This window comes from Pseudomonas sp. PDM05 (genome assembly GCF_014851685.1).
Taxonomy (GTDB): Bacteria; Pseudomonadota; Gammaproteobacteria; order Pseudomonadales; family Pseudomonadaceae; genus Aquipseudomonas.
In genome coordinates, this window is the sequence record NZ_JACVAC010000003.1 from 113168 (window position 1) to 226932 (window position 113765).

Below are 113765 nucleotides of genomic sequence, written 5' to 3' on the forward strand. Positions count from 1 at the left end.
GGGAAAGTCGTCGTCCAAACCCGCTAACCCACTTGAAATGCAGTTGAATGTGGGAGCGGGCTTGCTCCCACATTTGGATCTCCAGTGTCCTGCGAGACCCCATCCCGACCCACACTTATCCATTCGCGACATGTTCGTAAGAGAACATCCACTGACGCTCATTTCCTGTGTTTGCAGATAAGAGGCGATGCTATTTTCGGTAACGAAACTGTAACATTCGCATCCGCAGTCAAAACAAGAAATTTGGAGCTCTTGAATGTTTGCTTTCTTTCGTCCTGCCGCACACCAGGCGCCCCTGCCTGAAGAAAAAATAGACAGCACCTACCGACGCCTGCGCTGGCAGATCTTCGCCGGTATTTTCTTTGGTTACGCCGGCTACTACCTGCTGCGTAAAAACTTCTCCCTGGCCATGCCGTACTTGATCGACGAGGGTTACACCCGCGGCGAACTGGGCCTGGCGATGTCTGCCATCGCGATTGCCTACGGCCTGTCCAAGTTCCTCATGGGCCTGGTGTCCGACCGCTCCAACCCGCGTTACTTCCTGCCCTTCGGCCTGCTGGTTTCAGCGGGTGTGATGTTCATTTTCGGTTTCGCACCTTGGGCGACGTCCAGCGTGACCATGATGTTCATTTTGCTGTTCATCAACGGCTGGGCCCAGGGCATGGGCTGGCCGCCAAGTGGCCGGACCATGGTGCACTGGTGGTCGCAGAAGGAGCGCGGCGGCGTGGTTTCCGTGTGGAACGTGGCGCATAACGTCGGCGGCGGCCTGATCGGCCCGCTGTTCCTGCTTGGCATGGCCTGGTTCAACGACTGGCACGCGGCGTTCTACGTACCGGCCACCGTGGCCCTGCTGGTGGCGGCGTTTGCCTTCATCACCATGCGCGATACCCCGCAATCGGTCGGCCTGCCGCCAATCGAGAAGTACAAGAACGACTACCCGGAAGGCTACGACGCCAGCCACGAAGACGAATTCAGCGCCAAGGAAATCTTCGTCAAGTACGTGCTGCGCAACAAAATGCTCTGGTACATCGCCTTCGCCAACGTGTTCGTCTACCTGCTGCGCTACGGCGTGCTGGACTGGGCGCCGACGTACCTCAAGGAAGCCAAGCATTTCACCGTCGACAAGTCGTCGTGGGCGTACTTCTTCTACGAGTGGGCCGGTATTCCGGGCACGCTGCTGTGCGGCTGGATGTCGGACAAGATCTTCCGTGGCAACCGTGGCCTGACCGGCATCGTGTTCATGGCGCTGGTGACGGTGGCGACCCTGGTTTACTGGCTCAACCCGCCGGGCAACCCGATGATCGACATGATCGCGCTGTTCTCCATCGGCTTCCTGATCTACGGCCCGGTGATGCTGATCGGCCTGCAGGCGCTGGAACTGGCACCGAAGAAAGCTGCCGGTACAGCGGCGGGTTTCACCGGCCTGTTCGGTTACCTGGGCGGTTCGGTGGCGGCGAGCGCGGCCATGGGCTACACCGTGGACCACTTCGGCTGGGACGGTGGTTTCGTGCTGCTGATCGGCGCGTGCGTGTTGGCGATTGCGTTCCTGATCCCCACGCTGTGGCACACCAACAGCGTCAGTTCGGCGCGTTAACCGCCTGAACACCCCTTCGCACAACGCTTGAGCCGCGCCTCCAGGTTTTTATCTGGCATGGCGTGGCTACGCAGGGCGTGGACGGTCTGCTCGACATAATCGCGCGTAGTGCCGTAACGCCCGCAAGCGCTTTCCAACACGTGGTTCAGGATGGCGTCGGGAAGATTGCCCGCGTAGCTGGGCAAGTGCCGCTCCAACACAAACCCCAAAGCCTGCACCCGACTGCCATCTTCAAGACGGCAACTGAGCCAGTGTGGCCGATACGAGGGGTAAGGCATTTCGCGGCACCACAGCGCGTAGAGCGAGGCTTCCAGCTGGTCTTCCGGCAAGCGGTAGGCAAACCCGCTGCATGAGCCGCCACGATCCAGGCCAAAGACCAACCCCGGCAATTCCGGTGTCCCCCGGTGTTCGTGGGACCACAGGTACAGGCCACGGTGATAACCGTGGACCCGCGCCCGCACGCGTTGGGTGGATGAGCATTCAGGACGCCAGATCAACGAGCCGTAAGCGAACAGCCAGACCGGCCCACCCTTGTGCCGGCCCATGGTCGCCTGCATCGAACTCATCAACTGCTCGTGAGTGAGTTGCGGCCCCAGATCGAGCCGCGGAGGGTAAGCCAATTGCATAAGATCGGATTCAATAACGGTCATGGCAGATCGCTTAGGTCTCCTGTGTGTTACCAGTTGTAAGCAACTTTACCGTAATAAAACGCGCCGCTGTAACCGTACGGCGAAAATGTGCTGTAGGCCAGGTTGCCGCCGCTGCTGGCGAATGCATTGACCTTTTCCGGGTATTTATCGGTGACGTTGTCGCCGCCCAGGGTGAAGGTCCAGTTCTGCAACTTGTAGTCCGCCGACAGGTCCAGCACCCACGCCGCCTTGAAGGTCTGGTCGTTGACCTTGTCCGCCTGATAGCTGGTGAACTCACCATAGCGCACCAGGTTGCTGTGCAACGCCCAATTGCCGAAGGTGAAGTCGTTGCCCAGGCTCAGCTTGTGCTCTGGCGTGGTATCGCCGAGCAGGCCGCTTTTCTCGCGGCGGTCGACCCGCACCAGGTTGGCCCCCAGGCTGTCGAGGATCGCCGGGTTGGCCTTCACGTCCGTGACCTTGGTGTGGTTGTAGTTGTAGCCGACGGTGCTGTTCCAGCGGATGCCGTTGTCGAACTGGTAGCGATAGTTGGCCACCAGGTCGACGCCGTCGGTGCTGGTGTCGGTGGCATTGGTGAAGTAGCGCGCCGTGGTGTAGTTGATGTTGCCGACGCCGTTGGCTTGCAGGTAGGCCTGGGTCGCGGGGCTCAGGTTGAGGTTGGACGATAGGCTGATGCGGTCGCGAATATCGATGCGGTACACATCCAGCGTCACGGTCAGGTCATCGGCGGGCTCCAGTACCAGGCCGAGGCTGTAGTTGCGCGATTTCTCGGCCTTCAGGTCCTCTGCGCCAAGCAGGCGGGCAACCTGGCTGGAGGCCGGGAACGTGCCGGCCTCGCGGATTTCACTGCCGATCAGTTGGGACGAGGTAAACGCAAAGTTCTGCTGGGCCAGGGACGGTGCGCGGAAACCGTTGGAAATACTGCCGCGCAAGGCCACCTGCGGGGTGAAATCGTAGCGCGCCGACAGCGAGCCGCTGACATTGGAGCCGAAGTCGCTGTAATCCTCATGCCGCACGGCGGCCGAGGCGCTGAGTTTTTCGGTGAAGTTGGTTTCCAGGTCCAGGTACTGGGCCCAGTTGTGGCGTGAGCTGCTGCCGGCGTCAGCCTCACGGAAGCCGCCGAGGCCCGAACTGCCGCTCTGGTAGTAGGATGCCGGCTCGCCCGCTTCGATTTCATAGCCCTGGCGCAGGTATTCACCGCCAAACGCGACGGACACCGGATACGGCAGCAAGCCCACGTCGAACTCACGGGACAGGTCCAGGCTGACTTGCTTCTGGTCGTTGCTCAGGGTGCCGTTGTCGAACTTGCGCGGCGTGGCCAGGCCCAGGGAGGTGTTGATGGTTTCGGTGCTGAGCTCGTATTGGTTCTTGCCGTAGTTGGCCGACAGGTCGTAATGCCAGTCGTAGGCCAGCAAGCCGCGCAGGCCCACCACCAGCGAGGTGTCTTCCAGGCTGCCCTTGATCAGCGGCAGGTAGCCATTGGGGTTGAGCGCCGCGATGTTGTTGGACGCATTGCTTGCACGGTAGAACGCCGCCGTCTCGCCACGCCGCTTGCTGTAACCGCCAAAGCTGTAGAACTCGGCCGCATCGTTGAAGGAATATTCGGAGTTGAACGCCAGCTTGCCTTCATTGGTCGCCGGTTCGCCCTGGCGGAACACGCGCTGGCCGTAGGTGGTGGAGCCAATGCTGGCAGTGCGGTAATCCTTGCCGGCACGGTTGGTGTAATCGTTGTCGGCGCCTTCGCCGGAGAGGCTGATAAAGCCGTTGTCGCCCAAGGCCAGGCCGGTGTTGCCGCTGATATTGCGCTGGATGCCGTCGCCCTTCTTGTACTGGCCGAACTTGCTGGAGATCGAGCCGCCATGGTCGGCATGCTTGAGGATTACGTTGATCACCCCGGCAATCGCGTCCGAACCGTAGCGCGCGGACGCGCCGTCGCGCAGCACTTCGATATGGTCCACCGCCGACAGCGGGATCGCGTTCAGGTCCGCTGGGGCCGAGCCACGCCCCACCGCCCCGCCGAGGTTGACGAAGGCACTGGTGTGGCGGCGCTTGCCGTTGACCAGCACCAACACTTGGTCCGGCGACAACCCGCGCAGTTGCGCAGGGCGTACCAGTTCGGCGCCATCCACCAGGCTTGGGCGTGGAAAGTTGATCGACGGAATCAGCCGCGCCAACACTGCGCCCAGCTCATCGGAACCGGTGCTGCGCAGGGTGTCGCCGGAAATCACATCCACCGGCGACAGCGAGGCACTGGCAGTGCGCTCCTGGGCGCGGGTGCCGGTGACGATCACGGTGTCGAGCTTAGGCACATCGGTGGCGGACGTTTCGGCCGCAAAGACAGGATTGAAGCCTGCGGCGGTCAGCAAATTGGCTGACAAAATCGCCGAGTACAGCGCGTGTTTCTTGTAGCTCCCCATACCGCTCCCCTTGGAATCATCTATCAGAACGTCATGCTCTGAATGCGTACGATCGATCCGGCTGGCGGGCGGTGGCGGTCAGTTGTTGGTGTTTGGCAGAACGTCGGTAGTCCGTTGTCTTATATCTTAATAAGACTTTTCCTACATTTAAAAGACCTTAAATGCATAAGCATAGGCGGTCATACTTTCAGCCCACGTTCAGGCCAGGTCGGGCGCTAGCCGTCAAACTACAGGGATTAAGCGACCCCACTAGCCGCCCATCCAAACGACTACCGAGGTCGGATCATGAAACAGCTTTTCCTCGGCTTGCTGCTTCTGGCACAAGCCACCGCCGCCCTGGCCAACGAAACCGCTGCGCCAGACGACAAGGGCTTCTGGTACGCGCAGACCAGCATCTACACCCGGCATTTCTCACCGGACCCCAAGCACAACAACAACCAGGACCTGATCGGCCTGGAGCGCAATGACGCATCTGGTTGGGTATATGGCGGGGCGACATTTCGCAACTCGTTCAGCCAGCGCTCGTACTACGCCTATGCGGGCAAGCGCTATGACATGAGCGACTATCCGGTGTACCTCAAGCTGACCGGCGGGGTGATCCAAGGCTATCGCGGCGAATACCGCGACAAGATTCCGTTGAACCGTTTCGGCGTGGCGCCGGTGATCATTCCGTCAGTGGGCACCCATTACGGGCCGGTGGCGGCGGAACTGGTGTTGCTGGGGTTCAATGCGGCGATGGTGACAACCGGCGTACGCTTCTGACCCTGACACGACACAACCCAATGTGGGACCGGGCTTGTGTGGGAGCGGGCTTGCTCGCGAAAGCGGTGGATCAGTCAAAACACCTTTGGCTGACACACCGCTTTCGCGAGCAAGCCCGCTCCCACATTTTGATCGGTGTAGGCCAGTTATTTATGGACGGGGAGCGTAGGCAAACACGTCGGCGCGCATCTGGTGCGCGTCCATCCCGGCTTCGACCAGGGCATCCAATGTGCCGTATATCATCGCCGGCGAACCACTGGCATACACGTGCACGGCCTTGAGGTCGGCGATGTCCTCACACACTGCTTCATGCAACAACCCGCAACGCCCGTCCCAGCCGCACAGGTCGCTGACAACTTTGTGCAGGAACAGGTTGGGCAGTTGCAGCCACTGGTCCCAGTGCTCGATGGCGTAGAAATCTTCCGGGCGACGTACGCCCCAATACAGATGCACCGGGTGCTTGAAGCCCGAGGCGCGGCAGTGTTCGATCAAGCTGTGCATCTGTGCCATGCCGGTGCCGGCGGCGATCAGCACCAGCGGCCCGTCCGGCAGTTCGGCCAAGTGGGTGTCGCCAAATGGCAGCTCGACGCGCGCCATCTGGTTGCGCTGCAACTGCGCCAGCAAGCTGCGGGCGCTGTCTTCACGGGCCAGCACGTGCAGCTCCAAGTCACGCCCGGCGTGGGGCGCCGAGGCCAGGGAGAACGCCGACTTGTCGCCATTGTCCCGCTCGATCATCAGGTATTGCCCGGCGTGGTAACGCACCGCCTTGCCGGCCGGTGCACGCAGGCGCACGCGCCACACGTCGCCGCCGACGTCCACGCACTCACTCAACTGGCACGACAACTTGCGCAACGGCAACTCTCCCGGCGCCAGCACGCCATCCCACAACACAATGCAATCTTCCAGCGGCTCGGCGATACAAGTGTAGAACTCACCGTGGTCGCGCACCTCACCGGCTTGCTGCACCCGGCCTTCCACCAGCAACGCCGCGCATATGTGGCACACGCCGTTGCGACAGGCCTGGGGGCACTCGTAGCCCAGGCGACGGGCGCCTTCGAGGATTCGCTCGCCAGGGACCAACTCCAGCACGGCGCCGGACGGTTGCAGGGTTACACGCATCAATCTATTCCCAATTCTTTCCACATTGCATCGACACGGGCTGTGACAGCTTCGTCCTTGACGATCACCCGGCCCCACTCGCGCGTGGTTTCACCCGGCCATTTGTGGGTGGCGTCCAGGCCCATCTTCGAGCCCAGGCCCGACACCGGCGAAGCGAAGTCGAGGTAGTCGATCGGCGTGTTGTCGATCATCACCGTGTCGCGCTTGGGGTCCATGCGCGTGGTGATGGCCCAGATCACGTCGTTCCAGTCGCGGGCGTTGATGTCGTCGTCGGTGACGATAACGAACTTGGTGTACATGAACTGTCGCAAAAACGACCACACACCGAGCATTACCCGCTTGGCGTGGCCTGGGTACGACTTCTTCATGGTCACGATGGCCATGCGGTACGAACAGCCTTCCGGCGGCAGGTAGAAGTCGGTGATTTCCGGGAATTGCTTTTGCAGGATCGGCACGAACACTTCGTTGAGCGCCACGCCCAGAATGGCCGGCTCATCCGGCGGCCGGCCAGTGTAGGTGCTGTGGTAGATCGGCTTGATCCGGTGGGTGATGCGCTCGACGGTGAACACCGGGAAGCTGTCGACTTCGTTGTAGTAGCCAGTGTGATCGCCGTACGGGCCTTCGTCGGCCATTTCCCCCGGGTGGATCACGCCTTCGAGGATGATTTCGGCGGTGGCCGGCACTTGCAGGTCGTTGCCACGGCACTTCACCAGCTCGGTGCGGTTACCGCGCAGCAGGCCGGCGAAGGCGTATTCGGACAGACTGTCAGGCACCGGCGTCACGGCGCCAAGGATGGTGGCCGGGTCGGCGCCCAGGGCCACGGAGACCGGAAATGGCTGGCCTGGGTGTTTTTCGCACCATTCACGGTAATCCAGCGCGCCGCCACGGTGGCTCAGCCAACGCATGATCACCTTGTTGCGGCCGATCACTTGTTGGCGGTAGATGCCGAGGTTCTGGCGGTCCTTGTTCGGGCCTTTGGTGACGGTCAGGCCCCAGGTGATCAGCGGGCCGACGTCGCCGGGCCAGCAGGTCTGCACCGGCAGCATGGCGAGGTCGACGTCATCGCCTTCGATGACCACTTCCTGGCACACCGCGTCCTTGACCACCTTGGGGGCCATGGCAATGATCTTGCGGAAGATCGGCAGCTTCGACCAGGCGTCCTTCAACCCCTTGGGCGGCTCAGGCTCCTTGAGGAAAGCCAGCAGCTTGCCGATTTCGCGCAGCTCGCTGACCGACTCGGCGCCCATGCCAAACGCCACGCGCTCGGGGGTGCCAAACAGGTTGCCGAGCACCGGAATGTCAAAGCCGGTCGGGTTTTCGAAGAGCAGCGCCGGGCCCTTGTTGCGCAGGGTACGGTCGCAAATCTCAGTCATTTCCAGCACCGGGGAAACCGGTATCTGGATACGTTTCAACTCTCCGCGCTGCTCAAGCTGCTGCACGAAATCCCGAAGATCCTTGAATTTCATTAACCATGCCACCCGTAAAATAGGCGTACATCCTACCTGCTCCGAGGGGCATTTGGCTGCCGGAGCACTTAAAAAGCGGGCGCAAAAAAAATGGCGCCCCTGGGGGCGCCATTCTTTCGGACCGCAAGCGTCGTATTACTTACGCTTCATCGACAAGAAGAACTCGTCGTTGGTCTTGGTGGTCTTCAGCTTGTCGACCAGGAACTCGATGGCAGCAACTTCATCCATCGGGTGCAGCAGCTTGCGCAGGATCCACATGCGCTGCAGTTCGTCGTCGGCAGTCAGCAACTCTTCACGACGGGTGCCGGAACGGTTGATGTTGATGGCCGGGAATACGCGTTTTTCCGCGATGCGACGGTCCAGGGGCAGTTCCATGTTGCCGGTACCCTTGAACTCTTCGTAGATCACTTCGTCCATCTTCGAACCGGTTTCAACCAGTGCGGTGGCGATAATGGTCAGCGAGCCGCCTTCTTCGATGTTGCGCGCGGCGCCGAAGAAACGCTTCGGTTTCTCCAGGGCGTGGGCGTCGACACCACCGGTCAATACCTTGCCGGAGCTCGGGATCACGGTGTTGTAGGCACGGGCCAGACGGGTGATGGAGTCAAGCAGGATCACCACGTCCTTCTTGTGTTCGACCAGGCGCTTGGCCTTCTCGATCACCATTTCGGCAACCTGCACATGGCGGGTTGGCGGCTCATCGAACGTCGAGGCAACCACTTCGCCGCGCACGGTGCGCTGCATTTCGGTCACTTCTTCCGGACGCTCATCGATCAGCAGCACGATCAGGTGAACTTCAGGGTTGTTACGCGCGATGTTCGCTGCAATGTTCTGCAGCATGATGGTCTTACCGGCTTTCGGCGGTGCGACGATCAGACCACGCTGGCCTTTGCCGATCGGGGCGCACAGGTCGATCACACGCCCGGTCAAGTCTTCGGTGGAACCGTTGCCGGCTTCCATCTTCATGCGCACAGTCGGGAACAGCGGGGTCAGGTTCTCGAAGAGAATCTTGTTTTTCGCGTTCTCAGGACGATCGAAGTTGATCGTGTCGACCTTGAGCAGGGCGAAATAACGCTCGCCTTCCTTTGGAGGGCGGATCTTGCCAACGATGGTGTCACCGGTGCGCAAGTTGAAGCGACGGATCTGGCTCGGCGAGACGTAAATGTCGTCTGGGCCGGCAAGATAGGAGGCGTCTGCAGAGCGGAGGAAGCCGAAGCCGTCCTGGAGAATCTCCAGCACGCCATCACCGGAGATTTCCTCGCCGCTTTTCGCGTGCTTTTTCAGCAGGGAGAAAATCACGTCCTGCTTGCGCGAACGGGCCATATTTTCTATGCCCATTTCTTCGGCCAGCTGGAGCAGGTCGGTAATCGGCTTTTGCTTGAGTTCAGTCAGATTCATATAGGAATGACGTAATCATTTATGGAGGGGGGAAATTAAGCTTTTGGCTTAATGAGGCCGCGCCGCAGAGAAGGCGACAGGATCGCGTACTAATCGAAAAGGAGTGCGTCGGCGACGGCATGCAGGGGGCAGTGGAGAAACCAGTGCGGGGCCGAATGTACCACCTGAGTTTCGGAGCGTCTAGCCCTGTTTCACGAAAAAGCCCCGCAATTTGCGGGGCCTTTCTGACGACGTTTAGATGTTCGCGTCGAGGAAAGCTTGCAACTGGGACTTCGACAGCGCGCCCACTTTAGTGGCTTCGACGTTACCGTTCTTGAACAGCATCAGCGTCGGGATACCACGCACGCCGTGCTTGGCCGGGGTTTCCTGGTTGTCGTCGATGTTCAGCTTGGCAATGGTCAATTTGCCTTCGTAGGTGGTTGCAATGTCGTCCAGAACAGGAGCGATCATTTTGCAAGGGCCGCACCATTCAGCCCAGTAGTCAACCAGCACCGGGCCTTGAGCCTTGAGTACTTCGGCCTCAAAGGTCGCGTCGGTGACGTGCTTGATAAGATCGTTGCTCATGGATGTCTCCGGATTGTAAGCAAAAAAAACGTGGCCCATCATAGCTGCCCTTCCCCCGTTCAGGAAGCCGCCTCTGATTGAGTCTTGCTATGGTGGTGCATGAGTTTGGGTATAAGCCCAACTCAAGGCGCTACGGGAGTCACAAAGGCAATGCCGGTGCGCAGCGCCGCATTGCGCACGTGTTCCTGCATGGTTTTCTGCGCCGCCGCACTGGCGCGCCGGGCCAGGGCGCGCAGGATCTTGCGGTGTTCCTGCCAGGTTTCCATGGCCCGCTCCGGCCGGATGAACGGTAGTTTCTGACTTTCCAGGAACACCTCGGCGCTGGCGCTCAGGATGCTCACCATCGCCTGATTGCCACTGGCCAGCAGGATGCGCTGGTGGAATTCGAAGTCCAGCCGTGCCGCCGCTTCAAAGTCACCGGCCTTGAGCACCTTGCGCATCGCCTCGACGTTATCGTCCAGGCTGTCCAGCTCATCGATGGTCAACGTCACCGCCGCCAGACCCGCCGCAAAGCCTTCAAGGGCATAGCGCAACTGGAAAATATCCAACGGCGTGGCCTGCGCCGCAAACGGCCAGGCAAATCCCGGCGCCTCGTCGACTGCTTGCACAAACACACCTTTGCCCGGCTGCACGCTGACCACGCCCAAGGCGCTCAAAGACGACAGCGCCTCGCGCAACGACGCCCGGCTCACCCCCAACTGCAGCGCCAGGTCGCGCTGGGACGGCAATGCATCGCCCGGCCCGAAGCCTTGCTCCTTGATCAGTTTGCGGATGGCCTGCAGGGCCGCTTCCGGTACGGCTTGGGCGATGGAATTCATAAAAAACTCAAGGTTCCAGTCAACTGAGCGGCTAGTTGTAAAGCTATTCGCGGCCGGCGGCAAGCCACGCCCCAAAGGGGCTCGCGCGGTTTTAACGGCGCTCGAAAAGGGTGCGAAAAGCCCCGCCACTGTTCAGACCAGTAAGACCAGCGCAGCGCAGCAAAACCCTGCCTTGCAGACGATCCCGCGCAGGCTGGCATGGGCTGTGCAATCACCCCATCAGCCCAATCCAGAAACCCCCTTCGCCCTTCTCGGAGAGTTGCCATGACCAAGCGCTACAGCGCCCTGCTCACTGCCCTGTTTGCCAGTCTGATGCTGAGCCAGGCACCCGCCCAGGCCAACGGTCTGGACGACATCGTCGCCCGTGGCACCCTCAAGGTCGCCGTGCCCCAGGACTTCCCGCCCTTCGGCTCGGTCGGCCCGGATATGAAACCGCGCGGCCTGGACATCGACACCGCCAAGCTGCTGGCCGACCAGCTCAAGGTCAAGCTGGAGCTGACCCCGGTCAACAGCACCAACCGCATTCCGTTCCTGACCACCGGCAAGGTCGACCTGGTGATCTCCAGCCTGGGCAAGAACCCCGAGCGGGAAAAGGTCATCGACTTCTCCAAGGCCTACGCGCCGTTCTACCTGGCCGTATTCGGCCCGCCTGACGCGGCGATCACTGGCCTCGACGACCTCAAGGGCAAGACCATCAGCGTGACCCGTGGCGCCATCGAAGACATCGAGCTGACCGCCGTTGCGCCCAAGGAAGCCACGATCAAGCGCTTCGAAGACAACAATTCGACCATCGCCGCCTACCTGGCCGGCCAGGTCGACCTGATCGCCAGCGGCAACGTGGTGATGGTCGCGATCAGCGAGCGCAGCCCCAAACGCGTGCCGGCGCTGAAGGTGAAGCTCAAGGATTCGCCGGTGTACGTGGGCGTGAACAAGAACGAGCCGGCGCTGCTGGAAAAGGTCAACCAGATCCTGGTGTCCGCCAAGGCCGATGGCAGCCTGGAAAAGAACGCCCTGCAATGGCTGAAAGAGCCTTTGCCGGCCGATCTTTGAAGGCGGAGTTGACCCATGGCCTATCAGTTCGACTTTGTGCCCGTGCTGGCCAACACCGACCTGCTGCTGCGTGGCGCGCTGTTCACCTTGGAGTTGACCGCCATTGGCGCGATTCTCGGGGTGGCCCTGGGCACTGCCGGCGCCGTGGTGCGGGCGTGGAAGATCCAGCCGTTCGCCTGGTTCTTCGGCGTGTACGTCGAGTTGATCCGCAACACGCCGTTCCTGGTGCAGCTGTTCTTCATCTTCTTCGGCCTGCCGTCCCTGGGGCTGAAGATCACCGAATGGCAAGCCGCCGTGCTGGCGATGGTGATCAACCTGGGCGCCTACTCCACCGAAATCATCCGCGCCGGCATCCAGGCCGTCCCCCGTGGGCAACTGGAAGCCGCAGCGGCGCTGGCGATGACGCGTTTCGAAGCGTTTCGCCACGTGGTGCTGCTACCGGCACTGGGCAAGGTGTGGCCGGCCCTGAGCAGCCAGATCATCATCGTAATGCTCGGTTCGGCAGTGTGTTCGCAGATCGCCACCGAAGAGTTGAGCTTTGCCGCCAACTTTATCCAATCGCGCAATTTCCGCGCCTTTGAAACCTATGCCCTGACCACCCTGGTGTACCTGTGCATGGCCTTGATGATTCGCCAGTTGCTCAACTGGATCGGCCGCCGGTTTGTGATGAGGAATAGCCGATGAGTGATTTTTCGTTCTGGGACATCGTGCGCAACCTGCTCACCGGCCTGCAATGGACCCTGCTGCTGTCGCTGGTGGCGTTCATCGGCGGCGGCTTGATCGGCTTGCTGGTGATGACCCTGCGCATCAGCAGCAAGGCGTTCCCGCGGAACGTGGCACGCACCTATATCGAATTGTTCCAGGGCACACCGTTGCTGATGCAACTGTTCCTGGTGTTTTTCGGTATCGCCCTGCTCGGTGTGGATATTTCGCCCTGGCTTGCCGCAGCGATTGCCCTGACCCTGTTCACCAGTGCCTACCTCGCCGAAATCTGGCGCGGCTGCGTCGACTCCATCGCCCACGGGCAATGGGAGGCCTCGGCCAGCCTGGCGCTCAACCCACTGGAGCAACTGCGCTACGTGATCCTGCCCCAGGCCCTGCGAATTGCCGTGGCGCCCACCGTGGGCTTCTCGGTGCAGGTGGTCAAAGGCACCGCCGTGACCTCGATCATCGGCTTCACCGAACTGACCAAGACCGGCGGCATGCTCGCCAACGCCACCTTCGAGCCCTTCATGGTCTACGGCCTGGTGGCCCTTGGTTACTTTTTGCTCTGCTACCCCCTGTCCCTCAGCGCGCGCTACCTGGAAAGGAGACTGCATGCCTCTGCTTAGAATTTCCGCCCTGCATAAGTATTACGGCGATCACCACGTCCTAAAGGGCATCGACCTGACCGTTGAAGAAGGCCAGGTGGTGGCGATCATCGGCCGCAGCGGCTCGGGCAAGTCCACCTTGCTGCGCACCCTCAACGGCCTGGAATCGATCAACGACGGCGTGATCGAAGTCGACGGCGAGTACCTCGACGCCGCTCGCGCCGACCTGCGCAGCCTGCGACAGAAAGTCGGCATGGTGTTCCAGCAATTCAACCTGTTCCCACACCTGACGGTGGGCGAAAACGTGATGCTCGCACCACAGGTGGTGCAGAAAGTGCCCAAGGCCAAGGCCGCGCAACTGGCCAGGCAGATGCTGGAACGCGTCGGGCTCGGCGAAAAATTCGATGCCTTCCCTGATCGCTTGTCCGGCGGCCAGCAACAACGCGTGGCGATTGCCCGTGCGCTGGCCATGTCGCCGAAAGTCTTGCTGTGCGACGAAATCACCTCGGCCCTGGACCCGGAGTTGGTCAACGAAGTGCTCAGCGTGGTGCGCCAGCTGGCCAAGGACGGCATGACCCTGATCATGGTGACCCACGAAATGCGCTTCGCCCGCGAAGTCGGCGACAAGCTGGTGTTCATGCACCAGGGCAAGGTGCATGAAGTGGGCGACCCCAAGGTGCTGTTCGCCAACCCGCAGACCACTGAACTCGCCAACTTCATTGGCTCGGTGGAGCAGGCAGGCTGATCAGCTCAAGGCTGCCGCGTCCTTCCAGGCGCGCCTCGTTGCGCACCTCCAGGGCATCGGCTGGCAGGTCGGTGTCGATGTCGACTTGAGCGGTCAGCCTTCGCCCTGCCACCCGCATCCCCGCCACTCGCACCTCCAGGGTCTGGCCAGGCAGCAATTGCCCATCCGCCGACTCGTCGGGCCGTTGCATCGCCGCCCACTCGACCGCGCGGCCGTCCACCCGCGCGTGCTTGAGGCTCAGGCGAAAGCGCCCTGGGCGACCAAACTGAAACCCCTGGCCATCGGCAGCCGCGCCGGTAAAGCGCAACGCCATTGCCGAGGGCTCGGCACACAGCACAGTCAGATGCAGCGAGCGAGTCGGCAGTGCCATGGAGGCGCCTGTCACCGGCCCGGCCCGGCGAATGGCACCGTAGTCGATATGAGCCTGGCTCAACGACAAGCGGCAGTTTTCGGCCCACGCTCCCGGAGCGATCAGTAACGCGCAAAGCAGCATTGCCCACTTAAAGAGCATGGCACACCGCCGATGCAGTCTCGTAGAACTTGTCATTATCCGGCTTGGCCTCGGCGTCGAAACGCAGTGAGCAGGTGGAGGAGTCCGGCAGTGATACCCGCAGGTCTTGCGACTCATTGACATCATTCAGAAAAACCATGCCCTCACCCGCCACGCTGGTAAGGAAGCGGTTGCCCTTGCCGAGTACCGCAGCCCCCTGGGGCAGTGGTCGGCCTTGCGCATCACTGGCGTTGAGCAACACGCGACGGACTTTCACCACATCGAAATCCACGGTATTGACGGAACCACGGCCAGCGGCAAGCACCTGGGTGCCGTTCTTCAAGTCGACGCGCTTGGGCAGCGAGCGGGTTTGCACTTCGACGCGGCTGTTGGTATACGCCGGCAAGCCGGCGATCACCGCGTGCCCACGGTAGTCGGTCCACACCGGGCCTTGCGGGGTTTCGATCCGGGCCGAGCCGATGTCGCCCACGGAAACGATGCCAAACGTGTCCTGTACGGCGTAGGGCGAAAAGGTCACGCCGCGCTCGTGTGCCACGATCCCGCCCTGCAACTGTCCCGAGTAGCTGGTGCCCAGCGGGTCGCGACTGACCCCCAGGCCGACCCGCGTATAGCGCGGCAGCAGGTCGACATGAGCGCGAGTCGATTGCTCCCCAGCCTTGAGGTCTCGCTCGACGCCCACCTCGTAGTTCACGTACTCGTTGACCCGCTCGTTCAGCGCAGTGCCGGCGCCGAACTGATCCCCACGGCGGCTGGCATAGCTGTTCAGGCGACGATCAGCGCCCAGGGGCACGCTGACTTGCAGGCGTACCGCCAGGTCATTGTCCTGGGGCGCGTTGCGGCGGTTGCCGTCGGGCGTGGAATCACGCGTGCCGCCTACCTGCGAATCGGCAATCAACGCGACATCCACGTGATTGAACGACTTGTTCCACGAAGCGAACACCTGCTCGGCGGTCCGCCCGTCGAATTGCGCACTGCGGGTATATCCCAGGGAGAACACGCCCAGCGAGGGATCGACCCAGCTCATGCCCGCCGTATATTGGTTCTTGAACCGCGTACCCAGCTCATCGGCCGTCCATGACCGGCCCGCTTCGAGCACCTCCCGATAACCACGGGTCTGGCGGGTGGCGCTGAGGTTGGCTTGCACATTGGCGGAAACGGGGCTGCTCACCGACACGGTACTGCGCGAACCGGACACTGCGTTGCGGCTGTCCCGGGAAAGGTTGTGGCGCGCGCCCACTGCAACCCGCTGGAAAAACACGTTGCTCAAACTGCCTCCCGCCGACCAGTAGTCTTCGGCGCCCAACACGCCAAGCCCCATGGACGAATCGCGCCCAAGCCCCCAGGTGCCGCTGCCCATGGCAACCATCGGTGACGCCGCCCCTTCGCCAGTGCTTTCACGCGCCTTCCCCACCGAGAAGTAGTAGCCGGGGGCAGCCGCAGCGCCGCCGAACGACGCGGCCGGTACAACAAAGCTGCGCTTGGCGCCCCGCACATCGATCACGCTGACTTCAAGGTCACTGGTGCCATTGAGCAGGGGCAACCCCGTCAGACGAAACGGCCCCTCGGGCACCAGCGTGTTGTGGATCAGCACACCGGATTGACGCACCTCGATCCGCGACTGGCTATGGGCAAGCCCCTCGACCACCGCGTTATGACTGCCTGCCGGCACCCGCGACTGGCCATCGGGGGAAAACTGCAAACCCGACAACTGCACACCGCCAAACAGCGGGTTGTTGCTGGAGATCTGGCCCAGTTGAAAGGTCGACTGCAACGCCGCGATGTCCCGCTGGGCATAGGCGTACAGATGCTCGGTGCGGACCTTGCCGTTATCCGACACATAGAACTGGCGGCTGCGAACGATCCAGTCCTCCCAGTTGAAGCCCGCCTCCGTATAGGCCGACACGAACCGGCTGGGCCCACTGCGCGAGCGGCTGTCAAAACCCAGCAGGTCATAGTTGAACAATGCCGCCCCTCCGCCTTGGGAAAATTGTCCGGCTTCCCATTGGGGCTCACGCAATGACTGGGTGGGCACCACCAACGCGACTTCGTCGATGCCGGGGCGCAGCCTCACCATCGTCGTCGGAAACTCACCGAGGAAGTCATGACAGGCCTCGCCCGGTGCCGCGCCCTCGCCAATGACCGTATCGGGTTTGACCAACCCGGCCTTTTCCAGCAAGCCAGGGGTAAAACACAATCGGCCTTGTGCGTCGAAACGGGCATCCACCAGCCCGAGCGGGTTTCCATTGACCCGCAATCCGACCACATGGACGCCCTCGCGAAAACGCGCGGCGCTACGAAAATAGTCGGAGACCTTCGGGTCAATGCCAAGGGTGGTCAGCGCCGCCAGGTCGAAACCCTCGCCCAACTCGAGGGCCGATACCAGGGCCGGCAAGCTCCAGAGCGTGGCAACCCCCACGAACAGTGACGGCCGGCGCGACCTGGAAGAAGCCGTAATGGGGACACTCGACAGGTTTGTCATGGGCTGATCAACCCTCGCCCTGGGTGATCGGCGCCTGGTAACTGTCTACCGAGAAACCGTAGACCGTGGCCGGCTGGATCTCGACCGTGACTGAGCCCGCCATGGGCCCGTCGGCCTTCGCGGTCAGCGTTTCACCCGGCAAGAGGTAGGCACGCGGCAACGTGGCCGGGACGCCCTGCGGCAACAAGCGCACGTCTGGCGCCAGGCGTACGACATACGCGCTGTCGTTATGCACCGTGAGCTGCTCACCGGCCCGCCGCCACACCAGCAGTTCCCAGGGCGTGTGGTGCCAAGGCAGGCCCCGCGGGTGAAGGATCAGCGGCAAATTCTGGCGCAGGGTGATACCGATGGTCGCAGCGCCGGCGGCACGTGCCTGGGGAATCCCCTCGAAGGACACACGCTTGAGCCGCTGGGTCTTCAGCGGTTCCGTCGATGTGCCGATAAAACGCACCAGTTGCGTATCGCCCGCCTCCACCCGTGTGATCGGCGGCGTGACAATCAGTAGCGGGGCCTGGTCCTCGGGCACATTTTCCACGACGGAATGCAGCAGCGCCGGGCCCGCGTCCGTATTCTTGACATTGAGTGTGGCTTCACCCGCTTCTTCATACAGCACGACCACAGTAGTTTCCGGCTGCATGCCGTCCGCTGCCGCAACATTGGTTAAAAGAATAAATAAACTTGCCACCTGTAACAGCACACTGTTTATTACTGAAGAACCACGCACGCAGTATTCCCCGCAATCCATGAAGTAACGGTTGATAGCCAAGCGCCCACGTAAAACAGCCGACAAGAAGTAGTTACACTTCTTGAACGGCTGTATTGTCGTCGTTTAGATGTAACTCAATACCAGCGTGGCTCGCCCATCAATGGAGACGTCGCGGCTCAGGTCCAGGTCCTGGGCTTTATTGATGACGGCCTTCACTGCAATGGTCCCTGTCAGTTGGGTGATGGAGGCAGGTGTAATCGTCGAACCGTTGCGCCAGGAGTACTGGCTGGGTGACTGCGCAACCTTGCCATCACTGCTCTGCCAAGCTCCGCCACCGGAGCGCATGATCGGATACAGCGTTACGCCGGAAGACCGCAGATCCTTGAGCGTGATCGAATAGCCACCGGTTCTGCGGTTTCCTGCCAGGCCCAAGCCATAGTTCTGCGCCTCGGTAAAGCCGGCACCCAGGATACCCGTCACCTTGCTGCCCGCTTGCAGGTCGGTGAAGGTGATGCCGAACTTCGCTGGCGTAGAACCGCAGTTGACGACCAGGGAAGTGGTCCTCTCCTCGCGCGGGTTGAATGCTGTCTGGGACAGTTCACCGGAACGGATCACGCCGTAATCGACAACGCCACTGCCCGCCAGGCTGAGGTTGCAGGCGGCAGGTGTAATTGAGCCCCTGACCACCAACTGAGCGCTGGTGGTTGCCTGGGCGCTAAGCGTTGCTGCCAGGCAAGCGATACCAAGCGTCAATCCAATAATTTTCTTCATAGTCGACCCGTCACTTAAAGTTATCAGGCGTATTTATTTTTATCCTGGAAATATAAATCCATAAATAAATAACACCACGGCGAAATTGCCGGGTGACAGTCTGTCGCTTTGGTACTCCATTAAAGAATAAGACAACACATCAGTTAGCGTAGGACCCGTAAAAGACAAGTTGTGCAAAGAGCCCGCCTCAGCGGTAGGCGTAGAACAATAAAACAAAAAGAACATCGACCAACCACTGTAGGAGAAGTCATAAGAAGTTCTACAACAGTCCCCGGTTAACAACTCCTACATATCCGTCATCCACCTCGACATAAGCCCGTAAAGACAACCTATATTTTCTGCAAAAAAGCTCCACAAGCGGCCTCAGCGAAATTCCCGAAGCACTACGCGTTGGCTCCAGCGGTCGATCGTGGCACGATGGCTAGGTTATCGACCGAGACCCCCAAACCATGCCGCAATCCCAAGCCAAGAATCTGTCCCTGATCGCCGCCATCGACCTGGGCTCCAACAGCTTTCACATGGTCGTGGCCAAGGCCCAGAACGGTGAGATCCGCATCCTTGAGCGGCTCGGCGAGAAAGTACAACTGGCAGCCGGGATCGATGATGAGCGTCAGCTCAACGAAGAATCCATGCAACGCGGCCTCGATTGCCTCAAGCGTTTCGCCCAGTTGATCAACGGTATGCCGTTGGGCGCCGTGCGTATCGTCGGCACCAATGCTCTGCGTGAAGCGCGCAACCGTGGCGAATTCATCCGCCGCGCCGAAGAGATCCTCGGGCACCCGGTGGAAGTCATCTCCGGCCGTGAGGAAGCACGCCTGATCTACCTCGGTGTATCCCACACCCTGGCCGACACCCCCGGCAAACGCCTGGTCGCCGACATCGGCGGGGGCAGTACCGAATTCATCATCGGCCAACGATTCGAGCCATTGTTGCGCGAAAGCCTGCAGATGGGCTGCGTCAGCTACACCCAGCGCTATTTCAAGGACGGCAAGATCACCCCGGCACGCTACGCCCAGGCCTACACGGCGGCGCGGCTGGAGATCATGAGCATCGAGCACGCCCTGCACCGCCTGACCTGGGACGAAGCCATCGGCTCCTCCGGCACCATCCGCGCCATCGGCCTGGCCCTGAAAGCCGGCGGCCATGGCACCGGCGAGGTGAATGCCGAAGGCCTGGCGTGGCTCAAGCGCAAGCTGTTCAAGCTGGGTGACGCGGAAAAAATCGACTTTGACGGCATCAAGCCCGACCGTCGCACCATCTTTCCGGCGGGCCTGGCGATTCTCGAGGCGATCTTCGACGCCCTCGAACTACAACGCATGGACCACTGCGACGGAGCCCTGCGTGAAGGCGTGCTCTACGACCTGCTGGGCCGCCATCACCACGAAGACGTGCGTGAGCGCACCCTCGGCTCGCTGATGGAGCGCTATCACGTCGACATGGAACAAGCGGTGCGCGTGGAGCGCAAAGCCCTGCACGCCTTCGACCAGGTCGCGGCCGACTGGGACCTGGAAGACGGTGTCTGGCGTGAGCTGCTGGGTTGGGCGGCCAAGGTGCATGAAGTGGGCCTGGACATCGCCCACTACCATTACCACAAGCACGGCGCCTACCTGATCGAGCACTCCGACCTCGCCGGGTTCTCCCGCGAAGACCAACAGATGCTCGCCCTGCTGGTGCGCGGCCACCGCCGCAACATCCCCAAGGACAAGTTCGCCGAGTTCGGCGACGACGGCATCAAGCTGATCCGCCTGTGCGTGCTGCTGCGTTTTGCGATCCTGTTCCATCACATCCGTGGTACCCAGGAAATGCCCCAGGTGACCTTGCGCGCCGACGGCGAGAGCCTGGACGTGGTGTTCCCGAAAGGCTGGCTGGATGAAAACCAACTGACCCAGGCGGATTTTGCGCAAGAAGCGGAATGGTTGACGCGAGTGGGGTTCACGCTGAACGTGCGCTGAGGCGCTCTAAAGAACACTGCAAAAACAAATGTGGGAGCGGGCTTGCCCGCGATGACGGAGTGTCAGTCAATGCATCTTTGACTGACCTACCGCTATCGCGGGCAAGCCCGCTCCCACATTAGGTTTGTCGCAGGTTTCAGCTCACCGCCAGGATCGGGCTACCCAACCGCTCCAACAACGTCGCCTGCGCACTGCGCGGGTTCTGGTTGCCGGTTGGCGTGTTGCGCACGTAGCGCCCGTCCGATTGCAGGCTCCAGCTGTGGGTGTTGTCGGTCAGGTAGCTTTCCAGCTCCTTCTTGACGCGCATGATCAGCTTCTTGCCTTCCACCGGGAAGCAAGTCTCCACACGCTTGTCGAGGTTGCGCTCCATCCAGTCGGCGCTGGAGAGGAACATCTGCTCTTCGCCGCCATTGAGGAAATAGAACACCCGCGTGTGCTCCAGGAAGCGGCCGATGATCGAGCGCACGTGGATGTTGTGCGATACGCCGACAATCCCCGGACGCAGGCAGCACATGCCGCGCACCACCAGGTCGATGCGTACGCCGGACTGGCTGGCCTTGTACAGCGCGCGGATGATCTTCGGATCGGTCAGCGAGTTGAACTTGGCAATGATGTGCGCCGGCTTGCCGTCGAGGGCGAACTGGGTTTCGCGGGCAATCATGTCGAGCATGCCCTTCTTGAGGGTGAACGGCGCATGCAGCAGCTTTTTCATGCGCAGCGTCTTGCCCATACCGATCAACTGGCTGAACAACTTGCCGACGTCTTCGCACAGGGCGTCGTCGGAAGTCAGCAGGCTGTAGTCGGTGTAGAGCTTGGCGTTGCCGGCGTGGTAGTTGCCGGTGCCCAAGTGGGCGTAGCGCACAATCTCACCCGCTTCGCGGCGCAGGATCAGCATCATCTTGGCGTGGGTCTTGAAGCCGACCACGCCGTAGATCACCACCGCACCGGCCGCTTGCAGGCGGCTGGCCAGTTGCAGGTTGGACTCTTCGTCGAAGCGCGCCCGCAACTCGATCACCGCGGTGACTTCCTTGCCGTTGCGCGCAGCGTCGACCAGGGCGTCAACGATTTCCGAGTTGGCGCCGGAGCGGTACAGGGTCTGGCGTACGGCCAGAACGTGCGGGTCCTTGGCGGCCTGGCGCAGCAGGTCGACCACCGGGGTGAACGACTCGAACGGGTGCAGCAACAGGATGTCCTGCTTGCTCACCACGCTGAAAATGTTCTCGCTGTTTTGCAGCAGTTTCGGGATCTGCGGGGTGAACGGGGTGTATTGCAGTTCCGGATGACTGTCCAGGCCGGTAATGCTGAACAGGCGCGTCAGGTTCACCGGACCGTTGACCTGATACAGCTCGGTCTCGCCCAGATTGAACTGCTTGAGCAGGTAATCCGACAGATGTTTCGGGCAGGTGTCGGCCACTTCCAGGCGTACCGCATCACCATAGCGCCGCGAGAACAGCTCGCCGCGCAGGGCACGGGCCAAGTCTTCGACGTCTTCGGAGTCCAGCGCCAGGTCGGCGTTGCGGGTCAGGCGGAACTGGTAGCAGCCTTTGACCTTCATGCCCTGGAACAGGTCATCGGCATGGGCATGGATCATCGACGACAGGAATACATAGTTATCGCCAGCGCCCCCCACCTCTTCCGGTACTTTGATGATCCGTGGCAGCAAGCGCGGCGCCGGGATGATCGCCAAGCCCGAATCGCGACCGAAGGCGTCGATGCCTTCCAGCTCGACGATGAAGTTGAGGCTCTTGTTCACCAGCAACGGGAACGGGTGCGTCGGGTCGAGACCGATCGGGGTGATGATCGGCGCGATTTCGTCACGGAAGTAACGGCGCACCCAGGTCTTGATCTTGGTGGTCCAGTGGCGGCGACGGATGAAGCGGACCTGATGTTTCTCCAGTTCCGGCAGCAGGATGTCGTTGAGGATCGCGTACTGGCGGTCCACGTGGCCATGCACCAGCTCGCTGATGCGCGCCAGCGCTTGATGCGGTTGCAGGCCGTCGGCGCCGGCTTGTTCACGGGCGAAGGTGATCTGCTTCTTGAGGCCGGCGACGCGGATTTCGAAGAACTCGTCCAGGTTGCTGGAGAAGATCAGCAGGAACTTCAGGCGTTCCAGCAACGGGTAGGACTCATCCAGCGCCTGTTCCAGCACGCGGATGTTGAATTGCAGTTGTGACAGCTCGCGATGGATGTACAGGCTGCTGTCATCCAGGTTGGTCACCACCGCCACAGGCGCCGGGGCCGGTGTTTCGACCACCACGACAGGTGGGGCCGGCTCCAGCTCCGGCGGGGTCTCGGTGACGGGTTCAACCACCGGGTGAGCGTCTTTTACGGCAACTTCTGTGAGTCCTTCGGTATTCATCAAGTGTTCCTGTGAGGGCTATTGTTGCTCTCTAAGCAATTGGGCAGCGCGGGCGGCGAAGTAAGTCAGGATGCCATCAGCGCCGGCACGTTTAAAGGCAGTCAGGGATTCAAGGATCACCCCTTCACTCAACCAACCATTCTGGATCGCGGCCATGTGCATGGCGTATTCACCGCTGACCTGATAGACAAAGGTCGGCACTTTGAATTCCTCTTTGACCCGGTAAAGGATGTCCAGGTACGGCATCCCGGGTTTGACCATCACCATGTCGGCGCCTTCGGCCAGGTCGGCCGCCACTTCGTGCAGGGCTTCGTGGCTGTTGGCCGGGTCCATCTGGTACGAGGCCTTATTGGCCTTGCCCAGGTTCAGTGCCGAACCCACCGCATCGCGGAACGGGCCGTAATAGGCGCTGGCGTACTTGGCCGAGTAGGCCATGATCCGCACATTGACGTGACCGGCCAGCTCCAGGGCTTCGCGGATCGCCTGGATGCGGCCGTCCATCATGTCCGACGGTGCAACCACCTGGGCACCGGCTGCGGCATGGGACAAGGCTTGCTTGACCAGCGCATCGACGGTGATGTCATTCTGAACATAGCCGTCTTCGTCCAGAATGCCATCCTGGCCGTGGGTGGTGAACGGGTCCAGGGCAACATCGGTGATCACGCCCAGCTCCGGGAAACGCTCGCGCAGGGCGCGGGTGGCGCGCTGGGCGATGCCCTGCGGGTTCCAGGCTTCGGCCGCGTCGAGGGATTTGAGCCCCGCCGGTGTGACCGGGAACAACGCCACCGCCGGAATCCCCAGCTCGACCCAACCCGCCGCCTCGATCAGCAACTGATCAATGGTCAAGCGCTCCACACCCGGCATCGACGCCACTGCTTCGCGCCGATTCTCGCCGTCGAGCACAAACACCGGCAGGATCAGATCATTCGTCGTCAGCACGTTTTCACGGACCAGACGGCGAGAAAAATCATCACGACGATTGCGACGCAGGCGGGTGGCGGGGAACAGGCGATTGGCAGGGGTAAAGCTCACGACAGACTCCTGAGCCCGCGTTTACGGGCGAGCGTTGCAGTTATAAGCGGGCATTATGACGAATGAATGACAGTTGTGCTTAACGGTGCGACCTGTAGCCGCATTCGTCATTTATGTAGGAATTGTTCACTTCAAGACACATCTCGATACTTTCATGAATGTTCACGAAGGCGTAGGCTGCGCGTTCATTTCGCCAGCACCCCAGACCATGCTTCAACAATTCCTGCATGACTTCGGCTACTTTGCGCTCTTCCTGGGCACCTTCTTTGAAGGTGAGACCATCCTTGTGCTCGCAGGCTTCCTGGCGTTCCGTGGGTACATGGACATCAATCTGGTGGTGGTCGTTGCCTTCTTCGGCAGCTATGCCGGCGACCAGTTGTGGTACTTCCTGGGGCGCAAGCACGGCCGCAAGCTGTTGGCGCGCAAGCCGCGCTGGCAATTGATGGGCGACAAAGCCCTGGAGCATATCCGCAAGCACCCGGACATCTGGGTACTGAGCTTCCGCTTCGTCTACGGCTTGCGCACGGTGATGCCCGTGGCGATCGGCCTTTCCGGTTATCCGCCGGTGCGCTACCTGATCCTCAACGGCATTGGCGCGGCGATCTGGGCGGCAGCGCTGGGCGCAGCGGCGTACCACTTCGGCGCGGTGCTCGAAGGCATGCTCGGCAGCGTCAAGAAGTACGAGCTGTGGGTGCTGGGCGCGCTGCTGGTGCTGGGCTTTGGCCTGTGGCTGCGCCGCCGGATCAAGAACGCGCGCATCGCCCGTCAAGCCTGCGCCGACGCCAAGGCCCGGCTCGCGGCCGAGCCGGCGGCGGTCGAGGCGCCTAAGACACCAGTCGAGTAAGCCGGCTTCTGCAACAGTAGAGGCCGATCACGCTAAGCAGGCTGTAACTCGCCAGGCCCAGCCAGCCCAGGTTGCTGGACGGCCACAGCCCGACCTGCGGCGCCAGCCACACCAGCGGCACATTCAGCGCCAGCCGCGTCAGCTCGGCCTTCAGCGCCCACGGCCGGTCCTCCAGGGCCACGCCCAGGGTAAACAATCCCAGTGCCATGGCACTCCAGCCCAGAATCAACGCGGCGGTCGGCAGGCCTTCACCGAAATTCATCAGATAGCTGCCAAACCCCACATACGCGGCAAATTGCAGGGCGATGTACACCTGTTGGCGCACATCCAGCGGCACCTCGAATTTGCGGAACTGACTCAAGTCGTGCTTGGCCAACGGGTACCTGGCTTTCACGTCCGCCGGGCGCCAGCCGGTGCGCATGAACCAGATGCGCAATTTGTCCCACCACTTCTCGGTGCGCCGCGCATCACTCCACAGTTGCGCATAAAACTGCAGGTTGGCCCACAGCGGGTTCCAGCTGGCCAGGGGCGTGGTCACGCCGAAAATCACCGGTTCGTTGTCGTCTTCTTCCTGGAAGGTGCCGAACAGCCGGTCCCAAATAATGAACACACCGCCGTAGTTGCGATCCATGTAGAGAGCGTTTTGTGCATGGTGCGCCCGATGATTGGACGGTGTGACGAAGAACCATTCGAACCAGCCAAGTTTGGGCACGTGGCGGGTATGCACCCAGAATTGGTACAGCAGGTTGAGCGACGCCACGCTGATAAACACCACCAGCGGCACGCCGACCACCGCCAGGGGCAGGTAGAAGATCCAGCTCAGCAGGAAACCGGTGCTGGTCTGGCGCAGGGCGGTGCTGAGGTTGTAGTCCTCACTCTGATGGTGCACCGAATGCGCGGCCCACAAAATATTGCGCTCGTGACCCATGCGGTGCAGCCAGTAGTAGCAGAAGTCGTAGAACACGAAAGCGAATACCCAGGTCCAGGGGTTCTGGGCAGGCAATTCAAGCAGCGCCAAGTGTTTGAGGGCAAACGCGTAGGTGAGCAGCCCCACGCCTTTGGTCAGCAAGCCCGTGGTGGTGGACAGCACGCCGGTGCTGAGGCTGTTGATGGCGTCTGCCACCCGGTAATTGCGCGCGCCGCGCCAGCGGTCGGCAAGCAGCTCTACCACGATCAAGGCGATGAAAAACGGTACCGCGTAAGGCACGAAGTCCATGGGCTAGTCCGGTCTATTTTTGTTACATCTAGAGTAGGTGTAGCGCCGCGAGAGCCCATTGGCAACAGGTGACAAATTAGTAGACATTTAACGCCAAGACCCTAGGAGAAATGCCCATGAGCAAAAAGATTGCAGTGATCCTTTCCGGCTGCGGCGTGTACGACGGCGCCGAGATCCACGAAAGCGTGATCACCCTGCTGCGTCTGGACCAGCGCGGCGCTCAGGTCCAATGCTTTGCCCCGGACATTGCGCAACTGCACGTGATCAACCACCTCACCGGCGAAGAAATGCCCGAGTCGCGCAACGTACTGGTGGAGTCGGCACGTATCGCTCGCGGTGAAGTGAAGGACATTGGCGAGGCCAACGCCGCCGACTTCGACGCGCTGATCGTGCCCGGAGGGTTTGGGGCGGCGAAGAACCTGTCGAACTTTGCCGTGGAAGGCGCCAGTTGCAGCGTCAACCCGCAGGTACTGGCGTTGGCCGAAGCCTTTGCCGAAGCGGGCAAGCCGGTAGGGCTGATCTGCATCTCCCCGGCCCTGGCCGCGAAGATCTACGGCCCCGGCGTGACCTGCACCATCGGCAATTGCGCTGACACGGCAGCGGCCCTGGACAAGATGGGCGCCACCCACCAGGAATGCGCGGTGGACGACATCGTCGAGGACACGGCGCGCAGGCTGGTAAGCACACCGGCCTATATGGTGGGCAAAAGCATCAGCGAGGTGGCGTCAGGCATCAACAAGCTGGTGGACCGCGTGCTCGAACTGACCCACGAAAACGCTTGACCTTGTAGTGAGCGGGCTTGCCCCGCGCCGGGGGGCGAAGCCGCCCTAAAACCAGGCACCTCGGTCTCCCTGAAACACCGCAGCGCTCTATTGGGGCGGCTTCGCCCCCCAGCGCGGGGCAAGCCCGCTCACTACATCAGGGTTGGCGCATCAGGCGCGTGAGGATTCGGTCCAGGGCATTGGCAAACGCCTGCTTGTCCTTCTCGCCATGGGGCGGCGGGCCACCGCCCATGTGGCCTTGTTCGCGCAGATCGGTGAACAGGTTGCGCACCGCCAGGCGTTCACTCATGTTCGCCGGGCTGAACTCCTTGCCCCGCGGGTCGAGGGCCGTAACGCCCTTCTTCACCAAACGATCCGCCAGGGGCACGTCGCTGCAGATCACCAAGTCGCCGGGCACCGCGTGCTCCACCAGATAATCATCCGCCGCGTCAGGGCCGCTAGGTACCACGATCAGCTTCACGCAGGCAAAGCTCGGCTTGATCTGGCTTTGTCCGGCCACCAGCACCACCTCGAACTGACGCTTGAGGGCGAACTTGACCACCTGATCCTTGGCTGCCCGAGGGCAGGCGTCGGCATCGATCCATACGCGCATAAACACTCCTCATATCCACAACACAGTTCAACATGTGGGAGCGGGCTTGTGTGGGAGCGGGCTTGCTCGCGAAAGCGGTGGGTCAGCAATATATAGGCAAGCTGATACACCGCATTCGCGAGCAAGCCCGCTCCCACACTGACTGTGCCCGCTTAAGCAGTGGCGTGGCGCTTCTCAGCCAACCGACTGCGGCCATACAACACCACAATCGCCAGGATCGCCACCGCCTGCGCACTCAACGAGTACGCATCGGCATGAATTCCTAGCCAGTCAAAGTCAAAAAATGCCACCGGCCGCGTACCGAAGATGCCGGCTTCTTGCAGCGCCTTCACGCCATGCCCGGCAAACACCACCGACAACGCACACAGCAGCGCTGCGTTGATGCCGAAGAACAGTGCCAATGGCAGCTTCGCCGAACCGCGCAGGATCACCCACGCCAGGCCCACCAACAGCACCAGCGCCGTGGCGCCGCCGGCCACCACCGCGTTGTGCCCCGCCGGACCGGCTTGCAGCCACAGGGTTTCGTAGAACAGGATCACTTCGAACAGCTCGCGGTACACCGAGAAGAACGCCAGCATCGCAAAACCAAAGCGCCCGCCGCCGCCAACCAGGCTGCTCTTGATGTAGTCCTGCCAGGCGGCGGCGTGACGACGGTCGTGCATCCACACGCCGAGCCACAGCACCATCACACTGGCGAACAGCGCCGTGCAGCCTTCAAGCAGTTCGCGCTGGGCGCCACTGACGTCAATCACATACGCCGCCAGCGCCCAGGTCGCCAGCCCGGCCAACAGCGCCAGGCCCCAGCCGACGTTGACGCTGCGCACCGCCGACTGCTGGCCGGTGTTGCGCAGGAACGCGAGGATTGCCGCCAGCACCAGGATCGCTTCCAGGCCTTCGCGCAGCAGGATCAGCAAGCCGGAGATGTAGCTCAACGACCAACTCAGGCCATCGCTGCCGAGCAAGCCGGCGGATTGCGTGAGCTTGCCCTTGGCCACGTCCAGGCGCTGTTGCACCTGCTCGATCGGCAACCCGTCCTGCAACGACTGCCGATAGGCCATCAGGGCTTTCTCAGTGTCCTTGCGCACGTTGGCGTCGACGTTGTCCAGCGAGCTTTCCACCAACTCGAAGCCTTCCAGGTAGGCGGCGACGGACAGGTCGTAAGCCTGCTCGTGGTCGCCATTGCGGAACGCGGCGAGACTCTTGTCCAGAGTGCTGGCCGTGTAATCCAGCAACTGCGCCGGGCCACGCTTGACCTGCGGCGGTTGAGCACGCTGGGCGCGGAAGGTCGCGGCGGCGCTTGGGCCGCTGGCAGCCAGCACTTCATTTGGGGTCTGGCGGGCCAGGTCGGCGAGGTTGAACGGTTGTTCGCTCTTCGCGGCAGCCGGGTCGGCGGTGAAACCGGCGATGTAGGTGGCCAGGTCCCAGCGCTGACGGTCGTCCAATTGATCGGCGAAAGACGGCATGTCCGTGCCTTCGACGCCCAGGCCGAGGGTGTTGTAGATCGCGTAGAGGCTCAGGCGATCCAGGCGCGTGGTGTCCGTCAGATTGGCAGGCGGCGGCGTCATGCCCATGCCCGCCGGGCCATCACCGGCCCCGGCAGCACCGTGGCACACCGAGCAATGCTGGGCGTAGAGCGGCGCGCCACGCGTCGGGTCAGGGGTGATCGCCGGAGCCTGGCTGACTTCATACGCCACCGCCAGTTGGGCGCCCAATTGCCGGGCCTGGCGAGCCACGGTTGCGCCCTCGGCGTGAGCAGTCACGGCCGCCAGCAACTCATCGACGCCCTTTATCAAGTCGGCCCGCTCGGGCTTCGCCGGCAACTGCGCCACCAACCCCTGCAACACCCCGAGGAATTCCACCTGCTCACGGTATTCGGATTCATCGATGACCTTGCCCGCTTCCACGGTGGGAGGGTAGTCGGCGCCAATGTAGTCCAGCAAATGCAGGGCCTGTGGGGCGCCTTCGGCAGTCGCGGCCAGTAGATTGAAGCTGCACGACATCAGCGCCGGTAGCATCAGCCAGGCGAGAAAACGGAAGGGGGCAGTCATGAATGAATCTCAAAGGGAAATACGAAGTAACACATTGTTGAGGTTTAACGGCTTTGACTCAAGGCGTTAGTGAATGGGCGTTTGCAAAACCCTTGAACCGATGATGGCACTTACCACCATAAACCGAGCAAAAAGCCATTGTTTTGCCACTGATGGCGCCTATAATGCCGCGCCCTGTTATCGCGAAAGGGTCTTTATTGCCTCATTTTTATGAGGAATCTGCACATCAGCTGGTTACTTTCAGGGAAGAAGTTTGCATGGCATTTCGCGCCGTTACCCCGCTTGCGCTCGTGGCAGTCACTTTGCTGTCCGGTTGCTCGATGTTTCGCAGCTACGACACCGAGCTGCAGGCCACCAACCAGCAACTGGCCACCGGCAATGTCGACGCGGCCCTGACCCTGTTGGAAAAGAACAACAGCAGCGAAGACAAAGACCTGCTGTATTTCTTCGAAAAGGGTGAGCTGCTACGGGCCAAGGGCGACCTGAGCGGCAGCCAGACCGCCTGGCGCAGCGCCGACCTGCAAGTCTACAAGTGGGAAGAGTCGGTCAAGTTCGACAGCGACAAGTACCTCGCCCAGTTCGGCAGCTTCCTGGCCAACGACAAGGTGCGCCGCTACGAAGGCTACGACTACGAAAAAGTCATGCTGACCACCCAGATGGCCTTGAATCTGCTGGCCCTGAATGACTTCGACGGCGCCCGCACCGAAATCAAGAAGACCCACGAGCGCGAAGCCGTGATCGCCGACCTGCGTGACAAGGAATACCTCAAGCGCGAAGACGACGCCGAGCGCCAGGGCGTGACCACCCAGCTCAAAGACCTGCACGGCTACCCGGTGCAAGCCCTCGACGCACCGGAAGTGGTCGGCCTGAAGAACAGCTACCAAAGCGCGTTCAGCCATTACCTGGCCGGTTTCGTCTACGAAGCCCTCGGCGAAAAAGACCTGGCTGCCCCCGGCTACCGCAAGGCCGCCGAACTGCGCCCGAACACCCCGCTGCTGGAGAAGGCCCTGCTCGACCTGGACAAATCCAAGGTCGGCGCCGATGAAACCGACGTGCTGATCGTGATCCAGAGCGGCCTGGCCCCGGCCCGCGATTCGATTCGCCTGCCGCTGCCGATCCCGATCAACGGCAACCTGGTGATCACCCCGCTGTCGTTCCCGATTATCAAGCCCGACACGTCCACCCAAGCCTTCGCCCAGATCGGCGTCGACGGCCAGCAACAGAACCTCACTGCGCTCAACAGCACCACCGCCATGTCCCGTCGCGCCCTGCGTGACGACATGCCGGGGATCATCCTGCGCACCACCGTGCGCGCCGTCAGCCGTGGCGTGGCGCAAAACAACCTGAACAAGACCAACCCCATGGCCGGCCTGGTACTGGGTATCGCCTCGGCCGTCGCCGAAGGCGCCGACACGCGCACCTGGCGCACCCTGCCGGACCTGACCCAGGTCACCCGCCTGCGCCTCAAGCGCGGCGAGCACCAGGTCAGCCTGCCCAACGCTTTGGGCGGCACGCTGGTCACGGTCAAGGCCGACCAGCGTTACCAGGTGATCACCCTGCGCGTGGTCGGCAATCAGGTGTTCGCCGGCGGTCTCGCCGCCCACGTGGTCCCGAGCGCGGCCACCCAAGCCATCGCCCTCAAACAACCTTAAGGAGCACGCTATGCGTCATTTCATCCTCGGCGCCCTGGCGCTGGTCCTGCTCGCCGGCTGCGCCACCCCGCCACCACCGGCCCCTGGCAGCGCCGCGAGCAAAATCGTGGTGATGGGCAAGTTCAAGGGCATCGCCGTCGGCGCCATTCGTGTGGCCCGCGAGAACGGTTTCCTCACCGCCAAGGTGCAGCTGAGCAACATCACCAGCAGCAACCAGATGATGTATTACCGCTTTGCCTGGCTGGGCGCCGACGGTTTCCCGGTGGGTGATGAAGAAGCCTGGAAGGTGCTGAGCCTGTACGCCAACCAGGCGACCTTCCTGCCGGCCATTGCCAACCTGCCGCAGGCGGCGGACTTCCGTCTTGAAGTGAAAACCCCTTGAGCCGTTCATCCTTTTTGCTGCTGAGAGATTTCCCCATGTTTGCACGCTTCTCGATTCTCGCCGTGGTTGCCGTCCTGGCCAGCGGTTGCTCCAACACTTCGCCAGTGCTGGGTGGTAAAAACATCAGCTACGGCGACACCAAGGCCGTGGAACTGGTCACCAACGAGTTCGGTTCCACCGACCTGCAGATGATCGCCGAAAGCATGACCCGCTCCCTCGCCCAGTCCGGCATCCTGCAAGGCCGCCCGGTGGTGCAGGTGTACGACGTGAAAAACAAGACCAGCGAGTACATCGACACCCGTGAGATCACCACGTCGATCAAGACCCAGCTGATGAAGACTGGCACCGCGCGCTTCGCCAGCGACAACACCGACATGCAAAGCCAGGTCGACCAGCTCAAGCTGCAAAACCAGAGCGGTCTGTACAAGAAGTCCACGGTGAGCAAGACCGGCAACATGGTCGCTGCCAAGTACCGCCTGGAAGGCTCCATCAGCTCCATCGTCAAGCGCAGCTCGGACTACAAGGACGTGTTCTACAAATTCAGCCTGCAGTTGATCGACGTCGAGAGCGGTCTGGCTGAATGGATGGACGAAAAAGAAATCCGCAAGACCACGGAGCGCTAAGCAATGCGTGCATGGATCGGCATGATCGGCCTGTTGTGTGCCTTTGGCGCCACGGCCGCCCCGAAGATTGCGGTGACCGACCTGGCCTATCAGGCGCGTGTCGAGGAATACATCCACCAGGTCTCGGCCAGCAACAACTTCCGGGCAAGCGCGTACAACGCCAGTGGCGCGTCGAGCTACAGCGAGTACGAAAGCCGCTCCAGCTACATCGAGCAGAACGAGCTGCGTAAATTCAGCGGTGACATCAAGGGCGAGATCCTCAAGTCGCGCCAGTTCCAACTGGTGCAGGGCACGCCTTACACCGCCGATGCCACAGCTGACGTTTATGACGTGATCAAGCGCATCAAGGCCGGCAATTTCAAAGGCGCGGACTACGTGCTGTTCGGCACCCTGTCCGACATCGACTTCACCCAGGACCTCAACGCCATCGACCGCACCAACAGCTACTCGGCAGTGCTGGGCCTGACCCTGGTGGCGGATTTCAGCCTGATCAATACACGCACCTTCGAGATCACCTCGGCGTTTACCGCCATGGGCGAAGGCCAGGACACCAAATTGGTAAGCAGCCGTGATGTGCGTGTGAGCCTGAACCGGCCGCGGGTGGTGAAGGAAGTGTCGAAAACCCTGGGCGAGGATGTAGCGCGGCAGTTGGCGGAGCAGTTGGGGGGCGGCTATCAAGCACCGGACCAGCCGGTGTTGCGCAACAACCTGCCGAGGGATGAAGCGCCGAAGATCCTGCGCTGATCAGCTATCTCACAGGCAACATAAAACCAATGTGGGAGCGGGCTTGCTCGCGAATACGGTGTATCAGTCAGCACATCAGTGACTGACAGACCGTATTCGCGAGCAAGCCCGCTCCCACATTTTTTAATCCGGTTTCGACAGTTATGCCGTGGCGCGGTGCAGGCTGGCGAGGAAGCCCGCCGCGCCAACAAACAACCCGGCAAACGTCCGGTTCATACGCTTCTGCTGCTTAGGCGTACGCAACAACCGCAACACCTTCGACGCCAGCCCCGTATACCCCGCCATCACGATCATATCCACGCAGATCATCGTGGCGCCCAGGATCAGGTACTGGATCACCAGCGGCGCCTGCGGATTTACGAACTGCGGAAGCACCGCCAGCATGAACACCAACGCCTTGGGATTGCTCGCGTTGACCAGGAAGCCTCGGAACATCATCGCCAGCGGCTTGCCGATCGGGCGCACGGCCGCGTCGTCGGTCATGTCCACGGGCAAGGCGCGCCATTGCTTGATGGCCAGGTATACCAGGTACGCCACGCCAAACCATTTGATCGCATAGAACGCTGTGGAAGACGTCGCCAGAATGGCACCCAGGCCGCCGGCGACCACGGCAATCTGCATCGCCAGGCCGATTTGCAGGCCGATGGCGTTCCAGTAGCCGCGCGCAAAACCGTATTGCAGGCCGCTGGACATCGAGGCGATGGCGCCGGCACCAGGGGAAAGAGAGATGACCCAACTGGCCACGAAAAAGGCCAGCCATGTATCGAGTGCCATTACCCACCTCATTTCAAATTCGTCGTGAGCGTTAAGCTAACTCCGAGCAACGAGGCCTGGCTATAGATTTTTTTAAGCGGGTGTGATCCAGCGACGCACCGAACGTTGGAAGAACAGGCTGTTCGGCACCTGCACCATCGCACTGTCAGTCCCGGCCTCCGCGACTTCGATCAGCGTGGTGTACAGCAGGTTGATCGCCACCACCCGACCTTTCACCCCGGGTTTGTCGACCGTGTCGACCAACTCGACGATATCACCGATGCGAAATGGCCCGACGGTGAAGATCAGGATTGCGCACAGCAGGTTGGACAGCACCGACCACATGGCGAAGAACGCCACGGCGGCCACGGCGACAAACCCCGACAGCGCCGTCCACAACACCGTGGCCGACACGCCCACGCGCTCCAGCACAAAGATCAATGCACTGCCCATGATCAGCCAGCGCAGACCGCCGCGAAGCGGCATCAGCAGCTGCGGCGGGAACGGATAACGCTGGCCCAGGCGCGTCAGGCCCTTGGCGACAAAACGCTGGGCCAGGTAGCCGGCCAGCAGGATCAGCAGGATTTGCACGCCAATCCATACAGGCGCGATCCATTGCGCCGGCAGCGGCAGTTGCAGCGCTTCCATCAGGACAGCGCCTCCAGCTCCGCTTGCAGGGTTTCAAGCAACTCGAGGGCCTCCATCCAGGTTTCCTCCAATTGCCCTTCACGCACCTTGAGCTTGGCCTGTTCGGCCAGCAGGTCGCGCAATTCGTCCTTGCGCGCGGCTTCGTACACGGCGCTGTCGCCCAGGCTGGCTTCGATCTTGGCCAGGCGCTCGTGCACCTTGCCCAGCTCGGCTTCCAGCTTGTCGGCCTCGCGCTTGTGCGGCGCCAACTGTTGACGCAATGCGGCAGCGGCCTGGCGCTGGGCTTTCTTGTCGGTCTTGTCCGGGTTGACCGGGGTGTTGCTGACCGGCGCGTTGCGCAGGCGGTAGTCGGTCAGCCAGCGTGCGTAGTCGTCGAGGTCGCCGTCGAACTCTTCGACTTTGCCGTCGGCCACCAGCAGGAAGTTGTCGGTGGTGCTCTTGAGCAAGTGGCGATCGTGAGACACCACCAGTACCGCACCGCTGAACTCCTGCAAGGCCATGGTCAGCGCCAGGCGCATTTCCAGGTCCAGGTGGTTGGTCGGTTCGTCGAGCAGCAGCAGGTTCGGCCGGTCCCAGGCGATCAGCGCCAGGGCCAGGCGGGCCTTTTCGCCGCCGGAGAAATTCAGCACCGGCTCGTCGATACGAGCGCCACGGAAGTCGAAACCACCGAGGAAGTCGCGCAAGGTCTGCTCGCGCTCGGTCGGCGCCAGGCGTTGCAGGTGCAGCAGCGGGCTGGCCTTGGAATCGAGGGAGTCCAACTGATGCTGGGCGAAGTAGCCCACCACGGTGTTCTCGCCACGGGTCAGGCGCCCGGCCAGCGGCTCAAGCTCGCCCGACAGGTTCTTGATCAGCGTCGACTTGCCCGCGCCGTTGGGACCGAGCAAACCGATACGCGCGCCCGGCGTAAGCTGCAGCTTGACCTTCTCCAGGATGGTTTTGTCGCCATAACCCAGGCGTGCATCCGAGAGGTCCAGCAGCGGGCTGGAAATTTTCACCGACTCGCGAAAGACAAAGTCGAACGGCGAATCGACATGGGCCGCCGACAGCTCTTCCATGCGCTCCAGCGCCTTGATCCGGCTCTGGGCCTGACGGGCCTTGGTGGCCTGGGCCTTGAACCGGGCGATGTAGCTTTCCATGTGCGCACGCTGCGCCTGCTGCTTCTCAAAGGCCTGTTGCTGCTGGGCCAGGCGCTCGGCGCGGGCGCGTTCGAACGCAGTGTAGCCACCACGATAGAGGGTGATTTTCTTCTGTTCGACGTGGGCGATGTTGTCGACCACGGCGTCGAGGAAATCCCGGTCGTGGGAAATCAGCAACAAGGTGCCCTGGTAGCTCTTGAGGAAATCTTCCAGCCACAGGATCGCATCGAGGTCCAAGTGGTTGGTCGGTTCGTCGAGCAGCAACAGGTCGGACGGGCACATCAGCGCCTGGGCCAGGTTCAGGCGCATGCGCCAGCCACCGGAGAAGTCGGCGACCGGGCGATCCATCTGTTCGTTGGTGAACCCCAGGCCCGCCAGCATCTTGCGCGCACGGGCGTCGGCGGTGTAGCCGTCGGCACTGTCGAGCTCCGAATGCAGACGCGCCTGGGCGGCGCCGTCCTGGGCTTTCTCGGCCTCGGCCAGGTCGTGCTGCACCTGGCGCAGGCGCAAGTCGCCATCGAGCACGTAGTCGATCGCGATGCGGTCCAGGGTGTCGATCTCCTGGCGCATATGGGCGATGCGCCAGTCGGCCGGCAGCAAGCAGTCCCCGGAATCCGGGGTCAGCTCACCCAGTAACAGGGCGAACAACGTGGATTTGCCGGCGCCGTTGGCACCGATCAGGCCGGCTTTGTGACCGGCGTGCAGGGTCAGCTCGGCGTCTTCGAGAAGACGTTGCGGGCCACGCTGTAATGTTAGGCTTTGAAGTCGGATCATAATGGCGGCGGAGTCTACCAGCTTCGTTGGCCGCTGGCTTGGGTGTGAATATGTGCGCTGACCTGTGGAGCTTTGCCCTCTCGACTTACGCCCGTCCGGGCGTCGAAAGCACGTGCCTGCGCTTGCAGGAACACGGGACGGATGTGTGCCTGCTGCTCTGCGCTGCATGGTTGGAGCAACGCGGTGTTGCGCTTGAGCCTGGACGCGTTCATGCACTGCAACAGCTCGCCCGCCCGTGGCGCGCACAGGTGATTGAACCCTTGCGACAGCTGCGCACGCAATGGCGCGCCTTGGCGCAGCAGGACGAATCACTGGCGCAGTTGCGAGAGCGGGTCAAAAGTCTGGAGCTGGATGCCGAACGGCAATTGCTGGCACGCCTAGAAACGCTGGCGCTGGAATGGCCAACCGGTGTGAAAGGTCACCAGCCGTGGCTGGAAGGATTGGCGGCCGAGGATGCCGCCAACCTTGACCATGACGCGCTGCAACAGCTGCGCGTCATGGTCTCCGGCACTTAGGAAGCGCTGGTTGGAGTGGTGCTTGGTGCTACCGGCGCAGCAGCTGGAGCAGCAGCTGGCGTGGTGGACGCTGCCGGGGTAGCCGCTGGTGTTGCAGGCTTGGCCGGTGCGGCTTTAGCAGCGACCGGCTTTGCAGCAGCAGGTTTTGCGGCTGGTTTCGCGGCAGCAGGTTTGGCCGCTGGCTTGGCGGCTGGTTTCGCAACAGCAGTTTTAACAGCTGGCTTGGCGGCTGGTTTTGCCGCAGCGGCTTTGGCAACTGGCTTGGCGGCTGGTTTTGCAGCAGCAGTTTTCGCAGCTGGCTTGGCGGCTGGTTTCGCAGCAGCAGTTTTGGCAGCTGGCTTGGCGGCTGGTTTCGCAGCAGCAGTTTTGGCAGCTGGCTTGGCGGCTGGTTTCGCAGCAGCGGTTTTAGCAGCTGGCTTGGCGGCTGGTTTCGCAGCAGCGGCTTTGGCAGCTGGCTTGGCGGCTGGTTTTGCAGCAGCGGTTTTGGCAGCTGGCTTGGCGGCTGGTTTCGCAGCAGCGGCTTTGGCAGCTGGCTTGGCGGCTGGTTTTGCAGCAGCGGTTTTGGCAGCTGGCTTGGCGGCTGGTTTTGCAGCAGCAGTTTTGGCAGCTGGCTTGGCGGCTGGTTTTGCAGCAGCAGTTTTAACAGCTGGCTTGGCGACAGCAGCTTTGGCTGGGGCTTTTGGCGCAGCGGCTTTTGCCGGGGTGCGAGCGCCCAGCACTTTGGCTACGGCGTCCTTCACACGACCAACGCCCTGGGCCAGTTTCAGGCTTTCTTGAGCGTCTTTTTTGAGTTGGGAAATGTAGCCGCGGGTTTCGGCTTGGCGATCCTTGAGGGCATCCAGCAGGTCCTCAAGTTCTTTGACTGCGTCTTTGGCTTTGGCTTGTGCCTTGGCCTTGCCGGCAGTGGCGGCGTCTTGCAGTTTGGTGCGGGATTTGTGCAGCTTCTCTTGCGCTTTACCGCGTTGTTTTTCCAGCTTGGCGAGCAGCTTTTCTGCATCGGCCAAGGCTTGGGAACAAGCGCTTTCCAGATGTTCGAGCAGGCTGCCCGAAAGTTGTTGGAGTAAATGCAACGGGGTATTTACAGGCTTCTGTTTGGCCGACATGGTTTACCTCCTGGCTGACGTGGGTGCGGCTCATACTAGCCCTCTGCTCTTACCGCCGCTAGGGCATGTTGACAGTATCGTTTGCCTGGCGTTGCACCGTGCGAAAATTCTTATCGTCATAACGAAAATACACGGCACTTTTTACCGCCTCGCACTGGCATAATCCGTCGCACTTTCGGCGGGAGGATGCCCATGTCGCGTTACCTTTTTCTTGTGTTGGGTCTGGCGATTTCGGTGGCCAACGGGAGCGAGCAATCGTCGTCCAAAACCACTGACCAGAACCGGCACGACCTCGCTTACAGCCTCGGCGCCAGCCTCGGCGAACGCTTGCGCCAGGAAGTCCCCGACTTGCAGATCCAAGCCTTGCTCGACGGCCTCAAGCAAGCCTATCAAGGCAAGCCGCTGGCACTCGATAATGCGCGCATCGAACAGCTGCTGGCCCAGCACGAAGCACAGAGCGCAGCCGACGCACAGGCACCTCAAAGCGAAAAAGCACTCGCCGCAGAACAGCAGTTCTTGACCAAGGAAAAAGCCGTTGCCGGCGTGCGCGAACTGGCCGACGCAATCCTGCTGACGGAGCTGGCACCAGGCAGTGGTCCGAAGCCATTGGCGACGGATGAAGTGCAGGTCAAATACGTGGGACGACTGCCCGATGGGACGGTATTCGATCAGAGCACGCAGCCCCAATGGTTCCGCCTGGACAGTGTGATCAGCGGCTGGACCAGCGCGCTGCAACAGATGCCGACGGGCGCAAAATGGCGCCTGGTCATCCCCTCTGCCCAGGCCTACGGCGCCGACGGTGCAGGCGAGTTGATCCCGCCCTACACACCCTTGGTCTTTGAGATCGAATTACTCGGCATCCGCCACTGACCCAATAAAAAACGGCGCGTAAACGCGCCGTTTCTTTATCTGCAGTTCAGGGGTCAAGCCTGGGTGGCGGGCTCTTCCTTGTGAGCGTTGTGCAGCACTTCGATCAGGCAGTCTTCCAGCTCGAATCGTTCGTGAAGCAGGCCACCCAACTCTTTGAATTTCTCGGCCACGCATTGACCGGCATCACACAGGTCATTGAAGGCGACAAGCTTCTCAGTGATTGCATCAAGGCGCGGGTAAATAGTATCCGCCAGCTTGAGGCCGCGATCATCACCAAAGGCTTTCGCTTCCTTGGTCAATTGCTCGTAGACACCGAAGTGTCCCTCAGACACGTAGTCCATCAGTACACCGCAAAAACCCAACAACGGTTTGCGATTCTCAGCCAGTTCCTCGGGCTTGGCGCCAAGCGCATCAAAGGCCCGAACCAGTTCGTGACGTGCCTTCAACCAGCTGTCGATCAGCTTGTGCACCCCACCCCAGCGTTCCTGAGCATTCTGACAACTTTCCAGCATGATGATCTCTCTTCCCTATAGGGGCGCTGCCGCCTGGTGCCCGCGCAACACTTAAAGGATAACGCCGCGGCCGGACAAGGCCGCATCGGATAAACGGTTCCGATACTGCATGCGGGCCAGATTATGCCCGCATGACTATGGCTTCAAGGTACGCAGGACAGAAAGTTCATACAAGTGTTTAATCCCGTCCTACAACCCTAATGTTGATTTGCGTGCTAACCCAGACTCAATCGCTGGCCGGACAACAGCCCCGCAAACTGCATGACCCCCAGGATCAGCATCGCGACAAAGAACAACAGGCTCCACTCGGGGAGGCTCAAGTCGAATAGCGTCCAGTTGATTTCCACGCAATCGACGGTACCGTTGAAAATCGCGTGCCCCGCCTGCCAGAACGACAGCTTTTCCAGCATGTCCTGCAGGCTTGGCCAACATTCAGGGGCTACACCCGACGTGCTGCTCTGCAGCAATACCTGGCGTGCTGCGGCAATTGCGCCAAGCAACGCACACCCCATGCCCGCCAACCCGTACAGACCCGCGGCGAAACGTCTGGGGTTATGAGCGACCGCGATCAAGTTGATCAGCGTGAACGTGGCGAGAAATACCCGCTGCACCTGGCACAGGAAGCAGGGCCGCAGAAGCGCGCCATATTCCAGGTAGAAAGACGCGCCCAACGTCAGAACACCTGCCATGAACGCCAGGAGAAACAGGGAACGTGAGGGGGCCAGAGACATTGTTTATCCGTACCGCAAAAGATAGGCCGTTACGGTAGAGGAAAGGCCTGACCCCTTTCAATACGCGCTAGAGCAGACAATTCCGCGAAAACGTAAGGACATCCCACCAGAGTTTGGAGGACATAACACAACGCTACGTAGGAGTTTATGACGAATGCGATTCGGCCGAGTAAATGCGTAGACTTGAGGGGTTGGCCGTCAGACGTATCCGAGCCACCCCTTGCATCCTTCCTACTTCAGACTCGCGCAGGCACCGGCAAAGGTGAAGCAAGCAGGCGGTTATCCAGCAGGCCGAGGCCTTCCTGGAACAGCTGATTACTGCGTTCAGTATCGCCCAGTTGCGCCAGCAGGCGTGCCAGTTCGGCACAGGCTTCGGGGTTGCGCTGCACCTGCAGGCTGCTTTCCAGATAGTCGCGTGCCTTGCCCCACAGGCTGTTTTGCAGACACAGGCGGCCCAGGGTCAGCAGCAGGCTGGCATCGCCCGGATGGTCCTTGAGCCAGCTCTCGGCAAACTTCAGTTGCCGCGCCGGATCACTGCCACGCAGCAAGCCATACAGTCGGATCAGATGACTGTCATAACTGCGCTTGAGCGCCCCGCGCAGCACCTCTTCGGCCTTCGCATCGGCGCCCAGTTGGCGCAGCTGTTCGGCATACGCCAGCACCAACTGCGGCTCCTGACGCTGGGCAGAGGTCAGTTGCTGCCAGGCCCGCTCAAGGGACTGCAAGCCCGCTTCGCCCTGCTCCTCGCGCTGGGCCGCCAGGCCGAGGTTTTCACCCCAGGCGCGACGCTCCAGTTCGGCCAGTTCGGTGGCGGGCAACACTTTGTCCTTGCGCAACTCGGGCAGCAGGCGAATCACCGACGACCAATCGCCACGCTGCTGATGCAGGCGCTGCAATTGGCGCAGGACCTGGGCGTTATGGGGATGACGGGCGTGCATGGCCTGCAATGTGACGAGGGCACCCTCGGTGTCGCCGCGATCCATCTGCAATTGCGCATGGCTCAAGGCTACCGCCAACTCGGCTTGGGGCTGACGCTCCAGAGCGCGCTCCAGCAAACCATCCGCCTCTTCATAACGACCCTGCTCGTTCGCCGCACGCGCGGCACCGAGGTAGTAGAGCAATGGCTGGCGCTCCGCTTCGGCGGCGCGATGCAGGTGACGCTCGGCGCTGGCCCAGCGGCCTTCGGCAAGGTCCATCTGGCCCTGCTCAATCGCGATCTGCACACGGCGGCTGCGGTTGCGCCGCGACCACGGGTTGACCACGCCGCCGGAGGTGGTCACCAGGCTCAACAACAGGCGGACCAGGTAGATCGCCAGGCCGATGGCAAACACCGCCACCAGCGTCGCCCACAGGCTCGACTCGTAATTCAGCACATGGGGATAGGTAATCAGCACGTAGCCGGTATGTTTCGAGATGCCCACAGCCAGTGCCAGGGCGATTGCAATCGCCAGCACGAGGACCACATAGAAACGCTTCATCGGCTTCACTCCTGGGTGGCCGGCTTACCCGCCGACGCCTTGGCTTCGTCGGCAGACAAATGGCGGCGCTCAAGGTATGCCTGCACAGCTGCCAGGCTCGCCGCCAGATCCGGCGTCACCACCGACACGGCCTTGGGCTCAAGCTCGGCGATACGCGCCAGCATCGCCTTGCTCTGCGGGTTGTCCTGGTTGAAGTTGTCTTGCAGCACGCTACGCGCCTCGCCCAACGAGCGGCTGTAGACCGCCGTCTCGCCGTTGAGCGTAGCCCATTGCGCCTGCTCCAGCGCCAGGCTCAGGGCCAGGCGCACCTGGTTCAAACCCTGGCCGGCCAGGAGTGGGCGGATGTTGTCGTCAGGGTTGAAGTCGATGCGGAAGTAGCGCGAGATCTGCTCCCACCATTGGCTCCAGCGGCTTTCGGTATCGGTGGTCGGGCGCCCTTGGGACGCAGGTTCGGTGAGCTGATATTCCGGTGCGATCGCGGCCAGTTGCACCACCTGATCGCGCAGCGCCGCCAGTTGCAGGTACAGCCCGGTGCGGTCCGGCTGCTCGGTACTGCGCAGCGCGGCCAGGCTCTTGGCCAATTGTTCACGGGCGGCGTAGGCGCCCGGATCGCTTTGCTCACGCAGGATTTCGTCGGCGCCCTGCACCAGCGACTGGGCGCTGTTGATGTCCTGCAAGGCCGACAAACGCAGGCTGGCCAGACGGATCAGGTGCTCGGCTTCCGCCAGGCGCCAATCCTGGCGGCTGGCACCCAGCACGGTTTCCAGGCGCTGGCTGAGGCGCTGTTGATCGCCCTGCAACTGGGCTACCAGGCGGCGACGCTCTTCGAGCTCGTCCGCAGCCGGCAACTGGGCCAGGCGTGCCGCCAACTGTTGCTGACCCTGCTTGAGGCCTTGAGTCTGTTCGGCAAGCGTCTGCACCTGGCCCAGCTGTTGCTGGCTGCCGGCTTGCAAGGCACGGACCTGCCAGAGCCCCCAGCCGCCGGCGGCAACACCGGCCGCACCGAGCAACAGGGCAACGATCGCCAGGCCATTGCCACGGCGTGGCGCGGTGACAGCTGACTCAACCGACGCAGCAGCTGCGGGTTGGGTTTCATCTTTGGGCAAGGCTGTTTCGCTCACGTATCCGTCCTTTGCGTATCAGAGAGTGGCCGCACGATGGGCGCGCAACGCCACTAACAACGCCGCGGCACTCGCGCCGCGACAATCCACAACTTTTTCTGCGCCGGCAGCCCGCGCCATCTCACAGACTCGCGGGCTCGGCACGAACAACGGCAACTGTGCCACCTGGGGCCAATCGACACCGGCCAGGGCTTGCAGGTGTAAAAAACCCTGCCCACTGCTGACCACCACGCCGTTCAAGCGTTCCAACTGGATGCGTTGCACCAGTGCCCCAGCGGCGTAGGTCGGCAGGAAACGACGGTACAACTCCAGATAGTCGACACTAGCACCTCTCTCGCGCAAACGCTCAGCCAGCAGCTCCCGGCCGCCTTCGCCGCGCAGGATCAACACCCGGGCGCCAGGCCGTGCGATAGCCTCGCGCAAGGCGGGTAGTGCTAGCAAGGCCTCGCTGTCGTCGCCGGTTGGGGGATAGTGAACGTTGAGGCCATGATCGGCCAATACCTGGGCCGTGGCAGCGCCGACGCTGAACCACGGCAACTGCGGCCAGGCGCGATCCAACTGCTGCAACGCCAGGCGGGCGGCCGGCTTGCTGACCACAATCACCGCGCAATAGCGGCCCAGGTCACGAAACACGGCCTGTTGTTCGGGGGTGACGGGAAGCGGCTCGATGTCCAGCAACGGCAGGCTGCTGCTGAAGATCCCGGCTGCCGACAACGACGCCGCCAAGGCCAGACACTCCTCGGCAGGCCGCGTCAGCAGCACACGCCAATCGGTCACTGCGGGCCGGCCTCGCCGTAGACTTTTTGCAGGATGGCACCGGCGCCCTGGTCCAGTAGCGCGTTGGCCACCTGAATACCCAAAGCTGCCGCGTCGCCCTGCGGGCCACGGACCTCGGCGGTCAACAGGGTGCCGCCGTCCGGGTCGCCGACCAGGCCGCGCAGCCACAGGTTTTCACCTTCGAGCACCGCGTAACAGGCGATGGGCACCTGGCAGCCCCCATTAAGGTGTTTGTTCAGGGCACGTTCGGCGGTAACACGCACCTCAGTGTCGTGGTGATCAAGAGGCTTGAGCAGTGCGTGGATTTCAGTGTCGGCGGTGCGGCATTCGATACCCACGGCGCCCTGGCCACCGGCCGGCAAGCTGTCTTCGACGCTGATGGCCGACGTGATGCGGTCTTCGAAGCCCAAGCGGATCAGACCGGCTGCTGCCAGGATAATCGCGTCATATTCACCGGCATCCAGCTTGGCCAGGCGCGTGTTGACGTTGCCGCGCAGGAAGCGGATCTGCAGGTCCGGGCGACGGGTCAACAGCTGCGCCTGACGCCGCAGGCTGGAGGTGCCGACGATGCTGCCCTGGGGCAACTCATCCAGGGACGCGTAGGTATTGGAGACGAAGGCATCGCGCGGATCTTCGCGCTCGCAGATACAAAAAAGGCCCAGGCCTTCAGGGAAGTCCATGGGCACATCTTTCATCGAATGCACGGCGATGTCGGCTTCGTTGTCCAGCAATGCGGTTTCCAGTTCCTTGACGAACAGGCCCTTGCCGCCGATCTTCGACAGCGGCGAGTCGAGCAGCTTGTCGCCGCGACTGACCATGGGCACCAGGGACACCGTGAGGCCGGGATGGGCCTGCTCGAGGCGTGCTTTGACGTATTCGGCCTGCCACAGGGCAAGGGCACTTTTACGGGTGGCGATGCGGATTTCGCGAGAGGACATGGATCAATCCGTACTGAATAGATACGGCAGATAATAACAGCTCAGGCAAATACGCTTTGATTTGAATCAGCAAGTGCGGGGCCTCCCTGGCCGCATCGCACCGGGATAAGGACTGCAGGTCGCGCCACAACCCTTGGGTTAAAGCTGCTGCATCATCTTGCGCACGCCGGCGACATGGCGTCGGCTGACGATCAACGCATCGCCATTAAGCCCTTTCAGGAACAACTGAAAGTGCCCCAGTGGCGTGCGTTGCAGGCGTTCAATGCGATCGCGGGCCACCAGGGCATTGCGGTGGATTCGCACGAAGCGGTCGCCGAACTCATCCTCAAGGGCCTTGAGCGGCTCATCGAGCAGCACTTCACCGCCCTCGTGGCGCAGGGTCACGTATTTGTGATCGGCAATAAAGTAGACCACCTGGCTCAGGGGAATCAGCTCGATGCCCTTGCGGGTCCGCGCGCTGATATGGCTGCGCGGCCCGTTGCCACTTTGGGCGGCAGGCTGGGTCAAGGCGGTGAGCTGGCTGCGGTTGGGGCGCTCGGCCTTTTTCAGGGCCTTGAGCAACGCACCTGCCTCGACCGGCTTGGACAGGAAGCTGACGCCACTGACCTCAAGGGTCTGCGCCGAAAATTCCGCTTCGGCCGCGCACAACACCAACGCCGGTGGCGATTCACGCTCGCTCAGGCGGGCGGCGACTTGCAGGCCATCAAGGCCCGGCAGGCGAATATCGAGCAACACCACATCCGGCTTGAGGCTGTCGATCAGCGTCAACGCTTCTTCGCCCGTGGTGGCGCTCGGTTCAAGGACTGTATAACCCTCGAGTTCACTGACCAAACGGCTCAGTCGCTCGCGGGCTTGGGGTTCGTCTTCAACGATCAGGACATTCATATTGCGCTGGATTCCTGCGTGAGTCTCGCACAAGGATAGCGTAGACAGGTGCGGTGACTTGCGTCACAGCGATCCACGCTAAGACTAGCGCGAGCGGCAAAAAGTGCCCTGACAGCGGCACCCATATTTACCCGGACCTGTTCAATTGCGCCCAGGACCTTCTGACTTCGGGCATCGTCGTAGGGTTTGCTGATACACAATCCGAATCCCCCCGTGTTTGATGGATAGTCAGGGCTCTGACCGCAGCACCCGACATTGGTGCATTCACGCTCTGTTCAGTGCAACTGTAGACGCTCACTGCGACGGTATTGCTCTATCGTCAAATATCGTTTCAATAAACACCCGAGTCCAGTCTCTTCCCGGACGCGTCCGGCGGCAAGGCACTTTGCCATCCTTCGTGCAAATAAAAATGCCGATCACCCGTAGCACCGCCTCCACGGGCAACCCTGTTATTATCGCCGGCACACCTCCAAGCCTCTTTAAAGCAGATCACGAGCGAATCCATGAGCACCGACAAGACCAACCAGTCCTGGGGCGGCCGCTTCAGTGAACCCGTCGACGCCTTCGTCGCCCGCTTCACCGCCTCCGTCACCTTCGACCAGCGCCTGTACCGCCACGACATCATGGGCTCGATCGCCCACGCCACGATGCTGGCCAAGGTCGGCGTGCTGACCGACGCCGAGCGCGACAGCATCATCGATGGCCTGAACACCATCCAGGGTGAGATCGAAGCCGGCACGTTCGACTGGCGCGTCGACCTGGAAGACGTGCACATGAATATCGAGGCCCGCCTCACCGACCGCATCGGTGTGACCGGCAAGAAACTGCACACCGGCCGTAGCCGCAACGACCAGGTCGCCACCGACATCCGCCTGTGGATTCGTGACGAGATCGACCTGATCCTGGGCGAGATCACCCGCCTGCAAAAAGGCCTGCTGGAGCAGGCCGAGCGTGAATCCGCCACCATCATGCCCGGCTTCACCCACCTGCAAACCGCACAGCCCGTGACTTTCGGCCACCACCTGCTGGCCTGGTTCGAAATGCTCAGCCGCGACTACGAGCGTCTGGTGGATTGCCGCAAGCGCGCCAACCGCATGCCGCTGGGCAGTGCCGCACTGGCCGGCACCACCTACCCGATCGACCGCGCGTACACCGCGCAACTGCTGGGCTTCGACGCTGTGGGCGGCAACTCCCTGGATGGCGTGTCCGACCGTGACTTCGCCATCGAATTCTGCGCCGCGGCCAGCATCGCGATGATGCACCTGTCGCGCTTCTCCGAAGAGTTGGTGCTGTGGACCAGCGCGCAATTCCAGTTCATCGACCTGCCGGACCGCTTCTGCACCGGCAGTTCGATCATGCCGCAAAAGAAAAACCCCGACGTGCCAGAGCTGGTGCGTGGCAAGAGCGGCCGCGTATTCGGCGCACTGATGGGCCTGCTGACCCTGATGAAAGGCCAGCCTTTGGCCTACAACAAGGACAACCAGGAAGACAAGGAACCGCTGTTCGACGCCGCCGACACCCTGCGCGACTCGCTGCGCGCGTTTGCCGACATGATCCCGGCGATCAAGCCCAAGCACGCGATCATGCGTGAAGCGGCGCTGCGCGGGTTCTCCACCGCGACCGACCTGGCGGACTACCTGGTACGCCGTGGCCTGCCGTTCCGTGACTGCCACGAAATCGTTGGTCACGCCGTGAAATACGGCGTGGACACCGGCAAGGACCTGGCGGAAATGAGCCTGGAAGAACTGCGCCAGTTCAGTGACCAGATCGAGCAGGATGTGTTTGCCGTGCTGACCCTGGAAGGTTCGGTGAATGCGCGTGACCATATTGGCGGGACCGCACCGGCGCAGGTGAAGGCCGCCGTTGCACGTGGCCAGGCATTGCTCGCCAGCCGCTAGCTAAAAGCATCGCAGGCAAGCCAGCTCCCACAAGACACCGAGTACTACCAGACACCTCGGACAAATGTGGGAGCGGGCTTGCCCGCGAATAAGGTCTCTCAGTTAGCTATGGGCTGACTGACACACCGCTTTCGCGAGCAAGCCCGCTCCCACACTTGATCCACTCGGGCTTGCTTATTTCTTGGCAGCAATCATCGCCCTGAACGCCGGCATCGCCGCTTCCCTGTCCGCCGCGACCTTCTGGGCATTGGGCAGTGCATGCAGTTTTTCCAGCAACGCCTTGGCCGCCGGCATCTCAGCCAGCAAATCCAGCCCAAACAGGCTCTCGCCCACCGCGCAGGCGAGGTTCACGCTGTACATGAAATACAGATCGGCAATCGTGAAGCTCTGCCCCGCCACATACGGCGCGAACTTGCCGTGCCTGCCCAGCGCACCGAACCCCAGCAGCAACTCGGACCTGGACTTCTCCTTGATCGCCTCCGGCACCGGCATGCCCATAAACGCTTCGGGGTAACACGCACGGGCCGGCAGCTCGATGTACAACTCGATCTCCCTGCACAGCGCCAGCACCTGGGCGCGCTGGAACGGCTCGGTGGGCAGCAGCGAAGGCCCTTCCCGGCTCTGTTCGATGTATTCGAGGATCACGCTGGTTTCGTTGATAAACCCCTGCTTGACGCCGAGGACTGGCACCTTGCCACGTGGGCTGACCGCAAAGACATCGGAGGTCTGCCCGGAAAAAAAGAGCACCTCTTCGAACGGCAGTCCCTTCTCCAGCAGCGCGAGCTTGACCATGTTGTAGTAGTTGCTGACCGAGAATCCGTAGAGCTTGAGCATTGCAGGCGCCTCCAGGCCGGGAATGGGGTTGGCTGCAAGGGTTATAGCTCCCAGAACCCGACGTTGCCAACAGCATCACCCGCCTGAATGGGGGTAGACTGGCGCCCTTTCCTGTGAGGAGCCTGCCATGAGCGAGCCGACCGATATCGACAACGACGAAGAAGAATTCGCCGAAAACACCCTGATCGAAGCGATCGAGAACCAGATCGAAAGCGAAAACCCACCAGCGGCCAAGGCTACGTTCAACAAGTTGACCCTGGTGGGTTACGAGCGTGAAGAAATCCTGCAACTGATGGCCCACGTGCTGGCTGTCGAGATTGATGCGCTGCTGGAAGAGGACCGTGCGTTCAATACCGAATGGTATGAAACTGCACTGCGCGCCCTGCCGGATCTGCCGCCGGAAAAGCAATAATCCAAGGGCGCAGTAACACGCTGGACAGTTCGGCAAAGTGCGTTCACCTTATGGCCTGCTAGCCTCTAATAAATTCTTAGAAAGTCTGGAGTCCTTATGTCGTATACCCCTGAGTTGGTTGCCGAACTGGAAATCCTTGTACTCTTCCCATTGGACAGCACCAAGGAAGGTCTGAAAGTCCACCAGACCGCCGCTCCCACTGCTATCGCCGCTGCCAAGCGCCTCCACGCCAAAGGACTTATCGACCAGCCGGACGGAGGCTACCTGACCAGCCTTGGCCGTGACGCTGCAGAGCAGGCCCAAACCCTGCTGACCATCCTGACCACCGCCAGTACCAAAGAAGCCGCCTGACGCTCGATACCCGCCCATGGAGTCCGCCCAATGCGGATTCCGGGGGCGCTGCTGTGAAAGGGTTAAAGTTCTGACGTCAAAGACCGATTACCCTCTAAACCTCCTATGCTCCTGGCGGTAAACTCCAATACGGCCGCCCACGTCGGGCCCTGCGCGCCACCGAGCTCGACATGACCCGCACCCATGAAATCCGCCCCGACCTGGACGAAGGCATCGACCGCAAGGTGCTGGCCCAACTGCGTGCGCGCTTCATGGCGCTCAACGATGGCCGCATGGCCCGGGCTGTCGAGGGGCTGACACCACGCCAACAAAGCGTGTTGACCCTGTTGCCGCTGTTCTTTCATGTCAATCATCCGCTGTTGCCCGGCTATGTCTCCGGAAGCACGCCGGCCGGGCTGTCGAATTTCGAACCCGACACCCAAGCCCTGGCCGAAGCCCAGCGCCTGACCCGTTCGTTTTCCTATAAGCCACGCCACGGCAACCCGCCGCAGCCGATCCACGGCCTGTTCCTGATGGGCAGCCTCGGCACCCTGGCCCAGGCCGACCAGAGCGATATGGACGTGTGGGTCTGCCATGCCCCGGACCTCGGCGAAAACGAACTGGCCGAGTTGCGCAAGAAGTGTCAGTTGCTGGAAACCTGGGCCCTGGGCATGGGCGCCGAAGCGCATTTCTTCCTGATCGAGCCGACACGCTTTGTACTGGGCGAGCGCGACACCCAGCTCAGTTCCGACGACTGCGGCACCACCCAGCACTACCTGCTGCTGGACGAGTTCTACCGCACCGCCATCTGGCTGGCCGGACGCACGCCGATCTGGTGGCTGGTGCCGGTGTATGAAGAAACCCGCTACGCCGAATTCACCCACACGCTGATCTCCAAGCGCTTTATCCGCGCCGACGAAACCCTCGACCTCGGCCATCTGGCGCGCATCCCCCCGGGGGAGTTCATCGGCGCCGGGCTGTGGCAGCTGTTCAAGGGCATCGAATCACCCTACAAATCGGTGCTCAAGCTGCTGCTGACCGAGGTCTACGCCAGCGAACACCCCCACGTGCATTGCTTGAGCCTGCGGTTCAAGCGGGCGGTGTTCGCCAATCAGATCGACCTTGACGAGTTGGACCCCTACATCGTGGTCTACCGCCGCATCGAGGAATACCTCAAGGCACGCAACGAGCCCGAGCGCCTGGAACTGGTGCGACGCGCCCTGTACCTTAAGGTCAACCGCAAGCTCAGCGCTGGCCAGCGCACCACCAGCTGGCAACGCTTGCTGCTGGAGCGGCTGGCCCACGAATGGGGCTGGGACCAACGCCAGCTGGCCCTGCTCGACAGCCGCAGCCAATGGAAAGTGCGCCAGGTTGCCTCCGAGCGCCGCGCCCTGGTCAACGAGCTGAACTACAGCTACCGCTTCCTTACCCAGTTCGCCCGCACCGAGCAGACCGTCAGCCTGATCAACAAGCGCGACCTGAATGTACTCGGCCGCCGCCTGTACGCCGCGTTCGAGCGCAAGGCCGGCAAAGTCGAGTTCATCAACCCCGGCATCGCCCCGGACCTGGCCGAAGACACCCTGACCCTGGTGCAATCGCCCAACCGCAAGGAGCCCGGTCAACATTACTGGGGCCTGTACAACGGCAACCTCACAGCCCAGGAATCTGAACACTTCGCGCCGATCAAACGCAGCCGCGACCTGCTGGAGATGCTCACCTGGTGCCATCGCAACGGCGTCATCGACAGCAGCACGCGCCTGGCGCTGCACCCTGGCATCAGCGACATGACCGAATTCGAGCTGTTCAACCTGCTCGGCAGCCTGCAACAGACGGTCGCCCTGCCCCTGGCCAGTGTCGATGAAGAACGCCTGCTGCGCTCGGCCGTGCCAGAGGAAGTGCTGCTGTTGATCAACGTCGGCGTCGACCCGCTCAAGCACCACCGCGACCTGAACATCCTGATGACCACCGAGCGTACCGACTCCCTGAGCTACGCCGGGGTGCGTGACAACCTGGTTCTGACCCTGGATCAGGTCACGCTCAATAGTTGGAACGAGGTGCTGGTCAGCCGCTACGACGGCCCGCACGCCCTGCTCGATTGCCTGCGCGACTACCTGAACCAACTGCCGTCGGATCACCTGCCACGCCTGCGGGTGCGCTGTTTCTGTCACAACCGTGCGCAGTTCATTGCCCAGCGCGTCGAGGACATCTTCGACACCGCGCAGCACCTGCTGCTGGCTCAAGGCAATCACCGCTACCTGTTGCAGGTGCAGCAGCACTATCACGTGATGGAGCTGGTGCCGGGCCAGGCCACCCACGTACCGCTGCCAACCCAGGACGCATTGATCAGCTACCTCAGCGAAGAGCTGGCAGGCTACAGCCCGCTGCACCTGGACGCCATGGCACTGGAAGGCGACGACCTGGCGCTGCTGCTGCCCATGGGCCTGGCCGATTGCGTGCAGGTGTTCTACCGGGTCAACGACGGTGTTGCCGAGCTGTACGTGCTGGATGAGTTCAACGCGCTCTGGCGCCAGCAATTGCCGTTTCATGATGAGCAGAGCCTGTTGGCGCCGCTGCAGCGCTTCCTGCAATCGATCATCTATCGACGCGAAGCACTGGCACCGCTGGACAACAGGCAACCCTTGGGTGAAGTGCAAATCCTGTATTACCAACTGTTGCCGTCGGGCAGCAATCGCGCGCGCAGCGTCGAGCCGCGTCCGGCGCCGCAGAACTCGGCCAACAAACCGTTTTATGACGTGCAGGCGATTATCGGCAAGGCCGCACCGGGCCAGGTGGGCGTTACCTTGTATTGCAATCAGCGGGAGTTCTGCGAACTGGAATTTGGCGACCAGCTCTTTAGCGTGGTCGCCCAGGAGATCGTCGGGCAGCGCCGGGAAACCGAGCGCTACCGCTGCTACATCACCGATCTGGACCTGTCGGGCCTGCTCGGCGACGTGCAAAGCCCGAGCAACCTGTACCTGCGTTACAAGGCCGAGCTGGAGCTGTCGCTCAACGCGGCGCTGAAGCAGATTTAGAGCGGGAAGGCGCCGCCGTCCTTGGGCTGGCCGTCAACACTGAGCAGTTCCAGCTTGAGGGTCTTGCCGCCGGGCGCCGGCCAGTCGATATGCTGGCCCACTTGCAGGCCCAGCAACGCGCTGCCCACAGGTGCCAGGATCGAGATCTTGCCTTCATCGGCATTCGCGTGTTTCGGGTAGACCAGGGTCAGGTGGTAGTCCTTGCCACTGCCTTGTTCACGGCAATGCACGCTGGAGTTCATGGTCACGACACCCGCAGGCACTTCATCGTGGCCAACCACCTCTTCGGCGCGGTCGAGTTCGGCTTGCAATGCTTCGACGCCAGGAGACTCGTCGCCCAGGCGGTCGATCAGTTGCTCCAGACGCTGCACGTCAAGACGGGTGAGGATGATGGACGGTGCGGTGGTCATGATTCAGGCAGACTCCTTTTTTCTGCACAAAAAAGCAAAACCCCGCCAGAAAAAGGCGGGGTTCTCACTGGCCTCGATGAGTTGAGGCGTAGCCGGACACTACCACAGCGTCACAAATAAACAAGACGACGTCAGGCGCCAGCCCTGCGCTGCTCGGCCTCGGCGCAAATCACCCGGCGCCGCGCATCGTCGGCGGAGCGCCATTCACGGATGTCTTCGACGTGACGGAAGCAGCCGCGGCAGACTTTTTCCTCGTCCAGGCGACACAAACTGATACAAGGTGACGGCACCGCCGGGCTGACATTGCTGAACAGCGGCTTGGGCGGACGTACGGGAGCGGGCTGCGTCACCATCAGATCTCGTCGAAGTCCAGCTCGGCGCCGGTGTATTCGTGGACCAGGCGCGCAAGCATTTCGCCCAACAACTCTTCACTCTTGTCGCACTGCCATTTGCCGCTTTCTTCGTCGTAGTCGAAGTGCACGCCACCGGAACGCGCCGCCAGCCACAGCTGACGCAGCGGCTCCTGGCGGCTGAAGATCAGTTGTTGGCCACTCTCGAACTTGACGGTCAGCACGCCAGCCGAATTCTCCAGGTCTACATCCAGGCCGCTGTCGTCGAAAATATCTTCCAGCGCCTGCTGGGTCGCATCCACCAAGTCGTGAAAACGGGCTTCGGTCAAACTCATTGTGGCAACCTCAAAAGTGTCTGGTTTTGCTCAAGCGCCGCACGATACGGGCGAGCCCGGCCGATTGCAAAGGATACCGATTCCATCGCGATTGGCGGTATGAAATATCCCCAGTCAGCGTAGTCCGCTTCGCAGCCATCTCGGCAAACCCCCGCCGGACGGGTATTTCAGCGCATAGGCAAGCTGGCGGGTGGTCGGTATACTCGGGCGCAATTAATGCATATTCAAGGATTTCGCCATGAAGCGCCTGATCTCTTCCCTTGCTGCGCTCGTCGCGGTCGCTTGCCTCGTTAGTGCCTGTGGTCAAAAAGGCCCGCTGTACCTGCCCGACGACAGCAAAGACCCGAATGAACAGGCGCAATCGTCGCAAAAATCTGCAAAAGCGCATAAGCACGACACCTACTAAGGGACATTCATGGACGCTTTTAACTACCGGAACGGCGAGCTGTTCGCGGAAGGCGTGGCGCTGTCCGCGATTGCCGAACGTTTTGGCACCCCGACCTACGTGTACTCCCGTGCGCACATCGAAGCCCAATACCGCAGCTTTGCCGACGCGCTGGAAGGCACGCCGAGCCTGGTGTGCTACGCGGTCAAGGCCAACTCCAACCTGGGTGTACTGAATGTCCTGGCGCGCTTGGGCGCTGGTTTCGACATCGTCTCCCGTGGCGAGCTCGAACGTGTACTGGCCGCCGGCGGCCAGGCTGACAAGATCGTATTCTCCGGCGTGGGCAAGAGCCGCGACGACATGCGCCGCGCCCTCGAAGTCGGCGTGCACTGCTTCAACGTCGAATCCACCGACGAGCTGGAACGCCTGCAAGTGGTGGCCGCCGAGATGGGCGTTCGCGCGCCGATCTCCCTGCGCGTCAACCCGGACGTCGACGCCGGCACCCACCCGTACATTTCCACCGGTCTCAAAGAGAACAAGTTCGGCATCGCCATTGCCGACGCCGAGGACGTGTACATCCGCGCCGCCCAACTGCCAAACCTGGAAGTACTGGGTGTCGACTGCCATATCGGCTCGCAACTGACCACCCTGCCACCGTTCCTCGACGCCCTCGACCGCCTGCTGGCACTGGTCGACCGCCTCGGTGAGTGCGGCATCTACCTGCACCACATCGACCTCGGTGGTGGCGTAGGTGTGCGTTACCGCGATGAAGAGCCGCCGCAGATCGCCGACTACATCAAGGCTGTGCGCGAGCGCATCGAAGGCCGTGGCCTGGCGCTGCTGTTCGAGCCGGGCCGCTACATCGTCGCCAACGCCGGCGTGCTGCTGACCCAGGTCGAGTACCTCAAGCACACCGAACACAAGGATTTCGCCATCGTCGACGCGGCGATGAACGACCTGATCCGCCCAGCGCTGTACCAGGCCTGGATGAACGTCACCGCCGTGACCCCTCGCGACAGCGAAGCGCGCGCCTACGACATCGTCGGCCCGATCTGCGAGACCGGCGACTTCCTGGCCAAGGATCGTCAGCTGGCCCTGGAAGAAGGCGACCTGCTGGCCGTGCATTCGGCCGGTGCCTACGGGTTTGTCATGAGTTCCAACTACAACACCCGCGGGCGTACCGCCGAGGTGCTGGTGGACGGTGATCAAGCGTTTGAAGTGCGTCGCCGCGAGACGGTAGCCGAGTTGTATGCTGGCGAAAGCCTGCTGCCGGAGTAAGCCATGCTGCTGCGTTTTACCAAGATGCACGGGCTGGGCAATGATTTCATGGTCCTCGACCTGGTCAGCCAGCACGCGCATATCCTGCCCAAACACGCTAAACAGTGGGGCGACCGCCACACCGGCATCGGTTTCGACCAATTGCTGATCGTCGAGGCGCCGAGCAACCCGGAGGTGGATTTCCGTTACCGGATCTTCAACGCCGACGGCTCCGAAGTGGAACAGTGCGGCAACGGCGCGCGCTGCTTTGCGCGCTTTGTGCTGGACAAGCGCCTGACCGCCAAGCGCCAGATCCGCGTCGAGACCAAGAGCGGCGTGATCGAACTGGACGTCCGCAACGACGGCCAGATCAGCGTCAACATGGGCGCGCCACGCCTGGTGCCGGCGGACATTCCGTTCCAGGCCACCGAGCAAGCCGCCAGCTACACGGTCGACGTCGACGGGCAGAGTGTCGAGCTGGCCGCCGTGTCCATGGGCAACCCCCATGCGGTACTGCGGGTCCACGACATCAATAACGCGCCCGTACACGAATTGGGGCCCAAGCTCGAACACCACCCGCGCTTTCCGGCCCGGGTCAACGTAGGTTTCCTGCAGGTGATCGACCGTTCCCGCGCGCAATTGCGTGTCTGGGAACGCGGTGCCGGCGAAACCCAGGCTTGCGGCACCGGTGCTTGCGCCGCTGCCGTGGCCGCGATCAGCCAGGGGTGGATGGATTCGCCGCTGTTGATCGACCTGCCTGGCGGACGTCTGTCCATCGAATGGGCAGGCCCTGGCCACCCGGTACTGATGACCGGGCCGGCCTCGCGTGTATACGAAGGACAGGTCCGTCTATGAGTGAGCCCAGCCAATGACCGATAAGCCTCAAGTACCCGCACAAGCATCCCCGAGCGACAGTCTGGAGGCCGCTGCCGTCGCGGCGTACCTTGAGGCTAATCCGGACTTCTTCGTCGAACACGAGGAGCTGCTGCCGGCCTTGCGCATCCCCCACCAGCGCGGCGACACCGTGTCGCTGGTGGAGCGGCAGATGAAGATCCTGCGCGAGCGCAACATCGAAATGCGCCACAAGCTCTCGCACCTGATGGACGTGGCCCGCGACAACGACCGCCTGTTCGAGAAAACCCGCCGCCTGATCCTCACACTGATGGACGCCACCAGCCTGGAAGAAACGGTGATCGCCGTGGAAGACAGCCTGCGCCAGGATTTCCAGGTGCCCTTTGTCAGCCTGATCCTGTTCAGCGACAACCCGATGCCGGTGGGGCGCTGGGTCAGCGGTGCCGAAGCACAGACCGCCATCGGCGGCCTGCTGTCCGAAGGCAAGACCATCAGCGGCACCCTGCGCGAGCATGAGCTGGACTTCCTGTTTGGCGCCGAACAGCGCAAGCAGATCGGCTCCACTGCCGTCGTCGCCCTCAGCCATCAAGGCCTGCATGGCGTTCTCGCCATCGCCAGCCGCGACCCGGCGCACTACAAAAGCTCGGTGGGTACGTTGTTCTTGACCTACATCGCCGAAGTGCTGGGCCGCGTCCTGCCGCGTTTCACCACCGCCCTGCGCGCGGTGCGCTAGGCATGGAACGGCAACTGGACGCTTACTGCGCTCACCTGCGCAGCGAGCGCCAGGTGTCGCCCCACACCCTGGAAGCCTATCGGCGCGACTTGAACAAGGTCCTGGCGTACTGCGAAAAACAGCAGATCGCCAGCTGGAAGGCCCTGGACATCCAAAGCCTGCGCAGCCTGATTGCCCGCCTGCACCAGGCCGGCCAATCCTCGCGCAGCCTGTCGCGCCTGCTGTCGGCGGTGCGCGGCCTGTATCACTATCTCAATCGCGAAGGCCTGTGCGAGCACGACCCGGCCAATGGCCTGTCACCGCCCAAAGGCGAGCGACGCCTGCCCAAGACCCTCGACACCGACCGCGCCCTGCAATTGCTCGACGGTGCGGTCGAGGACGACTTCCTGGCCCATCGCGACCAGGCGATCCTCGAACTGTTCTATTCCTCAGGTCTGCGCCTGTCGGAACTGACCGGCCTGAACCTGGATCAACTGGACCTGGCGGACGGCCTGGTGCAAGTGCTCGGCAAAGGCAGCAAGACCCGCGTGCTGCCGGTGGGCCGCAAAGCCCGCGAAGCCCTGCAACTGTGGCTGCCGCTGCGGTTGTTGACCAACCCGGCGGACGACGCGGTGTTTGTCAGCCAACAAGGCCGACGCCTGGGGCCACGTGCCATCCAATTGCGCGTCAAGGCGGCGGGCGAGCGTGAATTGGGCCAGAACCTGCACCCGCACATGCTGCGCCACTCCTTCGCCAGCCATTTGCTCGAATCATCCCAGGACCTGCGCGCGGTGCAGGAACTGCTCGGCCACGCCGACATCAAGACCACGCAGATCTACACCCACCTGGATTTCCAACACCTGGCAACGGTGTACGACAGCGCCCATCCACGGGCCAAACGCATCAAGGGCGGCGACTCATGAGTATCAAGCTGATCACCTTCGACCTGGACGACACGCTCTGGGACAACGTACCCGTCATCATCAGCGCCGAAGCGTCGATGCGTGAATGGCTGGCGACCCACGCCTCGAAGGTCGGCGACTTGCCCCTGGAGCATTTCGCCAGCCTGCGCCAGCAGGTGCTGGAGCGCCATCCGGAGCTGAAGCACCGCATCAGCGTGCTGCGCCACCGGGTGTTGATGCATGCCTTTGAAGAGGCCGGTTATCCACAGCCCGAGGCCACACAAATGGCCGACGTGTGTTTTGAGGCGTTCATTCATGCGCGTCATCAGCTCACCCCGTTCCCTGAAACCGAACCGATGCTGCAAGCGCTGCGTCAGCACTTCCTGCTGGGGGTAATCACCAACGGCAATGCCGATGTGCAGCGCGTTGGCCTGGCCGACTACTTCCACTTTGCCCTGCGCGCCGAAGACATCGGAATTGCCAAGCCAGATGCGCGATTGTTTCAGGAAGCTATGAAGCGCGGCGGCGTGGAGGCCAGTGCGGCGGTGCATATCGGCGATCATCCAGGGGATGACATTGCCGGGGCGCAGCAGGCGGGGTTGCGGGCGGTGTGGTTCAACCCGAAGGGCAAGGTGTGGGATGCAGATAAGCGCCCGGATGCCGAGATTCGTAACCTGGCGCAATTGCCAGAGTTGCTTCGCGGCTGGCAGTAAAAACGCAGATCAAACCTGTGGGAGCGGGCTTGCTCGCGAATGCGGTGTGTCAGTCAGCACATCCGTAACTGACAGACTGCATTCGCGAGCAAGCCCGCTCCCACATTGGGTATGCGGTGGGCCTTAGGAAATTATTCCAGACATGAAAAAGCCCGCAGCGACGGCGGGCTTTTCTTACAAGCAGGTGGCTGACCTCAGATAGGTCGGCTGCCGTACTTGTTATCCGGCTTCTTCGGTGGATCCGCCACCACGTTGGCCTCGACTTCCTGCACTTTGCCGCCTTTGGCGAGGAATTCTTCCATCGCGCGGGCCAGCGCATCGCGCTCTTTGTTCTTGGCTTCAACGCTCGGCAGTTCATCTACCGAAACGGCGGCCTTGGCTTTGCCTTTGGCCTTGGGAGCAGCAGCGTCGTCGCCACTGTCATCGACCTCGTCGGCACTGCCATCATCCGCTGCAACTTCAAGACCTTCATCGGTCTCGTCGTCATCACCTACTTCGAGGTCGTCGTTTTCCAGATCATCGTCGCTCATGTTCTACCTCATGACTTGCGAAAAGCAGATTAGTTATAGCCCAGCTTCATCCCCTGTCGAGGCCGCTGGAAAAAAATCAACATCCACCGGATAACCAGTGGCTTATGCCCCATCACCGTGCAAGATGGCGAGGACTTTACGAGCACCGCCGTGTTCACGCTGCTCGCCGGATAAATACAGTTCTGCGCCCATCGGCGCGCATTCTAGCGCGCTCAGGGAAAAAACAAAGTGCCGAATACGCCTACATGCCTGTAAGACATTCGCATGCTTGAAAGTGGCTTGTGTGCCCCATCACAAACACAACGCAAAAACCGTTACAGCGTTGAGACACTGACAAACGCCAGGCAAAAAAATGCCCGGCAAGCCGGGCATCTTTTTTCCGCGTACTTACAAGTTGTAGCCGCGTTCGTTGTGTTGTGCCAGGTCGAGGCCGACAGCCTCTTCCTCTTCGGTAACCCGCAGGCCCATGACCATGTCCAGCACCTTGAGGATGATGTAGGTCACGATCGCCGTATAGATCACGGTGAAGCCGACACCTTTGCACTGGATCCAGACCTGCGCAGCAACGTCAGTCACGGTGCCGAAGCCGCCCAGGGCTGGCGCTGCGAACACACCGGTCAGGATTGCACCGACGATACCGCCGATACCGTGCACACCGAAGGCGTCCAGGGAGTCGTCGTAGCCCAGCTTGCGCTTGAGGCTGGTAGCGCAGAAGAAGCAGACCACACCGGCCACCAGGCCGATCACCAGGGCGCCCATCGGGCCCACGGTGCCTGCGGCTGGCGTTACAGCAACCAGGCCGGCCACGACACCCGAGGCAATGCCCAGTGCGCTTGGCTTACCATGGGTGATCCACTCGGCGAACATCCAGCCCAGCGCCGCAGCAGCGGTCGCGATCTGGGTGACCAGCATCGCCATACCGGCGGTGCCGTTGGCCGCAGCGGCGGAACCGGCGTTGAAGCCGAACCAGCCCACCCACAGCATGGCCGCGCCGATCAGGGTGTAACCCAGGTTGTGCGGGGCCATCGGGGTGGTCGGGTAGCCTTTGCGCTTGCCGAGCACGATGCACGCCACCAGGCCAGCCACACCGGCATTGATGTGCACCACGGTACCGCCGGCGAAGTCCAGCACGCCCCAGTCCCACAGCAGGCCACCGTTACCGCTCCAGACCATGTGCGCGATCGGCGCATAGACCAGGGTGAACCAGATCGCCATGAAGATCAGCATCGCGGAGAACTTCATGCGCTCGGCGAAGGCACCGACGATCAGCGCCGGAGTGATGATCGCGAAGGTCATCTGGAAGGTGATGAACACCGCCTCGGGGAACAGTGCCGCAGGTCCGGTGATGCTGGCCGGGGTCACGCCCGCCAGGAACGCCTTGCCCATGCCGCCGAAGAAGGAGTTGAAGTTGACGACGCCCTGCTCCATCCCGGTCGTATCAAAGGCGATGCTGTAGCCGTAGACGACCCACAGGATGCTGATCAGGCCGGTGATGGCGAAGCACTGCATCATCACGGAAAGAATGTTTTTGGAGCGCACCATGCCGCCGTAGAACAGCGCCAGGCCTGGAATGGTCATGAACAGCACCAGCGCGGTGGATGTGAGCATCCACGCCGTGTCGCCGGAATTGAGGACTGGAGCAGCCACTTCGTCTGCCGCCATGGCCAGGCTTGGCATTACGATGGACAACAGGGCTCCTAGCCCTGCGAATTTACGCAGAGTCATATTGTTTTCTCCTGGGGCGTTGGGGTTTGGCGGCTTAGATTGCGTCGGTATCGGTTTCGCCGGTACGGATGCGAATAGCCTGTTCCAGATTGACCACGAAGATCTTGCCGTCACCGATCTTGCCGGTGTTGGCCGCCTTGGTTATCGCCTCGATAACCCGGTCAAGATCCTTGTCGTCAATGGCGACATCAATCTTCACCTTCGGCAGGAAATCGACTACGTATTCCGCGCCGCGATACAGCTCGGTGTGACCCTTCTGCCGACCGAAGCCTTTGACCTCAGTAACGGTAATGCCCTGCACGCCGATCTCGGACAACGACTCGCGTACATCGTCCAACTTGAACGGCTTGATGATGGCAGTGACTAGCTTCATGAAAACTCTCTCCCGAATTGGTGGACTTGCCCCAGGAAAACAAACCCGTCTCAAGTCTAAGCGCAGTGCCTGGCTTTGTAACGCATCGTCTCAACGGCAGTTGCCATTGCGACACCAGCGAACCACTGGTGACGAAACCTGTACCCCTGATCCGTCGGCGCACTGCATTCGTCACAGCGACTGCATCAGTGCATGGGTCATGATCGTCTAAGCAGAAACCTTGCCAGCTCCGTAAAAATCACTGAAATCAGTCCTTTGCCCACTTTTGCCCACCTTCGGGGCTTTTTGGCGGCTGTATTGCGCACAAAAACAGTGCGCCGCCGGACGGCACGTTGCGCGAAAAGCGTGCGCCCCACGCAGTGAAAAAGACTATAGACGCTGCGTGATACACTGCCGGCCAACAGTTATTCCGGAATATTTCCCATGCTCGCGCCCAAAGATCTCCTCGACGCCCTGAGCGGCCATGCCTCTCGCCTGTTCAGCGGCGACACCCCGCTGCCCCGCAACGAAATCGAAAGCCAGTTCAAGGCGCTGCTGCAAAGCGGCTTCAGCAAGCTCGACCTGGTGAGCCGGGAAGAGTTTGACAGCCAGATGGTCGTGCTGGCCCGCACACGTGCGCGGCTGGAGAGCCTGGAAGCGAAGGTCGCCGAACTGGAAGCACGATTGACGCCGCCATCTGCTGAATAAACGCGGCCCATTGTGGGAGCGGGCTTGCTCGCGAAGGCGGGGTGTCAGTCTCCGAGTTTATTGACTGACCCACCGCCTTCGCGAGCAAGCCCGCTCCCACATTTGGCCCCGTCGCTCTCTGGATACGTTCTGTAAAACCTCCCGCCATCGATAGTTTCACTCCTCGTCTACCCTTGAAAAACCCGCAGGATGCGGCCCCCATTTCAAGGAACGAGCATGTCCCTCGCCATCGTCCACAGTCGCGCCCAGGTCGGCGTCGAAGCCCCTTCCGTCACCGTTGAAGTGCACATGGCCAATGGTCTGCCGTCCCTCACCCTGGTGGGCTTGCCCGAAACCGCGGTCAAGGAAAGCAAGGACCGCGTACGCAGTGCCATCCTCAACAGCGCGCTGCAATACCCGGCCCGGCGCATCACCCTCAACCTCGCGCCCGCCGACCTGCCCAAGGACGGCGGGCGGTTTGACCTGGCGATTGCCCTGGGAATCCTCGCGGCCAGCGTGCAAGTGCCGGCGTTGATGCTCGATGAGGTCGAATGCCTGGGTGAACTGGCCTTGTCGGGCGCCGTGCGGGCGGTCAAGGGCGTGTTGCCGGCGGCATTGGCCGCGCGCAAGGCTGGACGCACCGTGATAGTGCCGCGGGCCAATGCCGAGGAAGCCTGCCTGGCGTCGGGGCTGAAGGTGATTGCAGTGGATCATTTGCTGCAAGTGGTGGCCCATCTGAACGGGCACCAGCCCATTGAGCCCTACAAGTCCGATGGTTTGTTGTACCTGAACCGACCTTACCCGGACCTGAGCGAGGTACAGGGCCAACTCGCCGCCAAGCGCGCCTTGCTGATCGCCGCCGCCGGCGCGCACAACCTGTTGTTCAGCGGCCCGCCGGGCACCGGCAAGACCCTGCTTGCCAGTCGCTTGCCGGGCCTGCTGCCGCCGTTGAGTGAGCAGGAAGCCCTGGAGGTCGCCGCGATTCAATCGGTGGTCAGCCTGGAGCCGTTGAGCCATTGGCCCCACCGGCCGTTCCGCCAGCCGCACCATTCAGCATCGGGGCCGGCGCTGGTCGGCGGCGGGTCGAAACCGCAGCCAGGGGAAATCACCCTGGCGCACCACGGCGTGTTGTTCCTGGATGAATTGCCGGAGTTCGACCGTAAGGTCCTGGAGGTACTGCGCGAGCCCCTGGAGTCAGGGCATATCGTCATCTCCCGCGCCCGCGACCGGGTGAGTTTCCCGGCGCGCTTTCAACTGGTGGCCGCGATGAACCCCTGCCCCTGCGGCTACCTGGGCGATGCCAGCGGACGCTGTCGCTGCACACCGGAACAGATCCAGCGCTATCGCAACAAACTCTCCGGCCCGCTGCTGGACCGCATCGACCTGCACCTGACCGTTGCCCGGGAAGCCACCGCATTGAACCCCACGCCGCAAAGCGGCGACAACACGGCCACCGCCTCGGCGCAGGTTGCCCAGGCGCGGGAGCGCCAACACAACCGCCAGCGCTGCGCCAACGCCTTCCTGGATTTGCCCGGGCTGCGCCGCCACTGCGCGCTGTCCAGGCCGGATGAAGCGTGGCTGGAAAGCGCGTGCGAGCGTTTGACCCTATCCCTCAGGGCCGCCCACCGGCTGTTGAAAGTCGCCCGCACCCTGGCGGACCTGGAGTGTGTGGACACCATCACCCGCCCGCACCTGGCCGAAGCGCTGCAATACCGGCCAGTCGCCTGCGGCCAGGCCGATCAACGGTAGACCGGGTGACGCCGGCACAGCGCAATCACCTGTTCGCGCACATGATGGGTGACTTTATCGCTGTCATCGCGCTCCATTGCGTCAAGCACATCGCACAGCCAGCCGGCCAACTGTTCGCATTCGAATACGCCGAAACCACGGGTGGTGACGGCCGGCGTGCCAATGCGCAGGCCCGAGGTCACAAACGGCGAACGTGGATCGTTGGGCACCGAGTTCTTGTTGGCGGTGATGTAGGCGTTGCTCAAGGCCGCGTCGGCTTCCTTGCCGGTGTAAGGCCGGTCGGACAAGTCGATCAGCATCATGTGGTTATCGGTGCCGCCCGAGACGATCTTGTACCCGCGCTGCTGCAACACCGCAGCCATCGCCCGGGCATTGGTCACCACCTGGGCCTGGTAGGTCTTGAACTCAGGCGTCAGCGCTTCCTTGAACGCGACCGCCTTGGCCGCGATCTGGTGCATCAACGGTCCCCCCTGAACCCCCGGGAACACCGCCGAGTCGAGCTTCTTGTAAAACGCTTCGTCTTGCCCCTTGGACAGGATCAGGCCGCCCCGAGGACCGCGCAGCGTCTTGTGCGTGGTGCTGGTGACCACATGGGCATGGGGCAATGGGTCCGGGTATTCACCGGCGGCGACCAGCCCGGCGACGTGCGCCATGTCGACCCAGAAGATCGCCCCGACCTTGTCGGCAATTTCGCGCATGCGCGCCCAGTCCTTGTATCGCGAGTAGGCCGAGAAACCACCGATCAACATCTTCGGCCGTGTTTCCAAGGCAATGCGCTCCATCTCGTCGTAGTCGAGCAGGCCTGTCTTTGGATCGAGGCCATACGGCACGATCTTGTAATGACGGCCGGAAAAGTTCGACGGGTTACCGTGGGTCAGGTGACCCCCCTGGGCCAGGTTCATGCCCATCACCGTGTCGCCGGGGTTGATCAGCGCCAAGAATACAGCGGCGTTCGCCTGGGCACCGGCATGGGGCTGCACGTTGGCGTAGTCGCAATCGAACAGCGTCTTGACCCGCTCGATGGCCAGCCGCTCGGCCACGTCGACGTATTCGCAGCCGCTGTAATAACGCTTGCCCGGGTACCCCTCGGCGTACTTGTTGGTCAGCACCGTGCTCTGGATTTGCATCACCAGGGGACTTGCATAGTTTTCGGAAGCGATCAGCTCGACATGGTCTTCCTGGCGATGTTCTTCGTTATGAATCGCCTCGCACAGCTGAGGGTCGAAAGCTTTAAGGGTCAACGTTGAGTCGTACATGGTGAAGAGGTCCTTGAGTGAAAAGTCAGGCGCTGTGGGCCAGGAGTCGAGTGACACGCTCGGCGATGTCGTCGATCTGCGCGTCGTCGCAGATCAGCGGCGGCAGCAGGCGGATAGTGGTGCCCCGCGTCACGGTGATCAGCAGGTGTTGTTCGTCACGCGCGCGTCCCACCAGTTCGGCGCACGGGCGATTCAGTTCGATGCCGACCATCAAGCCCAGGCCGCGAATCGATACCACCTCCGGGTGATTGCCCAACGCCTCCTGCAACGTGGCCAACAGGCGCCGCCCCGAGACGGCCGCACGCAGCGGGATCTGGTCCCGCGCCATGATGTCGACCACCGTGCACCCGACCCGGCAGGCCAGCGGGTTGCCGCCAAACGTGGAGGCATGGTGGCCGGGCGAAAACAACTCGGCGGCCTTGCCCCGCGCCAGGCAGGCGCCAATGGGAAAGCCATTGCCCAGCGCCTTGGCCAGGGTGATCACATCCGGTACGACCTGCGCGTGCTGGAAACCGAACCAGGCACCTGTGCGGCCCATGCCGGTCTGCACTTCATCGACCATCATCAGCCAGTCATGGGCATCGCATAGTTCTCGCAGGGCATGCAGGTACTCGCGGGACGCCGGGTGTACACCGCCCTCGCCCTGCACCGGCTCGACCAGCACCGCGACGATGTCGGGATATTGCTCGGCCACTGCGCGAATGGCGTCGATGTCGTTGTAGGGCACGCGGATAAAACCTGGCATCAACGGTTCGAAGCCGCGCTGCACCGCAGGGTTGCCGGTGGCGGCCAACGTGGCGAGGGTGCGCCCGTGAAAGCTGTTTTCCATCACCACGATCTGTGGCTGCGCGACCTGCCGGGCGTTGCCGTGCAAGCGCGCCAGCTTCAGCGCGGCTTCGTTGGCTTCCGCACCGGAGTTGCAGAAAAACGCGCGCTGCATGCCGGACAAACCGCACAAGCGCTCGCCCAACCGCGCCTGCCATTCGATCTGGAACATGTTGGTGGTGTGCAGCAACTGGCCGGCCTGCTCGGCAATGGCCGCGGCGATTTCCGGGTTGGCGTGACCCAGGCTGGTCACCGCGACGCCCGCAATGGCATCCAGGTATTGGACGCCCTGCGTATCCCAAAGATAGGGCCCCTCGCCACGGGTGAACGCGACCGGTTGGCGGGCATAGGTGTGCATGAGGTACGCGGGTGCAGAAGACATCACGGGGTTTCCTTGCAAGTCACTCGATACGTAGGTAGTTCAAGGCCGGTCGATCAGGCATCCGCCGTTGGCCAGTAGTAGGCGTCCGGCATGGCGCGGGCGCCGAAAATGGCCTGGCCGACGCGCACGACGGTGGCGCCTTCTTCAATCGCAATTTCAAAGTCGCCGGACATGCCCATCGACAACTCGCCCAGGCCGACACCCGCCGGGGCGCTGTCACGCAGGCGTTCGCGCAATTCACGCAGACGTACAAAGCACGGACGCACGCGGACCACATCGGCGGAAAACAGCGCCAGGGTCATCAAGCCGCGAACCCGCAGCGCGGAAAACGCCGGCAGGGCCTGTAGAAAATCCGCCACGGCATCCGGCGCCAGCCCGTACTTGCTGGCCTCGCCGGAGGTGTTGACCTGGACAAACACATCCAGCTGGCGCCCCTCGATCTGCAAGCGACGGTCCAGCGCCTCGGCTACCCGCAGGCTGTCCAGCGCCTGGAACTCACTGGCAAAGCGCGCGACCTGCTTGGCCTTGTTGGTTTGCAGATGGCCAATCACCGACCATTGCAGGTCGGTCAGGTCGGCCATTGCCTCCCATTTGCGCTGCGCTTCCTGCACCTTGTTTTCCCCCAGCAACCGACAACCGGCGGCGTAGGCCAGGCGCAGATGCGCTTCATCAAAGGTCTTGCTCACCGGCAGCAGGCGCACGCTCGCCGGATCGCGTCCGACCCGCGCACAGGCGTCGCTGATCCGTTGCTGCACCGCCGCCAGGTTGCGGTGGAAATCCTCCACGCTGGTGGCCTGCGGATAGCGGCCGTGACCTGAGTGCAGGGTGCCGAGGTGTTGCGGTTGGGCGATGGTCACTGGGTCGCCTCCTTGACGTTCACGTCGGTCTCGGCCACTTGTGCCTTGCGCCGTGGCAGGCGGCCGTTGAGTACGGCGTACGCGGTCAGCCCGATCAATAGCCCCCAGAACGCGCCACCGATGCCCAGCAGGGTGATGTTGGCGGCGCACGCCAGGAAGGTAATCAGCGAGGCCTCGCGGGATTTGACGTCCGCCATGGCGCTGGCCAGGCTCCCGCCGATGGTGCCGAGCAGCGCCAAGCCGGCCAGCGTCGTGATGAACGTGGCCGGGAACGCCATGAACACAGCGGCCAGCGTCACCCCGAACACACCGATGAGGATGTAGAACACGCCCGCCGCTACCCCGGCGACCCAACGCTTGGACGGGTCTTCCGACGCTTCCTTGCCGGTGCAGATCGCTGCAGTGATCGCCGCCACGTTGAACGCATGGGAGCCAAACGGAGCCATGAGCAGCGAGCCCAGCCCGGTCACGGTCAGGATCGGGTTGGCGCTGGTCTTGAAGCCATCGTTGCGCAGCACCAGCATGCCCGGCATGTACTGGCCCGTCAGCGTGATCAGAAACAGCGGCAGCGCCACGCTGAGCAGCGCATTCAGCGAAAACTCAGGCGCGGTGAACACCGGCGCGGCCAATTGCAGCGACAGCCCGGAGAGGTCCACGCGGTTCTGCGTCAACAGAAACACCAACCCCAGCACCAGGATGCCGACTACGGCGTAACGGGCGGTAAAGCGTTTGAGCACGATGTAGGCGACGATCAGCAACCCCACCAGCACCGGGTCCAGGCTCATGCCACCAAACGCACCGATACCGAATTGCAGCAGGATCCCGGCGAGCAACGCCGCCGCAACACCTGGCGGAATCAGCCGGATGACTTTTTCAAAGCAGCCCGACAACCCCAGCAATACGAAGGCGACCGCGGAAATAATGTACGCGCCGACCGCCTCCGCGTAGGGCGTGGTGGACAACGCCACCACCAGGAACGCCGCGGCGGGCGTCGACCAGGCGGTGATGATTGGCTCGCGGCTGACCCAACTGAGAAACAGCCCGGTCACGCCGACGCCAATCGACACCGACCACACCCACGATGCCGTCAGCTCCGGACTGAGCCCGGCGACCCTGGCCGCCTGGAACACCAGGATAAAGGTCCCGCCATAGTTGACGATCACCGAGATTAGCCCGGCGATCACGGGATGAAACAGGTCGCGCAAGCGCAGCGACGACGGTGATCTCAGAGAAGACATGACGGATTTGCTCCTGACAGAACGAGGTTTCAGGCCCCGCGAGGTGGATAATTTTTAACCCTGAAATGGCTGGTTTTGCCCCGACACTTGCGCCAGGTTGACCAGACCACTTGGCAGACCGCCCGGGTTCAGCCATGCACGCGGGCAAAACCCTGCATGAAGTCGCCCAGCGCCGCGACGGAATCGAGCGTGACCGCGTTGTAGAGGCTGGCGCGCAATCCGCCGACCGAGGCGTGCCCCTTGAGCCCGTAGAAGCCGGCCTGTTCGGCGCGCTGCACAAAGGTCTTTTCCAGCGCGGTATCGGCCAGCCGGAACGGCACGTTGTTGATCGACCGAAACGGCACTTGCACGCTGTTGCGATAGAACCCGTCGCTGTTATCGAGCACGCCATAGAGCAACTCGGCCTTGGCCTGGTTGAGCCGGTGCAGGGCCTCGACGCCGCCGCTGCGCTTGATCCATTGGAGCGTCAGGTGGGTGAGATACCAGGGGAAGGTCGCCGGCGTGTTGAGCATCGACTGCGCGTCGGCGATGCGCGCATAGCTGAGGATGTCGGGGGTGAACGCCTGGGCGGCATCCAGCAGCGCCGGGTCGACAATCACCACCGTCAGCCCGGCAATGCCCATGTTTTTTTGCGCGGCGGCATAGATCAAGCCGTGCCGGGCCACGTCGATCGGCTTGGAAAGCAGGCTTGAGCAGGCGTCGCATACCAGCGGCACAGTGCTGTCGGGCACATCGGCAAATTGCACGCCGTGCACGGTTTCGTTCTCGGTGTAGTGCAGGTAGGCGGCGTCCGGGTTGAGGTTCCAGCCCGCCACGGCGGGGACGCGATCAAACCCGTCGGCCTTGGCGCTGGCGGCGATACGCACGTCGCAGTAACGCTGGGCAGCCTCGATGGCCTTGCCCGACCAGAGACCGGTATGCAGGTAGTCCGCGCTGCGTTTGTCGCCCAACAGGTTCATCGGCACCTGGGCAAATTGCAGCGAAGCACCGCCTTGCAGGAACAGCACCTTGTACGCGGCGGGCACCTGCAACAGCTCCCGCAGGTCCTGTTCGGCCTGGTGGGCGACTTCCATGAAGATCCCGCTGCGGTGGCTGATTTCCATCACCGACATGCCCGTGCCCGCAAAGTCGAAAAACTCCTCATGGGCTTGGCGCAGCACTTCCATGGGCAATGCCGCAGGGCCCGCGCTGAAATTGTGTGACCTGGCCATAATTGACGACTCCCTGTCGAAGCATGCACGCAGCATCTGGAATGGCCGCCGATGAAGGCGGTGGCAGGGTTTGAAGTCTACGGATAGACTGGCCTGCCGCTACAGGCCAATTCACGGAAGTTAGGCAGACCACATGGCAAAAACGTTCGAGTTGGAGACGCTGCAGATGCGGCTCAAGGATGCTGAATTCCAACTGCTGGACCTGCACCAGCGCATTCAACGCGCCTTGCGCGCCCTGATCCTGGAAGGCGCACTCGCCCCCGGCCTCAAGCTGCCGGCGACGCGGGTGTTGGCCAAATCATTGGGGATCGCCCGCGACACCGTGGAAAACGCCTACGTGCAGCTGCACCGCGACGGTTTCATCGTGCGCCGCGAAGGTTCCGGCAGCTACGTGTGCGACGCCATCGGTACCGACTTGCGCGGCGCCTCGCGCCGACGCATCAAGGCCCAGGAAGTCAAAAGCAACCAGGCCATACCCGGCGCCGGCTTGAGCCAGCGCGGGCGGATGATCCTCGACAGCGGCGGCGTCACCGATCAACAGGTGATCAAGGCGTTCGCCACCGGCCTGCCGGAAACCCGCACCTTCCCCACCGACGTGTGGGAGCGCCTGCAACGCCAGGTGATGAAGGACTATCGCAGCCATGTGCTGTTGCACGGCGACCCCCAAGGCGCCGAGCCGCTGCGCAAGGCCATCGCCACCTACCTGAACCTCGAACGTGGCGCCAAATGCTCGCCGGACCAGGTGCTGGTGCTGAGCAGTACCCGCCAGGCGCTGTTCCTGTGCGCCCAGTTGCTGGCAGACGTGGGCAAACCGATCCTGCTGGAAAATCCGGGCTACTACGGCGCCAAGAAGGCCTTTGAAACCGCCGAGACCAAGGTGCTGCCCATCGATGTCGACGAGCACGGCATTCGCACCGACCTGCTGTACGCCGACCGCAGCGGCGCCCACTGCGTGTACGTCACGCCTTCGCACCAATACCCGACCGGCGCCACGCTGACCCTGGAGCGCCGCCTCGAACTGATCAACTGGGCCGCGGAAAAAGGCAAATGGCTGATCGAAGATGACTACGACAGCGAGTTTCACTACGACGGCAAACCCACCGCCTGCGTGCAGGGCCTGGACAAGTACCAGCGCACGCTTTACATCGGCACCTTCAGCAAGACCCTCTACCCCGGCCTGCGCATGGGCTACATGGTGCTGCCGCGCGAGCTGGTCAAGGCCTTCACCTACGCCCGCAGCATGATGGACGGCCACACGCCGCAGATCCTGCAACTGACCCTGGCGCGCTTTATGGAAGACGGTCACTACAACGCCCACGTGCGCGCCATGCGCAAACTCTACGCCGGGCGCCAGTCGATCATGCTGGACGCGATCGGCAAGCACTTGGCCGGGGTGGTGACGGCCTGGCGCCCGCAGGGTGGCTTGCAGATCCCGTGTCTGCTGCATGAAGGCTGGTCGGAAGAGAAAACCATCCGCCAGGCCGCCAGTGCCGGTGTGCAGTTGTCCGGCCTCAGCCGACTGTATGCCGGCGAGGAAAAGAAGCAGGGCTGGCTGCTCGGCTATTCGTCCTTGACCGCCTACGAGATCGAAGCCGCCATGCTGCGCCTGGCGAATGCGCTGAAAACCCGCTAGTGACCCAGGGCGTAGTTCATCAACAGGCGCTGCGCCTGGGCATACATCCGCGCGCGCCGCAGCTTGTTGGCGCACGCTGTCGCGGCGGTCTGCGCTGGCGTGCGCAGGGTTTTGTGACGGGAGCGATGAGCGATGTCCGGCATGGCAGGTCCTTCTTCTGGCAAGTGGCGGGAGGCGTCAGTAGGGCAGCCTGAAGCGCTTGGTCAGGCTGGCGACGCCTTCGCGGATGGACGTCGCGGTGCGGCGGTCGAAGGTGCCGCTGCGGACCCCGCCGAGCAAGGCCAGGATCATGTCGCCGATTTCCTGGAACTCTTCGATGCCCATCCCCCGCGAGGTGCACGCCGCGCTGCCCAGGCGGATACCGGAGGTGACGTTGGGCTTGGCCTGGTCGCCCAGTACCGCATTGCGATTCAAGGTGATGCCGATCTGTTCCAGGGCGTGTTCGGCGACATTGCCCGCCAGGCCCCAGGGCCGCAGGTCAATCACCGCCAGGTGCGAGTCGGTGCCCTGGGACACCACCGACAACCCGCCCTCCGCCAGCCGTCCGCACAAGGCCCGGGCGTTGGCGATGACGGCATGGGCATAGGTGCTGAAGCCCGGTTGCAGGGCCTCGCCCAAGGCCACCGCCTTGGCCGCGATGATGTGCATCAGCGGCGCGCATTGCAGGCCTGGGAACACCGCCGCGTTGATTTTTTGCGCAATCACCGGGTCATTGCACAGGATGATTCCCCCACGTGGCCCGCGCAGTGTGGTGTGCGTGGTCGCCGTGGTGACATGGGCAAACTCGATCGGCGACGGAAACGCGCCGCCCGCGACCAGCCCGGCCACCTCGGCGATGTCGACCATCAGGTAAGCGCCCACCTCGTCGGCAATTGCGCGAAACCGCGCGTAGTCCAGCGTGCGCGAGTACGCCGAAGCGCCGGCGATCAGCAGTTGCGGACGCTCTTGTCGGGCGATGCGCTCGACTTCCTCCATGTCTACGCGATGCGTCTGCGGGTGCACGCCATAGCTCAAGGCCTGGAACCATCGGCCTGAGAGGTTGAACCGCGCGCCATGGGACAGGTGCCCGCCAGCCTTGAGGTCCAGCCCGAGGATCTTGTCCCCCGGCACCAGCAACGCCAGCAACACCGCCTGGTTCGCCTGGCTGCCCGAATAGGGTTGCAGGTTGGCGTAGGCGCAATTGAACAGCCGCTTGGCGCGTTCGATGCCGAGGTTTTCCACCACGTCGACGTTGTGGCAACCGGCGTAATAACGCCGCCCGGGGTAACCCTCGGCGTGCTTGTTGGTGAGGATCGATCCCTGGGCTTCGAGCACGGCGCGGCTGACCACGTTTTCCGTGGCCGTCAGCTCAATGGAATGGATCTGGCGCAGACGCTCGGCTTCGATCGCGCCCCAGACTTCGCGGTCCACCTGGGACAAGTGATCGGCACTGACGAATGGCAGCGCACATCCGTCCCTTCGAGCGAAATTCGGCATATTGACTCCTGTCGGCGCACATCGAATAGCAAGCCACACCCGCCAGCGGGCTTATCCATGGCCGACTACCCTAACGGCCTCCCGACGCGCCAGATAGACCATTGCGTGCCGGTTCTACAGACCACTTCGCAACCACACACCTTGTATCCCAGGGCACATCGCAAGCGGCTGGCATAACCCTACAAGTGGTCTGGTTACTCCGCCCGCAATGGACTACTGCGCAAGACCATAGCCTGCTTAATATCTGCGCCGATTCGAGCCGCAATGGCTTTTCCAATGCCCCGGCTCAACAAACGACTCTTCGCTCATTGAACAGGTTCAGCCATGTCGATCGTTCGTATCGGACTGCTCTCACAGGTCGCCACGGCGCACTTTGTCAGCCATTTGCACATCATGGTGCTGGCGGCATTGTTTCCGGTGTTGCCGGCGTTTCTGGGCGTCAGTTATGTGGAACTGGGCGTGGCGCTGAGCCTGTTCAATATCGTCACGGCGCTGGTGCAGGCCCCCATGGGTTACGCCGTCGACCACTATGGCGCCCGACGCCTGCTCATCGCCGCCGTCGCCTTGGGCAGCCTGAGCTTCCTGCTGATTGCGCTGTTCCCCAACTACACCTGCCTGCTGATCGCCATGGTCCTGGCGGGGCTGGCGAATGCTGTCTATCACCCGGCGGACTACGCACTGCTCTCCCAGGCGATCAACCCCGCCCATATCGGCAAGGCGTTTTCGGTGCACACCTTTGCCGGTTTTCTCGGCGCAGCGGTGGCCCCGGTATTGCTGCTCACGATTGCCACCGCCAGTCATCCGGGCCTGGCCTTCGTGGCGGCCGCGCTGGTGGGCGTGGTGGCGCTGGGGGTATTGCTGCTGCCCGGCTCGGGGCTGGCAGAAGTGAGCCATGTACGCCGCGTCGCCACGCCGTCCGACAGCAACGGCGGCCGACGGGCCGTGCTGCTCTCGCCGATGATCCTGAGCCTGACCTTGCTGTTTGTGGTGTTGAACCTGAGCACCAGCGCGATTGAAAAATTCTCTGTCGCGGCATTGATGCAAGGCCAGGGCGTGGCACTGACCTGGGCCAATGCGGCACTCACCGCATTCCTGTTCGCCAGCGCCTTTGGCGTGCTGGCCGGTGGTGCGCTGGCGGATCGGACCCGACGCCACGGCCTCGTCGCCGCCCTCGCCTTTGCACTGGCCGGCGTACTGATCCTGATTGTGGCCAACGCCGAATTGGGCGACATGGCCTTGTTGATCACCCTGGGCAGCGCCGGCTTCTTGACCGGCCTGATCGCCCCGTCCCGCGACATGCTCGTCCGCGCCGCCTCACCCAAGGGCGCCGAGGGCAAAACCTTTGGCATCGTCAGCACCGGCTTCAACATCGGCGGCACGCTGGGGCCGGTCGGTTTCGGCTGGCTGCTCGACAGGGGCCACCCCGACGCCATCTTCTGGGCCAGCGCCGCTTTCATGGGATTGACCGTGGCGTTGACCTTGATGCAGTCCTGGTACCTGGAGCGATCAAACCCATCAACCGCACCGCTTGTGGCCCTTAAATGACCCAGGACAACACCATGCCAACCGAATTGCCGCAGACTTGAAAAGCGCATGCCTGTAGAAAAAAACCACATGCGCAAACCAGACACAGACAAAAAAATAGCCTGACCAATGGGAAAGAAAACATGGACCGTTTGAACTGTGGAACCGATGACGTGGTTCAGAACATGCTGACGAAATTATCCGGCCTGTGGAAAACCCGCGCCGCCGTCAACAACCCACAACCCGACTACTGGAACCTGGCCTTCAACCCGGCCAAGCAGGATTTCAGTGCTTGCCTGCTGCCGTTCCGCGATCACCAGGCGTGGCGCGAAGCCCCGCAGGCCCTGCAATCGCAGTGCCTGTCCTACGCCTGGGGGATCTACAACCTCAAGACCATCTACATCGAATGCGATGTGGTGGTGCCTGCCTGCGAAGACATCATCAAGACCCCACCGCCCAGCCAGAACCGCGCCTTGCTGCAAGACGTGATGTCCCAGGCGCTGCTGGACGAGGCGCTGCATACGCGCATGTCGATCATGGCCTGCAACTACATCTACGACATGCGCAAACTCAAGCCGCTGGACTTCAGCGCGTTCAACCTGGTGACCTGGCGCGAAGGCCTGTTGGCCAACTGCACCGCCGAATGGGAACGGCGCCTGACCCGCTTTGGGGTCGCGTGCGCCAGTGAGACGCTGATCACCGACTACCTCAAGACCATGGCGGAAGACACCAGCATCCAGGCGATCTGCCATGAGGTCACCCGCACCCACGCCATGGACGAATGGAGCCATTCCAGCGTGTTCAGTTTCGTCGCGTCCGACATCGTGCACGGCCTGAGCCGCAAGGAGCGCGAGTACCTGCGCGCGGTGATTCTCAAGACCGTGCAGATGTTCGCCAACAACGAAATGGGCGCCTGGTCGAGCGTGTTCGCGATGCTCGACTTCCCCCATGCCCAGGACATCCTGCATGACGTCGGCGACAACAATGAGATCAGCGTCTACACCGACTCGGTCGAAGCCCTGATCGACCGCATCGGCCTGACCGGCAACGGCCTGGGCAACGTCGACAGCGCAATGGACGCCCTTCGCGAAAAGGCCCGCGCATGAACGGCATGACACTTCAGGCGCGCTGCGAAAGCGTTACCCATGAAACCGCCGACATCAAGGTCTTCGCCCTGCGCGCCCACGGCGCCAGCGCCGAGTTCCTCGACGGCCTGCGCCCCGGCCGGCATGTGGCGGTGAGTTACCCGGACACCACCGGCACGCCGCAGCAGCGCCTGTATTCGATCACCCGCACACCGGCGGCGGACCTGTTTGAAATTGCGGTCAAACGCGAAGGCCACGGCGGCGTCTCCGACCAATTGCACGCGACCTTGTGCGCAGGCGAAACGGCACCGATGCACTTTGTCGCCGGCGACATTTGCCTGGCCTCGATTGTGGATTGCCAGCGGGTCGGCATGCTCGCCGGCGGCATTGGTATCACGCTGCCGATCGCCTTGCTGCGCGGCCTGCGCGAACGTGCACAGCGCGGCTTGGCGGTGCCCGATGTGGCGCTGGTGTTGTGCGTACCGAGCATTGCCCAGATCCCGTTTTTGCAGGAGCTGCTGGAGCTGGAACTGACCACGGCGTGGTTCGCCTTGCAGGTGTTTGTCACCCGCGAGACGGTCAAGAGCAACGGCCACTTCAAGGCCGGGCGCCCCGGCGCCGCCGACCTGAGCCTGCTGGGCGCACCCGAGGCCGTGGTGATTTGCGGCAGCCAGGCATTTGCCCAAGGCATGCGCGAACACACCACGGCGCTGTTTCCTGACAGCACGCTGTTGATCGAATCGTTCACGCCGGTAGCGGCCCCCGCAGCGGCGGCCGAATCGCCGTCTAGCGTGCGCTTGCAGCTCAAGGACACCGACCAGGTGGTTGAAGGCCCCGCCGGCCAAAGCCTGCTGGCCATGCTCGAAGCCGGCGATATTGCCGTGCGCAGTCTGTGCCGGGCAGGGATCTGTGGTGTCTGCCGGGTCAAGGTGTCCGACGGCGACTACACCCTGCAACCGGACTTCTGCCTCAGCGATCAGGACAAGCAGCAAGGCTATGCCCTGGCCTGCTGCACCTTCCCGCGTTCCGGGACGCTCAACGTAGACCTGAACCCGCCGGCATGAACCGGCACTTAATCGCTTTCACACACGAGTTTTTTCCATGAAGACTGCAATTGCGCTGCGCCACATACATTTCGAGGACGCCGGCACCCTGGAAGCCGTCCTGGCCGCACAGGGTTACGCACTGCACTACCTTGACCCCCTGCTCGACACACTCGACAGCGCGCACGTGCAAAAGGCCGACCTGCTGATCGTGCTGGGTGGCCCGATCGGGGCCTACGACGAGCAGCTTTATCCGTTCCTGCATGACGAGCTGGCGCTGATCAACCAGCGTTTGCAGTCGGGCAAACCGATGCTGGGGATCTGCCTGGGGGCACAACTGATTGCCCGCGCCCTGGGTGCCAAGGTGTACCCGCTGGGCGTCAAGGAAATCGGTTTTTCAGCCCTGACCCTGACCACGGCCGGGCAGGATTCGGTGCTCGCGGCGCTGCAAGGCACCCCCGTACTGCACTGGCACGGCGACCAATTCGACATTCCCAAGGATGCCGTGCACCTGGCCAGCACGGCGGTCGGTGCCCACCAGGCATTCGCCCTGGGTCGCAACGTGCTGGCCCTGCAATTTCACCTCGAAGCCGATGTAAACAAGCTCGAACACTGGCTGGTCGGCCATGCCTGCGAACTGTCGCAAACCGGCATCAACCCCCACGCCTTGCGCGCCGCCGCCATCGAGCTGGGCGACCGCCTGACCGTGGCCGCCCGCGCCGTGATCAACGACTGGCTGGACGCACTGGAAACGCCAGCACAGCACTGAACAGCAGGCCGTCGACCGTGACAGCCGCCTGAGCGACACCCACTAAAAACACAAGGATGAGGAATTAACATGATCGTAGTTTTGTTTGAGCTGCAAGCGCTGCCGGGCCAGGGCGAGACCTATGTCGATCTGGTCAACAAGCTGACGCCGATGCTTGAGCCCATGGAAGGCTTCATCTCCGTGGAGTGCTTTCAAAGCACCCTGAACCCCAAGAAAGTCATGTCGGTGACCACCTGGCGCGATGAAGAAGCCGTGGTCCAATGGCGCAACGTAACCGCGCACCTGTCGGCGCAAAAAGCCGGCCGCGACAAGATCTTCGACGACTACCGCGTGCGCGTGACCTCGGTGATCCGTGACTACGGCCTGCGTGATCGGGTCCAGGCGCCGTACAACGAGGTGATCGACGCCCAGCCAGCGGGCGCGACCGTGTAACCCTCGGCTTACGCGCTTGAGCAACGCCGGTGTATGGGAATCGCTATCCCGTACACCGGCGTTGTCGTGTCTGGGTCAACGAAAGCGGTCAACCTCATGGCGCAGGCCCGCCGCCAGTGTCTCCAGCTCCTTGGCGGTAATCGCCAGGTTCGACACCACTTCACGCTGCTCGCTGTTGGCCAGGGCAATGCTTTGCAGGTTGCTGCTGAGCAAGGTCGCGGTGCTGCTCTGCTCCTGGGTCGCGGTGGTGATCGCGGCAAACTGCTGCCCCGCCGAACGGCTTTGCTCATCGATGCGCGCCAGGGCCGACGCGACATCGGCGTTGCGCGACAGGCCTTCCTGCATCAATACGTTGCCATGCTCCATGGTGCTGATGGCGTTGCCGGTCTCCTGCTGGATGCTCTGGATCATCCCGGAAATCTCGTCGGTGGCCTGGCGGGTACGCGAGGCCAGGTTGCGCACTTCATCGGCCACCACGGCAAACCCACGGCCCTGCTCACCGGCGCGCGCGGCTTCGATGGCGGCGTTGAGCGCGAGCAGGTTGGTCTGGTCGGCGATGGAGGTAATCACGCCGACGATCCCACCGATTTCCTGGGAACGCTGGCCGAGGGTGTTGATCACCGTGGCCGTGCTGTTCAAGGCGGTGGCGATGTGCTCCAGGGACGACGACGCCTCTTGCATCGAATTGCGGCCGATGCGCGTCTGCTGGGCGTTTTCCTGGGCCAGGCGTTCGGTGCTGCCCATATTGTCGGCAATGTTCAACGAGGTGGCGCTGAACTCTTCCACCGCGCCGGCCATGCTGGTGATCTCGCCGGATTGCTGCTCCATGCCTTCATAGGCACCGCCAGACAAACCGGACAACGCCTGGGCGCGGCTGTTGACCTCTTCGGCGGCCTTGCGGATATGCGAAACCATGGTCGACAGCGCTTCACCCATCTGGTTGAAGCTGCGTGCCAGTTGGCCGATTTCGTCATGGCTGGAGACGTTCAGACGGGCACTCAAATCGCCCGCGCCGAGGGCTTCGGCCTGGCGTACCAGGTCGCTCAACGGCGCCAGCTTGCTGCGTAGCAACCACACCGTTGCGCCCACCGCCAGCAACATCGCCAGTACGCTGCCGATGATCAGGCGAATCCCGACCGACCACGTCACGGAGCGAATCTCTGCCTTGGGCATGCTCGCCACCACCGACCACGGCCCACCGTCGAACGGCACCGCGACGCTGTAGAAGTCTTCGTTCTTGTCGCTCCAGAAGCGCCCTTCACCCGGCTTTTTCGCCAGGTCGACGATCACTGGGGCCGCCTGGTCCAGCGCCTGCACGCCCGCGGGCGGCACCAGCCAGTGTTTCTGCTCATCGAGCAGCGCCAGGGAGCCGGTCTGGCCAATGCGGAAACGCTTGAGGTTATCGAACTGGGCGTTTTGCGCGTCGGTGTAGTCGAAGCCGACAAACAGCACCGCGATGACTTTGCCCGCGCTATCGCGCACCGGCGTGTACTGGGTCATGTAGGAACGTTCGAACAACACTGCACGGCCGACGTAGCTTTGCCCGGCCAGCAGGCGTTGATAGGCCGGATGCTGGTGATCCAGCACGGTGCCGATGGCACGGCTGCCGTCCTGTTTGGTCAGGGACGTGCTGACGCGCACAAAGTCCTCGCCCGTGCGCACAAACACGGTGGCCACGCCGCCCGAGGTGTCCTTGAACTCATCGACTTCGGCGAAATCGTTGTTCAGCACCGCGTTGCCCAGGTACAGGCCCGGGGTCTGCACGCCGGCCACGCTCACCGGCTGGTCGGCACGCACACTCAAACCGGCGCCGAAGCGCTTCTCGAACAACCCGCTCAAGCGCTGGGTACTTTCGCGCAAGGTGCTGTGGAAGGTGTTGAGTTGATCGGCGAGCAGGCGCGCTTCGCTGGCCAGGTGTTCCTCGCGGGTGTCGAGGTTGGCGGAGTCGAGGGAACGCAAGGCAAACACCGTACTGCCGCTGATGACGACAGCCAGAATCACGGCGAGCGCGAGGCCTAGCTGGGAAGCAATCCGAGCACGAGGTTGAGACATGACAGCTCCTGGCCGAGGCCAGGATCATCCTGATCTCATAGCGCTGCTCGGCAAATTATCGGGTGGGTAGTGTTGGAGTACGATGGTTCCAACACACCTACTTCGGCGGCGCCGAGCAATACTTGAGCACTGCACAGGGGTATCACGCAAACGATTGCTATACCGAGCCGTCCTCCTTCAATCGAGGCGCTCTACCGCCGGCAGTGCCATGGCCTGCACCTCGCTCTGGAGAAAGTCCGCCAAGCGGCGCAGGCGCTCACCGCCGGGACGGGTTTTCGGCCACACCAGATAGTAATTTTCCCCACTGGCCACGGCAGTTGGCCACGGCAGGCTCAATCGCCCCTGGGCGACGTCTTCGGCCACCATCAGCAAGTCCCCCATGGACACGCCGTAACCCCGCGCAGCGGCGATCATGCCCAGCTCAAGGGTATCGAACACCTGCCCGCCCTTGAGCGAGACCTGCGACGACAAGCCCATGCGTTGCAGCCAGTTGCGCCAGTCACGGCGGTCGGGCGTGGGATGCAGCAACTCGGCAGTGGCCAGGCGCGCAGCGTCCCATGGGCCGTCGTCCAGCAGGTTCGGCGCGCCCACCGGGATCAACAACTCAGGGAACAGGTAGCAGGCTTCCCAGTCCGCCGGAAAATGCCCGTCGCTCAACAGCACCGCGCAGTCGAACGGCTCCTGGTTGAAGTCCACCTCGTCCACGCTCATCCACGCGCTGGTCAATTGCACCTCGTTGCCCGGCTGCAACGCGCGGAACCGGCTGAGCCGCGCCAGCAGCCAGCGCATGGTCAGGGTGGACGGCGCCTTCATGCGCAGGATGTCATCTTCGGCGTTCAAGGTATGGCAGGCCCGCTCAAGGGCGGCGAAGCCTTCACGCACGCCCGGTAGCAGCAGGCGGGCCGCTTCGGTGAGCTGCAACGTGCGGCCGCTGCGCTGGAACAGGCGGCAGGCGAAATGTTCCTCCAGGGTGCGGATGTGCCGGCTCACCGCGCTTTGGGTGATGGACAGCTCCTCTGCCGCGCGGGTGAAAGAGTGGTGTCGGGACGCGGCTTCAAATGCGCGCAACGCGTAAAGCGGAGGAAGACGACGAGACATAGGGAAGGCTCCGACAGCAGGATGCCGAAACCCTACCAGAATCATTCAGGCATGAGTTTTAATCATGCAAGTGATCGCTTTTATCCCTTTGTGCAATAGGCCCAGAGCGCCGAGAATCAACCCTTCCACAACCCTATGACTTTTTGAGCGTGATGATCATGCAGCATCCGGCACGTACCGAACTCTGGGCCATTCTGCGGCTGTCAGGGCCGTTGATTGCCTCACAGTTGGCGCACATGTTGATGGTGCTGACCGACACGCTGATGATGGCCCGCCTGAGCCCCGAAGCATTGGCCGGCGGAGGCCTGGGCGCGGCCAGCTATTCGTTCGTGTCGATTTTCTGCATCGGCGTGATTGCGGCGGTGGGCACCCTGGTAGCGATCCGGCATGGCGCGGGCGACATCGACGGTGCAACACGCCTGACCCAGGCCGGGCTGTGGCTGGCCTGGCTGATGGCGCTGGCCGCCGCCCTGCTGCTGTGGAACCTCAAGCCGGTGCTGCTGATGTTCGGCCAGACCGAAACCAACGTGCACGCCGCCGGGCAATTCCTCACGATCCTGCCCTTCGCCCTGCCCGGCTACCTGAGCTTCATGGCCTTGCGCGGTTTCACCAGCGCCATCGGCAAGGCCACCCCGGTGATGGTGATCAGCCTGTGTGGCACGGTGCTCAACTACCTGCTCAACCACGCCTTGATCGAAGGCATGTTCGGCTTGCCGAAACTGGGTTTGATGGGCATCGGCCTGGTGACCGCGATTGTGGCCAACGGCATGGCGTTGGCGTTGATGTGGTACATCCGCAGCAACCGCGCCTATGCTGCCTACCCGCTGGGCACCGGCCTCCTACGCCTGAACACGCACTATCTGCGCGAACTGTGGCGCCTGGGCCTGCCGATTGGCGGCACCTATGCGGTCGAGGTCGGACTGTTTGCCTTCGCCGCGCTGTGCATGGGCACCATGGGCAGCACGCAGCTGGCGGCGCATCAGATCGCCCTGCAAATCGTCTCGGTGGCCTTCATGGTGCCGGCGGGAATGTCCTACGCGGTGACCATGCGTATCGGCCAGCATTACGGTGCCGGGCAACTGCTGCAGGCACGTTTGGCCGGCCGGGTCGGCATCGGCTTTGGCGCCGCGGTGATGTTGGGATTTGCGGCGGTGCTGTGGCTGTTTTCCGACCCATTGATAGGACTGTTCCTCGACCATAACGACCCGGCATTCCACGACGTGATCGTCCTGGCCGTCAGCTTGCTGGCCGTGGCGGCGTGGTTCGAGTTGTTCGACGGGGTGCAGACCATTGCCATGGGCTGCATTCGCGGGCTGAAGGACGCCAAGACCACTTTCCTGGTGGGCCTGGGTTGCTATTGGCTGATCGGTGCACCGTCGGCGTGGCTGATGGCGTTCACCCTCGGTTGGGGGCCGACAGGCGTGTGGTGGGGTTTGGCGCTGGGGCTGGCGTGTGCGGCGGTGAGCCTGACGTGGGCGTTTGAGGCGAAGATGAAGCGGATGATCCGCCACGAGCCGCAGGCCCAAGCCACATTTCAGGCGGCACACGCGGAGTAACGACCTAACCAGGTCTACAACTGTGGGAGCGGGCTTGCTCGCGAATGCGGTGTATCAGTCACTGACTATTTGGCTGACCCAGCGCATTCGCGAGCAAGCCCGCTCCCACACAAGCCCGCTCGCACAGTCGACCGGCGTTGCAATTCAACCCAGTAAAGCCTCACGGCCTTTGCCGAAGGTCAGGTACTCGATCAGCTCCGGCAACGGCAACGGCTTGCTGATCAGATACCCCTGGGCCTGGTCGCATCCAAACAACCGCAACAACGCCAGTTGCTCAGGGGTTTCCACACCCTCGGCCACCACTTCAAGGTTGAGGTTGTGGGCCAGGTTGATCATCGCGTGCACCAGCTTGCGGTTCTCTTCGCGCTCTTCCATGCCGCCGACAAAGCTCTTGTCGATCTTGAGCAAGGCAATCGGCAGGCTGTTGAGGTGCACGAACGATGAAAAACCGGTGCCGAAATCATCCAGGGAAAAGCGCACGCCGAGGCGACCGAGGGCGTCCATGGTCTGCTTGACCAGATCGCTGCGGCGCATCACGGCGGTTTCGGTGAGTTCGAATTCCAGCCATTGCGCTTCCACGCCGCGTTCGGCGATCAGCCGGCTGAGGGTGGAGAGCAATTGGCTGTCCTGGAACTGGCGGAACGACAGGTTGACCGCCATGTGCAACGGCGGCAGGCCACGTTCGCGCAGGTCTTGCATGTCGCGCAGGGCCCGGGAAATCACCCAGTAACCCAACGGCACGATCAGCCCGCTTTGCTCGGCCAGGGGCACGAATTCGCTGGGCGGCAACAGGCCGCGCTCGCCGTGACGCCAGCGCACCAGGGCTTCGAGGCCGACGATGTGCCCGTCGTCCAGGTCCAGGCGCGGCTGGTAGTGCAACTCCAGCTCATCCCGACGCAAGGCGCGGCGCAGTTCGCTTTCCAGGTCGGCCAGGCTGCGCGCGTTACGATTGATGCGTTCGTTGAAAATATGAAAGGTGCAGCCCTGTGTGCTCTTGGCTTGCTGCATGGCGATGTGGGCGTGCCACATCAGCGGGTCGGCGCCAGCACGCGCACGCGCATGGGCCATGCCCAGGCTGCAACCGATCAACAGGCTTTCACCGTCCACCCAGTAGGGTTCGGCCATGACCTCGGTAATGCGTTCGGCCATCCACTCGGCGCGCTGGGGCGCACGGCGGGTGTCGATCAGCAGGGCGAATTCGTCGCTGCCCAGGCGCGCCAGTTGGTCGCCGGCTTCCAGCTGGCTCTTGAGCCGCGAGACCACTTGCAGGATCAACCGGTCGCCGGCCTGGTGCCCGAGGGCGTCGTTGGCGTGACGGAAATTGTCGAGGTCCAGGTGACCGAGGGCCAGGCCGCGACCTTCATTCTCGGCCAGCCGCGCCGCCAGCAAGGTCTGGAAACCCTGGCGGTTGGCGATACCGGTCAGCGGGTCTTGCTCGGCGAGGCGTTGCAGGGTGTTTTCCAGCACACCGCGTTCGCGCACATGGCGCAGGCAGCGGCGCAATGTATCGGCGTCCAACACCGTGCGAACCAGCCAATCGCTGGCACCCAACGGCGGCACCAGCGGCTCCTGCTCCAACAGCAACACACACGGCAAGCTGCAACGACCGGGAGCGGGTTGCAGGCCTGGCGTGGTCAATAGCACGGCACCGTGGTCGTCATCAAACAGACGACTTACGGAATCCCAATTTGGTGCACTGATCAGCACAGCCCCATCGCCCATCGGCGCCAGGCACTCGCGCAACAACGCTGCCCATGCCGGCTCATCGGCCAGCAGCAGCAAACGCAAGGGTTCGACAGGCGTAGACAAGCTAGCTCCCTAGACTCTGCAAGATTTCGTTGGCGACAGGCAGTATGACGTGCGGCCTGACAATCACCAATGATAGGGGTTATCAAATACACAGACTGCACGCAGTTAGTCGCAAATGCCCTGACATCCTGCGGCAAAGTAGCAAAACCGGCAAATTTAGATCGAGTGGTACGTCACACCGTCGTTCTGAGAGAGCAGAATCCTGCCAGCCTGTTAAAATGCCCGCCCTTTTGAACAACGACTCCTGAAATTCTGTATGTCCCGACTCAATCCCCGGCAGCAAGAAGCCGTGAACTACGTCGGCGGCCCTCTATTGGTGCTCGCCGGCGCAGGCTCCGGCAAGACCAGCGTGATCACCCGCAAGATCGCGCACCTGATCCAGAACTGCGGCATCCGCGCCCAGTACATCGTCGCCATGACCTTTACCAACAAGGCGGCGCGGGAAATGAAAGAGCGCGTCGGCACCCTGCTCAAGGGTGGCGAAGGCCGTGGCCTCACCGTGTGTACCTTCCACAACCTGGGCCTGAACATCATCCGCAAGGAGCATGCACGCCTGGGCTACAAACCGGGCTTCTCGATCTTCGACGAGACCGATGTGAAGTCGCTGATGACCGACATCATGCAGAAGGAATACGCAGGCGACGACGGCGTGGACGAGATCAAGAACATGATCGGCGCCTGGAAGAACGACCTGATCCTGCCGCCCCAGGCCCTGGAAAACGCACGCAACCCCAAGGAACAGACCGCCGCCATCGTCTACACCCACTACCAGCGCACGCTCAAGGCGTTCAACGCGGTGGACTTCGACGACCTGATCCTGCTGCCCGTGAAGTTGTTCGAGGAACACGCCGACATCCTCGAAAAATGGCAGAACAAGGTGCGCTACCTGCTGGTGGACGAATACCAGGACACCAACGCCAGTCAGTACCTGCTGGTGAAAATGCTCATCGGCAAACGCAACCAGTTCACCGTGGTAGGCGACGACGACCAGTCGATCTACGCCTGGCGCGGCGCCCGCCCGGAAAACCTGATGCTGCTCAAGGACGACTACCCGTCCCTGAAAGTGGTGATGCTGGAGCAGAACTATCGCTCCACCAGCCGCATCCTGCGTTGCGCCAACGTGCTGATCTCGAACAACCCCCACGAGTTTGAAAAACAACTGTGGAGTGAGATGGGCCACGGCGACGAGATCCGCGTGATCCGCTGCCGCAACGAAGACGCCGAAGCCGAGCGCGTGGCCGTGGAAATCCTCAGCCTGCACTTGCGCACCGACCGGCCCTACAGCGATTTCGCGATCCTGTATCGCGGCAACTACCAGGCCAAGCTGATCGAGCTGAAATTGCAGCACCACCAGGTGCCGTATCGCCTGTCGGGCGGCAACAGCTTTTTCGGACGTCAGGAAGTAAAAGACCTGATGGCCTACTTCCGGCTGATCGTGAACCCGGATGACGACAACGCCTTCCTGCGCGTGATCAACGTGCCGCGCCGCGAGATCGGTTCCACCACCCTGGAAAAGCTCGGCAACTACGCGACCGAACGCAAGATCTCGATGTACGCCGCCACCGACGAGATCGGCCTGGGCGAACACCTGGACACCCGTTTCACCGACCGCCTGTCGCGCTTCAAGCGCTTCATGGACAAGGTCCGCGAGCAGTGCGCCGGCGAAGACCCGATCAGCGCCCTGCGCAGCATGGTCATGGACATCGACTATGAAAACTGGCTGCGCACCAACAGCTCCAGCGACAAGGCCGCGGATTACCGCATGGGCAACGTCTGGTTCCTGATCGAAGCGCTGAAGAACACCCTGGAAAAAGACGAAGACGGCGAGATGACCGTCGAAGACGCCATCGGCAAGCTGGTGCTGCGCGACATGCTCGAACGCCAGCAGGAAGAGGAAGACGGCGCCGAAGGTGTGCAGATGATGACCTTGCATGCATCCAAGGGCCTGGAATTCCCCTACGTGTTCATCATGGGCATGGAAGAGGAAATCCTCCCACACCGCTCCAGCATCGAAGCCGACACCATCGAGGAAGAACGCCGACTGGCCTACGTGGGCATTACCCGCGCCCGTCAGACCCTGGCCTTCACCTTTGCCGCCAAGCGCAAGCAATACGGCGAAATCATCGATTGTGCCCCCAGCCGGTTCCTGGATGAACTGCCGCCGGACGACCTGGCCTGGGAAGGCAATGACGACACCCCGACCGAGGTGAAAGCCGTTCGCGGCAACACCGCCCTGGCGGACATACGCGCGATGCTAAAGCGCTAGAATCGACTACTTTTCAATCTACTTTCGACGCGTATTGCGTCAACAGAGGAAGCTTTCGTGGAAGCACTGCACAAGAAAATTCGCGAAGAAGGCATCGTGCTTTCCGATCAGGTACTCAAGGTCGACGCCTTTCTGAACCACCAGATCGATCCGGCGCTGATGAAACTGATCGGCGACGAATTCGCTGCGCTGTTCAAGGATTCGGGCATCACCAAGATCGTCACCATCGAAGCCTCGGGCATCGCGCCGGCGATCATGACGGGCCTGAACCTGGGGGTCCCGGTGATTTTTGCACGCAAGCAGCAATCGTTGACCCTCACCGAAAACCTGCTGTCGGCGACGGTGTACTCCTTCACCAAGAAAGTCGAAAGCACCGTGGCGATCTCGCCGCGCCACCTGACCAGCAGCGACCGTGTACTGGTGATTGATGACTTCCTGGCCAACGGCAAGGCGTCCCAGGCGCTGATTTCGATCATCAAGCAAGCCGGTGCCACCGTTGCCGGCCTGGGGATCGTGATCGAGAAATCGTTCCAGGGTGGCCGTGCAGAGCTGGATGCGCAGGGTTATCGGGTTGAGTCGCTGGCACGGGTGAAGTCGCTGGAGGGTGGTGTGGTGACCTTCATCGAGTAAGCACTACTCCTGAACGCGCACAGTTAAAAATGTGGGAGCTGGCTTGCCTGCGATCGCGGTGGTACAGCGACATTGATGTCGCCTGACACTCCGCTATCGCAGGCAAGCCAGCTCCCACAGTTGGTTTTGTGTGGGTTGTTAGTGCGCGGTGGCCTGTAGGCCGGCGAGCAGCAGGCGCTGGTACAAGTCCTCTTTCAGCCCTTCCGGCTGATCCAACCCCATCCGTTTCAAGTGCTCTGGAAACACCTCCGGCTCCGGCGCATCCAACGCCGCCTTGCCCAACTCCAAAATCTCCGTCAGCTTGAATTTGCTCTTGAGCCAGTTCAACGCGCGCAACAGATCCCGCTCCTCCTCGGTAAAGTCGCTGCCCAGCGGGTACTCCGTAAACAACCGTCGATGCCGTGCCTGGATACCTGTGAGCCGCTGCGGCGTGTTGTCGGCAAAGCGCGGATCGAGCTGAAAATCCTTGGGCAACTTGCCGGCCTTCTGTGCCTGTTCGATCAAGTCGTGCTGGAAGCGTGAGTCGGTGATATTGAGCAACGCCTCAATCACCTTGGCATCCGTCTGACCGCGCAGGTCGGCGATTCCGTACTCGGTGATGACAATGTCCCGCAAGTGTCGGGGAATGGTGCAGTGGCCGTAGTCCCAGACGATATTGGAGCTGACCTCCCCCGCCGCCTCGCGCCAGCTGCGCAGGATCAGGATCGAGCGCGCGCCCTCCAGCGCATGGCCCTGGGCCACGAAGTTGTACTGCCCGCCCACACCGCTGAGTACCCGGCCATCTTCCAACTGGTCGGCCACCCCCGCACCGAGCAAGGTGACCATGATTGCGCTGTTGATAAACCGCGCATCCAGGCGTTGCAGGCGCTTGAGTTCTTCCTGGCCGTACAGCTCGTTGATGTAGCTGATGCGGGTCATGTTGAATTCAAGGCGTTTGCCGTGGGTCATCTCCTGTAGGCGCTGGTAAAAACTCCGCGGCCCGACAAAGAAACCGCCGTGGATCGAAACCCCATCCGATTGCGCGGCATCGTCCAGGGTGCCGGCGTTGGCCTGTTCCTGGGTCGGCACATCCGGGTAGACCTTGCGCCGCACAATCCCGGCATCGGCCAGCACCAGCAGACCGTTGACGAACATTTCGCTGCAACCGTAAAGGCCGCGGGCGAAGGGTTCGACGCCGCCTTCATGGCTGATCAGCGGCGCCCACTGGTACACGTCGAGGTCGGTCAGCAACGAGCGGTAGGCTTCGTTGTCGGCCTGGCGCGCCAGCAGCGCGGCGGTCAGCGCATCGCCCATGGAGCCGATGCCGATCTGCAAGGTGCCGCCATCGCGCACCAGGGTGCTGGCGTGCAGGCCGATAAAGTGGTCCTGAAACCCCACCGGCATGTTTGGCGTGGAGAACAGCGTGGTGCTGTCCTTTTCGTCGATCAGGTAATCAAAGGCGTCCATGCCCAGTTCGGAATCACCGGGCATGTAGGGCAACTCGGTGTGGACCTGGCCGACGATCAGGACGGTTTCCCCGGCGGCGCGGCGCTTGGCGATCATCGGTAGCAGGTCGAGGGTGATGTCAGGGTTGCAGCTCAGGCTCAGGCGATCAGGATGCTCGGCGCTGCTGGCCACCAGTTGCGCCACCAGGTTCAGGCCGGCGGCGTTGATGTCCCGGGCGGCGTGGCTGTAGTTACTGCTGACGTAATCCTGCTGGGCCGAAGTGCTGTGCAGCAGGCTGCCGGGCTGCATGAAGAACTGCTGCACGCGGATGTTGTGTGGAAGGCTGTCTTTGCGTAGGTCGGCGAGAAAATCCAACTCGGGATAATCGCCAAACACCCGTTCAATAAAAGGTTCGAGAAAGCGTTTCTGCAAGCCGTCGCCCAGGGTTGGACGGCCCAGGCTCAGCGCGGTGTAGATCGTCAGCGCCCGCTCCGGCAGCTTGGCAACGCGCCGGTACAACGCATTGACGAACAGGTTGGGCTTGCCCAGACCCAACGGCATGCCCAAATGAATATGCGCCGGCAAACGCGCGAGTACGTCGTCAACTGCTTGCTCGATTGAACACAACTGCACCATCCGACCCTCCTGAACATTCCGTGATTAGGGGTTGGACAGAGAGTGGCGGGTGTTTGCTGCAATGAACAGCCCTCAGCACACATAACGGGCACAAAAAAGCCGCTCGTAAGCGGCTTTTTTGGCGAAGATCGGCGGATTAAAGCCCGGACATCTTCTTGATGGCGCCCTTGAGGTCGTCATCCGAGCAATCAGCGCAGGTGCCTTTTGGCGGCATGGCGTTGATACCGGTGATCGCCTTGGCCAGGATGCCGTCGAGGCCGCCCTGGTGGTCGGCGCGCTCTTTCCAGGCGGCGGTGTCGCCGATTTTCGGCGCGCCCAACAGGCCGGTACCGTGGCAGGCGTTGCAGTGCTTGGCAATGATGTCATCCGGGGTTTTCGCCCCGCCTCCACCAGCGGCGACAGCGACTTCCATCCCCTTGCATTCCTGGCCCTGGACGCAGACTTGGCCGACCGGCTCCAGGCGTTTGGCAATGTCATCATTGGTCGCAGCTTGAGCGCTGACAGCCCATAGGGCCAGTACGGTTGCTGGTGCAGCCAGCATTTTCATAATTAGGTTCACGCGTTCACCCTCAATGGTGGCTATTCACGCCTGCGGCCACGGTTTCGCAGGCGGCGAAAGTATAACGGTTAGCCCGCCGGGCCGAAACAACCCTATTAAATAAAGGGGGATTCAGCCCTGCGGATACGGCTGCGGGAACCTCTGCAACGCTGGCAGGGCGCCTCTTTTGTTAAAAGTTCGCGGGTGTGGCTGCGCTGATTAGTCGCGCCGGCACATCGAACGGATTGCGAAAACGATGGGGCTTGGTGCTTTCAAAGTAGTAGCTATCGCCGGCTTCGAGCACAAAAGTTTCAAGACCGACCACCAATTCCAGACGACCTTCCACCAGAATCCCGGTTTCTTCGCCTTCATGGGTGAGCATTTCTTCGCCAGTATCGGCGCCCGGCGGGTAGATCTCGTTGAGAAACGCAATCGCCCGGCTGGGGTGCGCCCGGCCTACCAGTTTCATGGTGACGGCGCCGTCAGAGATGTCGATCAGCTCATTGGCTTTATAGACGATCTGCGTCGGTATTTCCTGGAGGATCTCCTCGGAAAAGAACTCGACCATGGACATGGGGATACCGCCCAGCACCTTGCGCAAGGAGCTGATCGAGGGGCTGACGCTGTTTTTTTCGATCATCGAAATGGTGCTGTTGGTGACACCCGCACGCTTGGCGAGCTCGCGCTGGGAAAGACCCTTCAGTTTACGGATGGATTGCAGTCGTTCGCCGACGTCCAATGCAGGAGCCTCCTAGGATTCAGGCTTTGTTGTAATTGAGCGTTATCATGGCGACAGCGTTCAGTATTTACAACACTTGGGCCTAAATCCCGGGCAGCGGCGTTCGTAGCGGGCGGTCAATCGCCGCAATAGAGCCTTGGCACTCGGCGCAGGTTGCAGAAGATCTGGTAGGGAATGGTTTCGGCGGCAGTGGCGATGTCGCTGGCGAGGATGTTTTTGCCCCACAGCTCCACGGTCGAACCGAGACCCGCCTCAGGCACGTCCGTCAGGTCGATGCACAGCATGTCCATGGACACACGGCCGAGCAATTGGCTGCGCTGCCCGGCGACCAGTACCGGCGTACCGGTCGGTGCGTGGCGCGGGTAACCGTCGGCATAGCCCATCGCAACCACGCCGATGCGCATCGGTTTTGGCGTGATGAACTTGGCGCCGTAGCCCACCGGCTCGCCGGCCGGCAGTTCACGGACGCAAATGACTTTGGATTCCAGGGTCATCACCGGCTGCAAGCGCGCGGCCACGGCCTGGTCTTCGCCAAACGGCGTCGCGCCGTACAGCATGATGCCGGGGCGCACCCAGTCGCTGGACACGTTGGGCCAGCCCATCACCGCCGGCGAGTTGCGCAGGCTGACCTCGGCCGCCAGGCCTTGGCGCGCCGCGTCGAAGACCGCCACTTGCTCATCGCTGCGCGCACAATCAAGCTCATCGGCGCGGGCGAAGTGGCTCATCAATACGATCTTGGCCACTTTGCCGCTGGCCAGCAGGCGCTGGTACGCCTCGTGATAATCCTTGGGATGCAGGCCGACGCGGTGCATGCCGGAGTCAAGCTTGAGCCAGATGGTCAGCGGCTTGCTCAGCCTGGCCTGCTCGATCGCCTCCAGCTGCCACAACGAATGCACCACGCACCACAAATCATGCTCGATGATCAGTGGCAGCTCGTCAGCCTCGAAAAAACCTTCCAACAGCAACACCGGCGCGCGGATACCGGCGGCGCGCAGCTCCAGCGCCTCTTCGATACACGCCACGGCAAACCCATCGGCGTCGGCCTCCAACGCCTGGGCCACCCGCACGGCACCGTGGCCATAGGCATCCGCCTTGATCACGGCAAGGGCCTTGGCCCCCGTGACTTCACGGGCCAATTGGTAGTTGTGGCGCAGGGCTTGGAGATCGATCAGGGCACGGGCAGGACGCATGGCGGCAGGCTTCTAGGCGACAGAGTGAAGAAAAACCGATGCCGCCCAATAACGTCGGCACCGGGGGAGGATCTGGGTTTACGGCAGCGCAGCCACGACCGACAGCTCTACCAGGATTTGCGGTTCGCACAACTTGGCTTCGACCGTGGCGCGGGCCGGGGCGACGCCCTTGGGCAGCCACTTGTCCCACACCGCATTCATGCCGGCGAAATCGGCGTCGATGTCTTTCAGGTAGATCGTCACCGACAGCAACTTGGTCTTGTCCGTACCGGCCAGGTCCAGCAAACGCTCGATATTGGCCAGGGTTTCACGGGTCTGCTGTTCAATCCCGGCGTTCATGTCGTCGCCGACTTGCCCGGCCAGATAGACGGTGCCGCTGTGGACTACGATCTGGCTCATGCGCTCATTGGTGAGCTGGCGCTGGATTGACATGTTTTGCGGACTCCTGGTGGTTGCCGTAACGGGAAATATCGAGGCCTGCGGCGCTGATCTGCGGGGTTTTCCTGGCCATCAGATCGGCCAGCAAGCGGCCCGAGCCACACGCCATGGTCCAGCCGAGGGTGCCGTGGCCGGTGTTCAGGAACAGGTTCTTGAACGGCGTGGCACCGACGATCGGCGTGCCATCGGGTGTGGTCGGGCGCAGGCCGGTCCAGAAAGTCGCTTCGGCCAGATCGCCGCCCTGAGGATAAAGGTCGTTGACGATCATCTCCAGGGTTTCGCGCCGACGCGGGTTGAGCGACAGGTCAAAACCGGCGATTTCCGCCATGCCGCCAACGCGGATGCGGTTGTCGAAGCGGGTGATCGCGACCTTGTAGGTTTCGTCGAGAATGGTCGAAGTCGGGGCCATCGCCGGGTTGGTGATCGGCACGGTCAGCGAATACCCCTTGAGCGGGTACACCGGCGCCTTGATCCCCAGCGGCTTGAGCAATTTGGGCGAGTAACTGCCGAGGGCCAGTACGTAGCGGTCGGCGGTTTCCAGCTTGCCGTCGATCCACACGCCGTTGATGCGTTCGCCGGCGTAGTCGAGGCGCTGGATGTCCTGCTCGAAGCGAAATTCCACGCCCAACTGCGTGCACATCTCGGCCAGGCGCGTCGTGAACATCTGGCAGTCGCCGGTCTGGTCATTCGGCAGGCGCAGGGCACCGGCGAGGATGTCGGTGACGCTGGCCAGGGCCGGCTCCACACGGGCGATACCGGCACGGTCAAGCAGTTCGAACGGCACGCCGGACTCTTTCAGTACGGCGATGTCCTTGGCGGCGCCATCGAGTTGGGCCTGGGTGCGGAACAACTGGGTAGTCCCCAGGCTACGACCTTCGTAGGCAATGCCGGTCTCGGCGCGCAGTTCGTCGAGGCAGTCACGGCTGTATTCGGACAAGCGCACCATGCGTTCTTTGTTTACCGCATAGCGGCTGGCGGTGCAGTTGCGCAGCATCTGCGCCATCCACAGGTATTGATCGACATCGGCAGTGGCCTTGATCGCCAGCGGTGCGTGGCGTTGCAGCAGCCACTTGATGGCTTTGAGCGGTACGCCCGGTGCCGCCCAGGGCGAGGCGTAGCCTGGGGACACCTGGCCGGCGTTGGCGAAACTGGTTTCCATGGCAGCGGCGGGCTGACGGTCGACCACGACCACTTCAAAGCCGGCCCGCGCCAAATAGTAGGCACTGGTCACACCAATGACGCCGCTACCCAAGACCAGAACGCGCATTTTTATATCCTCATCGCGGGCGTGGCCGCTGACGTGTGTTGTTCGAGCAATGATGAGCGCAGTTTAAAAAACAATGACCAGTGCATTTCACTATATAAATGCCTATATTTGGCGACAATTCTCGGCAAAAACCCTTTTCACAGAGGCAGATCCCCTATGCGTACCAATACCCAGACCAAGCGGGAGCTGGACAAGATCGACCGCAACATCCTGCGAATCCTGCAAACCGACGGGCGGATTTCGTTCACGGAGCTGGGAGAAAAAGTCGGGCTGTCGACCACGCCGTGCACCGAGCGCGTGCGCCGGTTGGAGCGCGAAGGGATCATCATGGGCTACAACGCACGGCTCAACCCTCAGCATTTGAAGGGGAGTTTGCTGGTATTTGTCGAGATCAGCCTCGATTACAAATCAGGCGACACCTTTGAGGAATTCCGCCGCGCCGTACTGAAACTGCCCCATGTGCTGGAGTGCCACCTGGTGTCGGGTGACTTCGACTACCTGGTGAAGGCGCGGATTTCCGAGATGGCCTCGTACCGCAAATTGCTTGGCGACATCCTGCTCAAGCTGCCCCATGTGCGGGAGTCCAAGAGCTATATCGTGATGGAAGAAGTGAAAGAGAGCCTGAACCTGCCGATTCCCGATTAACTGGCACCCTGCTCCCACACTTTGACCGAGTACACCTGTCAGACCAATACCTGCCGGGTGCTCGCCATATAGTCGTGGATCTGCTTTTCCACCCGCGGGTGGATCAGCTCCACCGGCCGTCGCCCATTCGGGCACGGCAAGGTCTTGGTGGTGCCGAACAGCCGACAGATCAGCGGCCGCTCGTCGTACACCGTGCAACCGTTTGGGCCCAGGTGCACACAGTTCAACTCGTCCATGGCAGCGTCCTGCTCGGCCGCAGTCTTGCGTGGCAGGCGGGACATTTCTTCAGGCGAAGTGGTCACCGGCCCACAGCAGTCGTGGCAGCCGGGGACGCACTCGAACGAAGGAATCTGTCGGCGCAGTGCGCTGATCTTTTGGCTGTTGCAACTCATCGAAACACGTACCGAACGGCGAATAGGCGTGGATTCTGCCGCAAAAGCCCGCGGTGAGACAGCGTCGTCCGACCGCTGTATCCTGCGTCAAATTTTCCAAACAGGGATGCTCCCATGACCGCCAGCGCCCGGCACACCGCTTCCTACTATGCCGCCAGCAGCGTGCCGCAACCCGATTACCCGGTACTGACCGGCGAAATGACGGCCGACGTGTGCGTGGTCGGCGGTGGCTTTTCCGGGCTGAACACCGCCCTGGAGCTGGCCGAGCGCGGCTTCAGCGTGGTGCTGCTGGAAGCCCGCAAAATCGCCTGGGGCGCCAGCGGGCGCAATGGCGGCCAATTGATTCGCGGCGTCGGCCATGGCCTCGAGCAGTTCACCCCAGTGATCGGCAGCGACGGCGTGCGACAGATGAAGCTGATGGGCCTGGAGGCTGTGGAGATCGTGCGCGAGCGCGTCGAACGCTTCCAGATCCCCTGCGACCTGACCTGGGGCTACTGCGACCTCGCCAACAAACCCCGCGACCTGCAAGGCCTGGCCGAAGACGCCGAAGAGTTGCGCAGCCTGGGCTATCGCCACGAAGTACGCCTACTGCAAGCCAGCCAGATGAGCAGCGTGATCGGCTCGGACCGCTACGTAGGCGGCATGATCGACATGGGCTCCGGCCACCTGCACCCACTCAACCTCGCGCTGGGCGAAGCCGCCGCCGCGCAGCAACTGGGCGTGCAGTTGTTTGAGCAATCCGCCGTCACGCGCATCGACTACGGCCCCGAGATCAACGTGCACACCGCCCAGGGCAACGTGCGCGCCAACACCCTGGTGCTGGCCTGCAACGCCTACCTGAACGGCTTGAACCCGCAGTTGAGCGGCAAAGTGCTGCCCGCCGGCAGCTACATCATCGCCACCGAACCATTGAGCGAAGCCCAGGCCGCCAGCCTGCTGCCACAGAACATGGCCGTATGCGACCAGCGGGTGACGGTGGACTACTTCCGCTTGTCCGCCGACCGACGCCTGTTGTTCGGCGGCGCCTGCCACTACTCCGGCCGCGATCCGCAGGACATCGGCGCCTATATGCGGCCGAAAATGCTCAAGGTGTTCCCGCAACTGGCCGACGTGAAGATCGATTACCAGTGGGGCGGCATGATTGGCATTGGCGCCAACCGCCTGCCGCAGATCGGCCGGCTGCCCGACCAACCCAATGTGTATTACGCCCAGGCCTACGCCGGCCATGGCCTCAACGCCACGCACCTGGCGGGCAAGCTACTGGCCGAGGCCATCAGCGGCCAGCAGCAGGGCCGCTTCGATCTGTTCGCCCAGGTGCCGCACATCACCTTCCCCGGCGGCAAGCATTTGCGCTCGCCACTGTTGGCGCTAGGGATGCTCTGGCACCGCCTCAAAGAGCTGATGTGATCACTTGCGCCAGAACGGTTTCACCCCTTCCTGGCGCGCCTGTTCTGCGCTGAGGCCGATGTCCCTGAGCTGTTCGGCGGTCATGTCCAGCAAGGCCTTGCGCGTATGGCTGCGGTGCCAGAACAGACTCCAGCGGCTGTTGGCCGGCGCCGACAGCGTGCGTCCCTGCTCCGCTTCCAGTTCCTGACTGCGTAACGCCAACCGCACATCGCTCATGCCGCTCATTGTGTCGCCCCTCATTTACCTGTTGCCATGAGTGACTAGGATGGGCGCGCGAGCAAAACCATTACAGATCCAATCAATTTTTATTAAATCCATACAGACACTGCCTATAGGCGGCTGAATCCTGTATTTTCGCTGCATCTGTACTGGTCCCCTGGGAGCGACCACCATGACCCTTTACGTCAACCTCGCCGATTTGCTGGGCACCCGCATCGAACAAGGCTTCTACCGTCCCGGCGATCGCTTGCCTTCCGTCCGCGCCTTGAGCGTGGAACACGGGGTCAGCCTGAGCACCGTGCAACAGGCCTATCGCTTGCTGGAAGATAATGGCCTGGCGATGCCCAAGCCCAAATCCGGCTACTTTGTGCCGGTCGGCCGCGAGTTGCCGGCCCTGCCCGAAGTCGGCCGCCCGGCCCAGCGCCCGGTGGACATTTCCCAGTGGGACCAGGTGCTGGAGCTGATTAGCGCCGTCCCGCGCAAAGACGTCATACAGATGGGCCGCGGCATGCCGGATGTGCTGTCACCGACCCTCAAACCCCTGCTGCGCAGCCTCGCCCGCGTGAGCCGCCGCCAGGATCTGCCAGGGCTGTATTACGACAACATCATGGGCTGTATGGAATTGCGCGAGCAGATCGCCCGGCTGTCATTGGATTCCGGCTGCCAACTGAACGCCGAAGACATTGTGGTCACCACCGGCTGCCATGAGGCGCTGTCTGCGAGCATCCGCGCCATTTGTGAACCTGGGGATATTGTCGCGGTGGATTCACCCAGCTTTCACGGTGCCATGCAGACCCTCAAGGGCCTGGGCATGAAGGCCCTGGAAATCCCCACCGACCCCATCACCGGCATCAGCCTGGAAGCCCTGGAACTGGCCCTGGAACAATGGCCGATCAAGGTCATCCAACTGACCCCCAACTGCAACAACCCGCTGGGCTACATCATGCCGGAAGCGCGCAAACGCGCCCTGCTGACCCTGGCCCAGCGCTTTGACGTGGCAATCATCGAAGACGATGTGTATGGCGAATTGGCCTACAGCTACCCGCGCCCGCGCACGATCAAATCCTTCGACGAAGACGGTCGCGTACTGCTCTGCAGTTCGTTCTCCAAAACCCTGGCGCCCGGCCTGCGCATCGGTTGGGTAGCGCCGGGGCGTTACCTGGAACGGGTGCTGCACATGAAATACATCAGCACCGGCTCCACGGCGACCCAACCGCAGATTGCGATCGCGGAATTTCTGAAAAACGGCCATTTCGAACCGCATTTGCGGCGGATGCGCACTCAATACCAGCGCAATCGCGACCTGATGCTCGATTGGGTCAGCCGCTACTTTCCCGCGGGCACGCGGGCCAGCCGCCCTCAGGGCAGCTTTATGCTGTGGGTCGAGTTGCCGGATGGCTTTGATACCTTGAAGCTCAACCGGATCTTGCTGGAACAAGGCGTACAGGTGGCGGTAGGCAGCATCTTCTCGGCCTCGGGCAAATACCGGAACTGCCTGCGCATGAACTACGGCGCCAAGCCGAGCCCGCAGATCGAAGAGGCCGTGCGCAAGGTCGGCGCTGCCGCGACCAAGCTACTGAACGAGGAAATGCACTGACCTTTCCCGAGAAATAGCCGTCAGATGTCGACAACCGCCCTGATCTGGAAGCGACTCCCTTGATGATGCAACGGCTATTCCCGTTTTTCCTGTTGGGAGCCCTGGCCCTCGGCGGCTGTGCCACCGTGAACGCACCGCGCGTCCCCAGCGATGCGCTGCCCGCCGCCCAGTCGTCGTTCGGCCGCTCGATCCAGGCCCAGGCCGCGCCTTACCAGGGCCGCTCCGGGTTTCGCCTGCTGCCCAACAGCAGCGAGGCGTTCATGGCCCGCGCCGAACTGATCCGCAACGCCCAGACCAGCCTCGACTTGCAGTACTACATCGTCCACGACGGTATCAGCACGCGCATGCTCGTGGACGAACTGCTCAAGGCCGCCGACCGCGGTGTGCGTGTGCGCATCCTGCTGGACGACACCACCAGCGACGGCCTCGACCAGATCATCGCCACCCTCGCCGCCCACCCCAAGATCGAAATCCGCCTGTTCAACCCGTTGCATCTGGGCCGCAGCACCGGCGTGACGCGGGCCATGGGTCGCCTGTTCAATCTGTCTTTGCAGCACCGGCGCATGCACAACAAGTTGTGGCTGGCCGACAACAGCGCAGCCATCGTCGGCGGGCGCAATCTGGGCGATGAGTATTTCGACGCCGAGCCCAACCTGAATTTCACCGACATCGACATGCTCAGCCTGGGCCCGGTGGCCGAGCAGCTCGGCCACAGCTTCGACCAGTACTGGAACAGCGCCCTGAGCAAGCCGATTGACGACTTTGTCTCCAACACGCCATCCAAAGGCGACTTGGCGACCGCGCGCGCGCGCCTGCAAGAGTCGCTGGCCGAATCACGCCAGCAGCGTTACGCCCTGTACAACCGGCTGCGCACCTATCAGACCCAACCGCGCATGGACACTTGGCGCCGCGAGTTGATCTGGGCCTGGAACCAGGCGCTGTGGGATGCGCCGAGCAAGGTGCTGGCCACGGCCGAACCGGACCCGCACTTGCTGCTCACCACCCAACTCGCGCCAGAGCTGGCAGGGGTCAATCACGAGCTGATCATGATCTCGGCGTACTTCGTGCCCGGCCAGCCGGGGCTGGTTTACCTGACCGGGCGCGCCGACGCGGGCGTGTCCGTGAGCCTGCTGACCAACGCCCTGGAGGCCACCGACGTTCCGGCCGTGCACGGCGGCTACGCGCCGTATCGCAAGGCCCTGCTGGAACACGGGGTGAAACTCTACGAACTGCGCCGCCAACCGGGCGATGGCAGCGGCAGCGGCCCCCACCTGTTTCGGCGTGGCACCTTTCGCGGTTCGGACTCCAGCCTGCACAGCAAGGCGATGATCTTTGATCGGGAAAAGTCCTTCATCGGCTCGTTCAATTTCGACCCGCGTTCGGTGCTTTGGAACACCGAAGTCGGCGTATTGGTCGACAGTCCCGAACTGGCGGAACATGTGCGCAACCTGGCGCTGCAAGGCATGGCGCCAGCGTTGAGTTATGAACCGAAATTGCAGGATGGGCAGTTGGTGTGGGTGACCGAGGACAACGGCCAATTGCACACCCTGACCCGCGAGCCGGGCAGTTGGTGGCGTCGCTTCAATGCATGGTTTGCCACGTCTGTGGGCCTGGAACGCATGCTTTAAGAACAACACCGATCAACTGTGGGAGCTGACTGCACGGTAAGGTCAGGCCGGTTGCGCTGCGCCGAACGCCCCCTGGCGCAGCAGCAACACCACCAGGCCCAACGCGCCGGCCGCCATCAGGAACGGCAACGCATGCCCGCTGATCCACTGGCTCCCTGCCCCCGCCACCAACGGCCCGATCAGGCAGCCAATCCCCCACAACTGCGCTACGTGGGCATTGGCGCGCACCAGCGCATCGTCGCGATAACGCTCGCCGATCAGAATCAACGACAGGGTGAACAACCCTCCGGCACTGGCGCCGAACACCACCCACACCGGCCAGATCAACAACGTGTGCAAGGTCAGCGGAATCGCCAGGCTCGACGCCAGCAGCAACACCGCACAACTGAGGAACAGCGTGCGTCGCGGCAGGTAGTCAGCCAGCGCACCGATGGGCAATTGCAGCAGCGCATCACCCACCACCACGGTGCTGACCATCGCCAAGGCGATCTCGGCAGTGAAGCCCTGTTGCAGGCAATACACCGGCAGCAGCGTCAGAATCATCGCCTCGAACGCGGCGAATAAGGCCACCGCCCAGGCAATCGCCGGCAGGCTCAGGCAGAAGCGCCACAGGTCGGCGAAGGTCACGCTGAACGACTCGGCAGTGGGTGCACCGGAGCGTCCCAGCAACAACACGGGCGCCACCACCAATAAGCCGACACCCACCCAGAAGCCGTAGTCATGGTCGGTGCCGATCAGGCCCAGCAGCAAGGGCCCGGACAGTTGGCTCAAGGCATAGCTACAGCCATACAACGCGACCAACCGGCCACGCCATTGCTCCACCACCAACTGGTTGATCCAGCTTTCGCCGAGGATAAACACGATGGTCAGGATCACCCCGATCATCAGCCGCAGCACCAGCCACACCGGATAGCTCGGCAAAATCGCCAGCAAACCGATGGACAGCGCCCCGCCCCACAGGCACAGGCGCATCAAATTGGCAGTGCCCAGCCACGAGGCCAAACGACTGGAAAGCTTCGCCCCCAGCAACACGCCAAAAGCTGGCATCGCCGCCATCACCCCGATGGCAAAACTGCCGTAGCCCCAGCCTTCGAGTCGCAGGGACACCAGCGGCATGCTGACCCCCAGGGCCAGGCCAACGCTGAGGACCGAGGCCAGAACGGCGAAATAAGTCGCCCAACGCATGTCCACGCTCCTGTGGATAATTCCTGAGATCACACAAAACACTGTGGGAGCGGGCTTGCTCGCGAATGCGGTGGGCCAGCCAGCTCATCTGGTACTGATACACCGTATTCGCGAGCAAGCCCGCTCCCACACTTTTACCTGCGGCGAGCCCTGAAAGTTACAGCTTGATCCAGGTCGACTTCAGCTCGGTGTATTTGTCGAACGCGTGCAGCGACTTGTCGCGACCATTACCCGATTGCTTGAAGCCACCAAACGGTGCGGTCATGTCGCCACCGTCGTATTGGTTGACCCACACGCTACCGGCACGCAGCGCCTTGGCGGTCAGGTGCGCCTTGGAGATGTCCGACGTCCACACCGCTGCGGCCAGGCCGTAGATGGTGTCGTTGGCGATCTTGACCGCTTCTTCGGCGCTGTCGAAGGTGATCACCGACAGGACTGGACCAAAGATCTCTTCCTTGGCGATTTTCATGGCGTTGGTCACACCGTCGAAAATCGTCGGTTCAACATAGGTGCCACCGGTTTCTTCCAGGGTGCGCTTGCCGCCCGCCACCAGCTTGGCGCCATCGGCGTGACCGGCTTCGATATACGACAGCACCGTGTTCATCTGCTGGGTGTCCACCAGTGCACCGACGTTGGTGGCCGGGTCCAACGGGTTGCCGGGCTTCCAGCCCTTGAGGGCCTCGATCACCATGGGCAGGAATTTGTCCTTGATGGAGCGCTCCACGAGCAGGCGCGAACCGGCGGTGCAGACTTCGCCCTGGTTGAAGGCGATGGCGCCGGCGGCGGATTCGGCAGCGGCTTGCAGGTCCGGGGCGTCGGCGAACACGATGTTCGGGCTCTTGCCGCCAGCTTCCAGCCATACACGCTTCATGTTCGACTCGCCGGAGCGGATCAACAGCTGCTTGGCGATCTTGGTCGAACCTGTGAACACCAGGGTGTCGACGTCCATGTGCAGCGCCAGCGCGTTGCCTACGGTGTGGCCGTAACCTGGCAACACGTTGAACACGCCTTTTGGAATACCGGCCTCGACGGCCAGGGCAGCGATGCGGATGGCAGTCAACGGAGACTTTTCGGACGGTTTGAGGATCACCGAGTTACCTGTGGACAACGCCGGGCCGAGTTTCCAGCAGGCCATCATCAGCGGGAAGTTCCACGGCACAATGGCAGCGACGACGCCCACCGGCTCGCGCGTCACCAGGCCCAATTGGTCGTGAGGGGTGGCCGCGACTTCGTCGTAGATCTTGTCGATCGCCTCGCCGCTCCAGCTCAGCGCGTTGGCTGCACCGGGCACGTCAATATTCAGGGAGTCGCTGATCGGCTTGCCCATGTCCAGGGTTTCGAGCAGCGCCAACTCTTCGGCATTGGCCTTGAGCAACGCGGCGAAACGGATCATGGTGGCTTTGCGCTTGGCCGGCGCCAGGCGCGACCAGACACCGGAATTGAAGGTGGCGCGGGCGTTTTCCACGGCGCGCTGGGCGTCGGTGGCGTCACAGCTGGCCACGCTGGCCAGCAGGCGGCCATCGACCGGGCTGATGCATTCGAACGTGTCGCTGGAAGCTGCGGCGGTGTATTCGCCGTTGATGTAGGCGCGGCCTTCGATCTTCAGGTCCTTGGCGCGTTGTTCCCAATCGGCACGGGTCAGGGTGGTCATGCGAGTGTCCTCCTCTTATTGAATACAAGGGCCAGGTGATGTCCCCCGGCAGCCTCAAAGAATTCTTGCCCGGCCAGCCTGCTGTTCGGCTCAAGGCAGCTGCCACCCTAAACCAGCGGCTGGGGATGTTTCAATATATTTGACATAAGCGCGGCAAACGCCCTTGCGATGTTCATTTTAATAAACATAGACTTTGGACTCCCCCACCGCAGGCCAGACGGGACACGCACATGAGCATCCAGGACATCGTCGACTTCAGCCAAGCCAAGACCCCCGCCGACCGTTACCGCCCCGCCGCCGAGAAAGTCCTCAAGGGCGACCCCGAGCAAACGATCTACAACCACTACAACAGCCCATGCGGGCAGATGAGTGCCGGCGTCTGGGAAGGTGAAGTCGGACAGTGGAAGGTCAATTACACCGAGCATGAGTACTGCGAGATTGTGCAGGGTGTTTCGGTGCTGCGTGATGCCGACGGCAACGCCAAGACCTTGCGTGCTGGCGATCGCTTCGTGATCCCTGCGGGTTTCAGCGGCACCTGGGAAGTACTGGAGCCGTGCCGCAAGATCTACGTGGTGTTCGAACAAAAAGCCTGATCAACAAATCCGGCGCAAAAAAAAGCCCGTATCGTGAGATACGGGCTTTTTTTCACAAGGAGGAAAATCAATTACTTGATTTTGCCTTCTTTGTAGATCACGTGCTTGCGAACGCGCGGGTCGAACATTTTCTTTTCGAGCTTGTCCGGGGTAGTACGCTTGTTCTTGTCGGTAGTGTAGAAGTGACCAGTACCGGCGCTAGAGATCATTCGAATCAATTCACGCATGATAGAGCTCCTTAGATCTTGCCAGCGGCGCGGATTTCGGCCAGCACGACAGTGATGCCGCGCTTGTCGATGATACGCATGCCTTTGGCAGATACACGCAGGCGAACAAAACGTTTCTCTTCTTCAACCCAGAAGCGGTGATGCTGCAGGTTCGGCAGGAAACGACGACGGGTTTTGTTATTTGCGTGGGAAATGTTATTCCCAGTCACCGGACCCTTACCGGTAACTTGACAGACTCTCGACATGCCTCAGCCCTCTAAAACCACATGCCCAACCCGGCATGGGTTGGCCGCTTAATCTCTCAGTCATTTGGCGCCAGGCGCCGCGTTTCTTTAGGGTCTTACCGGCTACACCTACAAGCGAAGGAACCGGGCCCCTAGAAAAGAGCGCTGCTTTATACCAGAAAGACCCTGGTGCAACAACAGCCCGTGTGTTTTTACCGGTGTAAATCTAGGCAAAACACACCTGAACCGTTGCCAGGAGGGGCCGCTGTCACAGCCGACCGCTCGTCGCACAGAATGATTTACAGCGCCCGCAGGCACGATGAAGTGCTCGGCGAAACGCGCTGAGGCGCCATGAAAACAGCATTTGAAGCAAAAGCACAGGCAAAAATGGACTAGTCATTTTTCAATCAGACCTCTACGGTAGGCCTTTTCCAGACTGCACTCGCAGATGGGCCTTCGATCTGCAAAGGAAACCGAACATGCGCCTCGCTGCCCTACCGCTATTGCTAGCCCCTCTATTTATCGCCCCGCTGGCCACTGCCGCCAACAACTTGAGCGTCTGCACCGAGGCCAGCCCCGAAGGGTTCGATGTGGTGCAGTACAACTCATTGACCACCACCAATGCCTCGGCCGACGTGCTGATGAACCGCCTGGTGGACTATGACGCAGCCGCCGGCAAGCTGGTGCCAAGCCTGGCGGACAGCTGGGACGTCTCGCCGGATGGCCTGACGTACACCTTCAAACTGCACCCGGACGTGAAATTCCACCGCACCGAATACTTCACCCCGAGCCGCACCCTGACTGCCGAAGATGTGCGCTTCAGCTTCGAACGCATGCTCGACCCGGCCAACCCCTGGCACAAGATTGCCCAGAGCGGCTTCCCCCACGCGCAATCGCTGCAACTGCCGGCGCTGGTGAAGAAGATCGACGCCCTCGACCCACTCACCGTGCGCTTCACCCTCGACCACGCCGACTCCACCTTCCTCGCCGCCCTGAGCATGGGTTTTGCCTCGATCTACCCGGCCGAGTACGCCGACAAACTGCTCAAGGCCGGTACGCCGGAGAAGCTCAACAGCCAGCCCATCGGCACCGGTCCGTTCATCTTCAGCCGTTTCCAGAAAGACGCCGTGGTGCGCTACAAGGCCAACCCGGATTATTTCGCCGGCAAACCCGCTGTGGATAACTTGATCTTCGCCATCACGCCGGATGCCAACGTACGCCTGCAGAAACTGCACCGCGATGAATGCCAGATCGCCCTGTCGCCCAAGCCCCTGGACGTGGGTGAGGCCGAAAAGGACCCTGCGCTGAAGGTCGAGAAAACCCCGGCCTTCATGACCGCCTTCGTTGCCATCAACAGCCAGCACCCGCCGCTGGACAAGCCCGAAGTACGCCAGGCCATCAACCTCGCCTTCGACAAGGCCAGCTACCTCAAGGCCGTGTTTGAAGGCACCGCCGAAGCCGCCAACGGCCCTTACCCGCCCAATACCTGGGGCTACGCCAAGGATCTGCCGGGTTATCCACAGGACCTCGCCAAAGCCAAGACCCTGCTGGACCGCGCCGGGCTCAAGGACGGCTTCAAGACCACCATCTGGACACGTCCCACCGGCAGCCTGCTGAACCCCAACCCGAACCTTGGTGCGCAATTGCTGCAAGCCGACCTGGCCAAGGTCGGCATCCAGGCCGAGATCCGCGTGATCGAATGGGGCGAACTGATTCGCCGCGCCAAAGCCGGTGAGCACGACCTGCTGTTCATGGGCTGGGCCGGCGACAATGGCGACCCGGATAACTTCCTGACCCCGCAGTTCTCATGCGCCGCAGTGAAATCCGGCACCAACTTCGCCCGTTACTGCGACCCTGCCCTCGACAAGCTGATCAGCGCTGGCAAGACCACCAACGAGCAAGGGGTGCGCAGCAAGCTGTACCAGCAGGCCCAGGCGCAGATCCAGCAACAGGCGCTGTGGCTGCCACTGGCGCACCCGACCGCGTTTGCCCTGGCACGCAAGAATGTCGAGGGCTATCAAGTGAGCCCGTTCGGCCGCCAGGACTTTTCGAAAGTCCGCGTCAAGCCCTGAACACTCGCCCCGCCCCCCCCATGGGGCGGGTCTACATCCAGCCGTATTCCGCCATCGACAAGGGGTCCCCGTCCCCCACGATGATGTGATCGAGTACCCGCACGTCCACCACTTCCAGGGCCTTTTGCAGCAACTTGGTCAATTTTCGATCAGCTGCACTGGGCTCAAGGCTGCCGGAAGGGTGGTTGTGACACAGGATCAAGGCCGCGGCGTTGTATGCCAGGGCACGCTTGACCACTTGCCGCGGATAAACCACGGCGGTGTCGATAGTGCCCTGGGACAACGCCTCGAACCCCAGCACCCGATGCTTCGAGTCGAGGAACAGGCAGCCGAAAACCTCATGGGGCTCATGCCGCAATAGCGCCTTGAGGTAATCACGTACCGCTACCGGGCTTTCCAGCACCGAGTCACTGCGCAAACGCTCTGCCAGGTGCCGCCGGGACATTTCGAGCACCGCCTGCAACTGCGCAAACTTGGCCGGCCCCAAGCCCAGATGCTGGCTGAACAAGCTCTGACTGGCCTCCAACAGTGGGCGCAGACCGCCAAATTGCGTCAGCAAATGGCGCGCCAGGTCCACCGCACTTCTGCCGGAAACCCCCGTGCGCAGGAAGATCGCCAGCAACTCGGCATCCGAAAGGCTCTTCGCCCCCCATTCCAACAGTTTCTCCCGTGGCCGCTCCGCCACAGGCCAATCGCGAATACTCATCCCACCTCCCTCTTCGTAAGCGCCATGGCATGCACGCCGCTGTTGCCTGGCGGACGCTGTGTTATCGTAAGCCCTCTTTTTTGCATGTGATTTCCCCTGGGGAGGGGGTATCGCAGGCGTCACTGAACTGGCATCACTGAACTGGAAAGGCAAACCAATGCAGCGTCTGTATCGGAAACGCATCGTTCTCGGCGTCGGCGGCGGCATTGCCGCCTACAAGAGCGCAGAACTGGTTCGCAGGCTCCTGGACCAGGGCGCCGAAGTGCGCGTGGTCATGACCCGCGGTGGCAGTGAGTTCATTACCCCTCTGACCATGCAGGCGCTGTCCGGCCACCCGGTTCACCTGGACCTGCTGGACCCGGCCGCCGAAGCCGCCATGGGCCACATCGAGCTGGCCAAATGGGCGGACCTGGTACTGATCGCCCCGGCCACCGCCGACCTGATCGCCCGCCTGGCCCAAGGCATCGCCGATGACCTGCTGACCACCCTGGTACTGGCCACCGACGCCACCGTCGCCATTGCCCCGGCCATGAACCAGGCCATGTGGCGCGACCCGGCCACCCAGGCCAACACCCAACTCCTGCAAAGCCGTGGCCTCAAGGTGTTCGGCCCGGCCTCCGGCAGCCAGGCCTGCGGTGACGTCGGCATGGGTCGCATGCTTGAAGCCACCGACCTGGCGTTGTGCGCCGCGGAGTGCTTCCAACACCTGGCCCTGACCGGCAAGCACGTGCTGATCACCGCCGGGCCGACCCAGGAAAACATCGACCCGGTGCGCTACATCACCAACCATAGCTCAGGAAAAATGGGCTTTGCCTTGGCGGAAGCGGCGGTCGAGGCAGGCGCGCGCGTCACCCTGATCACCGGCCCGGTGCATTTGCCGACCCCCGATCGCGTCACGCGAATCGACGTCGTCAGCGCACGGGACATGCTTGCGGCCTGTGAAGCGGCGATTCCGTGCGACCTGTTTATCGCCTCGGCAGCGGTTGCGGATTACCGCCCGGAAGTCGTCGCCCCGCAAAAGCTCAAGAAAGACCCTACGAGCGGTGACGGCCTGCTCCTGCAAATGGTGCGCAACCCAGACATCCTGGCCACCATCGCCACCCGTCCGGACCGTCCGTTCAGCGTCGGTTTCGCCGCCGAGACCGAGCACCTGCTGGACTATGCCTCGCGCAAATTGAAAGACAAAAACCTCGACCTGATCGTTGCCAACGATGTCGCCAACCCGAGCATCGGCTTCAACAGTGAGGAAAACGCCTGCAGCGTGATCGACCGCGAGCTGCACGCCACCCTTTTCGCCCAGACCAGCAAAGGCAAGATTGCCCGCCAACTGATCTCATTTATCGCCCAACGGCTGAACCAGGTTTAATTTCCATGCACGCTTTGCAAGCCAAGATCCTCGACCCCCGCATCGGCACCGACTTCCCACTGCCGGCCTACGCCACCGAAGGCTCCGCCGGCCTGGACCTGCGCGCCATGCTCAAGGAAGACACCGTCCTTGAACCGGGCCAGACCGTCCTGATTCCCACCGGCCTGTCGATCTACATCGGCGATCCGGGCCTGGCCGCGCTGGTTCTGCCGCGCTCGGGCCTGGGCCATAAACACGGGATCGTGCTGGGCAACCTGGTCGGCCTGATCGACTCGGACTACCAGGGCGAGTTGATGGTGTCGTGCTGGAACCGCGGCCAGACCGCGTTCAACATCGCCGTCGGCGAGCGCATCGCGCAGCTGGTGCTGGTGCCGGTAGTGCAGGCGCACTTCGAACTGGTTACGGAATTTGCTGAAACACAACGTGGCGCAGGCGGCTTTGGCCATTCTGGCAGCCACTGACTACGCTGAATCAAACCGGGCAGCCCAGCCCGGTTCGATGCCACCGCATGGCTTTTCGGGATGAAGAATGCGCGGACCTAATCAGCGAGATTTCACGAGCTAAATCAAAAGATTACGCACGATGAAGCACGGAGCGACTGCTCCGATGGCACTTTTGCACCACGAACTCTCTGCCGAAAAAGCCGTCATACCCTTCAGTTTGAGCCTGCCGGTCAGCCGCTTTACGGCCAGCCTTGCCCCTTTCAGATGGAGTTTCCCCCCGCGATGAGTACCGCAGCCCGAGTAGCCCCGACATTCCCCGACAGCATCTTTCGCGCCTACGACATTCGTGGCGTAGTGCCCAAGACCCTGACCGCCGAAACCGCCTACTGGATCGGCCGCGCCATTGGCGCCCAAAGCCTGGCGCAGGATGAGCCCAATGTCTCGGTTGGCCGTGACGGCCGCCTGTCTGGCCCGGAGTTGGTGGAGCAACTGATCCAGGGGCTGGCCGACAGTGGTTGCCACGTCAGCGACGTCGGCCTGGTGCCAACACCGGCGCTGTACTACGCCGCCAACGTCCTGGCCGGCAAGTCCGGGGTGATGCTCACCGGCAGCCATAACCCGTCGGACTACAACGGCTTCAAGATTGTCATCGCTGGCGACACCCTGGCCAACGAACAGATCCAGGCCCTGCACACACGCCTGAAGACCAACGACCTGAGCAGCGGCAACGGCAGCATCACCAAGGTCGACATCCTGCCGCGCTACGCCGATGAAATCACCCGCGACGTCAAGCTCGCCCGCCGCCTCAAAGTGGTCGTGGACTGCGGCAACGGCGCGGCCGGCGTGATCGCACCGCAACTGCTCGAAGCGCTGAACTGCGAAGTGATCCCGCTGTTCTGCGAAGTCGACGGCCACTTCCCCAACCACCACCCGGACCCGGGCAAGCCCGAAAACCTGGTGGACCTGATCGCCAAGGTCAAGGAAACCGGGGCTGATGTCGGCCTGGCCTTCGACGGCGACGGTGACCGCGTCGGCGTAGTGACCGAAACCGGCGAGATCGTGTTCCCAGACCGCCTGCTGATGCTGTTCGCCCGTGACGTGGTGGCGCGCAACCCCAACGCCGAGATCATCTTCGACGTCAAGTGCACCCGCCGCCTCACCCCGCTGATCAAGGAATATGGCGGTCGCCCGCTAATGTGGAAGACCGGCCACTCGTTGATCAAAAAGAAAATGAAGGAAACCGGCGCCCTGTTGGCCGGCGAAATGAGCGGTCACGTGTTCTTCAAGGAACGCTGGTTCGGTTTTGACGACGGCATTTACAGCGCCGCTCGTCTGCTGGAGATCCTCAGCAAGGAAAAATCCACGGCCCAAGAGCTGTTTGAGACCTTCCCGAATGATATTTCTACGCCAGAGATCAATATCCATGTGACCGAGGAGAGCAAATTCAGCATCATTGACGCACTGCACGATGCGCAATGGGGCGAAGGCGCCAACCTGACCACCATTGATGGTGTGCGAGTCGATTACGCCAAAGGCTGGGGCCTGGTTCGCGCGTCCAACACCACACCGGTGCTGGTCCTGCGTTTCGAGGCGGATACCGAGGCTGAGTTGCAGCGCATCAAGGACGTGTTCCACGCCCAGTTGAAACGTGTTGCCCCTGATCTCCAATTACCGTTCTGATTTTTTGCACCGGAGCCCTGAATGACCCTCGAACGCGAAGCCGCTGCCAACACCGCCAAGGTCCTTTCCGAAGCGTTGCCTTACATTCGACGCTACGTCGGCAAGACGCTGGTGATCAAATACGGCGGCAATGCCATGGAAAGCGAAGAGCTGAAAACCGGCTTTGCCCGTGACATCGTGTTGATGAAAGCCGTGGGGATCAACCCGGTGGTGGTCCACGGTGGCGGCCCGCAGATCGGCGACCTGCTCAAGCGCTTGTCGATCGAGAGTCATTTCATCGATGGCATGCGCGTGACTGACGCACAGACCATGGACGTGGTGGAAATGGTCCTCGGTGGCCAGGTGAACAAGGACATCGTCAACCTGATCAACCGCCACGGCGGCAGCGCCATTGGCTTGACCGGCAAGGACGCGGAACTGATCCGCGCGAAAAAACTGACAGTCACCCGTCAGACGCCGGAAATGACCCAGCCGGAAATCATCGACATCGGCCAGGTGGGCGAAGTGATCGGCATCAACACCGACCTGCTGAACCTGCTGGTCAAGGGTGACTTTATCCCGGTGATCGCGCCTATCGGAGTGGGCGCCAACGGCGAGTCCTACAACATCAACGCCGACCTGGTAGCAGGCAAGGTGGCGGAAGCGCTGAAGGCTGAAAAGCTGATGCTGCTGACCAACATCGCCGGCCTGATGGACAAGGAAGGCAAGGTGTTGACCGGCTTGACCACGCAACAAGTGGACGAGTTGATCGCCGATGGCACCATCTACGGCGGCATGCTGCCGAAGATCCGTTGCGCACTGGAAGCGGTGCAAGGTGGCGTGGGCAGCTCGCTGATCCTCGACGGCCGGGTTCCGAATGCAATCCTCCTGGAAATCTTCACCGATACCGGTGTGGGCACACTGATCAGTAACCGCAAGCGTCCTTAAACGCTACAAACAAAAGGCCCCGCTCAATCTGATTGAGCGGGGCCTTTTTTATGTGCGCTGAACCTGCAGACCAATGGAGATCCCCTTGTGGGAGCGGGCTTGCTCGCGAAAGCGGAGTGTCAGTCAGCAGATATGTTTCTGAAACACCGTATTCGCGAGCAAGCCCGCTCCCACACAAGCCCACCCCACAGGACTTACTGCGTCAGACGCCAAACTGCTCGCGATATGCACGCACCGCCGGCAAATGCTGCTTGAGCTGCGGATCATCTTCCAGGAACTGCAGCACCTGGTTCAGCGACACGATGCTCACCACCGGAATGCCGAAATCGCGCTCCACTTCCTGGATCGCCGACAATTCACCGTTGCCACGCTCCTGGCGGTTCAGCGCGATCAGCACGCCAGCGGCCTTGGCGCCGTCCTGGGAAGCGATGATCTGCATCACTTCGCGGATGGCGGTGCCAGCGGTGATCACGTCGTCGATGATCAGCACGTCACCCTTGAGCGGCGCCCCGACCAGGCTGCCGCCTTCGCCGTGCGCCTTGGCCTCTTTACGGTTGAAGCACCAAGGCAGATCCTGCCCATGATGCTCCGCCAACGCCACGGCCGTAGCGGCCGCCAAGGGAATGCCCTTGTAGGCTGGGCCAAACAGCACATCAAAGGAAATACCGCTTTCAACGATGGCCGCTGCGTAGAAACGACCCAATTGCGCCAGGGCCGAGCCCGAGTTGAACAAGCCTGCATTGAAGAAGTACGGACTGGTGCGCCCGGACTTCAAAGTGAACTCACCGAAGCGCAAAACGCCGCGATCGATGGCAAAACGAATGAAATCGCGTTGATACGCCTGCATGAAAAAAGCCTCAGATACCACGGATTTAGCTAATTAGGTAGACGGCGTGTATCATACACGCACGCGATTTTTGGGGCCATTTATGCGGATCATCAGTGTGAACGTTAATGGTATTCAGGCTGCAGTCGAGCGTGGTTTGCTCAGTTGGCTGCAAGCCCAGAATGCCGACGTCATCTGCCTGCAGGACACCCGCGCCTCCGCCTTTGAACTGGACGACCCAGCCTTCCAACTGGATGGCTACTTCCTTTATGCCTGCGATGCCGAAGTGCCCACCCAAGGTGGCGTGGCTTTGTACTCGCGGTTGCAACCCAAGGCGGTCATCAGCGGCCTCGGCTTCGAGACAGCCGACCGCTACGGGCGCTACCTGCAAGCCGATTTCGACAAGGTCAGCATCGCGACCTTGCTGCTTCCTTCGGGGCAGAACGGCGATGAAGACTTGAACCAGAAGTTCAAGCTAATGGACGATTTCGCCCGTTACCTGGATAAACAGCGACGCAAACGTCGCGAGTACATTTATTGTGGCTCGCTGTACGTGGCGCAACAGAAGCTGGATATCAAGAACTGGCGTGACAGCCAGCAATCCCCGGGCTTCCTGGCGCCGGAGCGGGCCTGGATGGACGAGATTGTCGGCAACATGGGTTATGTCGATGCCCTGCGCGAAGTCAGCCGCGAAGGCGACCAGTACAGCTGGTGGCCAGACAACGAACAGGCCGAGATGCTCAACCTGGGCTGGCGTTTCGACTACCAGTTGCTGACCCCTGGCCTGCGCCGGTTTGTTCGCAGCGCACGCTTGCCGCGCCAGCCGCGCTTCTCGCAGCACGCGCCGCTGATCGTGGACTACGACTGGACACTGACCATCTAAGGTCTTTTTCCAGGCACAAAAAAACCGACATCGCTGTCGGTTTTTTTGTGGGCGTTCATTATTTGATCAGGCGCCAGGTCAAGGGATAGCGGTAGGCGATGCCCTTGTTGGCCTTGATCGCACCGATGATCGTCAGCGCCACACCGGCGATGGCCAGCGCCGTCATCAGGAAAAACCCGATGACCGCAAAAGCCAACACGATGCAAACAATCCAGGCGATGGCCACGGTGATCTGGAAATTCAGCGCCTCCTTGCCCTGATCATCAATGAACGGGTCCAATTCCTTCTTCATCTGCCACAGGATCAGCGGCCCCACGACGCTGCCGAAGGGGAATATAAACCCCAGAAACGCCGCGAGATGGCACAACATCGCGCCCTGGCGCACTTCGTAGGAAGGCGTAGGTACCGGCACTTGGTTGTCATTCATGGCGCTTCTCCTTGAGACGGGTTCAGTCAGCCAGTGCGGCGTTCTGCAGTTCGAAGATCTCGGTCATGCCCTTCTGGGCCAGGGCCAGCATGGCGTTCAGCTCGGCCGGCTGGAATGGCGCGCCTTCGGCGGTGCCCTGCACTTCGATGAAACCACCGGTGCTGGTCATCACCACGTTCAGGTCGGTCTCGGCAGCCGAGTCTTCCAGGTAGTCCAGGTCCAGTACAGGCTCGCCCTGGTACATGCCCACCGATACGGCGGCGATCATTTGCTTGAGCGGGTCGCCACCTTTCAGGCCGCCACGCTTCTTGATCACTTTGAGTGCATCAACCAGGGCCACCATGGCACCGGTGATGGATGCCGTGCGGGTGCCGCCGTCAGCCTGGATAACGTCGCAGTCGACGTACAGGGTCACATCGCCCAGCTTGGACATGTCCAGCGCCGCGCGCAGGGAACGGCCGATCAGGCGCTGGATCTCCAGGGTGCGCCCGCCTTGCTTGCCACGGCTGGCTTCACGCTGGTTACGCTCGCCGGTGGCGCGCGGCAGCATGCCGTACTCGGCAGTCAACCAACCCTGGCCCTGGCCCTTGAGGAAACGTGGCACGCCGTTTTCGACGCTGACGGTGCAGATCACCTTGGTATCGCCAAACTCGACCAGTACAGAACCCTCGGCGTGTTTGGTGTAGTTGCGGGTGATGCGGATCGAGCGGAGCTGATCGGCAACGCGACCACTTGGACGTTTCATAGGGGATACCTGTACAGAGGACGAAAAACTGCCGGACATTATAGAGCCGCGAACCGATTCGGGGCACGCCTAAAAAATTCGCTTACGAATGCTCGGGCCGTCGCCCATTGTTTGGGCGCGCTCGCCCCACTGCGCTACAATCCTGCGCCTTCTTAACCATCAGCCCGTGTACACGGGCTGCAACGCGAGGTACCTCCATGGTGCACAGCATGACCGCCTTCGCCCGCGTCGAAAAAGCCGGCGTCCAAGGCACCCTGAGCTGGGAACTGCGCTCGGTCAACAGCCGCTACCTGGAGCCGCACCTGCGCCTGCCGGAATCGTTCCGCGACCTCGAAGGCGCCGTCCGTGAAGCACTGCGCCAGGGCATCTCCCGCGGCAAGCTGGAATGCACCCTGCGTTTTACCGAGGAAACCACCGGCAAGCCGCTGCAGGTGGACCGCGACCGCGCCGCGCAACTGGTCGCCGCCGCCGAGACCATCGCCGGCCTGATCAAGCAACCCGCCGCGCTGAACCCCCTGGAAGTCCTGGCCTGGCCCGGCGTGCTGGTGGCCGACGCCAGCGACCCGCAAGCCCTCAACGCCGAAGCCCTCGCCCTGTTCAACCAGGGCTTGAAGGAGCTGAAAGCCGGCCGCGAGCGTGAAGGCGCCGAACTGGCCCGTTTGATCAACGAACGCCTGACGTCGATCGAAGAAGACGTGGTCACCCTGCGCGAGCTGGTACCGCAGATGCTGGCGACCCAACGCCAGAAGGTCCTCGATCGCTTCACCGACATGAAAGCCGACCTCGACCCGACGCGCCTGGAGCAGGAAATGGTGCTGCTGGCGCAAAAGAGCGACGTCGCCGAAGAGCTCGACCGCCTGAGCACCCACATCCTTGAAGTGCGCCGCGTGCTCAAGTCCGCCGGCGCCGCCGGTCGGCGCCTGGACTTCCTGATGCAGGAACTCAACCGGGAAGCCAATACACTGGGCTCCAAGGCGTTCGATCCGCGCAGCACACAAGCGGCGGTCAACCTTAAAGTGTTGATCGAGCAGATGCGCGAACAAGTACAGAATATTGAGTAAGGCAACTTCGATGACCCACAGCACCGGCACCCTTTACATCATTTCCGCTCCTTCGGGCGCGGGCAAGAGCAGCCTGGTCAAGGCCCTGACCGACGCTGACGCGCAGATCCGCATCTCGGTCTCCCACACCACCCGCGCCATGCGCCCGGGAGAGGTGAACGGCGTCCACTATCACTTCGTCGAGCGCACCGAGTTCGTCAAGATGATCGAACACGGCGACTTCCTCGAGCGCGCCGAAGTCTTCGGCAACCTCTACGGCACCTCGCAAAGCCACCTGCAGCAGACCCTGGACGAAGGCCACGACCTGATCCTGGAAATCGACTGGCAGGGCGCCGAGCAAGTACGCAAGCTGATGCCCCAGGCGCGCTCGATCTTCATCCTGCCGCCATCCCTCGACGCCTTGCACCAGCGCCTGACCAACCGTGGCCAGGACAGCGACGAGATCATCGAAGGCCGCATGCGTGAAGCCGTCAGCGAAATGAGCCACTACGTCGACTACGACTACCTGATCATCAACGACGACTTTTCCCACGCGCTGGATGATTTGAAGGCGATTTTCCGCACCAATCAGCTCCAGCAAAAGCGTCAACAGCAGCGTTTCGGCAAATTATTGGCTGAACTGCTCGGCTGATTGGCTCTTCCCAAAACCGCTGCAAGGGCTTTACATTGGCACTTGCGGCGGTTTTACGAAGGCTCGCGAAAAATCAGCGCTTCCCTAAACGCTGGTGATTTTTTAAACTGTTCAGTCCGCTCGCCCAACCGGGCAGCGCGCATCTTGCATTCGCTCCGAGGAATACCATGGCCCGCGTAACCGTTGAAGACTGCCTAGAACACGTGGATAACCGCTTTGAGCTGGTCATGCTCTCTACCAAGCGTGCCCGTCAACTGGCCACTGGCGGCAAAGAGCCACTGGTCCAGTGGGAAAACGACAAGCCTACCGTTGTAGCCCTGCGTGAAATCGCTGAAGGCCTGATGAGCTACGAGTTCATCGCCAACGCTGAAATCGTTGAAGACGAACCGCTGTTTGCAGCGTTCGAGGACGAGTCCAACGAGGCCGTCTAAGCCTATGCCTGGTCGACGTAGCACGGCGCGGGGTCACAGCCATCGGCAGGAGTTAACACTTTGCCGAGCATAGACGCCCTCGCCGATCGCTTATCGGCCTACCTCGGCCCAGACCAGGTCAACCTGGTCCGCCGAGCG

111 protein-coding genes and 1 pseudogene (2 of these 112 running past the window's edge) are annotated in these 113765 nt (G+C 62.0%); 52 read left to right on the forward strand and 60 right to left on the reverse strand.

Annotated features, from left to right (window positions below; translation table 11 throughout):
• Both IB241_RS08100 and glpT read left to right on the forward strand, forming a co-directional pair.
• On the forward strand, positions 1-27 hold the 3' portion of the coding sequence (locus IB241_RS08100; RefSeq protein ID WP_192297930.1) for an NADPH:quinone oxidoreductase family protein. Its footprint begins 951 nt before the window's first position; 27 of the gene's 978 nt are visible here — the last part of the coding sequence; the start codon falls outside the window, past its left edge; it ends in the stop codon at positions 25-27.
• Positions 28-256: 229 nt separating this feature from the next.
• On the forward strand, positions 257-1594 hold the full coding sequence (gene glpT / locus IB241_RS08105) for a glycerol-3-phosphate transporter (protein WP_192297931.1): 1338 nt from the start codon (positions 257-259) through the stop codon (positions 1592-1594).
• Here glpT and IB241_RS08110 read toward each other — a convergent pair.
• Together IB241_RS08110 and IB241_RS08115 are read right to left on the reverse strand one after the other, a co-directional pair.
• The gene (locus tag IB241_RS08110; protein WP_192297932.1) at positions 1591-2244 is read right to left on the reverse strand and encodes a gamma-glutamylcyclotransferase; all 654 of its coding nucleotides are present in this window, start codon (positions 2242-2244) and stop codon (positions 1591-1593) included. The genes glpT and IB241_RS08110 overlap by 4 nt on opposite strands.
• A gap of 26 nt (positions 2245-2270) precedes the next feature.
• On the reverse strand, positions 2271-4658 hold the full coding sequence (locus IB241_RS08115) for a TonB-dependent receptor plug domain-containing protein (protein WP_192297933.1): 2388 nt from the start codon (positions 4656-4658) through the stop codon (positions 2271-2273).
• 285 nt (positions 4659-4943) lie between these two features.
• Here IB241_RS08115 and IB241_RS08120 point away from each other — a divergent pair, with 285 nt between their 5' ends.
• On the forward strand, positions 4944-5420 hold the full coding sequence (locus IB241_RS08120; RefSeq protein WP_192297934.1) for a sn-glycerol-3-phosphate transporter: 477 nt from the start codon (positions 4944-4946) through the stop codon (positions 5418-5420).
• Positions 5421-5570: 150 nt separating this feature from the next.
• On the opposite strand, the gene IB241_RS08125 is transcribed toward IB241_RS08120, so the two are convergent.
• The 5 genes from IB241_RS08125 to IB241_RS08145 all read right to left on the reverse strand — a co-directional run bounded on the left by IB241_RS08125 (position 5571) and on the right by IB241_RS08145 (position 10782).
• The gene (locus IB241_RS08125; protein WP_192297935.1) at positions 5571-6539 is read right to left on the reverse strand and encodes a CDP-6-deoxy-delta-3,4-glucoseen reductase; all 969 of its coding nucleotides are present in this window, start codon (positions 6537-6539) and stop codon (positions 5571-5573) included.
• A complete protein-coding gene (ubiD, locus tag IB241_RS08130; protein ID WP_192297936.1) occupies positions 6539-8005 on the reverse strand; it encodes a 4-hydroxy-3-polyprenylbenzoate decarboxylase in 1467 nt (488 codons plus the stop codon). The genes IB241_RS08125 and ubiD overlap by 1 nt, the downstream gene beginning before the upstream one ends.
• Before the next feature lie 135 nt (positions 8006-8140).
• Positions 8141-9400 carry a transcription termination factor Rho gene (rho, locus tag IB241_RS08135; RefSeq protein ID WP_016973082.1) on the reverse strand — a complete coding sequence of 420 codons (1260 nt, stop codon included), beginning with the start codon at positions 9398-9400 and terminating at the stop codon, positions 8141-8143.
• A 234-nt stretch (positions 9401-9634) separates the two neighbouring features.
• Positions 9635-9964, reverse strand: coding sequence for a thioredoxin TrxA (trxA, locus tag IB241_RS08140; RefSeq protein WP_003213989.1), 330 nt, complete (start codon positions 9962-9964; stop codon positions 9635-9637).
• 122 nt (positions 9965-10086) lie between these two features.
• Positions 10087-10782, reverse strand: a complete 696-nt coding sequence (locus IB241_RS08145) for a FadR/GntR family transcriptional regulator (RefSeq protein ID WP_192297937.1) — start codon at positions 10780-10782, stop codon at positions 10087-10089.
• Positions 10783-11046: 264 nt separating this feature from the next.
• Here IB241_RS08145 and IB241_RS08150 point away from each other — a divergent pair, with 264 nt between their 5' ends.
• Genes IB241_RS08150 through IB241_RS08165 form a run of 4 tightly spaced genes read left to right on the forward strand, consistent with a single transcriptional unit; the run spans position 11047 to position 13887 of the window.
• Positions 11047-11832 carry a transporter substrate-binding domain-containing protein gene (locus tag IB241_RS08150; RefSeq protein ID WP_192297938.1) on the forward strand — a complete coding sequence of 262 codons (786 nt, stop codon included), beginning with the start codon at positions 11047-11049 and terminating at the stop codon, positions 11830-11832.
• A 15-nt stretch (positions 11833-11847) separates the two neighbouring features.
• Entirely contained in the window at positions 11848-12516 is a 669-nt protein-coding gene (locus IB241_RS08155; RefSeq protein WP_192297939.1) for an amino acid ABC transporter permease, read from the forward strand.
• Positions 12513-13163 carry an amino acid ABC transporter permease gene (locus IB241_RS08160; protein WP_192297940.1) on the forward strand — a complete coding sequence of 217 codons (651 nt, stop codon included), beginning with the start codon at positions 12513-12515 and terminating at the stop codon, positions 13161-13163. The genes IB241_RS08155 and IB241_RS08160 overlap by 4 nt, the downstream gene beginning before the upstream one ends.
• Positions 13150-13887: an amino acid ABC transporter ATP-binding protein gene (locus IB241_RS08165; protein WP_192297941.1), complete on the forward strand. Its 738-nt coding sequence runs from the start codon at positions 13150-13152 to the stop codon at positions 13885-13887. The genes IB241_RS08160 and IB241_RS08165 overlap by 14 nt, the downstream gene beginning before the upstream one ends.
• Here IB241_RS08165 and IB241_RS08170 read toward each other — a convergent pair.
• The 4 genes from IB241_RS08170 to IB241_RS08185 all read right to left on the reverse strand — a co-directional run bounded on the left by IB241_RS08170 (position 13859) and on the right by IB241_RS08185 (position 18354).
• Positions 13859-14398, reverse strand: coding sequence for a hypothetical protein (locus tag IB241_RS08170; RefSeq protein ID WP_192297942.1), 540 nt, complete (start codon positions 14396-14398; stop codon positions 13859-13861). The two genes, IB241_RS08165 and IB241_RS08170, sit on opposite strands and share 29 nt — an antisense overlap.
• On the reverse strand, positions 14388-16877 hold the full coding sequence (locus IB241_RS08175; RefSeq protein ID WP_192297943.1) for a fimbria/pilus outer membrane usher protein: 2490 nt from the start codon (positions 16875-16877) through the stop codon (positions 14388-14390). The genes IB241_RS08170 and IB241_RS08175 overlap by 11 nt, the downstream gene beginning before the upstream one ends.
• A 7-nt stretch (positions 16878-16884) precedes the next feature.
• Complete coding sequence (locus IB241_RS08180) at positions 16885-17622, reverse strand: fimbria/pilus chaperone family protein (RefSeq protein ID WP_192298240.1); 738 nt, start codon at positions 17620-17622, stop codon at positions 16885-16887.
• Between the two features lie 84 nt (positions 17623-17706).
• Entirely contained in the window at positions 17707-18354 is a 648-nt protein-coding gene (locus IB241_RS08185) for a DUF1120 domain-containing protein (RefSeq protein WP_192297944.1), read from the reverse strand.
• Positions 18355-18803: 449 nt separating this feature from the next.
• On the opposite strand from IB241_RS08185, the gene ppx reads away from it, so the two are divergent.
• The gene (gene ppx, locus IB241_RS08190) at positions 18804-20306 is read left to right on the forward strand and encodes an exopolyphosphatase (RefSeq protein ID WP_192297945.1); all 1503 of its coding nucleotides are present in this window, start codon (positions 18804-18806) and stop codon (positions 20304-20306) included.
• Between the two features lie 136 nt (positions 20307-20442).
• Here ppx and ppk1 read toward each other — a convergent pair whose 3' ends face one another.
• Together ppk1 and hemB are read right to left on the reverse strand one after the other, a co-directional pair.
• Entirely contained in the window at positions 20443-22665 is a 2223-nt protein-coding gene (gene ppk1, locus IB241_RS08195; RefSeq protein ID WP_192297946.1) for a polyphosphate kinase 1, read from the reverse strand.
• A gap of 18 nt (positions 22666-22683) precedes the next feature.
• Complete coding sequence (gene hemB / locus IB241_RS08200; RefSeq protein ID WP_192297947.1) at positions 22684-23697, reverse strand: porphobilinogen synthase; 1014 nt, start codon at positions 23695-23697, stop codon at positions 22684-22686.
• A gap of 208 nt (positions 23698-23905) precedes the next feature.
• Between hemB and IB241_RS08205 the strand changes: the two genes are divergently transcribed.
• Positions 23906-24541, forward strand: coding sequence for a DedA family protein (locus tag IB241_RS08205; protein ID WP_192298241.1), 636 nt, complete (start codon positions 23906-23908; stop codon positions 24539-24541).
• Here IB241_RS08205 and IB241_RS08210 read toward each other — a convergent pair.
• Complete coding sequence (locus IB241_RS08210; RefSeq protein ID WP_192297948.1) at positions 24522-25757, reverse strand: sterol desaturase family protein; 1236 nt, start codon at positions 25755-25757, stop codon at positions 24522-24524. The genes IB241_RS08205 and IB241_RS08210 overlap by 20 nt on opposite strands.
• A 116-nt stretch (positions 25758-25873) precedes the next feature.
• On the opposite strand from IB241_RS08210, the gene elbB reads away from it, so the two are divergent.
• Positions 25874-26539: an isoprenoid biosynthesis glyoxalase ElbB gene (elbB, locus tag IB241_RS08215; RefSeq protein WP_192297949.1), complete on the forward strand. Its 666-nt coding sequence runs from the start codon at positions 25874-25876 to the stop codon at positions 26537-26539.
• A gap of 136 nt (positions 26540-26675) precedes the next feature.
• Here elbB and IB241_RS08220 read toward each other — a convergent pair whose 3' ends face one another.
• Both IB241_RS08220 and IB241_RS08225 read right to left on the reverse strand, forming a co-directional pair.
• The gene (locus tag IB241_RS08220) at positions 26676-27131 is read right to left on the reverse strand and encodes a YaiI/YqxD family protein (RefSeq protein WP_192297950.1); all 456 of its coding nucleotides are present in this window, start codon (positions 27129-27131) and stop codon (positions 26676-26678) included.
• Positions 27132-27283: 152 nt separating this feature from the next.
• The gene (locus tag IB241_RS08225; RefSeq protein WP_192297951.1) at positions 27284-29179 is read right to left on the reverse strand and encodes an FTR1 family protein; all 1896 of its coding nucleotides are present in this window, start codon (positions 29177-29179) and stop codon (positions 27284-27286) included.
• A 257-nt stretch (positions 29180-29436) separates the two neighbouring features.
• On the opposite strand from IB241_RS08225, the gene IB241_RS08230 reads away from it, so the two are divergent.
• The 4 genes from IB241_RS08230 to IB241_RS08245 are packed head-to-tail and all read left to right on the forward strand — an operon-like array spanning position 29437 to position 32580.
• Positions 29437-30831: a COG3014 family protein gene (locus IB241_RS08230; RefSeq protein WP_192297952.1), complete on the forward strand. Its 1395-nt coding sequence runs from the start codon at positions 29437-29439 to the stop codon at positions 30829-30831.
• Between the two features lie 10 nt (positions 30832-30841).
• Complete coding sequence (locus tag IB241_RS08235; RefSeq protein ID WP_192297953.1) at positions 30842-31213, forward strand: YcfL family protein; 372 nt, start codon at positions 30842-30844, stop codon at positions 31211-31213.
• Between the two features lie 35 nt (positions 31214-31248).
• On the forward strand, positions 31249-31836 hold the full coding sequence (gene lpoB / locus IB241_RS08240; RefSeq protein ID WP_049710984.1) for a penicillin-binding protein activator LpoB: 588 nt from the start codon (positions 31249-31251) through the stop codon (positions 31834-31836).
• A 3-nt stretch (positions 31837-31839) separates the two neighbouring features.
• Positions 31840-32580, forward strand: coding sequence for a penicillin-binding protein activator LpoB (locus tag IB241_RS08245; RefSeq protein WP_192297954.1), 741 nt, complete (start codon positions 31840-31842; stop codon positions 32578-32580).
• 141 nt (positions 32581-32721) lie between these two features.
• Here the strand turns inward: IB241_RS08245 and IB241_RS08250 are convergent, their stop codons facing one another.
• The 3 genes from IB241_RS08250 to IB241_RS08260 form a co-directional block, all read right to left on the reverse strand.
• Positions 32722-33354 carry a LysE family transporter gene (locus IB241_RS08250; RefSeq protein WP_192297955.1) on the reverse strand — a complete coding sequence of 211 codons (633 nt, stop codon included), beginning with the start codon at positions 33352-33354 and terminating at the stop codon, positions 32722-32724.
• Positions 33355-33426: 72 nt separating this feature from the next.
• Entirely contained in the window at positions 33427-33981 is a 555-nt protein-coding gene (locus IB241_RS08255) for a mechanosensitive ion channel family protein (RefSeq protein WP_192297956.1), read from the reverse strand.
• A complete protein-coding gene (locus IB241_RS08260; RefSeq protein WP_192297957.1) occupies positions 33981-35891 on the reverse strand; it encodes an ATP-binding cassette domain-containing protein in 1911 nt (636 codons plus the stop codon). Before IB241_RS08260 ends, IB241_RS08255 begins: the two co-directional genes overlap by 1 nt.
• A gap of 50 nt (positions 35892-35941) precedes the next feature.
• On the opposite strand from IB241_RS08260, the gene IB241_RS08265 reads away from it, so the two are divergent.
• Positions 35942-36406: a TIGR02444 family protein gene (locus tag IB241_RS08265; RefSeq protein WP_192297958.1), complete on the forward strand. Its 465-nt coding sequence runs from the start codon at positions 35942-35944 to the stop codon at positions 36404-36406.
• On the opposite strand, the gene IB241_RS08270 is transcribed toward IB241_RS08265, so the two are convergent.
• Positions 36403-37509 (reverse strand): AlgP family protein, encoded by a 1107-nt coding sequence (locus IB241_RS08270; RefSeq protein ID WP_192297959.1) that lies wholly within the window; start codon positions 37507-37509, stop codon positions 36403-36405. The two genes, IB241_RS08265 and IB241_RS08270, sit on opposite strands and share 4 nt — an antisense overlap.
• 192 nt (positions 37510-37701) lie before the next feature.
• Between IB241_RS08270 and IB241_RS08275 the strand changes: the two genes are divergently transcribed.
• Positions 37702-38379: an FKBP-type peptidyl-prolyl cis-trans isomerase gene (locus IB241_RS08275; RefSeq protein WP_192297960.1), complete on the forward strand. Its 678-nt coding sequence runs from the start codon at positions 37702-37704 to the stop codon at positions 38377-38379.
• Positions 38380-38432: 53 nt separating this feature from the next.
• Here IB241_RS08275 and rsd read toward each other — a convergent pair whose 3' ends face one another.
• From rsd to IB241_RS08305, 7 genes are all read right to left on the reverse strand, one after another.
• Positions 38433-38891, reverse strand: a complete 459-nt coding sequence (rsd, locus tag IB241_RS08280; protein ID WP_192297961.1) for a sigma D regulator — start codon at positions 38889-38891, stop codon at positions 38433-38435.
• A 215-nt stretch (positions 38892-39106) separates the two neighbouring features.
• The gene (locus IB241_RS08285) at positions 39107-39622 is read right to left on the reverse strand and encodes a disulfide bond formation protein B (protein ID WP_192297962.1); all 516 of its coding nucleotides are present in this window, start codon (positions 39620-39622) and stop codon (positions 39107-39109) included.
• Positions 39623-39858: 236 nt separating this feature from the next.
• Entirely contained in the window at positions 39859-41100 is a 1242-nt protein-coding gene (locus tag IB241_RS08290) for a heme biosynthesis protein HemY (protein ID WP_192297963.1), read from the reverse strand.
• A gap of 5 nt (positions 41101-41105) precedes the next feature.
• Positions 41106-42221, reverse strand: a complete 1116-nt coding sequence (locus IB241_RS27490) for a uroporphyrinogen-III C-methyltransferase (RefSeq protein WP_318652589.1) — start codon at positions 42219-42221, stop codon at positions 41106-41108.
• A gap of 18 nt (positions 42222-42239) precedes the next feature.
• The gene (locus IB241_RS27495; RefSeq protein WP_305391729.1) at positions 42240-42998 is read right to left on the reverse strand and encodes a uroporphyrinogen-III synthase; all 759 of its coding nucleotides are present in this window, start codon (positions 42996-42998) and stop codon (positions 42240-42242) included.
• Entirely contained in the window at positions 42995-43936 is a 942-nt protein-coding gene (gene hemC, locus IB241_RS08300) for a hydroxymethylbilane synthase (protein WP_192297964.1), read from the reverse strand. Before hemC ends, IB241_RS27495 begins: the two co-directional genes overlap by 4 nt.
• Before the next feature lie 138 nt (positions 43937-44074).
• Entirely contained in the window at positions 44075-44821 is a 747-nt protein-coding gene (locus IB241_RS08305; protein ID WP_192297965.1) for a LytR/AlgR family response regulator transcription factor, read from the reverse strand.
• Positions 44822-45324: 503 nt separating this feature from the next.
• On the opposite strand from IB241_RS08305, the gene argH reads away from it, so the two are divergent.
• Positions 45325-46719, forward strand: a complete 1395-nt coding sequence (argH, locus tag IB241_RS08310; RefSeq protein ID WP_192297966.1) for an argininosuccinate lyase — start codon at positions 45325-45327, stop codon at positions 46717-46719.
• Positions 46720-46893: 174 nt separating this feature from the next.
• On the opposite strand, the gene IB241_RS08315 is transcribed toward argH, so the two are convergent.
• The gene (locus tag IB241_RS08315; protein ID WP_192297967.1) at positions 46894-47553 is read right to left on the reverse strand and encodes a glutathione S-transferase family protein; all 660 of its coding nucleotides are present in this window, start codon (positions 47551-47553) and stop codon (positions 46894-46896) included.
• A 127-nt stretch (positions 47554-47680) separates the two neighbouring features.
• On the opposite strand from IB241_RS08315, the gene IB241_RS08320 reads away from it, so the two are divergent.
• The 3 genes from IB241_RS08320 (at position 47681) to IB241_RS08330 (ending at position 51327) form a co-directional block, all read left to right on the forward strand.
• A complete protein-coding gene (locus IB241_RS08320; protein ID WP_192297968.1) occupies positions 47681-47965 on the forward strand; it encodes a hypothetical protein in 285 nt (94 codons plus the stop codon).
• A gap of 96 nt (positions 47966-48061) precedes the next feature.
• On the forward strand, positions 48062-48316 hold the full coding sequence (locus IB241_RS08325; protein WP_003195403.1) for a TIGR02647 family protein: 255 nt from the start codon (positions 48062-48064) through the stop codon (positions 48314-48316).
• A 170-nt stretch (positions 48317-48486) separates the two neighbouring features.
• The gene (locus IB241_RS08330; protein WP_192297969.1) at positions 48487-51327 is read left to right on the forward strand and encodes a class I adenylate cyclase; all 2841 of its coding nucleotides are present in this window, start codon (positions 48487-48489) and stop codon (positions 51325-51327) included.
• On the opposite strand, the gene rnk is transcribed toward IB241_RS08330, so the two are convergent.
• The 3 genes from rnk to cyaY form a co-directional block, all read right to left on the reverse strand.
• Positions 51324-51737 (reverse strand): nucleoside diphosphate kinase regulator, encoded by a 414-nt coding sequence (gene rnk, locus IB241_RS08335; RefSeq protein ID WP_192297970.1) that lies wholly within the window; start codon positions 51735-51737, stop codon positions 51324-51326. The genes IB241_RS08330 and rnk overlap by 4 nt on opposite strands.
• A 131-nt stretch (positions 51738-51868) precedes the next feature.
• Complete coding sequence (locus IB241_RS08340; protein ID WP_192298242.1) at positions 51869-52087, reverse strand: DUF1289 domain-containing protein; 219 nt, start codon at positions 52085-52087, stop codon at positions 51869-51871.
• 2 nt (positions 52088-52089) lie between these two features.
• On the reverse strand, positions 52090-52422 hold the full coding sequence (gene cyaY, locus IB241_RS08345; RefSeq protein WP_027608321.1) for an iron donor protein CyaY: 333 nt from the start codon (positions 52420-52422) through the stop codon (positions 52090-52092).
• A 238-nt stretch (positions 52423-52660) separates the two neighbouring features.
• Here cyaY and lptM point away from each other — a divergent pair, with 238 nt between their 5' ends.
• From lptM to IB241_RS08375, 6 genes are read left to right on the forward strand one after another with little or no spacing between them, the layout of a single operon-like run.
• Positions 52661-52828, forward strand: a complete 168-nt coding sequence (gene lptM, locus IB241_RS08350) for an LPS translocon maturation chaperone LptM (RefSeq protein WP_192297971.1) — start codon at positions 52661-52663, stop codon at positions 52826-52828.
• A gap of 9 nt (positions 52829-52837) precedes the next feature.
• Complete coding sequence (gene lysA, locus IB241_RS08355; protein ID WP_192297972.1) at positions 52838-54085, forward strand: diaminopimelate decarboxylase; 1248 nt, start codon at positions 52838-52840, stop codon at positions 54083-54085.
• A 3-nt stretch (positions 54086-54088) separates the two neighbouring features.
• Entirely contained in the window at positions 54089-54919 is an 831-nt protein-coding gene (gene dapF, locus IB241_RS08360; RefSeq protein ID WP_192297973.1) for a diaminopimelate epimerase, read from the forward strand.
• A gap of 13 nt (positions 54920-54932) precedes the next feature.
• Positions 54933-55649 carry a DUF484 family protein gene (locus IB241_RS08365; RefSeq protein WP_192297974.1) on the forward strand — a complete coding sequence of 239 codons (717 nt, stop codon included), beginning with the start codon at positions 54933-54935 and terminating at the stop codon, positions 55647-55649.
• Between the two features lie 2 nt (positions 55650-55651).
• Entirely contained in the window at positions 55652-56551 is a 900-nt protein-coding gene (gene xerC / locus IB241_RS08370; protein ID WP_192297975.1) for a tyrosine recombinase XerC, read from the forward strand.
• Entirely contained in the window at positions 56548-57243 is a 696-nt protein-coding gene (locus IB241_RS08375) for an HAD family hydrolase (RefSeq protein WP_192297976.1), read from the forward strand. The genes xerC and IB241_RS08375 overlap by 4 nt, the downstream gene beginning before the upstream one ends.
• Before the next feature lie 194 nt (positions 57244-57437).
• Here IB241_RS08375 and sutA read toward each other — a convergent pair whose 3' ends face one another.
• The 3 genes from sutA to glnK form a co-directional block, all read right to left on the reverse strand.
• Positions 57438-57773, reverse strand: a complete 336-nt coding sequence (sutA, locus tag IB241_RS08380; RefSeq protein ID WP_192297977.1) for a transcriptional regulator SutA — start codon at positions 57771-57773, stop codon at positions 57438-57440.
• 387 nt (positions 57774-58160) lie between these two features.
• Entirely contained in the window at positions 58161-59498 is a 1338-nt protein-coding gene (locus tag IB241_RS08385) for an ammonium transporter (RefSeq protein ID WP_192297978.1), read from the reverse strand.
• Between the two features lie 34 nt (positions 59499-59532).
• On the reverse strand, positions 59533-59871 hold the full coding sequence (glnK, locus tag IB241_RS08390; protein ID WP_002555808.1) for a P-II family nitrogen regulator: 339 nt from the start codon (positions 59869-59871) through the stop codon (positions 59533-59535).
• 423 nt (positions 59872-60294) lie between these two features.
• On the opposite strand from glnK, the gene IB241_RS08395 reads away from it, so the two are divergent.
• Together IB241_RS08395 and IB241_RS08400 are read left to right on the forward strand one after the other, a co-directional pair.
• Positions 60295-60558, forward strand: a complete 264-nt coding sequence (locus IB241_RS08395; RefSeq protein ID WP_071488052.1) for an accessory factor UbiK family protein — start codon at positions 60295-60297, stop codon at positions 60556-60558.
• A 216-nt stretch (positions 60559-60774) separates the two neighbouring features.
• Complete coding sequence (locus IB241_RS08400) at positions 60775-62286, forward strand: YifB family Mg chelatase-like AAA ATPase (RefSeq protein ID WP_192297979.1); 1512 nt, start codon at positions 60775-60777, stop codon at positions 62284-62286.
• On the opposite strand, the gene glyA is transcribed toward IB241_RS08400, so the two are convergent.
• The 5 genes from glyA to serC form a co-directional block, all read right to left on the reverse strand.
• Entirely contained in the window at positions 62277-63542 is a 1266-nt protein-coding gene (gene glyA, locus IB241_RS08405) for a serine hydroxymethyltransferase (protein ID WP_192297980.1), read from the reverse strand. The two genes, IB241_RS08400 and glyA, sit on opposite strands and share 10 nt — an antisense overlap.
• A 25-nt stretch (positions 63543-63567) precedes the next feature.
• Positions 63568-64749, reverse strand: a complete 1182-nt coding sequence (locus tag IB241_RS08410; RefSeq protein WP_192297981.1) for an aspartate aminotransferase family protein — start codon at positions 64747-64749, stop codon at positions 63568-63570.
• A gap of 53 nt (positions 64750-64802) precedes the next feature.
• On the reverse strand, positions 64803-65606 hold the full coding sequence (locus IB241_RS08415; RefSeq protein ID WP_412547866.1) for a YggS family pyridoxal phosphate-dependent enzyme: 804 nt from the start codon (positions 65604-65606) through the stop codon (positions 64803-64805).
• A complete protein-coding gene (locus tag IB241_RS08420) occupies positions 65603-66844 on the reverse strand; it encodes a benzoate/H(+) symporter BenE family transporter (RefSeq protein WP_192297982.1) in 1242 nt (413 codons plus the stop codon). The genes IB241_RS08415 and IB241_RS08420 overlap by 4 nt, the downstream gene beginning before the upstream one ends.
• 128 nt (positions 66845-66972) lie before the next feature.
• The gene (serC, locus tag IB241_RS08425) at positions 66973-68055 is read right to left on the reverse strand and encodes a 3-phosphoserine/phosphohydroxythreonine transaminase (protein ID WP_192297983.1); all 1083 of its coding nucleotides are present in this window, start codon (positions 68053-68055) and stop codon (positions 66973-66975) included.
• 133 nt (positions 68056-68188) lie between these two features.
• Here serC and IB241_RS08430 point away from each other — a divergent pair, with 133 nt between their 5' ends.
• Complete coding sequence (locus tag IB241_RS08430; RefSeq protein ID WP_192297984.1) at positions 68189-69688, forward strand: PLP-dependent aminotransferase family protein; 1500 nt, start codon at positions 68189-68191, stop codon at positions 69686-69688.
• Here IB241_RS08430 and IB241_RS08435 read toward each other — a convergent pair.
• Complete coding sequence (locus IB241_RS08435) at positions 69685-69831, reverse strand: hypothetical protein (protein ID WP_192297985.1); 147 nt, start codon at positions 69829-69831, stop codon at positions 69685-69687. The genes IB241_RS08430 and IB241_RS08435 overlap by 4 nt on opposite strands.
• 34 nt (positions 69832-69865) lie before the next feature.
• On the reverse strand, positions 69866-71164 hold the full coding sequence (locus tag IB241_RS08440) for a serine hydroxymethyltransferase (protein ID WP_192297986.1): 1299 nt from the start codon (positions 71162-71164) through the stop codon (positions 69866-69868).
• 324 nt (positions 71165-71488) lie between these two features.
• Here IB241_RS08440 and IB241_RS08445 point away from each other — a divergent pair, with 324 nt between their 5' ends.
• The 5 genes from IB241_RS08445 to IB241_RS08465 all read left to right on the forward strand — a co-directional run bounded on the left by IB241_RS08445 (position 71489) and on the right by IB241_RS08465 (position 76017).
• Complete coding sequence (locus IB241_RS08445) at positions 71489-72709, forward strand: MFS transporter (RefSeq protein WP_192297987.1); 1221 nt, start codon at positions 71489-71491, stop codon at positions 72707-72709.
• Between the two features lie 122 nt (positions 72710-72831).
• Positions 72832-73794 (forward strand): AurF N-oxygenase family protein, encoded by a 963-nt coding sequence (locus IB241_RS08450; RefSeq protein ID WP_192297988.1) that lies wholly within the window; start codon positions 72832-72834, stop codon positions 73792-73794.
• Complete coding sequence (locus IB241_RS08455) at positions 73791-74837, forward strand: 2Fe-2S iron-sulfur cluster-binding protein (protein WP_192297989.1); 1047 nt, start codon at positions 73791-73793, stop codon at positions 74835-74837. The genes IB241_RS08450 and IB241_RS08455 overlap by 4 nt, the downstream gene beginning before the upstream one ends.
• Before the next feature lie 37 nt (positions 74838-74874).
• Positions 74875-75585, forward strand: a complete 711-nt coding sequence (locus IB241_RS08460) for a glutamine amidotransferase (RefSeq protein WP_192297990.1) — start codon at positions 74875-74877, stop codon at positions 75583-75585.
• Positions 75586-75654: 69 nt separating this feature from the next.
• Positions 75655-76017, forward strand: coding sequence for an antibiotic biosynthesis monooxygenase family protein (locus tag IB241_RS08465; RefSeq protein WP_192297991.1), 363 nt, complete (start codon positions 75655-75657; stop codon positions 76015-76017).
• Positions 76018-76092: 75 nt separating this feature from the next.
• Here IB241_RS08465 and IB241_RS08470 read toward each other — a convergent pair whose 3' ends face one another.
• Both IB241_RS08470 and IB241_RS08475 read right to left on the reverse strand, forming a co-directional pair.
• Positions 76093-78069, reverse strand: coding sequence for a methyl-accepting chemotaxis protein (locus tag IB241_RS08470; protein ID WP_192297992.1), 1977 nt, complete (start codon positions 78067-78069; stop codon positions 76093-76095).
• 177 nt (positions 78070-78246) lie between these two features.
• Positions 78247-79167 carry a LysR substrate-binding domain-containing protein gene (locus tag IB241_RS08475; protein WP_192297993.1) on the reverse strand — a complete coding sequence of 307 codons (921 nt, stop codon included), beginning with the start codon at positions 79165-79167 and terminating at the stop codon, positions 78247-78249.
• Positions 79168-79319: 152 nt separating this feature from the next.
• Here IB241_RS08475 and IB241_RS08480 point away from each other — a divergent pair, with 152 nt between their 5' ends.
• Entirely contained in the window at positions 79320-80723 is a 1404-nt protein-coding gene (locus IB241_RS08480) for a NorM family multidrug efflux MATE transporter (RefSeq protein WP_192298244.1), read from the forward strand.
• Between the two features lie 144 nt (positions 80724-80867).
• Here the strand turns inward: IB241_RS08480 and IB241_RS08485 are convergent, their stop codons facing one another.
• A complete protein-coding gene (locus tag IB241_RS08485; RefSeq protein WP_192297994.1) occupies positions 80868-82532 on the reverse strand; it encodes a putative bifunctional diguanylate cyclase/phosphodiesterase in 1665 nt (554 codons plus the stop codon).
• Between the two features lie 256 nt (positions 82533-82788).
• Here IB241_RS08485 and rep point away from each other — a divergent pair, with 256 nt between their 5' ends.
• Together rep and IB241_RS08495 are read left to right on the forward strand one after the other, a co-directional pair.
• Positions 82789-84798 (forward strand): DNA helicase Rep, encoded by a 2010-nt coding sequence (rep, locus tag IB241_RS08490; protein WP_192297995.1) that lies wholly within the window; start codon positions 82789-82791, stop codon positions 84796-84798.
• A 57-nt stretch (positions 84799-84855) separates the two neighbouring features.
• Entirely contained in the window at positions 84856-85428 is a 573-nt protein-coding gene (locus tag IB241_RS08495) for a xanthine phosphoribosyltransferase (RefSeq protein WP_025856334.1), read from the forward strand.
• Positions 85429-85566: 138 nt separating this feature from the next.
• Here IB241_RS08495 and IB241_RS08500 read toward each other — a convergent pair whose 3' ends face one another.
• The 6 genes from IB241_RS08500 to dadA form a co-directional block, all read right to left on the reverse strand.
• Positions 85567-87489, reverse strand: coding sequence for an acetyl-CoA hydrolase/transferase family protein (locus tag IB241_RS08500; RefSeq protein WP_192297996.1), 1923 nt, complete (start codon positions 87487-87489; stop codon positions 85567-85569).
• Positions 87490-87625: 136 nt separating this feature from the next.
• Positions 87626-88036: a c-type cytochrome gene (locus IB241_RS08505; RefSeq protein WP_042945469.1), complete on the reverse strand. Its 411-nt coding sequence runs from the start codon at positions 88034-88036 to the stop codon at positions 87626-87628.
• Between the two features lie 181 nt (positions 88037-88217).
• Positions 88218-88766 (reverse strand): cupin domain-containing protein, encoded by a 549-nt coding sequence (locus IB241_RS08510; RefSeq protein WP_003176893.1) that lies wholly within the window; start codon positions 88764-88766, stop codon positions 88218-88220.
• A gap of 116 nt (positions 88767-88882) precedes the next feature.
• A complete protein-coding gene (gene alr, locus IB241_RS08515) occupies positions 88883-89956 on the reverse strand; it encodes an alanine racemase (protein ID WP_192297997.1) in 1074 nt (357 codons plus the stop codon).
• A 78-nt stretch (positions 89957-90034) separates the two neighbouring features.
• Positions 90035-90388, reverse strand: coding sequence for a RidA family protein (locus IB241_RS08520; protein ID WP_034110260.1), 354 nt, complete (start codon positions 90386-90388; stop codon positions 90035-90037).
• Positions 90360-91661, reverse strand: a complete 1302-nt coding sequence (gene dadA, locus IB241_RS08525; RefSeq protein WP_192297998.1) for a D-amino acid dehydrogenase — start codon at positions 91659-91661, stop codon at positions 90360-90362. The genes IB241_RS08520 and dadA overlap by 29 nt, the downstream gene beginning before the upstream one ends.
• A 156-nt stretch (positions 91662-91817) precedes the next feature.
• On the opposite strand from dadA, the gene IB241_RS08530 reads away from it, so the two are divergent.
• Positions 91818-92306, forward strand: coding sequence for an Lrp/AsnC ligand binding domain-containing protein (locus IB241_RS08530; RefSeq protein WP_003176896.1), 489 nt, complete (start codon positions 91818-91820; stop codon positions 92304-92306).
• A 38-nt stretch (positions 92307-92344) separates the two neighbouring features.
• Here IB241_RS08530 and IB241_RS08535 read toward each other — a convergent pair whose 3' ends face one another.
• Complete coding sequence (locus tag IB241_RS08535; RefSeq protein ID WP_177005603.1) at positions 92345-92698, reverse strand: YkgJ family cysteine cluster protein; 354 nt, start codon at positions 92696-92698, stop codon at positions 92345-92347.
• A gap of 114 nt (positions 92699-92812) precedes the next feature.
• On the opposite strand from IB241_RS08535, the gene IB241_RS08540 reads away from it, so the two are divergent.
• Positions 92813-94105, forward strand: a complete 1293-nt coding sequence (locus IB241_RS08540) for an NAD(P)/FAD-dependent oxidoreductase (RefSeq protein WP_192297999.1) — start codon at positions 92813-92815, stop codon at positions 94103-94105.
• Here IB241_RS08540 and IB241_RS08545 read toward each other — a convergent pair whose 3' ends face one another.
• The gene (locus IB241_RS08545) at positions 94106-94330 is read right to left on the reverse strand and encodes a DUF1127 domain-containing protein (protein WP_192298000.1); all 225 of its coding nucleotides are present in this window, start codon (positions 94328-94330) and stop codon (positions 94106-94108) included.
• 166 nt (positions 94331-94496) lie between these two features.
• Between IB241_RS08545 and IB241_RS08550 the strand changes: the two genes are divergently transcribed.
• Both IB241_RS08550 and IB241_RS08555 read left to right on the forward strand, forming a co-directional pair.
• Positions 94497-95921: a PLP-dependent aminotransferase family protein gene (locus IB241_RS08550; protein ID WP_192298001.1), complete on the forward strand. Its 1425-nt coding sequence runs from the start codon at positions 94497-94499 to the stop codon at positions 95919-95921.
• Between the two features lie 62 nt (positions 95922-95983).
• Positions 95984-97549, forward strand: a complete 1566-nt coding sequence (locus IB241_RS08555) for a phospholipase D family protein (RefSeq protein ID WP_192298002.1) — start codon at positions 95984-95986, stop codon at positions 97547-97549.
• A 42-nt stretch (positions 97550-97591) separates the two neighbouring features.
• Here the strand turns inward: IB241_RS08555 and IB241_RS08560 are convergent, their stop codons facing one another.
• Both IB241_RS08560 and IB241_RS08565 read right to left on the reverse strand, forming a co-directional pair.
• Positions 97592-98734 (reverse strand): MFS transporter, encoded by a 1143-nt coding sequence (locus tag IB241_RS08560; protein ID WP_192298003.1) that lies wholly within the window; start codon positions 98732-98734, stop codon positions 97592-97594.
• Positions 98735-98891: 157 nt separating this feature from the next.
• Positions 98892-100385, reverse strand: coding sequence for an aldehyde dehydrogenase (locus tag IB241_RS08565; RefSeq protein ID WP_192298004.1), 1494 nt, complete (start codon positions 100383-100385; stop codon positions 98892-98894).
• A gap of 230 nt (positions 100386-100615) precedes the next feature.
• On the opposite strand from IB241_RS08565, the gene IB241_RS08570 reads away from it, so the two are divergent.
• Positions 100616-100978, forward strand: a complete 363-nt coding sequence (locus IB241_RS08570) for a cupin domain-containing protein (RefSeq protein ID WP_192298005.1) — start codon at positions 100616-100618, stop codon at positions 100976-100978.
• Between the two features lie 71 nt (positions 100979-101049).
• Here IB241_RS08570 and rpmG read toward each other — a convergent pair whose 3' ends face one another.
• Together rpmG and rpmB are read right to left on the reverse strand one after the other, a co-directional pair.
• Positions 101050-101205, reverse strand: coding sequence for a 50S ribosomal protein L33 (rpmG, locus tag IB241_RS08575; RefSeq protein WP_003176906.1), 156 nt, complete (start codon positions 101203-101205; stop codon positions 101050-101052).
• An 11-nt stretch (positions 101206-101216) separates the two neighbouring features.
• Entirely contained in the window at positions 101217-101450 is a 234-nt protein-coding gene (gene rpmB, locus IB241_RS08580; protein WP_003176907.1) for a 50S ribosomal protein L28, read from the reverse strand.
• Positions 101451-101908: 458 nt separating this feature from the next.
• On the opposite strand from rpmB, the gene IB241_RS08585 reads away from it, so the two are divergent.
• The gene (locus IB241_RS08585; protein ID WP_192298006.1) at positions 101909-103501 is read left to right on the forward strand and encodes an ABC transporter substrate-binding protein; all 1593 of its coding nucleotides are present in this window, start codon (positions 101909-101911) and stop codon (positions 103499-103501) included.
• A 31-nt stretch (positions 103502-103532) separates the two neighbouring features.
• Here IB241_RS08585 and radC read toward each other — a convergent pair whose 3' ends face one another.
• Positions 103533-104207 (reverse strand): RadC family protein, encoded by a 675-nt coding sequence (radC, locus tag IB241_RS08590; RefSeq protein ID WP_192298007.1) that lies wholly within the window; start codon positions 104205-104207, stop codon positions 103533-103535.
• Positions 104208-104364: 157 nt separating this feature from the next.
• Here radC and coaBC point away from each other — a divergent pair, with 157 nt between their 5' ends.
• The 4 genes and pseudogenes from coaBC to argB all read left to right on the forward strand — a co-directional run bounded on the left by coaBC (position 104365) and on the right by argB (position 108623).
• Positions 104365-105573: a bifunctional phosphopantothenoylcysteine decarboxylase/phosphopantothenate--cysteine ligase CoaBC gene (gene coaBC, locus IB241_RS08595; protein WP_192298008.1), complete on the forward strand. Its 1209-nt coding sequence runs from the start codon at positions 104365-104367 to the stop codon at positions 105571-105573.
• A 5-nt stretch (positions 105574-105578) separates the two neighbouring features.
• Positions 105579-106034 carry a dUTP diphosphatase gene (gene dut / locus IB241_RS08600; RefSeq protein ID WP_192298009.1) on the forward strand — a complete coding sequence of 152 codons (456 nt, stop codon included), beginning with the start codon at positions 105579-105581 and terminating at the stop codon, positions 106032-106034.
• A gap of 246 nt (positions 106035-106280) precedes the next feature.
• A pseudogene (locus IB241_RS08605) lies at positions 106281-107696 on the forward strand (phosphomannomutase/phosphoglucomutase); the annotation flags it as partial.
• A 21-nt stretch (positions 107697-107717) separates the two neighbouring features.
• Entirely contained in the window at positions 107718-108623 is a 906-nt protein-coding gene (argB, locus tag IB241_RS08610; RefSeq protein ID WP_017735763.1) for an acetylglutamate kinase, read from the forward strand.
• 202 nt (positions 108624-108825) lie between these two features.
• Here argB and pyrE read toward each other — a convergent pair whose 3' ends face one another.
• Positions 108826-109470: an orotate phosphoribosyltransferase gene (pyrE, locus tag IB241_RS08615; RefSeq protein WP_028618476.1), complete on the reverse strand. Its 645-nt coding sequence runs from the start codon at positions 109468-109470 to the stop codon at positions 108826-108828.
• Positions 109471-109552: 82 nt separating this feature from the next.
• On the opposite strand from pyrE, the gene IB241_RS08620 reads away from it, so the two are divergent.
• Positions 109553-110332: an exodeoxyribonuclease III gene (locus IB241_RS08620; protein WP_003195493.1), complete on the forward strand. Its 780-nt coding sequence runs from the start codon at positions 109553-109555 to the stop codon at positions 110330-110332.
• Between the two features lie 58 nt (positions 110333-110390).
• Here the strand turns inward: IB241_RS08620 and IB241_RS08625 are convergent, their stop codons facing one another.
• Both IB241_RS08625 and rph read right to left on the reverse strand, forming a co-directional pair.
• The gene (locus tag IB241_RS08625) at positions 110391-110759 is read right to left on the reverse strand and encodes a DUF4870 domain-containing protein (RefSeq protein WP_192298011.1); all 369 of its coding nucleotides are present in this window, start codon (positions 110757-110759) and stop codon (positions 110391-110393) included.
• A 22-nt stretch (positions 110760-110781) separates the two neighbouring features.
• The gene (gene rph, locus IB241_RS08630) at positions 110782-111504 is read right to left on the reverse strand and encodes a ribonuclease PH (protein ID WP_017735760.1); all 723 of its coding nucleotides are present in this window, start codon (positions 111502-111504) and stop codon (positions 110782-110784) included.
• Between the two features lie 197 nt (positions 111505-111701).
• On the opposite strand from rph, the gene IB241_RS08635 reads away from it, so the two are divergent.
• The 4 genes from IB241_RS08635 to spoT all read left to right on the forward strand — a co-directional run.
• Complete coding sequence (locus IB241_RS08635) at positions 111702-112565, forward strand: YicC/YloC family endoribonuclease (RefSeq protein ID WP_192298012.1); 864 nt, start codon at positions 111702-111704, stop codon at positions 112563-112565.
• 10 nt (positions 112566-112575) lie between these two features.
• Entirely contained in the window at positions 112576-113196 is a 621-nt protein-coding gene (gene gmk, locus IB241_RS08640) for a guanylate kinase (RefSeq protein WP_192298013.1), read from the forward strand.
• A 167-nt stretch (positions 113197-113363) separates the two neighbouring features.
• Positions 113364-113627, forward strand: coding sequence for a DNA-directed RNA polymerase subunit omega (gene rpoZ / locus IB241_RS08645; RefSeq protein ID WP_003176920.1), 264 nt, complete (start codon positions 113364-113366; stop codon positions 113625-113627).
• 60 nt (positions 113628-113687) lie between these two features.
• Positions 113688-113765, forward strand: partial view of a bifunctional GTP diphosphokinase/guanosine-3',5'-bis pyrophosphate 3'-pyrophosphohydrolase gene (spoT, locus tag IB241_RS08650; protein ID WP_056860838.1) — the beginning only. 2028 nt of this gene lie beyond the right edge of the window; 78 of the gene's 2106 nt are visible here — the first part of the coding sequence; it begins with the start codon at positions 113688-113690; the stop codon falls past the right edge of the window.

Coding starts and splice junctions, on each gene's coding strand:
- glpT (WP_192297931.1), top strand. CDS start 257: ATGTTTGCTTTCTTTCGTCCTGCCGCACACCAGGCGCCCCTGCCTGAA.
- IB241_RS08110 (WP_192297932.1), bottom strand. CDS start 2,244: ATGACCGTTATTGAATCCGATCTTATGCAATTGGCTTACCCTCCGCGG.
- IB241_RS08115 (WP_192297933.1), bottom strand. CDS start 4,658: ATGGGGAGCTACAAGAAACACGCGCTGTACTCGGCGATTTTGTCAGCC.
- IB241_RS08120 (WP_192297934.1), top strand. CDS start 4,944: ATGAAACAGCTTTTCCTCGGCTTGCTGCTTCTGGCACAAGCCACCGCC.
- IB241_RS08125 (WP_192297935.1), bottom strand. CDS start 6,539: ATGCGTGTAACCCTGCAACCGTCCGGCGCCGTGCTGGAGTTGGTCCCT.
- ubiD (WP_192297936.1), bottom strand. CDS start 8,005: ATGAAATTCAAGGATCTTCGGGATTTCGTGCAGCAGCTTGAGCAGCGC.
- rho (WP_016973082.1), bottom strand. CDS start 9,400: ATGAATCTGACTGAACTCAAGCAAAAGCCGATTACCGACCTGCTCCAG.
- trxA (WP_003213989.1), bottom strand. CDS start 9,964: ATGAGCAACGATCTTATCAAGCACGTCACCGACGCGACCTTTGAGGCC.
- IB241_RS08145 (WP_192297937.1), bottom strand. CDS start 10,782: ATGAATTCCATCGCCCAAGCCGTACCGGAAGCGGCCCTGCAGGCCATC.
- IB241_RS08150 (WP_192297938.1), top strand. CDS start 11,047: ATGACCAAGCGCTACAGCGCCCTGCTCACTGCCCTGTTTGCCAGTCTG.
- IB241_RS08155 (WP_192297939.1), top strand. CDS start 11,848: ATGGCCTATCAGTTCGACTTTGTGCCCGTGCTGGCCAACACCGACCTG.
- IB241_RS08160 (WP_192297940.1), top strand. CDS start 12,513: ATGAGTGATTTTTCGTTCTGGGACATCGTGCGCAACCTGCTCACCGGC.
- IB241_RS08165 (WP_192297941.1), top strand. CDS start 13,150: ATGCCTCTGCTTAGAATTTCCGCCCTGCATAAGTATTACGGCGATCAC.
- IB241_RS08170 (WP_192297942.1), bottom strand. CDS start 14,398: ATGCTCTTTAAGTGGGCAATGCTGCTTTGCGCGTTACTGATCGCTCCG.
- IB241_RS08175 (WP_192297943.1), bottom strand. CDS start 16,877: ATGACAAACCTGTCGAGTGTCCCCATTACGGCTTCTTCCAGGTCGCGC.
- IB241_RS08180 (WP_192298240.1), bottom strand. CDS start 17,622: ATGGATTGCGGGGAATACTGCGTGCGTGGTTCTTCAGTAATAAACAGT.
- IB241_RS08185 (WP_192297944.1), bottom strand. CDS start 18,354: ATGAAGAAAATTATTGGATTGACGCTTGGTATCGCTTGCCTGGCAGCA.
- ppx (WP_192297945.1), top strand. CDS start 18,804: ATGCCGCAATCCCAAGCCAAGAATCTGTCCCTGATCGCCGCCATCGAC.
- ppk1 (WP_192297946.1), bottom strand. CDS start 22,665: ATGAATACCGAAGGACTCACAGAAGTTGCCGTAAAAGACGCTCACCCG.
- IB241_RS08205 (WP_192298241.1), top strand. CDS start 23,906: ATGCTTCAACAATTCCTGCATGACTTCGGCTACTTTGCGCTCTTCCTG.
- IB241_RS08210 (WP_192297948.1), bottom strand. CDS start 25,757: ATGGACTTCGTGCCTTACGCGGTACCGTTTTTCATCGCCTTGATCGTG.
- elbB (WP_192297949.1), top strand. CDS start 25,874: ATGAGCAAAAAGATTGCAGTGATCCTTTCCGGCTGCGGCGTGTACGAC.
- IB241_RS08220 (WP_192297950.1), bottom strand. CDS start 27,131: ATGCGCGTATGGATCGATGCCGACGCCTGCCCTCGGGCAGCCAAGGAT.
- IB241_RS08225 (WP_192297951.1), bottom strand. CDS start 29,179: ATGACTGCCCCCTTCCGTTTTCTCGCCTGGCTGATGCTACCGGCGCTG.
- IB241_RS08230 (WP_192297952.1), top strand. CDS start 29,437: ATGGCATTTCGCGCCGTTACCCCGCTTGCGCTCGTGGCAGTCACTTTG.
- IB241_RS08235 (WP_192297953.1), top strand. CDS start 30,842: ATGCGTCATTTCATCCTCGGCGCCCTGGCGCTGGTCCTGCTCGCCGGC.
- lpoB (WP_049710984.1), top strand. CDS start 31,249: ATGTTTGCACGCTTCTCGATTCTCGCCGTGGTTGCCGTCCTGGCCAGC.
- IB241_RS08245 (WP_192297954.1), top strand. CDS start 31,840: ATGCGTGCATGGATCGGCATGATCGGCCTGTTGTGTGCCTTTGGCGCC.
- IB241_RS08250 (WP_192297955.1), bottom strand. CDS start 33,354: ATGGCACTCGATACATGGCTGGCCTTTTTCGTGGCCAGTTGGGTCATC.
- IB241_RS08255 (WP_192297956.1), bottom strand. CDS start 33,981: ATGGAAGCGCTGCAACTGCCGCTGCCGGCGCAATGGATCGCGCCTGTA.
- IB241_RS08260 (WP_192297957.1), bottom strand. CDS start 35,891: ATGATCCGACTTCAAAGCCTAACATTACAGCGTGGCCCGCAACGTCTT.
- IB241_RS08265 (WP_192297958.1), top strand. CDS start 35,942: ATGTGCGCTGACCTGTGGAGCTTTGCCCTCTCGACTTACGCCCGTCCG.
- IB241_RS08270 (WP_192297959.1), bottom strand. CDS start 37,509: ATGTCGGCCAAACAGAAGCCTGTAAATACCCCGTTGCATTTACTCCAA.
- IB241_RS08275 (WP_192297960.1), top strand. CDS start 37,702: ATGTCGCGTTACCTTTTTCTTGTGTTGGGTCTGGCGATTTCGGTGGCC.
- rsd (WP_192297961.1), bottom strand. CDS start 38,891: ATGCTGGAAAGTTGTCAGAATGCTCAGGAACGCTGGGGTGGGGTGCAC.
- IB241_RS08285 (WP_192297962.1), bottom strand. CDS start 39,622: ATGTCTCTGGCCCCCTCACGTTCCCTGTTTCTCCTGGCGTTCATGGCA.
- IB241_RS08290 (WP_192297963.1), bottom strand. CDS start 41,100: ATGAAGCGTTTCTATGTGGTCCTCGTGCTGGCGATTGCAATCGCCCTG.
- hemC (WP_192297964.1), bottom strand. CDS start 43,936: ATGTCCTCTCGCGAAATCCGCATCGCCACCCGTAAAAGTGCCCTTGCC.
- IB241_RS08305 (WP_192297965.1), bottom strand. CDS start 44,821: ATGAATGTCCTGATCGTTGAAGACGAACCCCAAGCCCGCGAGCGACTG.
- argH (WP_192297966.1), top strand. CDS start 45,325: ATGAGCACCGACAAGACCAACCAGTCCTGGGGCGGCCGCTTCAGTGAA.
- IB241_RS08315 (WP_192297967.1), bottom strand. CDS start 47,553: ATGCTCAAGCTCTACGGATTCTCGGTCAGCAACTACTACAACATGGTC.
- IB241_RS08320 (WP_192297968.1), top strand. CDS start 47,681: ATGAGCGAGCCGACCGATATCGACAACGACGAAGAAGAATTCGCCGAA.
- IB241_RS08325 (WP_003195403.1), top strand. CDS start 48,062: ATGTCGTATACCCCTGAGTTGGTTGCCGAACTGGAAATCCTTGTACTC.
- IB241_RS08330 (WP_192297969.1), top strand. CDS start 48,487: ATGACCCGCACCCATGAAATCCGCCCCGACCTGGACGAAGGCATCGAC.
- rnk (WP_192297970.1), bottom strand. CDS start 51,737: ATGACCACCGCACCGTCCATCATCCTCACCCGTCTTGACGTGCAGCGT.
- cyaY (WP_027608321.1), bottom strand. CDS start 52,422: ATGAGTTTGACCGAAGCCCGTTTTCACGACTTGGTGGATGCGACCCAG.
- lptM (WP_192297971.1), top strand. CDS start 52,661: ATGAAGCGCCTGATCTCTTCCCTTGCTGCGCTCGTCGCGGTCGCTTGC.
- lysA (WP_192297972.1), top strand. CDS start 52,838: ATGGACGCTTTTAACTACCGGAACGGCGAGCTGTTCGCGGAAGGCGTG.
- dapF (WP_192297973.1), top strand. CDS start 54,089: ATGCTGCTGCGTTTTACCAAGATGCACGGGCTGGGCAATGATTTCATG.
- IB241_RS08365 (WP_192297974.1), top strand. CDS start 54,933: ATGACCGATAAGCCTCAAGTACCCGCACAAGCATCCCCGAGCGACAGT.
- xerC (WP_192297975.1), top strand. CDS start 55,652: ATGGAACGGCAACTGGACGCTTACTGCGCTCACCTGCGCAGCGAGCGC.
- IB241_RS08375 (WP_192297976.1), top strand. CDS start 56,548: ATGAGTATCAAGCTGATCACCTTCGACCTGGACGACACGCTCTGGGAC.
- sutA (WP_192297977.1), bottom strand. CDS start 57,773: ATGAGCGACGATGATCTGGAAAACGACGACCTCGAAGTAGGTGATGAC.
- IB241_RS08385 (WP_192297978.1), bottom strand. CDS start 59,498: ATGACTCTGCGTAAATTCGCAGGGCTAGGAGCCCTGTTGTCCATCGTA.
- glnK (WP_002555808.1), bottom strand. CDS start 59,871: ATGAAGCTAGTCACTGCCATCATCAAGCCGTTCAAGTTGGACGATGTA.
- IB241_RS08395 (WP_071488052.1), top strand. CDS start 60,295: ATGCTCGCGCCCAAAGATCTCCTCGACGCCCTGAGCGGCCATGCCTCT.
- IB241_RS08400 (WP_192297979.1), top strand. CDS start 60,775: ATGTCCCTCGCCATCGTCCACAGTCGCGCCCAGGTCGGCGTCGAAGCC.
- glyA (WP_192297980.1), bottom strand. CDS start 63,542: ATGTACGACTCAACGTTGACCCTTAAAGCTTTCGACCCTCAGCTGTGC.
- IB241_RS08410 (WP_192297981.1), bottom strand. CDS start 64,749: ATGTCTTCTGCACCCGCGTACCTCATGCACACCTATGCCCGCCAACCG.
- IB241_RS08420 (WP_192297982.1), bottom strand. CDS start 66,844: ATGTCTTCTCTGAGATCACCGTCGTCGCTGCGCTTGCGCGACCTGTTT.
- serC (WP_192297983.1), bottom strand. CDS start 68,055: ATGGCCAGGTCACACAATTTCAGCGCGGGCCCTGCGGCATTGCCCATG.
- IB241_RS08430 (WP_192297984.1), top strand. CDS start 68,189: ATGGCAAAAACGTTCGAGTTGGAGACGCTGCAGATGCGGCTCAAGGAT.
- IB241_RS08435 (WP_192297985.1), bottom strand. CDS start 69,831: ATGCCGGACATCGCTCATCGCTCCCGTCACAAAACCCTGCGCACGCCA.
- IB241_RS08440 (WP_192297986.1), bottom strand. CDS start 71,164: ATGCCGAATTTCGCTCGAAGGGACGGATGTGCGCTGCCATTCGTCAGT.
- IB241_RS08445 (WP_192297987.1), top strand. CDS start 71,489: ATGTCGATCGTTCGTATCGGACTGCTCTCACAGGTCGCCACGGCGCAC.
- IB241_RS08450 (WP_192297988.1), top strand. CDS start 72,832: ATGGACCGTTTGAACTGTGGAACCGATGACGTGGTTCAGAACATGCTG.
- IB241_RS08455 (WP_192297989.1), top strand. CDS start 73,791: ATGAACGGCATGACACTTCAGGCGCGCTGCGAAAGCGTTACCCATGAA.
- IB241_RS08460 (WP_192297990.1), top strand. CDS start 74,875: ATGAAGACTGCAATTGCGCTGCGCCACATACATTTCGAGGACGCCGGC.
- IB241_RS08465 (WP_192297991.1), top strand. CDS start 75,655: ATGATCGTAGTTTTGTTTGAGCTGCAAGCGCTGCCGGGCCAGGGCGAG.
- IB241_RS08470 (WP_192297992.1), bottom strand. CDS start 78,069: ATGTCTCAACCTCGTGCTCGGATTGCTTCCCAGCTAGGCCTCGCGCTC.
- IB241_RS08475 (WP_192297993.1), bottom strand. CDS start 79,167: ATGTCTCGTCGTCTTCCTCCGCTTTACGCGTTGCGCGCATTTGAAGCC.
- IB241_RS08480 (WP_192298244.1), top strand. CDS start 79,320: ATGATCATGCAGCATCCGGCACGTACCGAACTCTGGGCCATTCTGCGG.
- rep (WP_192297995.1), top strand. CDS start 82,789: ATGTCCCGACTCAATCCCCGGCAGCAAGAAGCCGTGAACTACGTCGGC.
- IB241_RS08500 (WP_192297996.1), bottom strand. CDS start 87,489: ATGGTGCAGTTGTGTTCAATCGAGCAAGCAGTTGACGACGTACTCGCG.
- IB241_RS08505 (WP_042945469.1), bottom strand. CDS start 88,036: ATGAAAATGCTGGCTGCACCAGCAACCGTACTGGCCCTATGGGCTGTC.
- alr (WP_192297997.1), bottom strand. CDS start 89,956: ATGCGTCCTGCCCGTGCCCTGATCGATCTCCAAGCCCTGCGCCACAAC.
- IB241_RS08520 (WP_034110260.1), bottom strand. CDS start 90,388: ATGTCAATCCAGCGCCAGCTCACCAATGAGCGCATGAGCCAGATCGTA.
- dadA (WP_192297998.1), bottom strand. CDS start 91,661: ATGCGCGTTCTGGTCTTGGGTAGCGGCGTCATTGGTGTGACCAGTGCC.
- IB241_RS08530 (WP_003176896.1), top strand. CDS start 91,818: ATGCGTACCAATACCCAGACCAAGCGGGAGCTGGACAAGATCGACCGC.
- IB241_RS08535 (WP_177005603.1), bottom strand. CDS start 92,698: ATGAGTTGCAACAGCCAAAAGATCAGCGCACTGCGCCGACAGATTCCT.
- IB241_RS08540 (WP_192297999.1), top strand. CDS start 92,813: ATGACCGCCAGCGCCCGGCACACCGCTTCCTACTATGCCGCCAGCAGC.
- IB241_RS08545 (WP_192298000.1), bottom strand. CDS start 94,330: ATGAGCGGCATGAGCGATGTGCGGTTGGCGTTACGCAGTCAGGAACTG.
- IB241_RS08550 (WP_192298001.1), top strand. CDS start 94,497: ATGACCCTTTACGTCAACCTCGCCGATTTGCTGGGCACCCGCATCGAA.
- IB241_RS08555 (WP_192298002.1), top strand. CDS start 95,984: ATGATGCAACGGCTATTCCCGTTTTTCCTGTTGGGAGCCCTGGCCCTC.
- IB241_RS08560 (WP_192298003.1), bottom strand. CDS start 98,734: ATGCGTTGGGCGACTTATTTCGCCGTTCTGGCCTCGGTCCTCAGCGTT.
- IB241_RS08565 (WP_192298004.1), bottom strand. CDS start 100,385: ATGACCACCCTGACCCGTGCCGATTGGGAACAACGCGCCAAGGACCTG.
- IB241_RS08570 (WP_192298005.1), top strand. CDS start 100,616: ATGAGCATCCAGGACATCGTCGACTTCAGCCAAGCCAAGACCCCCGCC.
- rpmG (WP_003176906.1), bottom strand. CDS start 101,205: ATGCGTGAATTGATTCGAATGATCTCTAGCGCCGGTACTGGTCACTTC.
- rpmB (WP_003176907.1), bottom strand. CDS start 101,450: ATGTCGAGAGTCTGTCAAGTTACCGGTAAGGGTCCGGTGACTGGGAAT.
- IB241_RS08585 (WP_192298006.1), top strand. CDS start 101,909: ATGCGCCTCGCTGCCCTACCGCTATTGCTAGCCCCTCTATTTATCGCC.
- radC (WP_192298007.1), bottom strand. CDS start 104,207: ATGAGTATTCGCGATTGGCCTGTGGCGGAGCGGCCACGGGAGAAACTG.
- coaBC (WP_192298008.1), top strand. CDS start 104,365: ATGCAGCGTCTGTATCGGAAACGCATCGTTCTCGGCGTCGGCGGCGGC.
- dut (WP_192298009.1), top strand. CDS start 105,579: ATGCACGCTTTGCAAGCCAAGATCCTCGACCCCCGCATCGGCACCGAC.
- argB (WP_017735763.1), top strand. CDS start 107,718: ATGACCCTCGAACGCGAAGCCGCTGCCAACACCGCCAAGGTCCTTTCC.
- pyrE (WP_028618476.1), bottom strand. CDS start 109,470: ATGCAGGCGTATCAACGCGATTTCATTCGTTTTGCCATCGATCGCGGC.
- IB241_RS08620 (WP_003195493.1), top strand. CDS start 109,553: ATGCGGATCATCAGTGTGAACGTTAATGGTATTCAGGCTGCAGTCGAG.
- IB241_RS08625 (WP_192298011.1), bottom strand. CDS start 110,759: ATGAATGACAACCAAGTGCCGGTACCTACGCCTTCCTACGAAGTGCGC.
- rph (WP_017735760.1), bottom strand. CDS start 111,504: ATGAAACGTCCAAGTGGTCGCGTTGCCGATCAGCTCCGCTCGATCCGC.
- IB241_RS08635 (WP_192298012.1), top strand. CDS start 111,702: ATGGTGCACAGCATGACCGCCTTCGCCCGCGTCGAAAAAGCCGGCGTC.
- gmk (WP_192298013.1), top strand. CDS start 112,576: ATGACCCACAGCACCGGCACCCTTTACATCATTTCCGCTCCTTCGGGC.
- rpoZ (WP_003176920.1), top strand. CDS start 113,364: ATGGCCCGCGTAACCGTTGAAGACTGCCTAGAACACGTGGATAACCGC.